The 112,941-nt window shown below is 55.8% G+C and carries 112 protein-coding genes, 3 tRNA genes, 2 pseudogenes and 1 other annotated feature (2 of these 118 running past the window's edge); of the genes and pseudogenes, 61 read left to right on the top strand and 56 right to left on the bottom strand.

What is annotated here, in order from left to right; translation table 11 throughout:
- Nucleotides 1–1,476, top strand: partial view of a trifunctional serine/threonine-protein kinase/ATP-binding protein/sensor histidine kinase gene (locus O1722_RS20315; RefSeq protein ID WP_058686537.1) — the end only. Its footprint begins 4,110 nt before the window's first position; the window shows 1,476 of its 5,586 coding nt (coding positions 4,111–5,586); its start codon lies off the left edge, out of view; the stop codon is at nt 1,474–1,476.
- 3 nt (nt 1,477–1,479) lie between these two features.
- Here O1722_RS20315 and O1722_RS20310 read toward each other — a convergent pair whose 3' ends face one another.
- Nucleotides 1,480–2,097 (bottom strand): response regulator transcription factor, encoded by a 618-nt coding sequence (locus O1722_RS20310; RefSeq protein WP_047735131.1) that lies wholly within the window; start codon nt 2,095–2,097, stop codon nt 1,480–1,482.
- A gap of 179 nt (nt 2,098–2,276) precedes the next feature.
- On the bottom strand, nt 2,277–2,663 hold the full coding sequence (locus O1722_RS20305) for a VOC family protein (protein ID WP_058686538.1): 387 nt from the start codon (nt 2,661–2,663) through the stop codon (nt 2,277–2,279).
- Nucleotides 2,664–2,748: 85 nt separating this feature from the next.
- Between O1722_RS20305 and O1722_RS20300 the strand changes: the two are divergent.
- Nucleotides 2,749–3,354, top strand: a pseudogene (locus tag O1722_RS20300) (ATP-dependent Clp protease proteolytic subunit); the annotation flags it as partial.
- Nucleotides 3,355–3,432: 78 nt separating this feature from the next.
- Here O1722_RS20300 and O1722_RS20295 read toward each other — a convergent pair.
- The 4 genes from O1722_RS20295 to O1722_RS20280 are packed head-to-tail and all read right to left on the bottom strand — an operon-like array spanning nt 3,433 to nt 8,179.
- A complete protein-coding gene (locus tag O1722_RS20295; protein ID WP_058686539.1) occupies nt 3,433–4,146 on the bottom strand; it encodes an HAD family hydrolase in 714 nt (237 codons plus the stop codon).
- Nucleotides 4,139–6,517: a carbamoyltransferase HypF gene (gene hypF, locus O1722_RS20290; protein WP_058686540.1), complete on the bottom strand. Its 2,379-nt coding sequence runs from the start codon at nt 6,515–6,517 to the stop codon at nt 4,139–4,141. Before hypF ends, O1722_RS20295 begins: the two co-directional genes overlap by 8 nt.
- Nucleotides 6,489–7,526 (bottom strand): hydrogenase expression/formation protein HypE, encoded by a 1,038-nt coding sequence (gene hypE, locus O1722_RS20285; RefSeq protein ID WP_050515872.1) that lies wholly within the window; start codon nt 7,524–7,526, stop codon nt 6,489–6,491. The genes hypF and hypE overlap by 29 nt, the downstream gene beginning before the upstream one ends.
- Nucleotides 7,523–8,179: a cysteine hydrolase family protein gene (locus tag O1722_RS20280; RefSeq protein ID WP_223230152.1), complete on the bottom strand. Its 657-nt coding sequence runs from the start codon at nt 8,177–8,179 to the stop codon at nt 7,523–7,525. Before O1722_RS20280 ends, hypE begins: the two co-directional genes overlap by 4 nt.
- 80 nt (nt 8,180–8,259) lie before the next feature.
- Between O1722_RS20280 and O1722_RS20275 the strand changes: the two genes are divergently transcribed.
- Entirely contained in the window at nt 8,260–9,171 is a 912-nt protein-coding gene (locus tag O1722_RS20275) for a LysR family transcriptional regulator (protein WP_050515873.1), read from the top strand.
- 87 nt (nt 9,172–9,258) lie between these two features.
- Nucleotides 9,259–10,380: a ribosomal protein uL16 3-hydroxylase gene (locus tag O1722_RS20270; RefSeq protein WP_015572567.1), complete on the top strand. Its 1,122-nt coding sequence runs from the start codon at nt 9,259–9,261 to the stop codon at nt 10,378–10,380.
- A gap of 38 nt (nt 10,381–10,418) precedes the next feature.
- Here the strand turns inward: O1722_RS20270 and O1722_RS20265 are convergent, their stop codons facing one another.
- The gene (locus O1722_RS20265) at nt 10,419–10,604 is read right to left on the bottom strand and encodes a hypothetical protein (protein WP_023295865.1); all 186 of its coding nucleotides are present in this window, start codon (nt 10,602–10,604) and stop codon (nt 10,419–10,421) included.
- 219 nt (nt 10,605–10,823) lie between these two features.
- Here O1722_RS20265 and O1722_RS20260 point away from each other — a divergent pair, with 219 nt between their 5' ends.
- The 3 genes from O1722_RS20260 to foxA all read left to right on the top strand — a co-directional run bounded on the left by O1722_RS20260 (nt 10,824) and on the right by foxA (nt 14,379).
- A complete protein-coding gene (locus tag O1722_RS20260) occupies nt 10,824–11,057 on the top strand; it encodes a DUF2171 domain-containing protein (RefSeq protein ID WP_003863067.1) in 234 nt (77 codons plus the stop codon).
- Between the two features lie 135 nt (nt 11,058–11,192).
- Nucleotides 11,193–12,149, top strand: a complete 957-nt coding sequence (locus tag O1722_RS20255) for a helix-turn-helix domain-containing protein (RefSeq protein WP_033486704.1) — start codon at nt 11,193–11,195, stop codon at nt 12,147–12,149.
- Between the two features lie 121 nt (nt 12,150–12,270).
- Nucleotides 12,271–14,379, top strand: coding sequence for a ferrioxamine B receptor FoxA (gene foxA, locus O1722_RS20250; RefSeq protein ID WP_103927673.1), 2,109 nt, complete (start codon nt 12,271–12,273; stop codon nt 14,377–14,379).
- A 76-nt stretch (nt 14,380–14,455) separates the two neighbouring features.
- On the opposite strand, the gene O1722_RS20245 is transcribed toward foxA, so the two are convergent.
- Entirely contained in the window at nt 14,456–15,871 is a 1,416-nt protein-coding gene (locus O1722_RS20245; RefSeq protein WP_033486746.1) for an aminotransferase-like domain-containing protein, read from the bottom strand.
- Between the two features lie 176 nt (nt 15,872–16,047).
- Between O1722_RS20245 and O1722_RS20240 the strand changes: the two genes are divergently transcribed.
- Entirely contained in the window at nt 16,048–16,209 is a 162-nt protein-coding gene (locus O1722_RS20240) for a DUF1127 domain-containing protein (protein WP_015572572.1), read from the top strand.
- An 83-nt stretch (nt 16,210–16,292) separates the two neighbouring features.
- On the opposite strand, the gene pdxR is transcribed toward O1722_RS20240, so the two are convergent.
- Nucleotides 16,293–17,681 (bottom strand): MocR-like pyridoxine biosynthesis transcription factor PdxR, encoded by a 1,389-nt coding sequence (pdxR, locus tag O1722_RS20235; RefSeq protein WP_017694575.1) that lies wholly within the window; start codon nt 17,679–17,681, stop codon nt 16,293–16,295.
- Between the two features lie 102 nt (nt 17,682–17,783).
- Between pdxR and O1722_RS20230 the strand changes: the two genes are divergently transcribed.
- From O1722_RS20230 to O1722_RS20205, 6 genes are all read left to right on the top strand, one after another.
- Nucleotides 17,784–18,263 carry a carboxymuconolactone decarboxylase family protein gene (locus O1722_RS20230; protein ID WP_010427243.1) on the top strand — a complete coding sequence of 160 codons (480 nt, stop codon included), beginning with the start codon at nt 17,784–17,786 and terminating at the stop codon, nt 18,261–18,263.
- Nucleotides 18,264–18,522: 259 nt separating this feature from the next.
- Nucleotides 18,523–18,846 (top strand): antibiotic biosynthesis monooxygenase family protein, encoded by a 324-nt coding sequence (locus O1722_RS20225; protein WP_032652462.1) that lies wholly within the window; start codon nt 18,523–18,525, stop codon nt 18,844–18,846.
- Nucleotides 18,839–19,558: an ArsR/SmtB family transcription factor gene (locus O1722_RS20220; RefSeq protein WP_050515874.1), complete on the top strand. Its 720-nt coding sequence runs from the start codon at nt 18,839–18,841 to the stop codon at nt 19,556–19,558. The genes O1722_RS20225 and O1722_RS20220 overlap by 8 nt, the downstream gene beginning before the upstream one ends.
- 149 nt (nt 19,559–19,707) lie before the next feature.
- Nucleotides 19,708–20,178 (top strand): MarR family winged helix-turn-helix transcriptional regulator, encoded by a 471-nt coding sequence (locus O1722_RS20215; RefSeq protein ID WP_033486706.1) that lies wholly within the window; start codon nt 19,708–19,710, stop codon nt 20,176–20,178.
- Nucleotides 20,175–21,242 carry an HlyD family secretion protein gene (locus O1722_RS20210; protein WP_026080654.1) on the top strand — a complete coding sequence of 356 codons (1,068 nt, stop codon included), beginning with the start codon at nt 20,175–20,177 and terminating at the stop codon, nt 21,240–21,242. Before O1722_RS20215 ends, O1722_RS20210 begins: the two co-directional genes overlap by 4 nt.
- Nucleotides 21,232–22,308: a DUF2955 domain-containing protein gene (locus O1722_RS20205; RefSeq protein WP_015572578.1), complete on the top strand. Its 1,077-nt coding sequence runs from the start codon at nt 21,232–21,234 to the stop codon at nt 22,306–22,308. The genes O1722_RS20210 and O1722_RS20205 overlap by 11 nt, the downstream gene beginning before the upstream one ends.
- Here O1722_RS20205 and O1722_RS20200 read toward each other — a convergent pair.
- Nucleotides 22,305–23,576 (bottom strand): DUF445 domain-containing protein, encoded by a 1,272-nt coding sequence (locus tag O1722_RS20200; RefSeq protein WP_033486707.1) that lies wholly within the window; start codon nt 23,574–23,576, stop codon nt 22,305–22,307. The genes O1722_RS20205 and O1722_RS20200 overlap by 4 nt on opposite strands.
- Before the next feature lie 169 nt (nt 23,577–23,745).
- Between O1722_RS20200 and O1722_RS20195 the strand changes: the two genes are divergently transcribed.
- Together O1722_RS20195 and O1722_RS20190 are read left to right on the top strand one after the other, a co-directional pair.
- Entirely contained in the window at nt 23,746–24,033 is a 288-nt protein-coding gene (locus O1722_RS20195; protein ID WP_015572580.1) for a BrnT family toxin, read from the top strand.
- Nucleotides 24,020–24,322 carry a BrnA antitoxin family protein gene (locus O1722_RS20190; RefSeq protein ID WP_017694570.1) on the top strand — a complete coding sequence of 101 codons (303 nt, stop codon included), beginning with the start codon at nt 24,020–24,022 and terminating at the stop codon, nt 24,320–24,322. Before O1722_RS20195 ends, O1722_RS20190 begins: the two co-directional genes overlap by 14 nt.
- Before the next feature lie 28 nt (nt 24,323–24,350).
- Here the strand turns inward: O1722_RS20190 and O1722_RS20185 are convergent, their stop codons facing one another.
- Nucleotides 24,351–24,989 carry a LysE family translocator gene (locus O1722_RS20185; RefSeq protein ID WP_033486708.1) on the bottom strand — a complete coding sequence of 213 codons (639 nt, stop codon included), beginning with the start codon at nt 24,987–24,989 and terminating at the stop codon, nt 24,351–24,353.
- A gap of 38 nt (nt 24,990–25,027) precedes the next feature.
- The gene (locus O1722_RS20180; protein WP_033486709.1) at nt 25,028–25,780 is read right to left on the bottom strand and encodes a helix-turn-helix domain-containing protein; all 753 of its coding nucleotides are present in this window, start codon (nt 25,778–25,780) and stop codon (nt 25,028–25,030) included.
- A 153-nt stretch (nt 25,781–25,933) separates the two neighbouring features.
- Between O1722_RS20180 and O1722_RS20175 the strand changes: the two genes are divergently transcribed.
- Nucleotides 25,934–27,304 (top strand): NAD-dependent succinate-semialdehyde dehydrogenase, encoded by a 1,371-nt coding sequence (locus tag O1722_RS20175; RefSeq protein ID WP_033486710.1) that lies wholly within the window; start codon nt 25,934–25,936, stop codon nt 27,302–27,304.
- Nucleotides 27,305–27,479: 175 nt separating this feature from the next.
- Here O1722_RS20175 and O1722_RS20170 read toward each other — a convergent pair whose 3' ends face one another.
- Nucleotides 27,480–28,025 carry a YfaZ family outer membrane protein gene (locus tag O1722_RS20170; protein ID WP_033486712.1) on the bottom strand — a complete coding sequence of 182 codons (546 nt, stop codon included), beginning with the start codon at nt 28,023–28,025 and terminating at the stop codon, nt 27,480–27,482.
- 400 nt (nt 28,026–28,425) lie between these two features.
- On the opposite strand from O1722_RS20170, the gene O1722_RS20165 reads away from it, so the two are divergent.
- Complete coding sequence (locus tag O1722_RS20165; protein WP_033486713.1) at nt 28,426–29,784, top strand: esterase-like activity of phytase family protein; 1,359 nt, start codon at nt 28,426–28,428, stop codon at nt 29,782–29,784.
- A 55-nt stretch (nt 29,785–29,839) separates the two neighbouring features.
- On the opposite strand, the gene yjiA is transcribed toward O1722_RS20165, so the two are convergent.
- From yjiA to hpaG, 14 genes are all read right to left on the bottom strand, one after another.
- Complete coding sequence (gene yjiA, locus O1722_RS20160) at nt 29,840–30,793, bottom strand: GTPase (protein ID WP_015572586.1); 954 nt, start codon at nt 30,791–30,793, stop codon at nt 29,840–29,842.
- A 10-nt stretch (nt 30,794–30,803) separates the two neighbouring features.
- Nucleotides 30,804–31,007, bottom strand: a complete 204-nt coding sequence (locus tag O1722_RS20155) for a YbdD/YjiX family protein (protein WP_003856610.1) — start codon at nt 31,005–31,007, stop codon at nt 30,804–30,806.
- Between the two features lie 65 nt (nt 31,008–31,072).
- Nucleotides 31,073–33,226 (bottom strand): carbon starvation CstA family protein, encoded by a 2,154-nt coding sequence (locus O1722_RS20150; RefSeq protein WP_017694565.1) that lies wholly within the window; start codon nt 33,224–33,226, stop codon nt 31,073–31,075.
- Nucleotides 33,227–33,445: 219 nt separating this feature from the next.
- Nucleotides 33,446–33,703, bottom strand: coding sequence for an HTH domain-containing protein (locus O1722_RS20145; RefSeq protein ID WP_015572587.1), 258 nt, complete (start codon nt 33,701–33,703; stop codon nt 33,446–33,448).
- 120 nt (nt 33,704–33,823) lie between these two features.
- Entirely contained in the window at nt 33,824–34,333 is a 510-nt protein-coding gene (locus tag O1722_RS20140; RefSeq protein ID WP_017383854.1) for a 4-hydroxyphenylacetate 3-monooxygenase reductase subunit, read from the bottom strand.
- Nucleotides 34,334–34,350: 17 nt separating this feature from the next.
- Complete coding sequence (hpaB, locus tag O1722_RS20135) at nt 34,351–35,913, bottom strand: 4-hydroxyphenylacetate 3-monooxygenase, oxygenase component (protein ID WP_010427196.1); 1,563 nt, start codon at nt 35,911–35,913, stop codon at nt 34,351–34,353.
- Nucleotides 35,914–36,090: 177 nt separating this feature from the next.
- Nucleotides 36,091–37,023 (bottom strand): 4-hydroxyphenylacetate catabolism regulatory protein HpaA, encoded by a 933-nt coding sequence (gene hpaA / locus O1722_RS20130; RefSeq protein ID WP_015572590.1) that lies wholly within the window; start codon nt 37,021–37,023, stop codon nt 36,091–36,093.
- Nucleotides 36,995–38,338, bottom strand: coding sequence for a 4-hydroxyphenylacetate permease (hpaX, locus tag O1722_RS20125; protein WP_033486714.1), 1,344 nt, complete (start codon nt 38,336–38,338; stop codon nt 36,995–36,997). The genes hpaA and hpaX overlap by 29 nt, the downstream gene beginning before the upstream one ends.
- Before the next feature lie 21 nt (nt 38,339–38,359).
- A complete protein-coding gene (gene hpaI / locus O1722_RS20120; protein WP_032670605.1) occupies nt 38,360–39,154 on the bottom strand; it encodes a 4-hydroxy-2-oxoheptanedioate aldolase in 795 nt (264 codons plus the stop codon).
- 9 nt (nt 39,155–39,163) lie between these two features.
- On the bottom strand, nt 39,164–39,967 hold the full coding sequence (gene hpaH, locus O1722_RS20115) for a 2-oxo-hept-4-ene-1,7-dioate hydratase (protein ID WP_015572593.1): 804 nt from the start codon (nt 39,965–39,967) through the stop codon (nt 39,164–39,166).
- A 154-nt stretch (nt 39,968–40,121) separates the two neighbouring features.
- A complete protein-coding gene (locus tag O1722_RS20110; protein WP_033486715.1) occupies nt 40,122–40,502 on the bottom strand; it encodes a 5-carboxymethyl-2-hydroxymuconate Delta-isomerase in 381 nt (126 codons plus the stop codon).
- A 9-nt stretch (nt 40,503–40,511) separates the two neighbouring features.
- Nucleotides 40,512–41,363, bottom strand: coding sequence for a 3,4-dihydroxyphenylacetate 2,3-dioxygenase (gene hpaD / locus O1722_RS20105; RefSeq protein WP_033486716.1), 852 nt, complete (start codon nt 41,361–41,363; stop codon nt 40,512–40,514).
- A gap of 2 nt (nt 41,364–41,365) precedes the next feature.
- Nucleotides 41,366–42,832 carry a 5-carboxymethyl-2-hydroxymuconate semialdehyde dehydrogenase gene (gene hpaE / locus O1722_RS20100; protein ID WP_017383848.1) on the bottom strand — a complete coding sequence of 489 codons (1,467 nt, stop codon included), beginning with the start codon at nt 42,830–42,832 and terminating at the stop codon, nt 41,366–41,368.
- A complete protein-coding gene (gene hpaG, locus O1722_RS20095; protein ID WP_017694558.1) occupies nt 42,829–44,106 on the bottom strand; it encodes a 4-hydroxyphenylacetate degradation bifunctional isomerase/decarboxylase in 1,278 nt (425 codons plus the stop codon). Before hpaG ends, hpaE begins: the two co-directional genes overlap by 4 nt.
- A 268-nt stretch (nt 44,107–44,374) precedes the next feature.
- Between hpaG and hpaR the strand changes: the two genes are divergently transcribed.
- Nucleotides 44,375–44,815 carry a homoprotocatechuate degradation operon regulator HpaR gene (gene hpaR, locus O1722_RS20090; RefSeq protein WP_017383846.1) on the top strand — a complete coding sequence of 147 codons (441 nt, stop codon included), beginning with the start codon at nt 44,375–44,377 and terminating at the stop codon, nt 44,813–44,815.
- Between the two features lie 83 nt (nt 44,816–44,898).
- The gene (gene tsr, locus O1722_RS20085) at nt 44,899–46,563 is read left to right on the top strand and encodes a methyl-accepting chemotaxis protein (RefSeq protein WP_100151229.1); all 1,665 of its coding nucleotides are present in this window, start codon (nt 44,899–44,901) and stop codon (nt 46,561–46,563) included.
- A gap of 122 nt (nt 46,564–46,685) precedes the next feature.
- Here tsr and O1722_RS20080 read toward each other — a convergent pair whose 3' ends face one another.
- The 9 genes from O1722_RS20080 to O1722_RS20040 all read right to left on the bottom strand — a co-directional run bounded on the left by O1722_RS20080 (nt 46,686) and on the right by O1722_RS20040 (nt 53,981).
- Nucleotides 46,686–47,195 (bottom strand): GNAT family N-acetyltransferase, encoded by a 510-nt coding sequence (locus O1722_RS20080; RefSeq protein WP_033486717.1) that lies wholly within the window; start codon nt 47,193–47,195, stop codon nt 46,686–46,688.
- On the bottom strand, nt 47,195–49,486 hold the full coding sequence (gene opgB / locus O1722_RS20075) for a phosphatidylglycerol--membrane-oligosaccharide glycerophosphotransferase (protein WP_047726414.1): 2,292 nt from the start codon (nt 49,484–49,486) through the stop codon (nt 47,195–47,197). Before opgB ends, O1722_RS20080 begins: the two co-directional genes overlap by 1 nt.
- A 271-nt stretch (nt 49,487–49,757) precedes the next feature.
- Complete coding sequence (locus tag O1722_RS20070) at nt 49,758–50,240, bottom strand: YjjA family protein (RefSeq protein ID WP_015572603.1); 483 nt, start codon at nt 50,238–50,240, stop codon at nt 49,758–49,760.
- Nucleotides 50,241–50,324: 84 nt separating this feature from the next.
- Nucleotides 50,325–51,062, bottom strand: coding sequence for a replicative helicase loader DnaC (dnaC, locus tag O1722_RS20065; RefSeq protein ID WP_003856580.1), 738 nt, complete (start codon nt 51,060–51,062; stop codon nt 50,325–50,327).
- The gene (dnaT, locus tag O1722_RS20060; protein ID WP_003856579.1) at nt 51,059–51,604 is read right to left on the bottom strand and encodes a primosomal protein DnaT; all 546 of its coding nucleotides are present in this window, start codon (nt 51,602–51,604) and stop codon (nt 51,059–51,061) included. Before dnaT ends, dnaC begins: the two co-directional genes overlap by 4 nt.
- Before the next feature lie 126 nt (nt 51,605–51,730).
- Nucleotides 51,731–52,159 carry an organic hydroperoxide resistance protein gene (locus tag O1722_RS20055; protein ID WP_032670599.1) on the bottom strand — a complete coding sequence of 143 codons (429 nt, stop codon included), beginning with the start codon at nt 52,157–52,159 and terminating at the stop codon, nt 51,731–51,733.
- Between the two features lie 84 nt (nt 52,160–52,243).
- A complete protein-coding gene (locus O1722_RS20050) occupies nt 52,244–52,696 on the bottom strand; it encodes a MarR family winged helix-turn-helix transcriptional regulator (protein ID WP_015572604.1) in 453 nt (150 codons plus the stop codon).
- 44 nt (nt 52,697–52,740) lie between these two features.
- Complete coding sequence (locus tag O1722_RS20045) at nt 52,741–53,214, bottom strand: threonine/serine exporter (RefSeq protein WP_015572605.1); 474 nt, start codon at nt 53,212–53,214, stop codon at nt 52,741–52,743.
- Nucleotides 53,205–53,981 (bottom strand): threonine/serine exporter family protein, encoded by a 777-nt coding sequence (locus O1722_RS20040; RefSeq protein WP_017383842.1) that lies wholly within the window; start codon nt 53,979–53,981, stop codon nt 53,205–53,207. The genes O1722_RS20045 and O1722_RS20040 overlap by 10 nt, the downstream gene beginning before the upstream one ends.
- Before the next feature lie 389 nt (nt 53,982–54,370).
- Here O1722_RS20040 and O1722_RS20035 point away from each other — a divergent pair, with 389 nt between their 5' ends.
- Nucleotides 54,371–55,108, top strand: coding sequence for a helix-turn-helix transcriptional regulator (locus tag O1722_RS20035; protein WP_017383841.1), 738 nt, complete (start codon nt 54,371–54,373; stop codon nt 55,106–55,108).
- Nucleotides 55,105–55,746 carry a DNA-binding transcriptional activator BglJ gene (gene bglJ, locus O1722_RS20030; RefSeq protein ID WP_033486720.1) on the top strand — a complete coding sequence of 214 codons (642 nt, stop codon included), beginning with the start codon at nt 55,105–55,107 and terminating at the stop codon, nt 55,744–55,746. The genes O1722_RS20035 and bglJ overlap by 4 nt, the downstream gene beginning before the upstream one ends.
- Before the next feature lie 31 nt (nt 55,747–55,777).
- Here bglJ and O1722_RS20025 read toward each other — a convergent pair whose 3' ends face one another.
- Nucleotides 55,778–56,236 carry a YbaK/EbsC family protein gene (locus O1722_RS20025; protein WP_003856572.1) on the bottom strand — a complete coding sequence of 153 codons (459 nt, stop codon included), beginning with the start codon at nt 56,234–56,236 and terminating at the stop codon, nt 55,778–55,780.
- Between the two features lie 328 nt (nt 56,237–56,564).
- Here O1722_RS20025 and O1722_RS20020 point away from each other — a divergent pair, with 328 nt between their 5' ends.
- Nucleotides 56,565–57,911: a PTS sugar transporter subunit IIC gene (locus tag O1722_RS20020; protein WP_033486721.1), complete on the top strand. Its 1,347-nt coding sequence runs from the start codon at nt 56,565–56,567 to the stop codon at nt 57,909–57,911.
- Between the two features lie 77 nt (nt 57,912–57,988).
- Here O1722_RS20020 and fhuF read toward each other — a convergent pair whose 3' ends face one another.
- A complete protein-coding gene (fhuF, locus tag O1722_RS20015; protein WP_003856570.1) occupies nt 57,989–58,777 on the bottom strand; it encodes a siderophore-iron reductase FhuF in 789 nt (262 codons plus the stop codon).
- A gap of 95 nt (nt 58,778–58,872) precedes the next feature.
- Complete coding sequence (locus O1722_RS20010) at nt 58,873–59,937, bottom strand: GGDEF domain-containing protein (protein ID WP_033486722.1); 1,065 nt, start codon at nt 59,935–59,937, stop codon at nt 58,873–58,875.
- A 216-nt stretch (nt 59,938–60,153) separates the two neighbouring features.
- Between O1722_RS20010 and O1722_RS20005 the strand changes: the two genes are divergently transcribed.
- Nucleotides 60,154–60,423 carry a DUF1435 domain-containing protein gene (locus O1722_RS20005; protein ID WP_026080652.1) on the top strand — a complete coding sequence of 90 codons (270 nt, stop codon included), beginning with the start codon at nt 60,154–60,156 and terminating at the stop codon, nt 60,421–60,423.
- Nucleotides 60,424–60,465: 42 nt separating this feature from the next.
- On the opposite strand, the gene O1722_RS20000 is transcribed toward O1722_RS20005, so the two are convergent.
- The 4 genes from O1722_RS20000 to rsmC all read right to left on the bottom strand — a co-directional run bounded on the left by O1722_RS20000 (nt 60,466) and on the right by rsmC (nt 61,958).
- Nucleotides 60,466–60,552, bottom strand: a tRNA-Leu gene (locus O1722_RS20000).
- 32 nt (nt 60,553–60,584) lie between these two features.
- Nucleotides 60,585–60,670, bottom strand: a tRNA-Leu gene (locus tag O1722_RS19995).
- A 28-nt stretch (nt 60,671–60,698) separates the two neighbouring features.
- A tRNA-Leu gene (locus O1722_RS19990) sits at nt 60,699–60,785 on the bottom strand.
- Between the two features lie 144 nt (nt 60,786–60,929).
- The gene (gene rsmC / locus O1722_RS19985; RefSeq protein ID WP_015572609.1) at nt 60,930–61,958 is read right to left on the bottom strand and encodes a 16S rRNA (guanine(1207)-N(2))-methyltransferase RsmC; all 1,029 of its coding nucleotides are present in this window, start codon (nt 61,956–61,958) and stop codon (nt 60,930–60,932) included.
- 102 nt (nt 61,959–62,060) lie between these two features.
- Here rsmC and O1722_RS19980 point away from each other — a divergent pair, with 102 nt between their 5' ends.
- The 8 genes from O1722_RS19980 (at nt 62,061) to O1722_RS19945 (ending at nt 68,426) form a co-directional block, all read left to right on the top strand.
- Complete coding sequence (locus O1722_RS19980) at nt 62,061–62,474, top strand: DNA polymerase III subunit psi (protein ID WP_023295888.1); 414 nt, start codon at nt 62,061–62,063, stop codon at nt 62,472–62,474.
- Nucleotides 62,443–62,886, top strand: a complete 444-nt coding sequence (gene rimI, locus O1722_RS19975; RefSeq protein ID WP_003856565.1) for a ribosomal protein S18-alanine N-acetyltransferase — start codon at nt 62,443–62,445, stop codon at nt 62,884–62,886. The genes O1722_RS19980 and rimI overlap by 32 nt, the downstream gene beginning before the upstream one ends.
- 19 nt (nt 62,887–62,905) lie before the next feature.
- Entirely contained in the window at nt 62,906–63,583 is a 678-nt protein-coding gene (gene yjjG, locus O1722_RS19970) for a pyrimidine 5'-nucleotidase (RefSeq protein ID WP_033486723.1), read from the top strand.
- 92 nt (nt 63,584–63,675) lie between these two features.
- The gene (gene prfC / locus O1722_RS19965) at nt 63,676–65,265 is read left to right on the top strand and encodes a peptide chain release factor 3 (protein ID WP_006810210.1); all 1,590 of its coding nucleotides are present in this window, start codon (nt 63,676–63,678) and stop codon (nt 65,263–65,265) included.
- Nucleotides 65,266–65,568: 303 nt separating this feature from the next.
- Nucleotides 65,569–66,186, top strand: coding sequence for a molecular chaperone OsmY (gene osmY, locus O1722_RS19960; RefSeq protein ID WP_015572610.1), 618 nt, complete (start codon nt 65,569–65,571; stop codon nt 66,184–66,186).
- Between the two features lie 124 nt (nt 66,187–66,310).
- A complete protein-coding gene (locus tag O1722_RS19955) occupies nt 66,311–66,472 on the top strand; it encodes a DUF1328 domain-containing protein (RefSeq protein WP_003856556.1) in 162 nt (53 codons plus the stop codon).
- A gap of 122 nt (nt 66,473–66,594) precedes the next feature.
- On the top strand, nt 66,595–67,647 hold the full coding sequence (locus tag O1722_RS19950; protein ID WP_003856550.1) for a patatin-like phospholipase family protein: 1,053 nt from the start codon (nt 66,595–66,597) through the stop codon (nt 67,645–67,647).
- A complete protein-coding gene (locus O1722_RS19945; protein WP_032652508.1) occupies nt 67,644–68,426 on the top strand; it encodes a TatD family hydrolase in 783 nt (260 codons plus the stop codon). Before O1722_RS19950 ends, O1722_RS19945 begins: the two co-directional genes overlap by 4 nt.
- Here O1722_RS19945 and O1722_RS19940 read toward each other — a convergent pair.
- Both O1722_RS19940 and O1722_RS19935 read right to left on the bottom strand, forming a co-directional pair.
- Entirely contained in the window at nt 68,421–69,281 is an 861-nt protein-coding gene (locus tag O1722_RS19940) for a YjjW family glycine radical enzyme activase (protein WP_017694551.1), read from the bottom strand. The two genes, O1722_RS19945 and O1722_RS19940, sit on opposite strands and share 6 nt — an antisense overlap.
- The gene (locus O1722_RS19935; protein WP_033486724.1) at nt 69,256–70,791 is read right to left on the bottom strand and encodes a YjjI family glycine radical enzyme; all 1,536 of its coding nucleotides are present in this window, start codon (nt 70,789–70,791) and stop codon (nt 69,256–69,258) included. Before O1722_RS19935 ends, O1722_RS19940 begins: the two co-directional genes overlap by 26 nt.
- Before the next feature lie 262 nt (nt 70,792–71,053).
- Here O1722_RS19935 and deoC point away from each other — a divergent pair, with 262 nt between their 5' ends.
- The 4 genes from deoC to deoD all read left to right on the top strand — a co-directional run bounded on the left by deoC (nt 71,054) and on the right by deoD (nt 75,378).
- A complete protein-coding gene (gene deoC, locus O1722_RS19930; RefSeq protein ID WP_003856543.1) occupies nt 71,054–71,833 on the top strand; it encodes a deoxyribose-phosphate aldolase in 780 nt (259 codons plus the stop codon).
- A 99-nt stretch (nt 71,834–71,932) separates the two neighbouring features.
- Nucleotides 71,933–73,255: a thymidine phosphorylase gene (gene deoA, locus O1722_RS19925; protein ID WP_032671454.1), complete on the top strand. Its 1,323-nt coding sequence runs from the start codon at nt 71,933–71,935 to the stop codon at nt 73,253–73,255.
- A 53-nt stretch (nt 73,256–73,308) separates the two neighbouring features.
- Nucleotides 73,309–74,532, top strand: coding sequence for a phosphopentomutase (gene deoB, locus O1722_RS19920; RefSeq protein ID WP_003856540.1), 1,224 nt, complete (start codon nt 73,309–73,311; stop codon nt 74,530–74,532).
- A gap of 126 nt (nt 74,533–74,658) precedes the next feature.
- Nucleotides 74,659–75,378 carry a purine-nucleoside phosphorylase gene (gene deoD / locus O1722_RS19915; RefSeq protein ID WP_003856538.1) on the top strand — a complete coding sequence of 240 codons (720 nt, stop codon included), beginning with the start codon at nt 74,659–74,661 and terminating at the stop codon, nt 75,376–75,378.
- A gap of 85 nt (nt 75,379–75,463) precedes the next feature.
- Here deoD and lplA read toward each other — a convergent pair whose 3' ends face one another.
- Together lplA and O1722_RS19905 are read right to left on the bottom strand one after the other, a co-directional pair.
- On the bottom strand, nt 75,464–76,480 hold the full coding sequence (lplA, locus tag O1722_RS19910; RefSeq protein ID WP_032670595.1) for a lipoate--protein ligase: 1,017 nt from the start codon (nt 76,478–76,480) through the stop codon (nt 75,464–75,466).
- 39 nt (nt 76,481–76,519) lie between these two features.
- A complete protein-coding gene (locus tag O1722_RS19905) occupies nt 76,520–77,164 on the bottom strand; it encodes a YtjB family periplasmic protein (RefSeq protein WP_015572615.1) in 645 nt (214 codons plus the stop codon).
- Nucleotides 77,165–77,281: 117 nt separating this feature from the next.
- Here O1722_RS19905 and serB point away from each other — a divergent pair, with 117 nt between their 5' ends.
- The 3 genes from serB (at nt 77,282) to nadR (ending at nt 80,979) form a co-directional block, all read left to right on the top strand.
- Nucleotides 77,282–78,250, top strand: coding sequence for a phosphoserine phosphatase (gene serB / locus O1722_RS19900; protein ID WP_003856524.1), 969 nt, complete (start codon nt 77,282–77,284; stop codon nt 78,248–78,250).
- Between the two features lie 75 nt (nt 78,251–78,325).
- Nucleotides 78,326–79,711, top strand: a complete 1,386-nt coding sequence (gene radA / locus O1722_RS19895) for a DNA repair protein RadA (protein ID WP_017383829.1) — start codon at nt 78,326–78,328, stop codon at nt 79,709–79,711.
- A gap of 35 nt (nt 79,712–79,746) precedes the next feature.
- Nucleotides 79,747–80,979, top strand: a complete 1,233-nt coding sequence (nadR, locus tag O1722_RS19890; protein ID WP_015572616.1) for a multifunctional transcriptional regulator/nicotinamide-nucleotide adenylyltransferase/ribosylnicotinamide kinase NadR — start codon at nt 79,747–79,749, stop codon at nt 80,977–80,979.
- 85 nt (nt 80,980–81,064) lie between these two features.
- Here nadR and O1722_RS19885 read toward each other — a convergent pair whose 3' ends face one another.
- Complete coding sequence (locus O1722_RS19885; RefSeq protein WP_032652513.1) at nt 81,065–82,066, bottom strand: zinc-binding alcohol dehydrogenase family protein; 1,002 nt, start codon at nt 82,064–82,066, stop codon at nt 81,065–81,067.
- A gap of 106 nt (nt 82,067–82,172) precedes the next feature.
- Between O1722_RS19885 and O1722_RS19880 the strand changes: the two genes are divergently transcribed.
- Nucleotides 82,173–83,072 (top strand): LysR family transcriptional regulator, encoded by a 900-nt coding sequence (locus tag O1722_RS19880; RefSeq protein ID WP_015572618.1) that lies wholly within the window; start codon nt 82,173–82,175, stop codon nt 83,070–83,072.
- Nucleotides 83,073–83,200: 128 nt separating this feature from the next.
- Here the strand turns inward: O1722_RS19880 and ettA are convergent, their stop codons facing one another.
- Nucleotides 83,201–84,868, bottom strand: a complete 1,668-nt coding sequence (gene ettA, locus O1722_RS19875) for an energy-dependent translational throttle protein EttA (protein ID WP_006810191.1) — start codon at nt 84,866–84,868, stop codon at nt 83,201–83,203.
- 226 nt (nt 84,869–85,094) lie between these two features.
- Here ettA and sltY point away from each other — a divergent pair, with 226 nt between their 5' ends.
- Both sltY and trpR read left to right on the top strand, forming a co-directional pair.
- Nucleotides 85,095–87,032 carry a murein transglycosylase gene (gene sltY, locus O1722_RS19870; protein WP_017694548.1) on the top strand — a complete coding sequence of 646 codons (1,938 nt, stop codon included), beginning with the start codon at nt 85,095–85,097 and terminating at the stop codon, nt 87,030–87,032.
- A 55-nt stretch (nt 87,033–87,087) separates the two neighbouring features.
- Nucleotides 87,088–87,417 (top strand): trp operon repressor, encoded by a 330-nt coding sequence (trpR, locus tag O1722_RS19865; RefSeq protein WP_003856511.1) that lies wholly within the window; start codon nt 87,088–87,090, stop codon nt 87,415–87,417.
- Between the two features lie 27 nt (nt 87,418–87,444).
- Here the strand turns inward: trpR and yjjX are convergent, their stop codons facing one another.
- The gene (gene yjjX / locus O1722_RS19860; RefSeq protein ID WP_015572619.1) at nt 87,445–87,960 is read right to left on the bottom strand and encodes an inosine/xanthosine triphosphatase; all 516 of its coding nucleotides are present in this window, start codon (nt 87,958–87,960) and stop codon (nt 87,445–87,447) included.
- Nucleotides 87,961–88,008: 48 nt separating this feature from the next.
- Here yjjX and gpmB point away from each other — a divergent pair, with 48 nt between their 5' ends.
- Nucleotides 88,009–88,656 (top strand): 2,3-diphosphoglycerate-dependent phosphoglycerate mutase GpmB, encoded by a 648-nt coding sequence (gene gpmB / locus O1722_RS19855; protein ID WP_006810187.1) that lies wholly within the window; start codon nt 88,009–88,011, stop codon nt 88,654–88,656.
- On the opposite strand, the gene robA is transcribed toward gpmB, so the two are convergent.
- Nucleotides 88,653–89,522, bottom strand: a complete 870-nt coding sequence (robA, locus tag O1722_RS19850; protein ID WP_003856504.1) for an MDR efflux pump AcrAB transcriptional activator RobA — start codon at nt 89,520–89,522, stop codon at nt 88,653–88,655. The genes gpmB and robA overlap by 4 nt on opposite strands.
- Before the next feature lie 214 nt (nt 89,523–89,736).
- Here robA and creA point away from each other — a divergent pair, with 214 nt between their 5' ends.
- The gene (gene creA / locus O1722_RS19845; protein WP_032103047.1) at nt 89,737–90,207 is read left to right on the top strand and encodes a protein CreA; all 471 of its coding nucleotides are present in this window, start codon (nt 89,737–89,739) and stop codon (nt 90,205–90,207) included.
- A gap of 48 nt (nt 90,208–90,255) precedes the next feature.
- Here the strand turns inward: creA and arcA are convergent, their stop codons facing one another.
- Entirely contained in the window at nt 90,256–90,972 is a 717-nt protein-coding gene (arcA, locus tag O1722_RS19840; RefSeq protein ID WP_003856501.1) for a two-component system response regulator ArcA, read from the bottom strand.
- Nucleotides 90,973–91,067: 95 nt separating this feature from the next.
- Between arcA and yjjY the strand changes: the two genes are divergently transcribed.
- The 7 genes from yjjY (at nt 91,068) to O1722_RS19805 (ending at nt 97,874) form a co-directional block, all read left to right on the top strand.
- Nucleotides 91,068–91,208 carry a YjjY family protein gene (gene yjjY, locus O1722_RS19835; RefSeq protein ID WP_001541509.1) on the top strand — a complete coding sequence of 47 codons (141 nt, stop codon included), beginning with the start codon at nt 91,068–91,070 and terminating at the stop codon, nt 91,206–91,208.
- 399 nt (nt 91,209–91,607) lie between these two features.
- Nucleotides 91,608–92,294, top strand: a complete 687-nt coding sequence (locus O1722_RS19830) for a tRNA/rRNA methyltransferase (protein WP_017383824.1) — start codon at nt 91,608–91,610, stop codon at nt 92,292–92,294.
- 211 nt (nt 92,295–92,505) lie between these two features.
- Nucleotides 92,506–92,574, top strand: a complete 69-nt coding sequence (thrL, locus tag O1722_RS19825) for a thr operon leader peptide (protein ID WP_015572623.1) — start codon at nt 92,506–92,508, stop codon at nt 92,572–92,574.
- Nucleotides 92,513–92,630: a sequence feature (Thr leader region), on the top strand. Its footprint overlaps the gene before it by 62 nt.
- A 24-nt stretch (nt 92,631–92,654) precedes the next feature.
- Nucleotides 92,655–95,117 (top strand): bifunctional aspartate kinase/homoserine dehydrogenase I, encoded by a 2,463-nt coding sequence (gene thrA / locus O1722_RS19820; protein ID WP_033486727.1) that lies wholly within the window; start codon nt 92,655–92,657, stop codon nt 95,115–95,117.
- A 1-nt stretch (nt 95,118) separates the two neighbouring features.
- The gene (gene thrB, locus O1722_RS19815) at nt 95,119–96,048 is read left to right on the top strand and encodes a homoserine kinase (RefSeq protein WP_022650380.1); all 930 of its coding nucleotides are present in this window, start codon (nt 95,119–95,121) and stop codon (nt 96,046–96,048) included.
- A 3-nt stretch (nt 96,049–96,051) separates the two neighbouring features.
- Nucleotides 96,052–97,338: a threonine synthase gene (gene thrC, locus O1722_RS19810; protein ID WP_033486728.1), complete on the top strand. Its 1,287-nt coding sequence runs from the start codon at nt 96,052–96,054 to the stop codon at nt 97,336–97,338.
- A gap of 248 nt (nt 97,339–97,586) precedes the next feature.
- A complete protein-coding gene (locus tag O1722_RS19805; protein WP_015572627.1) occupies nt 97,587–97,874 on the top strand; it encodes a DUF2502 domain-containing protein in 288 nt (95 codons plus the stop codon).
- A 32-nt stretch (nt 97,875–97,906) separates the two neighbouring features.
- Here O1722_RS19805 and yaaA read toward each other — a convergent pair whose 3' ends face one another.
- Nucleotides 97,907–98,680, bottom strand: a complete 774-nt coding sequence (gene yaaA / locus O1722_RS19800; protein WP_033486729.1) for a peroxide stress protein YaaA — start codon at nt 98,678–98,680, stop codon at nt 97,907–97,909.
- Between the two features lie 66 nt (nt 98,681–98,746).
- Complete coding sequence (locus tag O1722_RS19795; RefSeq protein WP_032671446.1) at nt 98,747–100,180, bottom strand: alanine/glycine:cation symporter family protein; 1,434 nt, start codon at nt 100,178–100,180, stop codon at nt 98,747–98,749.
- Between the two features lie 262 nt (nt 100,181–100,442).
- Between O1722_RS19795 and tal the strand changes: the two genes are divergently transcribed.
- From tal to O1722_RS19780, 3 genes are all read left to right on the top strand, one after another.
- Nucleotides 100,443–101,396, top strand: coding sequence for a transaldolase (gene tal, locus O1722_RS19790; RefSeq protein WP_003856481.1), 954 nt, complete (start codon nt 100,443–100,445; stop codon nt 101,394–101,396).
- Nucleotides 101,397–101,506: 110 nt separating this feature from the next.
- Nucleotides 101,507–102,094, top strand: a complete 588-nt coding sequence (gene mog / locus O1722_RS19785; RefSeq protein WP_003856479.1) for a molybdopterin adenylyltransferase — start codon at nt 101,507–101,509, stop codon at nt 102,092–102,094.
- A gap of 122 nt (nt 102,095–102,216) precedes the next feature.
- Nucleotides 102,217–103,539, top strand: coding sequence for an MFS transporter (locus O1722_RS19780; RefSeq protein WP_033486730.1), 1,323 nt, complete (start codon nt 102,217–102,219; stop codon nt 103,537–103,539).
- On the opposite strand, the gene satP is transcribed toward O1722_RS19780, so the two are convergent.
- Nucleotides 103,516–104,082 (bottom strand): acetate uptake transporter, encoded by a 567-nt coding sequence (gene satP / locus O1722_RS19775; RefSeq protein ID WP_003856474.1) that lies wholly within the window; start codon nt 104,080–104,082, stop codon nt 103,516–103,518. The two genes, O1722_RS19780 and satP, sit on opposite strands and share 24 nt — an antisense overlap.
- Before the next feature lie 296 nt (nt 104,083–104,378).
- On the opposite strand from satP, the gene dnaK reads away from it, so the two are divergent.
- The 4 genes from dnaK to nhaR all read left to right on the top strand — a co-directional run bounded on the left by dnaK (nt 104,379) and on the right by nhaR (nt 109,831).
- Entirely contained in the window at nt 104,379–106,292 is a 1,914-nt protein-coding gene (dnaK, locus tag O1722_RS19770; protein WP_006810169.1) for a molecular chaperone DnaK, read from the top strand.
- A gap of 87 nt (nt 106,293–106,379) precedes the next feature.
- Nucleotides 106,380–107,525 carry a molecular chaperone DnaJ gene (gene dnaJ / locus O1722_RS19765; protein WP_014830600.1) on the top strand — a complete coding sequence of 382 codons (1,146 nt, stop codon included), beginning with the start codon at nt 106,380–106,382 and terminating at the stop codon, nt 107,523–107,525.
- Between the two features lie 172 nt (nt 107,526–107,697).
- Nucleotides 107,698–108,873, top strand: coding sequence for a Na+/H+ antiporter NhaA (gene nhaA / locus O1722_RS19760; protein WP_033486732.1), 1,176 nt, complete (start codon nt 107,698–107,700; stop codon nt 108,871–108,873).
- 58 nt (nt 108,874–108,931) lie between these two features.
- The gene (nhaR, locus tag O1722_RS19755; protein ID WP_003856462.1) at nt 108,932–109,831 is read left to right on the top strand and encodes a transcriptional activator NhaR; all 900 of its coding nucleotides are present in this window, start codon (nt 108,932–108,934) and stop codon (nt 109,829–109,831) included.
- A 58-nt stretch (nt 109,832–109,889) separates the two neighbouring features.
- On the opposite strand, the gene rpsT is transcribed toward nhaR, so the two are convergent.
- Nucleotides 109,890–110,153, bottom strand: a complete 264-nt coding sequence (gene rpsT / locus O1722_RS19750) for a 30S ribosomal protein S20 (protein ID WP_003856458.1) — start codon at nt 110,151–110,153, stop codon at nt 109,890–109,892.
- A 115-nt stretch (nt 110,154–110,268) separates the two neighbouring features.
- Between rpsT and O1722_RS19745 the strand changes: the two are divergent.
- From O1722_RS19745 to ileS, 3 genes and pseudogenes are all read left to right on the top strand, one after another.
- A pseudogene (locus O1722_RS19745) lies at nt 110,269–110,474 on the top strand (DUF2575 domain-containing protein); the annotation flags it as partial.
- 7 nt (nt 110,475–110,481) lie between these two features.
- Nucleotides 110,482–111,408 (top strand): bifunctional riboflavin kinase/FAD synthetase, encoded by a 927-nt coding sequence (gene ribF, locus O1722_RS19740; RefSeq protein WP_003856456.1) that lies wholly within the window; start codon nt 110,482–110,484, stop codon nt 111,406–111,408.
- A 45-nt stretch (nt 111,409–111,453) separates the two neighbouring features.
- Nucleotides 111,454–112,941, top strand: partial view of an isoleucine--tRNA ligase gene (gene ileS / locus O1722_RS19735; RefSeq protein WP_033486733.1) — the 5' portion only. The gene runs 1,329 nt beyond the window's last position; only the first 1,488 of its 2,817 coding nucleotides appear in the window; its start codon is at nt 111,454–111,456; its stop codon lies beyond the right edge, outside the window.

The following is a 112,941-nucleotide window of genomic DNA, read 5'->3' as shown; positions in this document are numbered from 1 at the left end:
GGCGTGCGGGTGCGCATCCTGAAAGCGTCACCGATGGCGACGGACATGCCGCTGTCGGTGCTGGCCGCGGTGATCCGCACCGGGCAGGAGATCCGCACCGGCAAACCGGAGGAGTTCCACCCGTTCAGCCAGGATCCGTATCTGGTGACGTCCGGCGCCGCCGTGATGTGCGTGCCGATGTTCAAACAGGCGCGGCTGGTGGGGATTCTGTATCTGGAAAACCGCCTGATGCCGGAGGTGTTTACCGCCGAACATTCGCGCGTGGTCAGCCTGCTGGGTGCGCAGGCGGCGGTTTCGCTGGAGACGGCGCGGCTCTACGCCGAGCTGCTGGCGGAAAACATCCAGCGCCGACGGGTGGAGAAAGAGCTGCGCGCCAGCCAGACCTCGCTGATGCTGGGCGAGCAGATCAGCCATACCGGCAGCTGGCGCTGGGAACTGGTGCAGGATCTGATGTTTATGTCCGAAGAGTACGCCCGTATCCTTGGCCTGCCGGAACAGCAAAAGATGATCTCAATGGCGGAGTTTTTGACCTTCGTGCATGAGGATGATTATGGCCGGATCAGCACCCTCGTTAATCAGAGCGTGCGTGACGGGCTGTCGATGCGCGCGGAGTTTCGCATCATCCGCACCGACGGCTCCGTTCGTTACATCCTCGGGATTGGCGATCCGGTGGGGGTGGGCAGCGAGGTGAATGAGTATTACGGCATCATTACCGACATCACCAGCCAGCGGGCGGCGGAGGATGCGATGCGGGTGGCGCAGGCGGATCTGGCGCGGGTCTCACGAGCCACTACCGTCGGGCAACTGACCTCCTCGATCGCGCACGAGATCAACCAGCCGCTGATGTCGATTGTCTCGAACGCCGGCGCGAGCCTGCGCTGGCTCAACCGCGATCCGGCGCGGCTGGAAAAAGTGCGCGAGGGGCTGGAGGAGATCGCCGCCGAGGGCGAGCGGGCAGGGGAGATCATCCGCAGCATTCAGTCTCTGACGCGCAAACAGGACCCCACGTTTACGCGAATCGATCTGCACTTCCTGATCCACCACATCATTATGCTCTCCCGCAGCGAACTTGAGCTGCGACACATAAGCGTTGATTATCTTCTGAACGCTGACGACAGCTTTATCATCGGCGACAGCGTGCAGATCCAGCAGGTGTTGCTTAACCTGGTGATGAATGCGATGGAAGCGATGGCGGAAGTGACGGATCGCCCGTGCAGCATCACGATCGCCACCGCGAACTGCGCTGAAGGGAAGGTGATCTTTGAGATCGCCGATACCGGCAGCGGCATTGAGCCGGAGCTCACCGAGCGGATCTTTGACTCGTTCTATTCGACCAAAGCGCAGGGAATGGGCATGGGGCTGACCATCAGCGCCAGCATTATTGAACGGCACCGGGGGAAACTGAGCGCGCGCCGCAGAGAGCCGTACGGCACGGTGTTTACCTTCGCGTTGCCGCTTGCCGGACAGGAGATGTAACGGTTATTCCGCTGGCTGATGTTTGGTCAGGCGCTCGACGGCCCTGACCAGTTCAGCCACGGAGCGGACCTGCATTTTCTCCATCACCCGGCGGCGGTGCACTTTCACCGTAATCTCACTGACGCCCAGCTCGGCGGCGATCTGCTTGTTGAGCTTGCCGCTGACGGCCAGCTCAAGCACCTCATGCTCGCGCGGCGTGAGGGACAGATGGCGCTGTTTCAGGGCGTAGTGCTCTTTGACGCGGGCGGCGTTGTGCTGTGCCAGCCTGAGCGCGGATTCGATAGAGTCGATGAGCGCGCTGGATTCAACGGGCTTAGTGAGAAATTCGTAGGCCCCGCCTTTGATCGCCCGGACGGACATAGGGATGGTGCCGTGGCCGGTGAGAAAGATGATCGGTATTTCCCGCCCGCTGTCTTTCAGCGCATCTGCGACATCAAACCCGGTTATCGTGGGCATTTGCATATCGAGGATCACGCAGGAGGGCAGATCTTCAAAGGGATGGCTGAGAAAGGCTTCTGCTGAGGAAAAGCCAAGGGCATGTATATCCGCAGATTCCAGCAGCCTGACAACGGACTGCCTGACTGTGTCATCGTCATCAACCACATAAACAATGTGTTCCATTCACCGCCCCGGTGTTGATTTAAATGTCGAGGATGTAAACAGTCACTATGGCTACGTAAGAGACTGTTTATGCTGACTTTCATCTTAACACATTAAATATCATTATCATTTAGCAATATGATAACCATATGAAGTATAGCGAGCTGGAGCGGAGGCGATGAAGGAACGAAACGCTGTTTTTATGCACCGACAAGCTCAATACGGTTGCCGTCCGGGTCCGCAATCACCGCTTCATAGAAACCGTCCCCGGTCATACGCGGGGCGCTGAGCAGGGAGCCGCTTGCCTGCGCCTGCGCTGCCATACTGTCCACCTGCGCTTTGCTGCCGACGTTGATGGCGATATGCGCCCAGCCGACAAATTCCGGGTGCGAAGGTGCACTGGGCAGGCCCGGCAGCGTCATCAGCTCGATGGTCGGCCCGTCATCCAGGGTAATAAAGTGAGATTTAAACCCCGGACTATTTTTGCTGACGTAGCGGTCATTACTGCGGCCGCCAAACACCGTTTCCCAGAACTGAACCTGCGCGTCCAGGCTGCGGGTCCAGAGTGCGACATGTGCAATATTCATAAGATCCCTCGTTATTTGTCTGTGAGGACTTTCACCGGTAAAACAGGCTACACTCTGGTTTTGAGCGCGACAAGCTGAGGAAACAACAATGCACTACACACTGAAAGAAAGCGACAAGGAAAAAGCGGAAGGAACAAACGGCGCGGGCGCTCTACAGCAAAAACTGCTGGAATCCCGTTCGATTGTCATCTCCGGAGAGATTAACCAGGAGCTGGCCCAGAAGGTCATCACTCAGATGATCCTGCTGCAAAGCGTCAGCAACGATCCGATCAAGCTGTACATCAACAGTCAGGGCGGCCACGTAGAAGCGGGCGACACCATCCACGACTTCATTAAGTTTATCCGTCCGGAAGTGCATGTGATCGGCACCGGCTGGGTGGCGAGCGCCGGGATCACCATCTTCCTGGCGGCGAAAAAAGAGCACCGCTACGCTCTGCCGAATACCCGCTTTATGATCCACCAGCCGCTGGGCGGCGTGCGCGGTCAGGCAACGGATATCGAAATCGAAGCGCGCGAGATCATCCGCATGCTGGAGCGCGTGAACAAGCTGATTGCTGACGCCACCGGCCAGCCGCTGGAGAAAGTGAAGAAAGACACCGACCGTAACTTCTGGATGTCACCGGCGGAAGCGCTGGACTACGGCATCGTGGGTAAACTGATTACCCATTATGACGAGCTGAACCTGGATTAAGTTTTTTATCCATCTATAAGCCTGAAAGTTCTTGCTCCCTGTTAAGGGGAGCAAGAACAATCCAAAGAAAGCATGTAGCTACTCGTCAGACTCAATAAATCTTTCTGCAACTAATACGTGCCCTGGGTATAATGAAATTGCGACGTTGCTATCCAGACGAGTTAATACCTCGACTTCTGTGAAATCAGGGATAACGCACCTGGCTCCATTAGCAATCAGTTCAATCCCACCTATTCCAACGCAACAGGTGCCAGCGCTCACTGCAGAAGTCACTCCACTCCTTGAATCTTCAAAAACAATGATTTTCTCGGGTGGCGTTGAGAGTCGTTCTGCTGCAAGTAGATAGGGTTCTGGAAAGGGTTTACCTTTTTTGACATCATCACGCTCAACGATAACCGAAATACAGTGTTGCACTCCTAGCATGGCCGTTACACGATCAATTTTCTCTCTCCATCCGCTAGTCACTATGCCAACGCGGATTCCTACTGAATCAAGGGAAGTAATTAGCGCAGCAACGCCCGGTATAGGATCATATTCGGCTGTATTCTCAACATAAATAATGTGTGCCTGAATTTTTCTCTGCGCTTCAACAGGCAGGTCACTAAAAAGTGCCTGGATAGTATGAGGTCCCGGCTGTCCGTGTATGTGCTTGATAATGTCGTCTTGCGAAATTGTCTTGCCAAATGTTTCCGCAGCTTCTCGCCAGCCTCTTTCAATGACTGAGTTGGAGTCAATAAGCACGCCATCCATGTCAAATAATACGGCTGAAAAATGATTTACGTATTCACGCATGCTCGATCTCCCTGACATCAATATGTTTTGCCTGTAATTGCCCCCTCGCTACAACAATTTGTCCTAGTGATATACCGCCATCGTTGGTGGGGACACTATGGTGGAAATAAGGCTTCAGGCCAGCGGCATGTAAACCTTCCACAGTATTAAGCAGGATAAATTCATTCAAAAATACACCACCGCTTAATACGACCTGTCTTGTTGCGCATACTTTTGATAAACGTATACATACTGAGATGATCATATCCACAATTGTTGAATGAAAACGCCTGCTCAATAGGGGGAGATTAGGCGCCGTCGTAGTAAGCTCAGACACTAATTCCCTTATCATTGGACGATAATCCACTTCCAGGTGACCATTTTTTTCCTGGACACAATATGAAAAAGGTTGTGACATGTAGAGATCGCGATTCAGTAAGGCTTCAAGCTCAATAGCCGCTTGTGCTTCATATTCGACATACGAGCAAATACCTATTAACGCTGATATGCCGTCAAATAACCTGCCCATACTACTGGTTTTGGGGGAGTTGAAATGCCTTGCAGCCATTTTAGCGTACACGCTAAGCTGCTGAGCCGGCAGCACATCAAGCGCAGGAAGATTAACGCCCTCTAAATGTTCTCCGTATAGTGCTGTTAGCAACGATATAGCAACCCTGACAGGCTCTTTAACAGCCTTGTCTCCGCCCGGAAGAGAGAAGGCACGAAGGTGTGCAGCCCTTTCAAAGCTTTTTTCATCACCGGTAAGAAATTCTCCACCCCATATGGTGCCGTCTGTTCCATACCCCGTACCATCGAAAATAACGCCGATAGTTTTACCAGAAAGCCCATTTTCTGCCATGCATGACACCATGTGTGCGTGGTGATGCTGTACCTGAACAACGTGTAGCTTTGATTGTTTTAGTGCATTACGTGTAGAGCGAAAAGAAGGATGCAGATCGCAGGCTATTGCATCAGCGCTTGCGCCAAGCAATGTTTGCAGATGGTTTACACATTCGATATGGGAATTGAACGTTTGGTCATTTTTTAAGTCGCCAATGTGTTGACTGATAAAAACCTCTTTACCCTTAGCGATACTCACGGTGGTCTTTAGTTCAGCACCTAGCGCAATAGCCTTACCTGCATCAAACGGCAGATGAACAGGATAAGGAGCATACCCGCGCGAGCGTCGAATGAAAGAAAGGTGACTATGTCTTCCCTCTGGTAGCGACATAACACGAACGACAGAGTCATCAACGCGCGTATGTATGTCACGATTGTTGAGAATAAAATAATCAGCAATGTCACCTAATTGTTCAATTGCGCTAACATTATCACAAACAATAGGGTAGCCAGAGCGATTCCCGCTCGTCATCACCAGCGCTGGCATTTTCGGATCGCTCAGTAATAGATATTGAAGGGGAGTTGAGGGCAGCATTACTCCAATACTGGGATTATGTGGTGCAACAGAGTTTGCGAGCATATTGTGTCGCTTTCGTAGCAATACGATTGGTCGCTGTGAACTTTCAAGAACTTCTTGCTCCTGCACATTTACATAAGCAATACGTGATGCACTATCACTGTTTAAGAGCATCACCGCGAAAGGTTTTGAGTCTCTGCGTTTACGTTTTCTTAATTCCTGAACAGCCTTATCGTTACTTGCATCGGTGACGAGATGAAACCCACCTAAGCTTTTCACGGCAACAATGGCTCCTTCCTGTAACCGTGCGAGGGCGAAATCTATAATATCATCGGTAACGATTGTTGTGCCGTCGCGTTGGGTTAATTGCAATTGTGGACCACATTCGGGACAGGCATTTGGTTGGGCATGATAGCGACGATCTTCAATATCATCATATTCATGCTGACATGCGCTACACATCGAAAAGGCACGCATTGTGGTCTTTTCTCGATCATAAGGCATCCCTTTAATGATGCTATATCGTGGTCCACAGTTCGTACAATTTATAAAGGCGTATTTATAGCGCCTATTATCTGGTGTGTTCATTTCTTCCAGACAGTCACTACAAACATTCGAATCTGGAGGAATAATAGTATTCATACTGCTAAGAAGATGACTTTCTCGAATAGTGAACTTGTTATACAGCAGATCGCTTTTTTCTCTTTGCACTTCCTGCACACTGATAATTTTGGCCATAGGAGGAGGGCTTAATATCAGTTCGTCAAGGAAACGGGTAATATTGTCTTGTGTTGCTTGTATTTCAATTAATACGCCTTCTGAATCATTAAGAACCCAGCCTGTAGCATCAAATAACTGTGCCAGGCGATGCACAAAGGGCCTGAATCCGACCCCCTGGACGATGCCACATACGCGATAACGCCGTATTAAAATGTCATCGAATTGATTAACAGAGTCGTGGGAGTTCAGCACCATAAAGTTCCTCAATTGTTGACAGTGTTCCATCTGGCTCAAGCATGGTAACTTTTGGCTCAATGGTTGGAAGAACTTCGCCGACAATAGCCGCATTTTGGCCGAGCGGATGGGTCTTTAAAAGGGCAAGCGCCTCATCTGCGCTATCTGGCTCAACGAACAGGCAAAGACAACCTTCGTTAGCAAGGTTTATTACATCCACTCCTAACATATTGGCAGCCATTGCTGCTTCAGGCTGTATCGGCAAGGATTGCTTCTCGCAACGAATCTCATTTCCGGAAGCTCGGGCATGCTCGTGGAGAACGGCAGATAAGCCGCCACGCGTAACGTCCCTCATGGACGCTATTTTCCCAGCAGGAAGATTATTGAGCAGGGATCGAATCATATGGTTGAGAGGTGCGCAATCGCTCAGAATATTTCTTTCAAATCCCAGACCTTCTCTGATAGATAAAAGGTGAATAGAGTGGTTTCCAATGTACCCGCTGAGAATGATTTTTTGTCCTGGACGTACATTTTTGATTGAAACCGACGGATTTTCGAAGACACCAATGCCTGCGGTATTAATAAACAACTGATCGGCTTCACCTTTATCTACAACTTTTGTATCCCCTGCTACAATTTTAATATCGGCCGCTTTCGCTGTTTCACGCACTGATTCAATAATCTTGATCAGGTCTGACATTAACATCCCAGCTTCAATGATCAGACTGAGCGTCAGATAAAGCGGTTTTGCTCCGCTCACAGCGAGATCGTTGACGGTACCACATACCGCAATTTTTCCTATGTCGCCATTGCCGTAGATGATCGGTGTTACGACAAATGAGTCCGTAGTAAATGCGAGCTTTCGGGAAGGAAGTTCCAGCAGTGCGCTGTCTTCCATTGTTCCAAGGTAGGTATCTCCCAGAATATGCGCGATCAACTCAACCAATTCACGACTTAAGCGAGCGCCAGTACCATGATCCAGCACGACGGTCTCTGTTGTTTTACCTTGAATTTCTAATACGTTGCTCATGATCCTCTCCTTTCACTACGTTCCGGAAGATCGCCATGTTTTTCTAATAAAGAAAGAATCTCAATGGAGGACGCTACGGTAGCGCAATAACTTGAAAGCCATTCCAGAGCACGGGCTGTATCTTCTGAAGAAGGGGCAAATACACAGTCTTCCGGGACCCAAACGTTGTATCCGCGAAAAAATGCATCTGCAGCCGTTGTCTGTACGCAAACATGGGTTTGCAAACCCGTAACGATGACCGTTTTGATTCCGAGTTCCTGTAGCGTCTCATCAAGGTTATTGTTGAAGAAACCACTATCTCGACCTTTTACAACGATAAGATCTGATGAATGGCATATACTACTGATAATTTGATTTTCAGGTCTTCCGGCTAGAGCGGGAATGCCCGCAGCGCGATTTTTATAGCGCCGTTGAACAGCGGGATCGCTGGGGTCATTTATGAGTTGCAGATGAATGACCGTTTGATTTTTTTTTCTCACACCATCTAAAAAGGCATTGAAAGCTGTCAACTTTTGCGCGAGTTCTGCTTCAGAATGCGTAATTTTATAAGTGAACTCATACTGCAGATCGTTAGTCAGTACAGCAACATTTGGCATTTTTATATATTCCTTTATATTCATATAGTGAATTACATAAATCTTACTGCCAGACACGGTTTCTTCTTTGGCTGGTATTTTCTATAATGTGTTTATGACGTGTTCTTGTAAAATTCCATTTTTTCAGGGTTTGATAAATGAAAGGAATCGATACCAAGTTGTTACGGGCGTTTGTAACACTTGCAGAGCAGGGGAGTTATCATCGCGCTTCGCGGCTGTTGTTTTTGACGCAACCCGCGTTATCAAAGCAGATAAAAATGTTAGAGACGCTTATTGGCGGTCCTCTTTTCACTCGCGGTCGATATGGCGCAATATTAACTGAGCACGGCTGCCAGCTTTTTTTGAAGGCAAATGAGTTACTGAAGATTCATGCTGATTTTTTGAATTATGCCGAAAAAATATTTAAAGATAGCCATGAAAAACTTATGCTTGGTTTTGGGATTTCAACTTTTCATACAGTACCTTTATGGATAAATACCTTCCGGAATAAATTTTCGGCGTGTGAGGTAAATATAAGCAATCTCCCCTCAGGAGTGCAGCGTAAAATGCTACTTGAAGGAACACTTGATATCGGATTCTTCCGGATGCCGGCTGGCAATGAGTTAACCTCTAGGGTGCTGTACAAAGAAAAGTTGATACTGGCTATACCATCAACTCATAAAAACGATATTACACATATCCGTGATGTGCTATCTCAGTATCCTTTATTACAATTAACTCCTGCTGTTGGTCCATGTCTTGCAGAACAAACTAATCAGTTTCTCCTTACCAACCAATTACATGCTGACCCTGTCTCGGTGACAGATGATATGCCAACTCTGATGGCATTGATCGCGGGAGGAAATGGAGTCGCTTTTTTGCCTGAAAGCGTAAGGCATTTTTCACCAGAAGGAGTAAGGCTTATTGCACCTGACCTGGAATCACTGTACTGGGAAATTTGTGTGGCGTGGGATCCTAAAATAATACGTCCATATCGGGATGAATTTTTACGTATTGTTGAAGCGCATACGGGAAAAGATTTGATGCGATCTCATCATTCCGTCCGCTGAAGAGTCTTCGACATTGACCCATGACAATGCAGTTTGATGCGCTCTCTTCCATAATCGCGCCTGTCTCCCCTCTCACTGGTGCTATCCATGGCGTATCAACTGAACCTGAACTGGCCGGAATTTCTTGAAAAATACTGGCAAAAACAACCCGTTGTGCTGAAAAATGCCTTCCCGAATTTTGTCGACCCCATTACCCCTGATGAACTGGCGGGTCTGGCGATGGAGCCGGAAGTTGATAGCCGCCTGGTAAGCCATGCTAACGGCAAGTGGCAGGCGAGCAATGGCCCGTTTGAGCATTTCGATAACCTCGGTGAAACCGGCTGGTCCCTGCTGGCGCAGGCGGTGAACCACTGGCATATGCCCGCAGCAGAGCTGGTGCGTCCGTTCCGCGTCCTGCCGGACTGGCGTCTTGATGACCTGATGATCTCCTTCTCCGTCCCGGGTGGCGGCGTTGGGCCGCATATCGATCAGTACGATGTGTTTATTATCCAGGGGATGGGCAGCCGCCGCTGGCGCGTGGGGGACAAGCTGCCGATGCGTCAGTTCTGTCCGCATCCGGCCCTGCTGCATGTCGATCCGTTTGAGCCGATCATCGACGAAGATCTGGCCCCGGGCGATATCCTTTACATTCCGCCTGGATTCCCGCATGACGGCTTCACCCATGAAACCGCGCTCAACTACTCTGTCGGTTTCCGCGGGCCGAACGGTCGCGATCTGATCAGCAGCTTTGCCGACTACGCGCTGGAGAACGATCTGGGCGGCGAACATTACAGCGATCCGGATCTGACCTGCCGCGAACACCCTGGCCGCGTGGAGCAGTACGAGCTCGATCGCATTCGCCAGATGATGATCGACATGATTAGCAAGCCAGATGATTTTACGAAATGGTTTGGCAGCTTCGTCTCCACGCCGCGTCACGAGCTGGATATTGCCGCCGCCGAGCCGCCGTATTCCGCAGAAGAGGTGCTCGACGCGCTGCAAGGGGGCGAAACGCTCTCCCGCCTGAGCGGGCTGCGCGTGCTGAACATCAACGGCAGCGTATTTATCAACAGCGAACAGCTGGAAACGGCGGATGTGAACGGTGCGGATGCGCTGTGCCGCTTCACCGAGCTCGGCCAGGCTGAGCTGGGCGATGCGCTGAATAATCCGGCGTTTGTGGAAGAGCTGACCGGTTTGATTAACCAGGGCTACTGGTTCTTCGACGAGTAACAGCAGGCGGCGTTTAGTCAGGCTAAACGCCGCCAGGTTCAGACCAGCATATTACAGGCCTTCCAGTAGTTAAGAAGCCGCTCATCGTCGCGCTCTTTCTCCGCTTTGATTTTCATCGCCTGGGCGAGATTTTCTCGCGATACTTCATGGCCTTTTTGCACGATGTCTAAAACCGCTTCACCAAGAGCCAGTGAAATTTCTGCCCGATTATTGCGAATCGTCATAAATACCTCCTCGTTGGTTGCGATAATCTAATTATGAACGGGAAATAATCAGTCGGTAATAATTCATCTCATTCTTATTTTTCCATTTCGGCATTAAGTAGACTTAATATTCAGTTCTGTCAATGATGTTTCAAAATGCTAACAGGACGTTTAAGCCTGAATTTATGCGCTACAGTTAATTTCGTGCAACAGGCAAATAACCGAAACAGGAGAATAATTATGGTAGATAAAAGCGCAATTAAGGATCACACTCAGGTTGTCGCCAGCTGCGGAACGCACGTCGGGGTTGTGGACCATCTTGATGGTGAGCGTATCAAGCTTGCGAAGAGCGATCCGGAATCGGGCGGCAAACACCACTTTATTCCTCTCGGCTGGGTTGATAAGGTCGAAGATAATAAAGTTGTCCTGACCAAAAACCATAAAGAGGTTTTTGCTGAGTGGCAGGAAGCATAAATATATTTCTCGCAAGGAAATATATGCCTTCGCTCCGGCTTCGTCCGGAGCGTAATAGTGTCTGCGCCCGGTGATTGCTGCCATTACAAATGGATGATACTGTTTTGCCTGTCCTTTCCCCGATGCAGGCCCCGAATGATGCTCCAGAGTGAAAATAGATCAGCGAAACGCATATTTTTTGTTGAAGATTTTCAGGTATTCGGCGAGCGCTACGGCATCGACTACCGTTTCCCCCAGTTAAAAGAGGCGCAGGTCAGCGGTAGCCCCGTGTTGCAGGGGAATGTTGAAGAGATGATGCTCTCGTCCGGCATTTCGCTGACCCACTCCGACGTACGTGTATTACAGCCCTATGAAACCACCTCTCGCCACAGCAGCCCGCTCTATATGCTGGTGGTGCTGGAAGGGTGCGTGACGCTCACACTCAATGGTATCAATTATCCCGTCCGCCCGGGCATGGCGTTCAGCTCACGTCTGAGTGAAGATCAGGTGATGAGCGCGCGTCACGATGCCGATAGCACGCTGAAAACGCTCTCGTTTGGCGTCTACCCGCACGATGCCGGACGTGAAGCCCTGCTTGAGTCATTGCTTCTGGAATGGCAAAGCCTGAATGCACCCGCGTTTGTCTGGCAGGTTCCCGAGTTTGTGATGTCAGGTATTCTGCATGCGCAGCGGCAGGGGGGAAGCGTGCTCTCACGCAAGCTGTTGCTGGAGGGGCTGATGTATCAGCTGCTCGGCCATGGCCTCAACCAGCGCCAGCAGCCTTGCCCGCGGCGGCCTGAGCATGCGCGTCTTGAACGCGTGCGGAGCCTGCTGGAACAGTCTCCTGAACGGGATCATACTCTCGCGCAGCTGGCAGCCCTTGCCGCAATGAGCCCAAGCAGCCTGCGCAGCAAGTTCTGTCAGCGCTACGGCTGCACGCTTTTCGATTACCTTCGCGACTGTCGCCTTGCGCTGGCGCGCCGCTATCTGCTGGAAGGCCACAGCGTGCAGCAGGCGGCTTGGATGTGCGGGTATCAGCATGCCACCAACTTTGCCACCGCGTTTCGTCGTCATTACGGGATTTCACCGGGGGACGTGCGCAAACTCCGCTAACGTAATTTCTCCTGTCGCGCGAATGCATTTCGTGTGGTTTAGCATCGCGCATACGTAACCTGGCGGCACGCATAGCCGTTTGCACTCTCAAAAAGGTAATAATTCTTATTAACAATAAGAAATATCTCTGGAGAGGGTTATGTTTGCTAAATCGCGTCTGGCACTGCTGGTGGGATGGGTTACCGGTAGCGTTGCTTTTCCTTTACTGGCGCAGGATGCCCAAAAAACTGACACCGTGGTGGTGACCTCGCAGATGCAGTCTGCGGCCACCAAGCTTGAAACACCGGATATTGAAACCCCGCAGTCGGTCTCTATCGTCACTCGCGAGCAGTTCGAAGAGCAGGGCGCAACCAGCGTGCGTCAGGCCGTGAGCTACACGCCGGGTGTCTACAGCAACCAGATCGGGGCGTCAAACCGCTTTGACTACATGGTGCTGCGCGGCTTCTCGGACGGCAGCCTGGACAACGTCTACCTCGACGGCCTGAAGATGATGGGCGACACCAACTCCCACAGCTCGCTGGTGGTTGACCCGTGGTTCCTGGACAGTATCGAAGTCGTGCGCGGTCCGGCCTCCGTGCTCTATGGCCGCTCATCGCCGGGCGGGATTGTGGCGCTCACCTCCCGTAAGCCATCGTTCGATCCTGGCGGGGAGATCAAGCTCTTCGCCGGTAACAATAACCAGCGTGGGGCGATGTTCGACGTCACTGGCCCGGTTGATGATAACGACCGCGTGGCGGTGCGCCTCAGCGGGATGACCCGCTATGCCGATTCCCAGTTCGATCCGCTGAAGGAAGAGCGTTACGCCCTGATGCCGAGCCTGACCTGGCGTATCACCGACAACACCCGTCTGGATCTAATGGCCTACCTGCACCGCGATCCGGAAGGCGGCAGCCACTCCGGCCTGCCATATGAGGGCACCGTTGTACCGCACAGCGGTAAGAAAATCTCCAACACCTTCTTCGAGGGCGAGGACGATTACGACAAGTACGATCGTCGGGAAAACATGGTCGGCTATAACATTGAGCACCTGTTTGACAGCGGCTGGTCCGTGCGCCAGAAGCTGCGCTACCTGCACACCAAAGTCGAGCTGAACCAGGTGTATGCCGCAGGCTGGCTGAATGACACCGAGCTGAACCGCGGCTATTCCGGCTCCGACGAGAAGATGAACGCCATCACCCTGGATAACCAGGTCGACGGCAGCTTCGATACCGGGGCGGTAAACCACCGCGTGCTGATCGGCATGGACTACCAGGACCGCACCAACAACGTCACTGGCTACTACGGCGGCTTCCCGCCGATTGACGCTTTCCATCCTGTTTACGGCGCGAAGCCGGACTACATCACCCAGTACAGCAGGGAAAAACACAAGCTGCGCCAGACCGGCTACTACCTACAGGATCAGATGTCCATTGACCGCTGGCGCCTCACGCTGGGCGGGCGTTACGACCAGGTGAGCGTGTCGAACGTCGACAACTTCAACCACACCCGCAGCGATCTGGATAAAAATAACTTCAGCAGCCGCGCGGCGCTGCTGTATCTGTTTGATAACGGCGTCGCGCCGTACGTCAGCTACTCTACCGCCTTTACGCCGACCAGCTTTGCCGACGAGCAGGGCAACATTTTGGATCCGATGAAGGGCAAGCAGTGGGAGGCGGGTGTGAAGTATGAGCCGGAGGGGATGAACAGCCAGTTCAGCGCCTCGGTGTTCCGCATTAACCAGAAGAACATTGCCACTAAAGAGGAGCCGACCGATCCGTACCGTTCCATCGGTGAAATCGAATCCGAAGGCGTTGAACTGGAGGCGATTGGTCAGCTGACCGACAGCCTGCGTATGCAGGCCGCGTACACCTACACGGATATTCGCTACAAGAAGAGCAGCCCGGAAGAGGAGGGCAAGCGCGCCGTTTATGCCCCGCGTAACATGGCCAGCGCCTGGCTGAGTTACGACGTCAAAACCGGCCCTCTGGACGGCCTGACCGTCGGCTCCGGCGTGCGCTATGTCAACGGGATCGCCAGCGATCGCCAGAACACCCATACGCTTCCGTCGTACACGCTGGTGGATATGACCGTGGGGTATGACCTGTCGAAAGTGGGGCTCACGGGCGTGAGCGCGCAGTTGAACGTCAATAACCTGACGGACAAAAGCTACGTCGCGGCGTGTAACTCGCTCTCTTACTGCTACTTCGGTGCAGAACGCAGCATTGTTGGCAGCGTTTCGTGGAAGTTCTGAGTCGTTGACCATTGCCCGGTGGCGGTTTCCACCCTCTCCCTTTGGGAGAGGGTTGGGGTGAGGGCAACCGGCCGCACTACTCCTCCATCGCAATCACAATTGCCTCGCCCATCTTCCTCAGCGCTTCGCGGTTCTTCTCCGTCGGCGGCAACGCCACGTTGATCCGCAGGCAGTTGCGGTACTTCCCGGAGGCAGAAAACAGCGACCCGGCCGCAGCCTGGATCTTCAGACGGCACAGCTGCTTGCTGACGCACACCATATCGACCGTCTCCGGCAGCTCAACCCACAGCAGGAAGCTTCCTTGCGGGCGGGTGACGCATATCTCTGCCGGAAAATACTGCCGCACCCAGCAGGTATAGGTTTCCATATTCTGCTGATAAATCTGACGCATACGGCGCACGTGGCGATGGTAATGGCCGTCGCGAATAAACGCCGCCACCGCCATCTGCGTGCCCGGCACGTTAAACCCGCCCGCGGCGTACTTCATGTGCATCACCCGGTCGTAATAGCGCCCCGGCACGATCCAGCCGACGCGCAGGCCCGGCGCCACGGTTTTGGTAAACGAGCTGCATAAGAGCACGCGGCCATCTATGTCCATAGAATGAATGGTGCGCGGACGCGGGTACTCCGCCGCCAGCTCGCCGTAAATGTCATCCTCAACAATCACGATATCGTGCCGCTGTGCCAGGGCTAAGACCTGCTTCTTGCGAGACTCCGGCATGATAAACCCGAGCGGGTTATTGCAGTTCGGCACCAGGATCACCGCCTTGATCGGCCATTGCTCCAGCGTCAGCTCTAACGCCTCGATGCTGATCCCGGTCTCGGGATCGGTGGGAATTTCAATGGCCTTGATGTCAAAGCCGCGCAGCATCTGCATGGTGCCGTGAAACGATGGTGACTCGACCGCCACGATGTCACCCGGCTTGCACACCGAGAGCAGAGCGATCGACAGCGCGCCGTGGCAGCCGTTGGTGATGACAATCTCGTTTGCCGCCACGGTGGAGCCGCCATCCAGCATCAGACGGGCGATTTGCTCGCGTAGCTCCAGTCGCCCGTCGAGCACGTCATAGCTCAGCATTTCGCCCGGATTATGCTGCGCAATGCGGCTCATCTCACGCCACAGCGGCTTCAGGCTCGGTTGGTTAATGTCCGGTGAGCCGCCGCCAAAGGAGATCATCTCTTTGTCGGCGCGGGCGTCCAGCAGCATCATCACTTCGTCCCACTGGGTGACGTCCACGGGGCGCTGCACCGGGCGCGTCATCGCCGGGACGGGCGGCTGGGCTTTGCGTTTCGAGACAAAATAGCCGGAGCGCGGCTGAGGCGTAATCAGCTGGCGGTTTTCGAGGATCTGGTAGGCCTGCTGTATGGTGCTGATGCTCACGCCGTGCTCCTGGCTCAGCGTGCGTACCGACGGCAGACGTTCACCGCTGCGATACAGCCCTTGTTCGATACGTTCCGCCAGGAGGTTGGCCAGATGTTGATAGCGCGTCATGCTGTATCCTTTTTTTTCACCATACAGAGCATTAAACCAGTACAGATTGATGGGTAAACCACCATGCAGATACCGTTTTAGCGGATCTGTATGGTAAACAAAAGCAGTTTTTGAATCTGTATTGTACTGGCCGTTTTCCATGATGATAACTCCACTGGCACAGCGAGGAGAGCATCATGGAATTCTACGAGAATCGTTCAAAACGTCCGTTTATCGCGTTTGTCTGGATAGCGAAAACGCTGCGTAACTGGTATCGCATCAACCGTACCCGCCGTATTCTGAGCCAGATGAGCGACGAGCAGCTCAAGGACGTCGGGTTATCGCGATATGATGTGTAAGCCACGTCGCCGGGTGGCGGCTACGCCTTACCCGGCCTACTCGAGCCCGTAGGCCCGGTAAGCGTAGCGCCACCGGGCGATTTTCAGCTCAACAGCGCAAGCGTCTGCCGTTTCGGCCTTTCCAGCAGCTCAACCGCCTCCTGATATGACCGCACGTTGTTATAGCCCATCACCAGCCCGTAGCGTTTGCCCGACCCGCGATACCACGCCGAAAGCGCATTGACCTGCAATTGCTGTTCCTGCCAGCAGCGGGCGATCTCCCGGTCAGCGCTTCCCTTTGCGAGGAACGCGACAATATGCATTCCACCGTCGTTTTGCTCGGTGAAGAACAGATCACCATAGACCTCACGCAGGGCGGCAATCATCCAGTCGCGGCGGGTTTGATAGAGCGCGCGCATCTTTTTCAGATGACGGAAAAAATGCCCCTCGTTGAGAAAGGCTGTGAGGATCTTTTGCGTCAGGACCGGCTGGCCGCTGGTGAGGATGTCCGCGCTGTCGGTAAACGCGCCGACGGTGCTGGCGGGCATCACCACGTAGCCCATGCGCAGTGAAGGCATGATGGTTTTGCTGAAGGTGCCCATAAAGATCACCCTGTCATGCTGGTCGAGGCTTTTCAACGACGGCAGCACTTTGCGGGTGTAGTGAAATTCGCCGTCATAGTCATCTTCGATAATCCACGCCTCGTTTTGTGACGCCCAGTCGAGCAGCTGCTGCTTGCGCGGCAGGGAGAGCGTCACCGCCAGCGGGCTCTGGTGCGACGGGGTAACGATGGCGAAGCGGGCATCGTGGTGATTACGCAGCAGGTAGTCCGTATCCATCCCTGCGCGATCGACCGGCACGGTGTGCAGGCGGGGCACAATGCGCTTGAGCAACTGCTGGCCCATAAAGTAGCCCGGATCCTCAAATACCACCTTATCGCTGCGGCTGGCGAGCGTGTCGAGGATCAGGCGCAGGCTGCCGCTGTAGCCGCTGGTGATCAGCACCTGTTCTGCGGTGCAGGACAACCCGCGCGAGATATTGAGATAGCGGGCAATTGCCTCGCGCAGCGGATACCAGCCCAGCACCGGCGGGTTGAGCATTTCATCCTGACGCATGGCGCGCGTCGCCTGGCCTGCCAGCAGCAGCCATTTTTTATAGGGGAAGCTGTCGAGCGCGGGAATGCCGGGGCGCAGAAAACCGGCCCGTTCGCGCTGGCTAATCAACGACGCCGGCAGCGTGCCGGTCGCTTGTTCTGCCGGAGCGTTTTGCGCGGGCAGCAGAAGATCCGGATTCACCCGCGTCCCGCGCGCGCCCTGGCTTACCAGATATCCTTCCCCCGTCAGAATGGCATAGGCTGTTTCAACGGTTTTTCGCGCCACCTTCAGCTCTTCAGCCAGCACGCGGATGGCAGGCACTTTGTCGCCGGGCTTCAGTACGCCGCGCGTGATGTTATCGCGATAGCGGGTATAAATGTCGTGATAGCCCGGCTTCATGTCCTACCTCATTTCAGGTTTTTTGTGTCTTTTTACTATGTCATTAACGGCGTAGATTTGCCTTATCGCATGATAAAAACCGCACAAAAAAGAGGAAAGACAATGAGCACCCGCGTAAACCACCACAAAGCCACACCTGCACTCGCCAACGCGCTTTCCGCCCTGAGCATGGAAGTGGCGAAAACCTCCATTGATCCGGCGCTGAAGCACCTGATCGACATTCGCGTCTCGCAGCTGAACGGCTGTACCTTCTGCCTGGATATGCATTCGAAAGAGGCCAAAATTGCCGGCGAGCGCGAGCTGCGCCTGTACCATCTGGCGGCATGGCGGGAGTCGCCGCTGTTCAGCGCCCGCGAGAAAGCCGCGCTGGCCTTCACCGAAGCGCTGACCCAGATTGGCGTTCACGGCGTGAGCGACGCGCTGTACCGCAGCGTGGCGGAGCATTTCTCGGACGTGGAAATTTCAGAGCTGAACTTCGCCATCGTAGCGATCAACGCCTGGAACCGCCTGGGCATTACCTCCCGCATGGAGCCGGGCTCGCTGGATGCGGCATATGGGCTGAACAAGGCTAACCTGGAGTAATCCCGCGCTCGCGGATTATCGCCACCAGCACCCGTAAGCCTGGCGGGACGTGACGATGGCGAGTGGGGGATTCGGGCGTTTATGGAGCCGAGGTCGATTGTGGGTTAAACCCTGCCCGGTGGCGCTACGCTTACCGGGCCTACAAAACACCGTAGGCCGGATAAGCGCAGCGCCATCCGGCAAACACTTCGCTCCATACCGAAGCATCCACACCATCAGTCCCGCATTCTCTCCATATCATCACAACGGAGAGACCTTCATGATCGCAGTCCTTTTCGAAGCTAAAGCTGCACCGGCGCATCAGGCGCGCTATCTTCAACTTGCCGCAGAGCTTAAGCCTTTGCTGGCCGATATCGACGGCTTTATTGATATCGAACGGTTCCAGAGCCTGACGACCGACGGCAAAATCCTGTCCCTTTCCTGGTGGCGGGATGAAGAGGCCGTCCGCCGCTGGAAGCAGAATGTCTTCCATCAGGCCGCGCAGGCCGAAGGCCGGGCGTCGATTTTTTCTTTCTACCGTATTCGCGTGGCGCAGCTGATGCGGGAGTACAGCTCCGAAACGGGAGGGCACGCGGATGTATGACATTCATGTGATTTTCGACAACAGGCCCGGCGAGCAGGGTGAAATTGCGGCGGCGCTGGAACAGGCCATTGCCGCTGTAGCGGCTACAATGGCCGATCCGTCGCGCGTGAAGATGCTCTGTGCTCTGATGGACGGGCGGGCGTGGACGGCTACAGAGCTGAGCGTGGCGGCAGACGTTGCGCCGTCGACCGCCAGTGGGCATCTGGCGCGGCTGGTGGAGGGAAAGTTGATTACCTGCCTGTCTCAGGGGCGGCATCGCTACTATCGCCTGGCGGGACACGACGTGGCGGCGCTTGTCGAGCAGATGATGGGGCTCTCCTGGAGCCGCATCACGCCGCCGGAAACCTCCGCGCCAAAAGCCCTGCGCGAAGCACGAACCTGCTACGACCATTTTGCCGGAACGGTGGCGGTGCATATCTATGAATTCATGCAGGCGGAAGGCTGGCTTGAGGCAGACGGTTCAGCGCTCACGCTACATGGCCGCGAGCAGTTTCTGAAGCTTGGTATTCCGTTAAATCCCAATACGCGTCGCAAGGCGTGCTGCGCCTGCCTGGACTGGAGCGAGCGGCGGTTTCATCTGGGGGGAGAGGCCGGCGCGGCGCTGCTCATCCACATGGAAAGCAAAGGCTGGATCCAGCGGGTGGCGGGGTACAGGGAGGTGGTGGTGACGGCTTCGGGGAAAAGTGCCGTCAGGAAGCATTTTAGCCGCTAAACGCCGTTGCGGGCTGATGCCCTCACCCCGACCCTCTCCCACAGGGAGAGGGAGAACATCGTTTCGCAATTCCTGCTCTTTCACCTCGCGTTTCTTGATACTTACCCTGATAACTATTATCGTAATGGCGTACTACGAGAGGATTCCCCATGAGTGAAGAAGATCTGTTTAACCGCAGGCCGATGGGCATGCGGATGGCGATGATCGTGCGTCAGTGGCGCGCAGTCATCGACGACGCCATTCTCGACACCGGGTTAACCCAGTCGAGCTGGACGGTGATGATGCAGCTTCATCAACTCGGGGATAACGTCTCGGTCAGCGAGCTGGCGGAAGTGCAGGGGATTGAACTGCCTCCGCTAATGCGTACGCTGACACAGCTGGAAAAGCAGGGCTACCTGCTGCGCACCGTCTCGCCGTATGACAAGCGTATCCGGCTGCTGACGCTGACGCCTGAGGGAAAAGCCATTCTTGAAAGGCTCTCTCAGGTGATTGAGACGTATCAGGCGCGCGTATCGCAAAACATCGCGCCGGAACATATCGATATTTTCAGCGCCACACTCAATCAAATCGCCTGCAATTTGCGGACAATCCGCGAAGAAGATAATAAGACCGAAAAATAATGACTCCTGAACAAAAGTTTGCCCGCTGGGTAAGGGTGAGTATTGCCTCTTTCCTGCTGATGTTTGTCTACTTTATCGTCGCGGATATCTGGATCCCGCTGACGCCGGACTCCACCGTGATGCGCGTGGTGACCCCGGTGTCTGCCCGCGTCTCCGGGTATGTGGCGGCGGTACATGTCCACAACAATAGCCAGGTTAAGAGAGGCGATCTGCTGTTTGAGCTCGACGCCACGCCGTTTCGCAATAAGGTCGAAGCGGCGCAGATTGCGCTGGAACAGGCGCGTCTGTCTAACGATCAGCTGGACGCGCAGATTGCCGCGGCGCAGGCCAGCCTGAAAACCGCGGTGCTGACGGCGCGTAATGACAAAGTTACCTTCGACCGCTACCAGAAACTGAGTACCTTGCAGAGCGTGTCGCAGGCGGATCTGGATAAGGTCCGTACCACCTGGCAGAGCAGCGAGCAGTCCGTCAGCTCGATTCAGGCGAATATTCATAACCTGCGCATTCAGCGCGGCGAGCGGGATGAGCACCGCAACGTGACGCTGCAAAAATACCGTAACGCGCTGGATGAAGCGGAGCTGAATCTTGGCTGGACGAAGGTCTACGCCGAGGCGGACGGCACGGTCAGTAACCTGCAATTAAGCCCCGGTTTTTACGCCTCGTCCGGTTCGGCTGCGCTGGCGCTGGTGAACACCCGGATCGATATCGTGGCGGATTTCCGCGAGAAGAGCCTGCGGCATACCCACCAGGGGACCGACGCCGCCGTGGTGTTTGACGCCTTCCCGGGGCAAGTTTTCCGTGCCCACGTCACCAGCAGCGACGCGGGGATCCTCGCCGGACAGGAGGCCGTAAACGGTCAACTTTCTGAACCGGAAACCTCCAACCGCTGGGTGCGTGATGCCCAGCGTATGCGCATTCACGTGGCGCTGGACGAAGCCTTACCGAAGTCGCTGCCGACCGGCGCGCGCGCCACCGTGCAGCTCTACAATAGCGAAGGGCCGTTTGCGCGATTCTTCTCCGGGATGCAAATCCATCTGGTGAGCCTGCTTCACTATGTCTATTAGCACCCTGGCGCGGGTATTTACCCCGCACGGCAACATCGTCTATACGGCAAACGACTTTCGCCAGACCCTGCGTATCGTCTTTGCCGGGATGATTGCGCTCAGTATTTCGAGTTTCTACAACACCAGCTACGGCGTGTTTTTTGTGGTCTATCCGATCATGCTGCTCTCGCTGGTGCCGGTGTTTAACCGCCACGTGGCGAAGCAGTTTATCTTTAGCGCCTCGCTGAACTGCATCGAAATGGTGTTTATCATCGGCTATCTGTCCCAGTGGCCGGTCATTATGACGCTGGTGGTGTTTGCCCTGTACGTGATGCGTTTTCGCTTTATGAGTAAGGGGCCGCTGTTCCTGTTCGGCTCGATGGGCGTGGTTTGCCAGAGCGTGATGCTCAACTTTATGAGCTACCCCACCACCAACTGGCACACGCTTTTATTCTCTAACATCGAAGCGAGCGTAATGGCGGTGTGCCTGAGCGCGCTGATGAACTACCTGCTGCCGGACGTGGAGCCGCGTAAGCCGCCGCCGCTGATCGAGAAAGATGACGCCCGCGTGCGCCACGAGTCTCTGCTCTCGGGCACCGTGGCGACGCTGATTTTCGTGGTGTTCCAGATGAGCGACTTAAGCGATTCGCTTTCGGCGCTGATGGCGGGCATTCTAATCCTGTTCCCGATGCACTATCGCGGCTCGGTTATCAGCTCCATCTGGCGCGTAGTCGGCGTGGTGCTGGGGTGTCTCTATATCCTTGTCGTCCAGCTTATCCTCTACGATCACAGCAGCCATATGCTGCTGATGATGCCGCTGATTGGCCTTGGACTGGCGTTTGGCGCGCGTCTGCACGTAATGGAGAAGGTCGGCGCCGGGGTAGGCTTCGCCAGTATCACCACCATCGGCATTATGTTCGGGCAGAACATGCACCCGGACAGCGACCTGGTGTTCAGCGATCTGTACCGCATCACCTCCGTCACCTTCGCGCTGGTGGTCACGCTGACGATGGTCTTTCTGGTGCACCTGATCCTGAACCGCTTCGAGGCGACGCGCTACGTTATCGCGCCGCCAAAAGCAGATTAATGCCCCAGCACGGCGGGCAACTGCGAGAGCAGAAACAGGATCAGGCCAATTGTTCCGCCCACCAGGGTACCGTTAACGCGAATGAACTGAAGATCTTTACCGATATTGAGTTCTATCTGGCGTGACATGTCTTTGGCATCCCAGCTTTTCACCGTGTCGCTGATATGGCGCGTCAGGAACGCGGCGAAATCCGGCGCCACGCGGTGCGCGGCTTGCTCCAGATGCTCATTCAGCGACGCCCGCAGGCTGGCGTCGTTGGTCAGCGTTTCGCCAAACCACAGCCCGGCGTTGGCGATACGCTGCTTCACGCGGGAATCATCGCTCTGCATGTCATTTTTCAGCCACTGGCGCAGGTCAGCCCACATTTCCCCCAGATAGCGGTTAAAGGCCTCGTCATTCTTCAGGTAGTGTTTGATATTCTCGGCTTTCGCCGTCATCTCCGGATCGTTTTTCAGATTGTCGATGAACTTGATCGTGGCGCGGTCAAACGCCTGACGGATCTGGTGCGTGCGGTCGTGGCTGATATCGTCCAGCAGCGTGTTCACCGCGTTCGACACCATCTCCGCGCTTTGATCGCCCAGCCACTCGGTGGGCAGCACCATCGCCTTGCGCGGATGCTCGGTCTTAAGCCAGTGGACGATCTGGTCGGCAATAAATTCCCGCGTGCTTTCCCGCTGAATCAGGGTAATCAGGCGGTTGATGATGGCGTCCAGCAGCACCTGGTGACGGTTGTTTTTGGTCATGCTTTCCAGCATGACGGCGCTGGTCTCGGTTAGATCGACTTTGTCGATAGCCTTGTGGACGGCGCGTTTGAGCAGGCGCTGAATGCGTCCATCGTCGGTAAGTTCCAGAAAACCGCTCATCACCTGCACCAGATGCTGCCCCACGCGCCGGGCGTTATCGGGCTGGCTGAACCAGATCCCAATCATCTGTGCGGGCTCGTAGCGACGGATAAGATCGACAAGGGATTGCGTATCGAGAAACTTTTCCTGCACGAACTGGCCGAGATTGTCGCCGATGCGGTCTTTATTGCGCGGGATAATCGCCGTATGGCGCGAGATAAAGGGAATTGGCACCCGGCGGAACAGCGCGACAACGGCAAACCAGTCCGCCAGCGCGCCGACCATCGCCGCTTCGGCAATGGCCTTTACGCCGCGCACCCAGAAGGTTTGCGGCAGGAACAGAGTGGTGATAAACGCTGCGACGGCAATCAGCAGCAGCGACAGCGCGAGAAGCTTGGCGCGTTTGAGTTCGGTATGTTTTTCCATGGGTTAAGGATAGAGGGATACGGGGGAAAAGTGCAAAGCTGCACGAGGCCAGTCATCTCACTTTCTGGAATGCTCCTTCAGAAATCAAATCAAAACATTGTCTTTTTCGTTCAAATACTGCTCTGTTTGTATATGCTTTTTTGTATATACAATCAGGGAAGGGTACACTATGCCTATAGAGTATGAGTGGGATAGCAATAAGGCGAAAAGCAATCTGCAAAAACACGCCATTCGTTTTGAAGATGCAGTTCTGGTTTTTGACGATCCCTGCCATTTGTCTGTTCAGGATCGTTATGAAAACGGGGAGTTTCGCTGGCAAACCATTGGTCTTGTACAGGGCGTTATTGTCATTCTGGTCGCGCACACGGTACGTTTTGAAAGCGGGGATGAAATCATACGTATCATCAGTGCGCGTAAAGCGGATCGTAAAGAGAGGAGGCGTTATGAGCATCGTTAAACATAAACGCGGTAGTGCACCGGAAGTGAGCGCCCGCCGGGAGGCTGAACTCAAAGCGCTGGCGGATAAACCCGACAGGGAAATTGATTACAGCGATATACCGGCCACGGAGGATGATCGCTGGGCCGGTGCCGTGCGGGGAAAATTCTATCGACCGCTCAAAACTCAGGCATCAGTACGCATTGACGCCGACGTGATGGAGTGGCTTAAACGGCCAGGGAAAGGTTACCAGACGCGGCTTAATGCCATTTTGCGCGAGGCGATGCTGCGCGATCAGAACAAAAAATAACACAGGCAGCGTCAGGCTGCCTTTTCTCTCAGAGGATATTTGCCACTACCCGCCACAGCACCCACCCACCAAACCCCATCAATACCACCCCCGCCGTTCGCTCTATCAGCCAGAGCGAACGGCTGAGCTTTCGCTGAACCGCCGGTAACCCCATCAGCGATATCAGCGCCAGCTCCCATACCAGCACCACCATCACCATCCAGACGCCGCAGGTCGCCTGCTGAAGCAGTGTGACGTCCGGCCCGAGTAACGCTGTCATTAGCGCCAGGTAGAACAACGCGTTTTTGGGATTTAACAGCGCCGAACCCAGCCCCAGCAGGATTTGCTTACGCAGAGAAGGGCAGCGCTGGCGGGGTTCTTCCAGCGCCAGCGGCTGCGGGCGGCTGCGCACAAGATGCGAGCCAATCCACAGCAGGTACAGCGCGCCGGACAGTTCGATAAGCGTAAACAGCCACCCAAACTGGCGCAGCGCGCTCCAGCCGATAATCACCAGTAAGATATACAACCCGTTACCTGCTGCGATGCCGAGACACAATCCGGCGCTGCCGCGCAGCCGGTAGCGGGCGGCGTAGCCTACCAGCAGGAAGAAATCCGGGCCCGGGCTTAACAGGGCAACAAAATGCGCCAGCGCCAGGGCAAGAAAGGCGGAGGGAAATAACAGTTCCATAGCGACCTCAGTGACAAATCTGAGGTCACCTTACGACGTTACGTATCCTGATTATTGTCTGATATTGATCGGCCCGTGGCGTACTGGCGCGGCGTGGCAGCGGTATAATTCACGAAGGTCTTATGAAAATGACTCTGGTCGGCAAACCCGCTCTGGTAGCCCACGTCGGCGATATTATCCCCCGCGCGCAGCCGCGCTTTGGCGTACTCCACGCGCGAAATGTTGAGGAAACTGCCCGGCGTCAGGCCGGTATCCTGCCTGAAAGTGCGGATCAGCGTCTCCTTGCGCAGTGAGAATCGTTGGGCGAGTTCGTCAAGGGAAGGCGGTGCGGCAAGGTCGGAGAGTAACGCCTGCTGAACCTGCTGACTGGTTGAGCGAGGTGCATTCATCTCACCCGCGCAACGGGGAAGGGCAGAAAGCAGGGTCTCCACGGATGCGGAGGACATCGTCCCGACAACGGCAAGAAAGTGCTTAAAGAGCGTGGGATCGCGAATAACCTGTAGCGCCAGGGGAAGATCGGTGTCGATATAGAGCATATGGTAACTGCGCGGCTTCCCGACAACGGGGTTGCAGCTGTGCGGGGCATAAGCCGGGATCACGATAAGATCACCGGGATCAAGAACGTACGCATTGCCATGACTTACGCAGCAGGTCTGGCCTTCCACAATCGCGCCGATGGAGAGCTGTGGATGGCAATGACGTTTATATGCCCGGGTGCTTTGCCACGTACTGCGCAGCTCAAGGCCTGCTGCGCGGTTAAAGGTCTGGCGGATGTGGCGGGTATCGGTCATAGGAACTCCATTGATGAGCATTTTTTATACCATGTCTGCGCATCGCCTGGCAGCGTCTTGTTAAGAACCCTCCGTATATACCCAACTTTACCTTCAAAGCCAGTCAGATTGACTACCCTTAATACCCTAAGCGGTAAAACAAGGAGATTCGATATGGCTTACCAGACAGTAAATCCTGCCACGAACCAGCTCATCAAAGAATATCCCTCTCACACTGACGCAGACGTTGAAGCGGCGCTGAAGGCAGCCGATGCGCTCTATCACTCCGACTGGGCGAAAGGCGACATAAGCCAGCGCCTGCCGGTGCTGCATAAGCTGGCGGACCTGATCGACGAACGCGTGGAGGATCTGGCGAAAATCGCCAGTCAGGAGATGGGTAAGCTCATCGAACAAAGCCGCGGCGAAGTGAAGCTGTGCGCGCAAATCGCCCGCTACTATGCGGACAACGCGAAGCAGTTCCTGGCCCCGGTGAAGTATGACTCTGAACTCGGGGAAGCATGGGTTGAACATCACCCCATCGGCGTGCTGATGGCCGTCGAGCCATGGAACTTCCCGTACTATCAGCTGATGCGCGTTCTGGCGCCAAACCTGGCAGCGGGCAACCCGGTGATCGCCAAGCACGCCAGCATCGTGCCGCACTGTGCAGAGACCTTTGCACAGCTGGTACGTGAAGCGGGCGCGCCGGAAGGGGCGTGGACCAACCTGTTTATCTCGTCCGAACAGGTGGCGAACATTATCGCCGACGATCGCGTACAGGGGGCGGCGCTGACCGGTTCAGAAAAAGCGGGTAGCGTGGTTGCGGCACAGGCTGCGAAGCACCTCAAAAAATCGACCCTGGAACTGGGCGGGAACGACGTGTTCGTGGTGCTGGACGATGCCGACCTGGATAAAGCCGTGAAGATCGGCGTTAACGCGCGGCTGAACAATGCCGGGCAGGTCTGTACCGCGGCGAAGCGCTTTATCCTGCATGAAAAGATTGCAGACGCCTTCCTGAGCAAATTCACCGAGGCGTTTAAGCAGGTGAAAATTGGCGATCCGCTGGACGAAAGCACCACGCTGGGGCCTTTGTCATCCAAAGACGCGCTGGAGACGCTAACTAAACAGGTTAACGAGGCGGTGAAAAATGGCGCGAAGCTGCACCATGGCGGCAAGCCGGTTCAGCGTGACGGAAGCTTCTTTGAGCCGACCATCTTGACGCATATCTCGCGTGATAACCCGGCGTACTTCGAGGAGTTCTTTGGCCCGGTAGCGCAGATTTATGTGGTGAAAAACGACGACGAGGCGGTTGCCCTGGCGAACGACTCCCACTACGGACTGGGCGGAGCGGTGTTCAGCCAGAACATCGAGCGCGCGAAGAAAATGGCGTCGCGCATTGAGACCGGGATGGTGTACATCAACTGGCTCACCGACACTGCGGCAGAGCTACCGTTCGGAGGCGTAAAACGTTCGGGTTACGGACGCGAGCTGTCGGACCTGGGGATCAAAGAGTTTGTGAACCAGAAGCTGGTGGTCGTTCGCAAGTAACGCGGTAATAAAAAACCTGCCATCCGGCAGGTTTGCCATTAACCGTTGCACCGCTTTTCTTGCCGGGTGGCGCTGTGCTTAACCGGCCTACAAAGTGCAATAATTTTAATACATTGCACCCTACATTGTAGGCCCGTGCAAGCGTAGCGCCGCCGGGCGAAACGCGCAAACAGGCTTAGAAGGACACTCCACCGCCTACATATGCGCCGTCGATCAGCGTGTGGTTTGGACGACCGTCTTTACCGTCTACGCTCACGTGGCGATAGCCCACTTTCAGCGTGACAGGTTTGACTGGCGTCCAGCTTACGCCGCCGTTAGCTTCCACATAGTTCTTCACGCTGTTGTTCAGGCCGTCTGGCGCCACATAACCTTCACCAAACACGTGAATGCTGTCCGTCAGCGCAACGTTAACACCGCCGCCAATCGGGAACGCCACACCGTTATCGCCTTTTTTCGGGCCAATATAGATGGCTTTCGCGCCAGCGTTCAGCATCACCGGACCCACTTCCAGGTTGTAGCCTGCCCCAACGCCGCCGGTCTGGGTGCCGTCATCGGTGTTTTTCAGCCAGTTGCTCTCCGCATACAGGCCAGATGAGGATTTCCCCATTTCCAGATTGAGGTTAGTAAAGTTTTTACCCTGCTCAATGCTGCCACCCATGGCCAGTGCGGAGCCCGATACGGCGGTCAGAGCAGAAAGGATCAGGACGTTAAGTTTTTTCATGAGTGTTTCCTCGTCATTAAATTAATCTGAGGGCACCTTAACAAGCGATGTTTATGACTGCAAATGTGATATGTCTCGCATTTTTATGCTGTTTATGTTGGGTTTTTGAATGGTAAATGTTGGTGAATTGTTTATATGGCAAATCGTCAATGCCCAATACATTCGCGTTTAGGGACAGTTTACATTCCTGGCTAAACGTAAAATGAACGAGGCGCAAATAGTCCTTCGCCATGAATTAATTGGGTTTCTAATAATTTCCAAAAGTATTTCAGCTGACACAGATAAAGACAGAGGTTTACATTTCTGGTGATTGATATACGTCCCTCAGGGTCTTTACATGTCATTTTTCTGACACGTTTCTTCATTACGTTGTTGGCTTCACTTACTGGATGCTAACAATATGAAAAGAAAAATTATTCCTGTGCTAGTCGGTTGTGCGCTCTCTTTCTCTGGCCTGGCGGCACAGCCAACCGCGGAGCGCTACGTCGTCAGCTTTCCCGAAGGCGCGCATGTCAAATACAGCGGTGCGTTTGCCAGCGCATTCCCGAACGGGCTCCCGGTGGGGATTGGTTCGGGTTTGTTATTCACGGGCAAGCAGGGCGATGCGCTGACGTTTGCGACCGTGACCGATCGCGGTCCTAACGCGGATTCGCCAAAAATGGGGAAAAACGATGCCAAAATCTTTGTTACCCCGGATTTCGCCCCGCTGCTGATGACGATCCGTGTGCTAAACGGCAAAGCGGAGGCCGTGGACGCGCGACCGCTGCATGATGATAAAGGCGAGATCAACGGCCTGCCGCTGCAAAGCGGCGTGATTGGATCTACCAATGAAGTCGCGCTAAGCGACACCTTAAAAGTGCTGAAAGGCGATAACCGCGGGCTGGATACGGAAGGCATCACGCCGGACGGGAAGGGCGGTTACTGGCTGTGCGATGAGTATGGCCCGTTCCTGATTAACGTCGACAGTAAAGGTAAAATCCTCGCGATCCACGGTCCGCAGGCGACGGAAGGGGAGAAATCCATCGCGGGCGGTCTGCCAAACGTTATCAAATGGCGTCAGGCAAACCGGGGCTTTGAAGGGCTGACCCGCATGCCGGACGGACGCATTATCGCCGCCGTGCAAAGCACGCTGGATATCGACGGGAAGAGCAAAAAACAGGCGCTGTTTACGCGTCTGGTGAGCTTCGATCCGGCGACCGGGAAAACCGCGATGTATGGCTACCCTGTCGACAGCGCGGCCTACAGCAAAAACAGCGACGCCAAAATCGGCGACATAGTGGCGCTGGATAACCACACCATCCTGCTGATTGAACAGGGCGAGGATAAAAATGACGCAATGCGTAACCTCATCTACAGGGTTGATCTGAGCAAGGCGAGCGATCTGGCGGCCTTCGACAAGCCGGGCGAATACCCGGAGTTTGATGATGAGAAAACGCTGGCGCAGCGCGGCATCACGCTTGCGGAAAAAACGCAGGTGGTCGATCTGCGTGCGCTGGGCTGGCAGCAGGAAAAGGCCGAAGGGCTGGCGCTGATTGACAGCAAAACGCTGGCAGTGGCGAACGATAATGACTTTGGCGTGAAGGTGGCGATGCAGAAGCCAGTCGAAGGCAAGAAGCTCAAGGATTATCGGGTGAACGCGCAGGGGGCGCTGACGCTGGATGACAAACCGGTTGAAACCACCCTCAGCGTGAAGCCGTTGAAGAAACCGGAGTCCGACAGCGAGCTGTGGATTGTGACGCTGACGGAGGCGTTGAAATAAGTTTCCCCCTCACCCTAACCCCCTCCCCGCGAGGGGGAGGGGATGATCGGTGAGGTTATTTCTTCAGCCCCGCAAACGCTGCCCGAATTTCTTCTTCCGGCAGCTGTATTCCAATAAACACCATCACGCTGTGCGGCGCTTCATCGTCCCACGGGCGATCCCAGTCGGCGCTGTACAGGCGCTGCACGCCCTGGAACAGCAGGCGGTTCGGCTCGCCGTCGATCCACAGCATCCCTTTATAGCGCAGCAGCTTGTCGGCAAATGACAGCAGCAGGTTCTCCATCACGCGGGAGACCTCGCTGATGTCCACCGGGTAGTCCAGCTCCACCACAATCGACGTCACGTCGTTTTGCTTGTCGGACATAAAGTGGAAGCGCGGTTTCGCGGTGACGTTCTCTTCCAGCATAAAGCCGTTGGTGTTGAACAGCTGAGCGAGATCGATATCGCCATGCGTCACCGTGTAAATGGGCGCACGCGAGTTGATGCGCGTCAGGCGCTCGCGCAGTTTTTTGCTTTCACCCGCCACGTCGGTTTTGGTCAGCAGGATGCGGTCGGCGTAGCCAACCTGGGACTGGGCGATGGTGAACTGGTTCATCTGCTCGTCGGCATGGACCGCATCCACCAGAGCGATGACGCCGTCCAGCAGATAGCGCTGGCAAATGATCTCATGAGAGAAAAAAGTCTGAATAATCGGGCCGGGGTCGGCCATGCCGGTGCACTCGATCACCAGTCGGTCGAAGTCGATGTCACCGCGATCGCGGCTGTCGAGCAGGTCCAGCAGGGCGTCTTCTAATTCGTTAGAGCGGGTGCAGCAGATGCAGCCGTTGGTCAGGGTTTTGATCTGGGTGGCGCGGTCGCCAATCAGCTGATCGTCAACGGAGACTTCGCCAAATTCGTTTTCGATGACGGCGATTTTGAAGCCGTGCTGCTCGTTCAGAATGTGGCGCAGCAGGGTGGTTTTACCGGCGCCGAGGAAACCGGTCAGCAGGGTAACGGCAATCGGGGTCATGGTTTCTCCTTTAGCAGCAGCGGACGCCGCCTTCTCCACTTCCGCCGTAGCGCGCTTCCTGACGCTCGCGGAAGAATTCAGTGTAGGTCATGTACGGCTTATCCGGATGGTTGGTCTTCATATGCTCAACGTAGTTGTCATAGTCCGGAATGCCAATCAGCATTTTCGCCGCCTGACCGAGGTATTTTTTTGCTTCGCCTAAGTTACCAAACATTGAGGGTTCCAGATAGAAGAAGCCCGGTGACGCTACGCTTACCGGGCCTACAGTAACATGCTTAATTAATGGTGTGAGGAGGTCTTCACGCCGCCTTCCGGCACCGGTACGTACGGGGTCTCTTTGTCCGTACGGCCCTCAACGTTACGCACTTTCATCCAGGTTTTGATGCCGTAGAAGATAATGCTGTACACCACCACCAGGAACAGAATGCTCAGACCCGCGTTGGTGTAGTTGTTCACCACGATATGGTTCATGTTGGCAATCTGCTGCGCGGTCAGATCCGCGCCGCCTGCGGCAATCTTCTCTTTGTACTGGTTAGCCATGAAGAAGAAGCCTTCCAGCTGCGGGTTGGTGCTGAACAGTTTCAGACCCAGCGCCCAGGTAGTGCAGAGCAGCAGCCACAGCGCAGGCACCACGGTGACCCAGATGTATTTGGTGCGTTTCATCTTCACGAGGACAACGGTACCCAGCACCAGGGCCACAGCCGCCAGCATCTGGTTAGAGATACCGAACAGCGGCCACAGGCTCTTCACGCCGCCCAGCGGGTCAACAACGCCCTGATACAGCAGATAACCCCACAGGCCTACGCAGCCCGCAGTGCCCAGAACGCCGGCCACCAGAGAGTCGGTTTTCTTCAGGAATGGCACGAAGTTACCCAGCAGATCCTGCAACATGAAGCGGCCTGCACGCGTACCGGCATCCAGCGCGGTGAGGATGAACAGCGCTTCAAACAGAATGCCGAAGTGGTACCAGAAGCCCATGTCCGCCCACGGCAGCACTTTGTGGAACACGTGTGCGATACCCACCGCCAGCGTTGGCGCGCCACCTGCGCGGTTCAGCACGGACGGTTCGCCGATGTCTTTCGCTGTCTGCATGATCTGCTCGGGCGAAATCACGAAGCCCCAGGAGCTGACGGTCGCCGCCGCGTGCGCGCTGGCGTCTTTCAGCTGTGCCAGGATCAGCGCGGTATTTTCGCCGCCCATCTCATGCAGGTTTGGCATGGTAATGCCGAGACCCGCCGGCGGGGTGTTCATCGCAAAGTACAGGCCAGGCTCGATAATCGACGCCGCAACCAGCGCCATGATCGCCACGAAGGATTCCATCAGCATCGCGCCGTAACCGATGAAGCGCGCGTCGGTTTCGTTGGCCATCAGCTTCGGCGTGGTGCCGGAGGCGATCAGCGCGTGGAAGCCAGACACGGCACCGCAGGCAATGGTGATAAACAGGAACGGGAACAGGGCGCCTTTCCACAGCGGACCGGTACCGTCAATGTACTGCGTCACCGCCGGCATTTTCAGCTCCGGGTTGATGATCACAATACCAATGGCCAGCCCGACGATAACGCCGATTTTCAGGAAGGTTGCCAGGTAGTCACGCGGAGCCAGAATCAGCCACACCGGCAGCAGCGCTGAGATGAATGCGTAGCCGATCAGCGCGAAGGTGATGGTGGTGTCTTTAAAGGTCAGCGCCGGACCCCAGTACGGGTCGTGCGCAATCACGCCGCCGAAGTAGATGGAGGCGACCAGCAGCACGATACCGATGATCGACACCTCGCCAACGCGGCCAGGGCGCAGGAAGCGCATGTAGATGCCCATGAACAGCGCAATCGGTACGGTAGAGCAGACGGTGAAGACGCCCCACGGACTTTCGGCCAGCGCTTTCACCACGATCAGGGCCAGCACCGCCAGGATGATGATCATGATCAGGAAGCAGCCGAACAGAGCGATCGTGCCTGGCACGCGGCCCATCTCCTCTTTGATCATCTCGCCTAGCGACGAACCGTTACGGCGCGAGGAGATAAACAGCACCATAAAGTCCTGCACCGCTCCCGCCAGCACCACGCCCGCCAGCAGCCAGAGCGTACCCGGCAGGTAGCCCATCTGCGCAGCCAGCACCGGACCGACCAGCGGACCCGCGCCTGCAATGGCGGCGAAGTGGTGACCAAACAGCACGTAACGGTTGGTTGGCACGTAGTTCAGGCCGTCGTTGTTAATAACCGCCGGGGTGGCGCGCGTCGGGTCGAGCTTCATAACCTTCTGCGCGATGTACAAGCTGTAGTAGCGATAAGCCACAAGGTAGACGGAAACCGACGCGACCACGATCCACAGGGCGCTGACGTGCTCGCCCCGGCGTAATGCGACAACCGCCAGACAGAAAGCACCGATGATCCCGAGGATGGCCCAGGGCACGTGCTTAAGTAGTTTTTTAGTATCCATAATAAGACCTGGTTTTTTATGTAAAGAAAAAAGGGTCAGGGTTCGTTGTGAGGAGGTATTGATTAATGCTGGAGCGATCGTGCCAGATCCTCGCGCGTGTAAAGCACGGTAAATGGGTGAGTGGTTGAAAGCGATGCGTGAGCGGTCAAAAGCGAGGGTGAGTGGTTAAGGCTCACCCCCGGTGGGAGAAAATATGTGATTGAGATCACTGAGAATAATCTAGCCCTGTGGACTTTTGTCGTTCGCTTCAGGGTAGTGTACGCAGCGGCAGGGCTGATACGCGGGCAGCAGCTGATAGCGCCCTTTGCCGTCGTGTTCAATAATCGGGGAAAGCGCCTGTAAATCGCGGTACACCGTGCGTTCGGTAATGCCAAATTTTTGCATCAGATCGCGGCGATTAACGCTTCCGTTGCGATGCAGGGCAATAATGATTTCAACCAGACGTTCAGCCGAGCGGCTTCGGGGTGAAGGGGCCATAAGACTTTCCAGCGTTAAGGGGGCGGCTGACGACGTTGCCAGCCGCCCCGGAAAATTTATCTTATGGATAGTTAACGGCGCACCTTTGCGGAAACCTTAGCGTTTTTTTGTGCAACGGGATCAAATCGCGGCTTCCATCTCCATCATCACCGGGTGGAAACGGCGTTTGAAGTAGATCAGGCCGTGCCCCTCGCTGCTGAGGATGATGTTCTTAATCTCTACAAGGTAGACCAGATGGGTGCCGATGGTTTGCACCTGGGTTATCTCACCTTCCAGGCTTGCCAGAGCGCCTTTCAGCACCGGCTGCGCCAGCGGTCCTTTCTGCCAGCAGGAGAGAGCAAAGCGCTCCTCCATTGCCATGCCGGTCATCCCGGCAAAGTGGCGGGCCATGATCTCCTGCTCGTGGTTCAGCACGTTGACGCACAGTTTGCCGTTGCCCTGGAAGACCGGGTTCATGGCGCTGTTGGCGTTGATGCAGACCATGACCGAGGGCGGGGTGTCCGTGACCGAACAGACGGCGGTGGCGGTAATGCCGCAGCGACCCGCATCGCCCTCGGTGGTGACCACATTCACCGCCGCCGACAGGCTGGCCATCGCGTCGCGAAAACGCAGGCGTTCTTCAGATTGCATTGAAACCTCCCGCTGCGTTATTTCAGCAGCTTATCCAGCATATTGATATCAGTGTTGTTGTGCAGGTGCGGTACGGTCCAGCCGTGCTGGTCGTACTCGGACATGCAGCGGTCAACCATCGCCATCATCTTGTCCATGTTGCCGGAGCTTTGCGCCTGACGCAGGCATTGCAGGCGGATCTCATCCTGGCTACCGGAGTAGTTGATTTCGTACAGCTCGTGACGTCCGCCAAACTCGCTGCCGATGGCATCCCACATCAGTTTCAGAATCTTGATGCGTTCGACATGATCCATCCCGTTGGAGCCGCGCACGTACTTCGCCAGGTACTGGTCGATCTGCGGGTTGTTCAGGTCCCGCGCGCTGGACGGCAGGTAGATCAGCCCGGAGGTCACGTTACGTTCGATGATGTTCTTGATCTTCGCATAGGCCATTGGCGCCATCACGCGGTAGGTCTGTAACGCCGCGTGGTCAGGCAGATACGCGCCGTTTACCCACGGAGTGGCTTCGGAGCACATGGAGTCGCTCAGCGCCCAGAACATGTTGCGCCACGCCACCACTTCGCCGAGATCCGCCTGCACGCCGCGGAACTCGAGGGTGCCGGTACACTCCAGCGACTTCTTCAGCAGAGCGGTGATGAAGTCGAGCTTCACTGCCAGACGCACGCAGGCCTGAAGCGGGTACATGCGGGCGAAGCCACCTTCCATCGTCCAGCGACGGCAGCGGTCGAAATCGCGGTAGATCAGCACGTTTTCCCACGGGATCAGCACATGATCCATTACCAGAATGGCGTCGTTCTCGTCAAAGCGGCTGGAGAGCGGGTAGTCGTACGGAGAGCCTGTCGCCCCTGCCACCATCTCGTATGAGGCGCGGGAGATCAGCTTCACCCCTTCGGCATCCATCGGCGCGACGAACATCAGCGCGAAGTCCGGATTTTCCCCCATCACCTGCGCGGAGCCGAAGCCGATCATGTTGTAGTGGGTCAATGCCGAGTTGGTGGCCACCACTTTCGCGCCGCTGACGATGATCCCGGCGTCGGTCTCTTTCTCCAGCTTGATGTAAACGTCTTTCACCTCGTCCGCCGGTTTATGGCGATCGATCGGCGGGTTGACGATGGCGTGGTTAAAGTACAGGCCGGTTTCCTGAATACGGGTGTACCAGTTGCGGGCGTTCTGCTCGAACTGACCGTAGAAGGCAGGGTTAGCGCCGAGCGCGCAGCCGAACGCGGCTTTGTAGTCCGGCGTACGCCCCATCCAGCCGTAGCTCAGGCGCGACCACTCGGCGATGGCGTCACGCTGCTGGCGAAGATCGTCGGCACTTTTCGCCACGCGGAAGAATTTATGGGTGTAGCCGCCGCTGCCGGTATCGGTACCCCAGCAGAGGGTATCCTGCATGTCTGGCTTGTGCAGGGCATCGTACATCTGGGCGATGGACGCCGCCGCATTGCGAAATGCCGGGTGGGTAGTGACGTCCTTAACGCGCTCGCCGTAGATATAAATCTCACGGCCATCTTGCAGGCTTTTTAAATACTCTTCACCGGTTAACGGACGTTTGGCATCAGCGCGGAAATCTTCAGGCTTCATAGGGACCTCGTATCGGAAGATGGTTGTTAAATTTATGTTTTGTTTTTGTTGTTTAATTGAAGCGTGAGAGGGGCGGAACGTGAAGGGACGATTGGGACAACGGCAGGTACTTTTCGCGAGAGATCGCAGAGTGTGATTTCCCTCACCCTAACCCTCTCCCAAAGGGAGAGGGGACGGTTACTCCCTCTCCCTTTGGGAGAGGGCAGGGGTGAGGGGAACAGGCGATACCGGTACTTTCTGCGCCCGGTATGCGCTGGGTGAGCACCCCGTCAGTCGGTTAAAAAAACGGGCGAAATAGGCCGGATCTTTAAACCCCAGCTGCCAGGCAATTTCGCTCACTGTGCTGTCGGAAAACAGCAGCAAACGCCTGGCTTCCCGCAGCTGGCGGTCGAAGATCAGCCGTTTCGGCGAGCGGTTGGCGAAGCGGCGACAGATATCGGTCAGGCGAGATTCGGTGAGATGCAATTCGCTGGCATACTCCGGCACCGTCCAGTGCTCGTGGTAATGAGCATCTGTCAGCTGGTTAAAGCGCTGAAAAAGCTTCAGCTCACCGCGCATGCCGCCTGACGCGTGGTCGTCGAGCTTCGCGTTGCGCAGCAGCAGGGTAAAAACGGCCTGGGCCAGCAGGACCAGCGTATGCTCGCGACCGGGCAGTTGTTCCGTGGATTCCCGGGCAATCAGCTGCCAGTAGTGCTTCAGCGCCGCCAGCTCGTCAGGCCTGTCGGCAAGCGACAGGCAGATCCCCGGCAGGCCGAACGCTTCCCGCGTACCGGGGTAGAGCACTTCTAACAGCGGCCAGATGAGATCCTCGCGCACCGTCAGCACGTGGCCGTCGCTGTCGGATTCGGTAATAAACGCGTGCGGCACCGACGGTGGCGTTAGCACGAACAGCGGCGCCTGCACCGAGTAACGGTGGTCGTCGAGCTGGAGCTCAATCTGCCCGGTGTCGAGAAAATGCATCTGAAAATACTGGTCGTGGCGGTGCGCCTGCATGTCGCGGCCAAAAAAGGCCGCCATGCGGGCAAACGACTGGTAGTGCACATCGTCGGTGCCCAGACTTTCGTCGTAATCCTTGCTGATATCAATGTTGGCGATGGGGCTCTGGCACATGATCGTTCCTCTGTTGATCCCGCTGCGTCATCGGAATGCGCGTCAGCACCAGCGCGCCCACCACCAGCAGACCCGCCACGAACCACAGTCCCGAGCTGAAGCTGCCGGTCGCGTCGCGCAGAATACCTATCAGCAATGGGCTGACGGCAGACCCGACGTTGCCGATGGCGTTGATCACCGCCAGCGCCACCGCGCGGGATTGCAGGCTAATAACCTGATCCGGCGTGGTCCAGAATATCGCCATGGCGGTAAACGATCCGGTTGAGGCCATGATGATGCCAAGCAGCTGGATCAGGCTGTGATCGGTCGCCGAGGCCAGCATCCATCCCGCCGCTGCAAACAGATACGGCAGGATGGTGTGCTTTTTTCGCTCTTTCAGCCTGTCGGAGCGGCGGCTCCACCAGATCATCCCGAGGATGGTGCAAAACTGCGGGATCGCCGCCAGCAGGCCAATCACGATATTGCTGCTGCCGGTGTTGAAGCTTTGCAGGATCTGCGGCGTCCAGATGTTGATCGCGCTCAGCGTATTCGTCAGGCAGAAGTAGGCCAGCGTGTAGAGCAGCACGGCGGGCGTCAGCACCTCGCGCAGCGTCGATCGCGGCGTGGCGGCGTGCGCAATGGCCAGCTCCTGCTCGCGGGCGATCATCGTTTCGAGTGCCTGCTTTTCGTCATCATCCAGCCAGGTGGCCTGATCCGGGGTGTCGTTAAGGTAGAACCAGGTTACCACGCCGAGCACCACCGACGGCAGCCCCTCCAGCAGGAACAGCCACTGCCAGCCCTTCAGGTTCCACAGCCCGTCCATCGCCAGAATGTACCCGGAGAGGATCGAGCCGAGCATCATGGTCACCGGCATGGCGATCATAAACAGCGCGTTGGCGCGGGCGCGGTGATACGCCGGGAACCACCAGGTGAGATAGACCAGAATGCCCGGCAGGAAACCGGCTTCGGCAATGCCCACCAGCATGCGCAGGACGTAGAGCGTTTCGGGGCTGGTGGCGAACATGGTGCAGGTAGAGGCGATGCCCCACACCACCATGATCCCGGCGATCCAGCGGCGGGCGCCGACCTTCGCCAGCATGATGTTGCTGGGGATACCGCACAGCACGTAGGTCACGTAAAACAGCGTCGCGGCCAGGCCAAACATGGTTGACGTGAGGCCCAGATCTTTGCCCATCGTCAGCCCGGCAAAGCCGATGTTGATGCGATCGAGAAACGAGAAAACAAACAGGATAAAAAGAAACACGATCAAACGACGGAACAGCTTATTAATAACGCGATGTTCAACAGCTTTATTATGCAGGGTTGAGGTCGTCATGTTGCGCTCCACATCGTACGTTTAGTAGACGGATTTATTGTTATCAACTGCTGTGGTGACGTCGGTAAAGCGGGCCGCCAGCGCTTCGGCGCTGCGGGCGAGCAGGGTGGTATCCACGCCGACCGCGACAAACAACGCGCCGAGGCTGAGATAGCGTTTTGCCAGCTGTTCATTCGCCATCAGGATGCCGGGCGCTTTGCCCGCGCTGAGGATCTGCGCGATCGCCTGTTCAATGGCGGCCTGCACCTCCGGGTGCTGCGGATTACCGGCGAAGCCCATGTCGGCGCTCAGATCCGCCGGGCCGATAAACACGCCGTCCACCCCTTTCACGTCCAGGATCTGCGGCAGGTTTTTCAGCGCCTCGCGAGTTTCGATTTGCACCAGCACGCACATGGCGTCGTTAGCCTGATGCAGATACTCCGGGATGCGGTTCCAGCGCGACGCCCGCGCCAGCGCGCTGCCGACGCCGCGAATGCCGGCAGGCGGATAGCGGGTGGCGCTGACCGCCAGACGGGCTTCGTCGGCGTTTTGCACCATCGGCACCAGCAGGGTTTGCGCCCCCACGTCCAGCAACTGCTTGATCTGCACCGGATCGTTCCACGACGGGCGCACCACCGGCTGGCTGGGATAAGGGGCGATGGCCTGTAGCTGAGTCAGGATGGTTTGCACGCTGTTCGGCGCGTGCTCTCCGTCGATCAGCAACCAGTCAAAACCGGCCCCGGCCAGTAGCTCAGCGCTGTAGCTGCTGGTCAGCCCCAGCCACAGGCCGATTTGCGGCTTTCCGGCTTTCAGCGCGGTCTTAAATGCGTTTTCCATGGTGCACTCCTACACAAAGCGGCAACTGATGGAGCCCATGTTGCCGTAGTCGACGTGGAAGGTGTCGCCTCTGCTGGCGGCAACCGGGCGGGTAAACGAGCCGCCGAGGATGATCTGGCCTGGCTCAAGCTGCACGTCGTATGGCGCGAGTTTGTTCGCCAGCCACGCCACGCCGTTTGCCGGGTGGTTAAGCACGCCTGCGGCGACCCCGGTCTCTTCGATCACACCGTTGCGGTAGAGCAGGGCGGAGATCCAGCGCAGATCCAGCTCGTCGGGTTTAATCGGGCGGCCGCCGAGGATCACGCCCGCGTTGGCGGCGTTATCGGAGATGGTGTCGAACACCTTGCGCGGGCGCTGGGTTTCCGGGTCAACGTTATGGCAGCGGGCGTCGATCAGCTCCAGGGCGGGGATGACGTAATCCGTGGCGTTGTAGACGTCGAAGATCGTGCAGTTCGGGCCGCGCAGCGGTTTTGCCAGCACGAAGGCCAGCTCCACTTCAATGCGCGGGACGATAAAGCGATCCACGGGGATGTCGCTGCCGTCGTGGAAGAACATATCGTCCAGCAGCGCGCCGTAGTCCGGCTCGCTGATCTGCGAGCTGGCCTGCATCGCTTTGGAGGTGAGGCCGATCTTGTGGCCTTTCAGCACGCGGCCTTCAGCGATTTTCAGGCTCACCCATTCGCGCTGGACGGCGTAGGCGTCTTCAATGGTGATCTCCGGGTACTCCAGCGAGATCGCGCGGATCTGCTCCCGGGATTGTTCCGCCTGATGCAGGCGGTGGGCGATCAGGGTATGGGTGTGTTTGTCGAGCATGGCGTATCCTTTGTGCGGCTGTTGCCGGGTGGCGCTTCGCTTACCCGGCCTACGGTTCGGTGCTGCTGTTGCCGGGTGGCGCTGCGCTTACCCGGCCTACGGTTTGGGGCCGTTGTAGGCCCGGTAAGCGCAGCGCCACCGGGCGAGCAAACGGCTACTTAAACAACGCGTGCACGTTGTTCTGCTTGTAATTAAGCGTCGGGTGCAGCTCGTCGAGCTCGAACGACAGCGCCAGATACCGGCTGTTCATCAGCGCTGCGAAATGATCTTTAATCAGCGCAAACAGCATTTCACCGACCTCTTCCCGGCTTTCCAGGCTGCGCCCCGCGCCAATCTTCAGCGTCATATGCACAAAGGCGTAATCGTGCTTACCGTCTGCCATCTGCCAGGTGTCCAGCCAGTGGGCGCGGCTGCGGATACCGCCGATGGGGAAGATGCCCGTGGCGGCGAGCGCCTCGTTCACTTTGGCGAACAGCCCCGGAAGGTCGGCCTCTTCGCGGATGTTGTCGGTACATTCAGCAATAAAGTGCGGCATGGTGGCTCCTTACGCGGGCAGCGGGAAAACGGCGTTGACCTGGCCGGTGCCGGAGCTGGCGAACAGCTCGGTGAGAAACTCCACCTTACCGTCGTATTTGTCCCAGCCGAGCATCCCCAGCAGCATCACCGTGTCGTGCATATTGCCCTCGCCGTAGCAGTAGTCGGCGTACTCCGGCAGCATGCTGCAAAACTCCTTGAACTGCCCCTCGCGCCACAGCTTCACCACGCGCTCGTCCATCTGGCGGTCAAACTCGCGGGTGTAGCTGTTCATCCCTTCCTCCGCGCGCTGGTCGTCGATAAAGCGGTGCGAGAGCGAGCCGCTGGCAAGCACCGCCACGGTGCCGTCGTATTTTTCGATGGCACTGATGATGGCCTCGCCAAGCCTGCGGCTGTCGGCGAAGTCGTGAACCGTGCAGAACGCCGAGATGGAGATCACTTTGAAGTGCTTATCCGCGTTCATGTAGCGCATCGGCACCAGCGTGCCGTACTCCAGCTTCAGGCTCGGGATGTTGTGCGCCTTGGCGCGAACGCCAAGCTTCACCGCTTCGTCGGCAATCAGCTGGCCGAGTTCCGGGTTGCCGTCGTAGTCGTAGGTCATGTCGCGAATAAAATGCGGCAGCTCGTTGCTGGTGTAGACGCCCGAAAAATGGTCCGCGCAGTTGATGTGATACGCGCTGTTCACCAGCCAGTGGGTGTCGAAGACGATAATGGTGTCCACGCCCAGCTCGCGGCAGCGCTTGCTGATCTCTTTATGCCCGTCGATGGCCGACTGGCGGCAGCCGTGGTTTTTGCCCGGCAGTTCAGAGAGATACATTGACGGAACGTGTGTGATTTTTGCCGCTAACGCTAATTTACCCATGGTCAGATCCCCCACTTTGGAATCGGATGGTCACCCATGGAGATACAGACGTTCTTCATCTCCGCGAAGACCTCGAAGCTGTACTCGCCGCCCTCACGCCCGGTGCCGGAGGCCTTCACGCCGCCAAACGGCTGGCGCAGGTCGCGCACGTTCTGGGTGTTGACGAACACCATGCCCGCTTCGATGCTGCGCGCCAGACGCAGCACTTTGCTGACGTCCTGGGTCCAGATGTAAGATGCCAGGCCGTACTCCACGTCGTTCGCCAGGCGCAGGCCTTCCGCTTCATCCTTAAACGGCAGCAGGCAGGCCACTGGCCCGAAGATCTCCTCCTGCGCCACGCGCATGCGGTTATCGACATCCGCCAGCACGGTCGGGCGCAGGAAGTTGCCGCCTTTCAGGTGCGCAGGCAGATCGGTCGGTTTGTCCGGGCCGCCCGCCAGCAGGGTTGCCCCCTCTTCAATGCCGAGGCGGATGTAGCCGGAGACTTTTTCCCAGTGCTGCTGGCTGATGAGCGCGCCAATCTGGGTGTTCGGATCGGTCGGGTCGCCCACGCGCAGGCGGTTGGCGCGCTCGGCAAAGCGTTTGACGAACTCCGGGTAGATGCTCTGCTGGATGAAGATGCGCGAGCCGGCGGTGCAGCGTTCGCCGTTGATGGAGAAGATGGTAAACAGGGCGGCGTCCAGCGCGCGCTCGATGTCTGCGTCTTCGAAAATCAGCACCGGCGATTTGCCGCCCAGCTCCATGGAATACTTCTTCAGCCCGGCGTTTTTCATGATGTTGCGCCCGGTGGCGGTACCGCCGGTGAAGGAGACGGCGCGCACGTCATGATGACGCACCAGCGCGTCGCCCGCCGTGGCGCCATAGCCCTGCACCACGTTGAGCACGCCCGCCGGAATGCCCGCTTCGAGGGCCAGCTCGCCCAGACGGTCAGCGGTCAGCGGGGAGAGTTCAGACATCTTCAGCACCGCGGTATTCCCTAAGGCCAGGCACGGCGCGACCTTCCAGGTGGCGGTCATAAACGGCACGTTCCACGGCGACACCAGCGCGCAGACACCCACCGGCTGCACCAGGGTGTAGTTGAGCATCTTGTCGTCGACCGGGTAGGTTTTGCCGTTCATCTGCTGGCACACCTCGGCGAAGAACTCGAAGTTGTGCGAGGCGCGCGGAATGAGCACGTTTTTGGTCTGGTGGATCGGCAGGCCGGTGTCGGCGGTTTCCATCGCGGCAATGTCCGGTACGTTCTGGTCAATCAGATCCCCCAGGCGACGCATCAGGCGCGCGCGCTCCTTCATCGGCAGGTTGGCCCATTTCGGAAACGCCTCTTTGGCGGCGGCAACGGCCTGATGGATTTCGGCTTCGCCGCCTGAGGCCACTTCTGCCAGCACCTCGCCGGAGGCCGGGTTAGTGGTTTGAAAGTACTCACTTCCGGCGACGTTTTTACCGTTGATCCAGTGGTTAATCTTTTTCATTTTGCAGTCTCCTCACTGACAATTCGGTTTACCAGACGGCCTACGCCTTCCACTTCCACCACTACCTCATCGCCCGGCACCACGTCGGACAGCCCCTTCGGCGTGCCGGTGGCAATCATGTCGCCCGGTTGCAGGGTCATGAAATCACTCAGATACGCAATCAAGTAGGGGATGCTGAAGATCAGGTCTGCCGTGGTGCCTTCCTGACGCAGTTCACCGTTGACGTAGGTGCGAAGACGAAGGTTGTGCGGGTCAGGAATGGCTTCTTTTGGCACTACGTTCGGGCTGATGGGGGTCAGCCCGTCGCGGCTTTTCACCCGCAGGTTCGGGCGATAGTAGTTTTCGAGATAATCGCGGATGGCGTAGTCGTTGCACACCGTGTAGCCCGCAACATACTCCATCGCCTCGGCTTCGCTGACCTTGCGCGCGGTTTTGCCGATGACCACCACCAGCTCGGCTTCGTAATGCATGTATTCAATGTTGTTTGGGCGCACCGAGGTCTGGTTGTCGCCGTTAAAGGTGTTTGGCGCTTTGATAAACACCAGCGGCTCGGTGGGCGGTTTGAAGTCCAGCTCGCTGGCGTGATCGGCGTAGTTCAGGCCGAGGGCGAACAGCGTGGCGTGCGGCGGCGTGCGCGAAGCGATGGCAACGTCGCGTTCCTCCACCACCGGGTTTTCCAGCGGCGGAAATCCTTCTGCCAGAATACGTACCCGATCGCCCGGGCGAACTTCGACGCGGCTTTGCGGAGTGCCGAGCAATATCGCATCGCCGGGGTTCAGGGTGGCAAATTCGCTCAGGGCGCTCAGCAGTTCGGCGGCGTTGCGGTGCAGATCGGCCGTGTTCCAGTGGTCCGCTTCGCGGCCGTTGATCTCGGTGATGATGGTCAGATTATCCACGTTATCAACGGCGACAGGTTCGCCGAGCGGGCAAAATCCATCCCGGCATTTGGCCTTGATCGCCGGACGGTAGAAGCTCTCTTCCGGCAGGCTGATTTCGTTAGCCAGCGCGTAGCCGGCGATGTACGCCGCTGCCTCTTCAACGCGTACTTTGCTGGCGGTTTTGCCCACCACCAGCGCCACCGTCGCGCCGCTTAACACGGTTTCTCCCTGCGGGAAGGGAATCGGTTCGCCTGCGCGGATAACAGCGTTATGTGGCTTGATAAACCACACCGCCGTTTTTGGCGGCGCGTTATAGGGGGCTTTTTCAAACGCCTCAGCCCAGGCCACACGCTGGCTTTGGTGGTTTAGCGCTACGGCAAAAACAGTACCTTTCATTCCCATACTCCTCAAACCGGCTGTCCGGTTTTGATTTCATTAATATGTTAATGATCTGGTTTTATGCTTTTGCTGTTCGTTTCGCAATCAGAAGTGAATAATTTGTGATGCAAATAACAATAAATTTACATAAAAGGGTTAATATATATTTAAATCAATAAGTTAAAAAAATAGCTTTGTTTCTGTTAGACTTTTTGGGTTAAAACGTGTTGTCTATAAAAGCATCTGTTTTTAATTGTTTATTTGTTAATGATGTAAGGGGTAGATGATGCATGACTCATTAACCATCGCGCTGTTGCAGGCGCGTGAAGCGGCGATGGGCTACTTCCGCCCGATAGTGAAGCGGCATAATCTGACTGAGCAGCAGTGGCGTATCGTCCGCGTGCTGGCCGAGCATCCCTCCATGGATTTTCACGATCTGGCGTTCCGCACCTGTATTTTGCGCCCAAGCCTGACCGGCATTCTGACGCGGATGGAGCGCGACGGTCTGGTGCTGCGCTTAAAACCGGTGACTGACCAGCGCAAGCTGTACGTGTCGCTGACGAAAGAAGGCAATGCGCTGTACCAGCGTGCTCAGGCTCAGGTGGAAGAGGCGTACCAGCAGATAGAGGCGGAATATACGCCTGAGAAGATGAAGCAGCTCACGGCGCTGCTGGAAGAGTTTATTGAACTTGGAAACCGACATATCGCCGCGAGGGACGAAGCGTAAAAACCCTAAATTCCAGGATGATTTTCGTAAAGTTTTCTCATGCCAGGCCGAATATTCTGTATCTGCCTGAGGAAAGAGAAAACATGTTAAACCGAATCAAGATTGTCACCAGCTTACTGCTGGTTTTAGGGATATTTGGCCTTTTACAACTCACGTCTGGTGGTCTTTTCTTCAATGCCCTGAAGCATGACAAAGAGAATTTCACCATCCTGCAAACCATTCGCCAGCAACAATCCACCCTGAACGGTAGCTGGGTGGCGCTGCTGCAAACCCGTAACACCCTGAACCGCGCGGGTATCCGCTATATGATGGATCAGAACAATATCGGCAGCGGCTCAACCGTCGCCGAGCTGATGCAGATTGCCTCTGCGTCTCTGAAACAGGCGGAAAAAAACTGGGCGGATTACGAAGCGCTGCCGCGCGACCCGCGTCAGAGCGACGCTGCGGCACTGGAAATCAAACGTAATTACGATATTTACCATGGCGCGCTGGCTGAGCTGATCCAGCTGCTGGGGGCGGGCAAAATCAATGAGTTCTTCGACCAGCCGACCCAGAGCTATCAGGATGGCTTTGAGAAGCAGTACGTCAACTATCTGCAACAGAACGACGCGCTGTATCAGACCGCGGTTGAAGACAGCAACAGCTCTTACCGCCAGGCTATCTGGGTGCTGATTAGCGTGCTGGCTGCGGTGCTGGTGGTGATTGTTGCCGTCTGGCTGGGTATTCGTCAGGCGCTGATTTCGCCGCTGAACCGTCTGATTGACAGCATTCGTCATATCGCCAGCGGCGACCTGGTGAAGCGCATCGACGTGGAAGGCTCCAACGAGATGGGGGTACTGGCTGACTCCCTGCGCCATATGCAGGGCGAGCTGGTGCGTACCGTGGGTGACGTGCGTAACGGCGCCAACGCTATTTACAGCGGTGCGAGCGAAATCTCGATGGGCAATAACGATCTCTCATCCCGTACCGAACAGCAGGCTGCCTCTCTGGAAGAGACCGCCGCCAGCATGGAACAGCTGACTGCCACCGTGAAGCAGAACGCCGAGAACGCCCGTCAGGCGAGCAACCTGGCGCTGAGCGCGTCTGAAACCGCGCAGAAAGGCGGCAAGGTGGTGGATAACGTGGTGCAGACCATGCGTGACATCGCCGGCAGTTCGCAGAAAATCGCCGATATCATCAGCGTGATCGACGGGATTGCCTTCCAGACCAATATTCTGGCGCTGAACGCGGCGGTAGAAGCGGCGCGTGCGGGCGAGCAGGGGCGTGGTTTTGCGGTGGTTGCAGGTGAAGTCCGAAACCTGGCGCAGCGCAGCGCCCAGGCGGCTCGCGAGATCAAGAGCCTGATTGAAGACTCCGTGGGGCGCGTGGAAATTGGTTCAACGCTTGTTGAAAGCGCGGGTGAAACCATGGGTGAGATCGTGAATGCGGTAACGCGCGTGACGGATATCATGGGCGAAATCGCGTCTGCGTCTGACGAGCAGAGCCGCGGTATTGACCAGGTTGGGCTGGCGGTGGCTGAGATGGATCGCGTGACGCAGCAGAACGCCTCGCTGGTGGAAGAGTCTGCGGCGGCGGCCGCGGCACTGGAAGAGCAGGCGAGCCGTCTGACGCAGGCCGTTGCGGTGTTCCGTATTCAGCAGGAACAGATGAAGGCGCGCGAGTTCGCCTCGGCGAAAAGCGTTGCCGCACCGGTAGTAGCGCGTAAACCGGCTACCGCAGATGCGGGCGATAACTGGGAAACGTTCTGACGCTGTGCGTTTTGCCGGGTGGCGGCTGCGCCTGACCCGGCCTACGGATTGTGCGTTTCGCCGGGTGGCGGCTGCGGAATTGGGTTTTGTAGGCCCGGTAAGCGCAGCGCCACCGGGCGATCTTACAGAGGCAGGCGCATGGCGCAGCGGGAACCATACGCTAAACCGTGCGCCGTCTCTTCCTCGCGTTTCTGGCGCAGTTCCGGCGTCAGCGTCGTCATCATTTCAAACCCTAATCGCCTGTAGAAGGGCGCATTCCACGGGACATCACGAAACGTCGTTAACGTCAGCGAGTTCAGCCCCAGACTGCGGGCATGCGCGGCGGCACGGGCGATTAACTGGCGTCCAAGACCTCGTCCCTGACAGTCCAGGTGAACCGACAGTTCCACAATAAACAGCGACGATGGATGAGCTTCGGCGAGAATAAAACCCACGGGCCTGTCGTCAGCCAGCGCCAGCCAGCTTAATCCGCGTCCGGCGTAACCGAGGTGATCTTCAACAGAAATAACCTCATTGTCTGCCAGCCAGGCCAGCTCAGGAACGTCGCGAAACCGCTGCCCCGCCGCGCGTTCAATGGCGGGCAGGGCAGCGACGTCGTCGATGCGCGTCGGGCGAAGAGTTAACGCCGTCATCAGCCAGCGCTGCTCACAATTTTAATCTCCACCATGCCGATCCCCAGCTTGCGCGGAGCGTGACCGAGAATATTCCCTTCGTTAGTGGACTGCGGATCGGGTGGCACAATGACCAGCGTATTGCTGCGCGTTGGGTTATCGAAGTGCAGCGTGCTGGTGGTGACGTCATTGCTCAGCGTCAGCGTCTGTTCTTTATCACCGACGCGCACCGGTATAGGACGGTTTGCGTTGGGACCAAATGCCCTGGCGGTGATCACCAGATCGAATTTCTCCGGCAGCGGATGGGTATACTCAATTTTCACCTCATCGCCCAACTGCGCGTTAGACCAGCGCCCCCAGGATTCCGGCCGTGAAATACCGCTGAACTGCTTCACCTCTTCCGGTGCGCCGGCAACATTAAAGATGAAGCTGTCTGCTTTATAACGAATGTCGTTGTCGACGATTTTCAGCAGGTCTACGTTGCGCTGATAGCGTGCGGTATCAATAACCGTATCTTTAAACGCGGTTTTTCCCTGCCACTGCGGTTTGTCAACGTGTTGCACGGTCTGCTCGCCGCCGAGTTGCCCCTGAGAAACGCACCAGTCGGTGGACAGCGACAGCTGTTGCGACCAGAGCTGGCCCATTTTGTAGCATTTGTCGACCCAGACGAAATTATCGCGCGGGGCAAATTCCGCCAGCTGGAAGCGCAGTGGCGCGGAGTATTCGCTTTCCGGCAGCGGCTCGACGCGGTTATCCGACACGCGCAGCAGCAGCGGCAGGCGGAAATGGCTGCCGGAGAACGCGATCATTTTTTTATCCTGATCGATGGTGAAGTCTTTTATCTCTTTCGGGAAGTTCCACAGACGAATGATATCCGGCTTCCAGGCGAGGATTTTTTCCTTCATGTTGAGGAAGATTTCCGACAGGGACTGGCCCGACAGCGTACTGCGGCCCAGGCCAATGAAGTTATCGCCACCCAGAATATCCAGCACGGTAGCGCCGTTATCCATCGAGTTACGTTTAGCGGCAATGATCTCCTGCTGCGGTTTATCGCCGCGCAGCACAAAGAACAGGTTGCTGCGATCCAGCTTATTCAGCTCATCCCAGGCGCTGTTTTTCATCGCCAGATGGTCAGATGAGACGACGATGACCGTATTTTTGAAATACGGCGACGCTTTGATTTTCTCGATTAACGCCGCGATATGCTCCTGGCTACAGGTCACGGCGCTGAACGACTTGTTGTTTTTACCGTCAATATCATAGCCCTGACGTTTACAGGTGCGTGAGACGAAACCATCCGGATGATGCGTGTCAACGGTCAACGCAAACAGCGAGAAGCGTTTACCGGCGCGGGAAAGCTCCTCGAATTTCTTCCAGGTTTCATCCAGAACGGTATCGTCGTAAAAGCCCCAGTCGTTGCGGTAGGCCGGATCGGCCACCGTGGTTTTCAGCTCTTCGGAACCATACAAGTGATCGAAACCGTGAGATTTCAGGAACACATCTTTCCCGGCAAAGCGCAGGTTAGCGCCCTGCATAAAGTAGTTTTCATAGCCCGAGTTTTTCAGGATATCGCCGAGGCAAATGTTCTGCGGGAAGAAGCTCGACATTGAGGCGGAGGCGTTGCCTTCAAACGGGGCGAACAGCGGAATGCCGCACTGAGAGGCCACCATCCCGGCGATGGTGTAATCCGTACCGGGCAGCTGCATGGTGTGGCTGAAGTCGAGGCCCTGGTCTTTCAGCGCGCCAAGCTCTGGCGTCAGGTTCGGGAAAGCATCGTTATCAAAATAGGTGCGTTCCAGACTTTCGCCGTAGATATAGACCAGGTTGAGTCTGGGATTGTCGATCTTCTTCGAGGGTTCTTTGTAATAGGCCGCAAAGTCCGGATCGCCATCGCGCGACTGGGATTTTACCAGCTCGGTAATTTGATGGAATGCCGGGCTGGCATCCACGGAGGCCAGCGCCAGGCACAGCGCCAGCAGGCTGTAGCCATGATGATGCGGACGGTGACGGCGACGGCGCAGAACCCAGGCCAGCGCGGCGAAGATGCCCACCAGGGCGACCACCAGCCCCAGACCCGGAAGGATGTACTTACCCACACCAGCGCCGGTGAGGCTGTTGGTCAACGTGTAGAGCACCGCGTCGTTAATACCGTCGCCGGTAAAGTAATCGCTGGCATATAACGTAATGTTTAAAACAATAAAAATGCCGAGCACCACCAGGGTGGCCACAAACCACCAGGTGTGACGACCGGCTTTCCAGGCATAAACGCCGATGGAAGCCAGGAAAAGGACAAGGGACATTAACTCTGACAACAGCAGATCCTCATCATGCCGGACGCTTAGCCGGCTAATTGCTTATTTTTTGGGTAATACAATGTAATTGCGATGTCGCTTAGCTGCAATTTTAGTGTCACGAAAGTGTGCTGTTGTTAGGATTTGGTTTATAAAATCGGATTTTTGAATACAGTCGCATCGTGGCACACGGAGGCTGAGGTGGTGGCAGGGGGTAAAAAAACGCACTTCACGCCGCGGTGTAAGACTAACGTAATAAACCGGGCGTGTTGTGGCAGAAAATGGGAGGCGATCAGGACAGGAAATTAACGCCTTGTTTCAGCACCAGATCGCAGGCTTTCGTTTTCACCTGTTTCGCCAGAGATGAATTTCCAAGGGTGCTGAGGTTCAGCTGCTGGCCATTTTGCGCGTTCAGCAGACCCTGAATACCGTCCATATAGTTGGTGTCCGCTTTCTGCTCCTGGGTGTCCAGACCCAGTTTACCCAGCACCTGGTTTTTGATGTTTTCGGTATCGGTAACGGAAGCCAGTTTCTGCTTCGCGCAGTATTCCAGAATGCCCGCCGCGTTGTTCATCGTTCCGGCGCTCAGGCTTTGGGAGCTGTTACTCAGCAGGCCGGTGAGGGACGAGGCTGACAGCCCGCCCTGGGAAGTGCCGCTCTCTTTGGTTAACTCACTTGCTGCGCTGGAGAGCGACTCCTGCCATGATGCGGCCTGCGCTGCGCCAGTCACCAGCAGGGCGCCAGTAAGGATGCTGATAAGGAACTGTTTTTTCATAATGATTTACTCAACAAGGTCCGTTTTGGGCCAAAAGTGGGTTCAGTATATACCTCTGCTCTTCCGGTGCTCCCTGGAAATATCTTAATACTCTTTGCCGGTGACGCGGCTGCGATAGCTGTCCCAGTCGAAGATGACGTACAGGCTGTTACCCAGCTTCATGCGATCCATCACCCGCTCGCCAAGAAGTCGGGTCATCTCGTCGATATTGTGGTTCGTCAGCATACCGGTTGGGCGTTTTGACGACGAACGGCGATCGACAATCTGATTGATGATCACTTTTTCGTAGCGGGACTCCGTCTGGACGCCGATCTCGTCGATGACCAGCAAATCCACGTTACTCAAATCATTCAGCAGCTGTTCTTCGCTGGTTTCGCGGTTACTGAAGGTGTCCTTCATGGCGGACATAATATCGGCCACGGTGATAATCAGCACTGACTTCCCGCGCAGCAGCAGCTCGTTGCAGATTGCGGCCGCAAGGTGATTTTTCCCCGTGCCGGGTTTTCCGCTAAAGATGAAGCTGGCAATGTTGCCGTCAAATTCATCCACGTACTGGCGCGCCTGGTTGAGGGCGTTCATCTGCCCCTGTGACTCGACCTTATAATTCTCGAAGGAGCAGTTCTGGTGCAGAGGGCGAATGCCCGAGCGGTTAAAGGTGCGCTGCATTTTCATCGCGCGGTTTTCGCGGGCGAGGGCAGCCGCGCGAATTTTACCCTGCTCTTTTTGCCATGCCAGCAGCTCTTCACCGGTGGTGAATGCGGGCTTCACGTTGGCGGGCATCATCTTCTGCAAACGTTTCATCAGGTCGCCGACGTTTTTCATTTCGCACCTCGGAATCCATCAGGGATTTTTTTGTCCGGTTCTGAAAAGGCATTGATATCACGTTTTGGCTGGCCATTGTTGCTGGCGCGGTTGATTTGCAGACTGCGCGCGAACTTTTGCTGCCACTGAACATGGTGGAAGACTTTTCCTTCAGCCTGCCAGTAAGCGGTAAAGGCCGCCAGCTCTTCTGGCGTCGCGGGCTGCGCGAGGGCTATTCCCCATAAGGCCGCCTGCCGCTGAAAATCGGCGTCCGGCTGCCAACCGGCGTACATGGGAAATTTCCCCATTGGAACGGCCACCGGGGCGCTGGCGGGTTCGTCAAAAAACTGATTATCCAGCATGACATCGCTCGCCGGACGCGACAGCTTCGCTTCAATTTCCAGAAGCTGCGCCAGACGTTCCGGCGTGACCGCATAAAACGCCGGGGCGTTGTCGGCAAATACCGCGAGCGTGCCGCCTTCGGCGTGCGTCAACACACCGCGAGGATCGCGCATAAAGGCATCAATGCCAGCAATGCTGGTGGTCAGGATTCTGGAGGACATAACACTTTCTCAACTGATTACTACGGACGTGATTGAGGGTTATGGTAGCACAGAGAGAGGGGGAGGAAAGGAGAGGATTTCCCCGGCGGCGTTACGCTTACCGGGGCTAAAATCACAGGCGGCAGTTTACGCGATGATGTTCAGCGTCACGTCGATATTGCCGCGCGTCGCGTTAGAGTACGGACAGACGATATGCGCTGCCTCCACCAGTTTTTTGGCTTCCGCTGCGTCCATCCCTTCAACGTGGATGTTCAGCTTCGCTTCGATACCAAAACCGGTTGGCAGCGGGCCAATCCCCACTTCGCCTTCAATAAAGGCGTCTTTTGGCAGAGCGAATTTGTCGCGTGCCGCAACGAACTTCATTGCGCCCAGGAAGCAGGCGGAGTAGCCCGCAGCGAACAGCTGTTCAGGGTTGGTTACTTCACCCCCCATGCCGCCCATCTCTTTTGGCACACCCAGTTTGACATCCAGAACGCCATCGGAAGACGTTGCGCGGCCATCACGGCCTCCGGTTGCTTTGGCTTTGGCAGTGTAGACAACTTTTTCTAAAGACATGGCAGGTTCCTCATCTTACGTTTATATGCACTATTAAATAGCGCGCGATGTATTAGGTTAGAATCAGACGCGTAAAGTATAGCCTTACGCGCGATGAAGCTGTTGGCGCAAAAGTTCGAGCTGTTGCTTGAGCGCCAGCATGGTGTCGGTATCACACTGCGCTGCACAGCCCACGGCGTGGGGTATCGTCACGGCCTGCTGTTGCAGCGCCCGACCCGCGTCGCTCAGGGTGACGGCGACCTGACGCTCATCCTGACGGGAACGCTGGCGGAAGATTAATCCTGCGCTTTCCAGGCGTTTCAGCAGGGGAGTCAGCGTGGCGGAATCCAGGAACAGCCGCTCGCCAATGTCTGACACCGTGATATCATCCTGCTCCCACAGCACCAGCATCACAAGGTATTGCGGGTAGGTCAGGTTAAGCGGCGCCAGCAGTTGCCGGTACAGCTTGTTAAGCGCCAGATTTGCCGAATAGAGGGCAAAACAGAGCTGGTTATCCAGCAGAAGCGCGTTGGTAGTGTCGTTCGTTTTTGCGTCCATGAAATGAATATAGATAGCGCACGATACAATTGCAAGCGATTTTATTATACGCGTGGACGTTTGCGGTAAAGCCATAATCCGGGGATCGACAGGCCGATGGAGAGCGCGCCCACAATCGACGAGGCTTTAAGGAAATTGCTCAGAAGCAGGATCATCTGCGGTTCGCTGTAGCCAAAGTGGCTGATTTTGACGGCGGAGATCATCGCCGTATAGGCTGAAATGCCCGGGAACATAGGAATGACTGCCGCCACGGTGAACACTTTCGGGTGCGCCAGATACCAGCGGGACCACTGAATACCGATGCTGCCGACCAGCATGGAGGCGATAAACGTCGACCATTCGATATTAAAGCCCGAGGTCATCATGATCATACGTGAGCCGTGGCCAATGGCACCCAGCAGCGCACACCAGGGTAATGCACGCTGTGGTACGTTAAACACCATCGCAAAGCCAACGGCGGGAAGGGCTGCCAGGAGCATGTCCTGCGCCAGTGCGAGCAGAAAATCCATCACGCCCATCCGCGTAACCCCCAGAGTGTCATGGCCATTACCACCCCGATACAGGTCGCCAGCGTCAGCAGGCTGGCTATCGCCCAGCGCGCCAGACCGGTGTTGATGTGGCCTTTGAACATATCAGCGACGGCGTTGATTAAGGGAAAACCCGGCACCAGCAGCAATACGCTGGCGGCCATCGCAACAGTAGGCGTGCTGGCGAAGTAAGGCTGGCGCAAAAGCAGGCCGGATACGGTTGTCGCCACGAACGCCGTGATGCAGAAGTTAATTTGCGGATGCAGTTGCCTGTGCGTCAACAACTGGCGGACATACATTGCGATGCTGCTGGCAAAGAAGGTCACGACAGCGCCGTCCCAGCCGCCCGCGTTGAGCTTGCAGAAGCAGGCGCAGGAGAGTCCCACCATCAGCACAACCAGCCAGCGTGGATACCGGAGAGGTTTGATCTGGTTGAAGCGTTTCTCTATCTCCCTCAGATCGAGCAGCTTGTGTTCAGCAAGGATCACGATGTGCTGCACTTCCGTCACGACGTGCATGTTAATGCCGCGGTCATGATTTTTACGGGTGGAGGTCAGGCACTGTCCGTCTTTAATGGTGGTCAGCACAATGGCATTTGACGAGATGGAGCTCTCAACGCTGTCCATCCCCAGCGCCAGCCCAAGGCGTGTGGAAAGTTCTTCCACGAGGGCGCTTTCTGCCCCGTGTTGTAAGAGAAAAAGCCCGCACTGAATACATAGCCGCGTGGTAGCACGTTGCGTAGACCGATCTGCCTGCATGAAACGCCCTGAAGAGAAGAGAGATTGCTTACTTTTAACACAAAGGGCAGGGCCCTTTGCGCTGGGCCAGATCAACATTTGTGCAATCAGTCGCGTGAGCAGGGGGAGAAAACCGCACTTTCTATTTATTTAATGAATATAAAAATAGAGATTTATAAAGACAATATATTAAGTATTTCTAATTTCATATTTTCAATCTTTTCACGCAATCTTAATTAAAGTTTTGTGGTCTTTATGCGATATTAAGCCAGTATTGGGCGTTTCTTAACCCATATGACATTTCTTCTGATTTGCGAGTATTAAGCCGTTTTGTACTGAGGGATGCAAGCGTGTTTAAACTCGTAGGGTTAGTTCGTTCTTAAATAATGAATTTATGACAGGGAGGGTCTATGTTGCCATTGAATGGTAAACACGGAGTGGTGATTAGTAGAGTGCCGGTTATGCAAAATGGGCTAGGTGGCGTCATGACGCGTCATTTTCCTGATTTTGAAATAACGTACTGCCGTTCGATGCAGGAGTTGACGCTACTACAATTGCGTCGCGCTGGGGTCGTTATTGCCGATATTTCAGGTGAGTATCGTAATCCTCGCGGCACGCTTGAGCAGTATTATGGATTAATGAATCAGTATCGGGACATTCACTGGATATTCCTTGTCTCGCGTCCCCTTTATCCACTTGCAGTAGAGCTTCTTATGCGTCCGGAAAGCACGCTGCTTTCGGATATGGAACCGATCGAAGGCGTTATTAACGCTATTCGCGCGGGCAGTGAACGTGCCGAGCGAATAAGCCAGACGTTATTAATACCGGAAACGTCCGATATTGAAGAAGAGAGTGAGCAAATGATTGCGCTCACCCACTCTGAACGCAAGGTGTTGCGTTTATTAGGTAAAGGTTGGGGAATCAACCAAATAGCCACGCTGCTGAATAAAAGTAATAAAACGATCAGTGCACAGAAAAACAGTGCAATGCGCCGCTTATCACTTCGCAGTAATGCCGATATGTACGCGTGGATAAGCAGTACCCAGGGAATGCGAGAACTCAGTTTAATGTCGGCTTATGGAGAGTTTGAGGAATGGAAAAGACCACTGCAACAAGACATATCGCCGTCATCGAAAGCTGCTCAATGAGCGCTGTAGGGCTGAAGCATCTCTTTGCGATGCCCGCCCTGAGCCATTACCATGTGCACCTGTTTAGCAGATTCGCCAGCTTTAAAGCGGCGCTCTCGGATATCTCATTCTATGCGGTTATCTATTCACTGTCTGATGAGCGTGAAGAGCGGAGAAACTGTCTGGCCTGTTTACGGGATCTCACCTTCACCCACAGCGACGTCCAGCGTATCGTGCTGGCCTCTGACGAAATGGAGGCGAGGCTGGTCAGCCATCTTTCGCCTTCTCGCCTGCATGGGATAATCAGTAAATCGGTTCCGCTAAAGCAGTTAATGGAGGGGCTGGAGACATTACTCAGCGAAACGCATCAGGTGAATGACAACATGTACAATCACTGGTGTGTTAGCCAGAATCGTATGTTAAGCCCAACCGAAAGGGCAATACTGCGTTATATGTCATCGGGATTTTCAATCCCTGAAATTGCGGCGCAGCTTGAACGCAATATTAAAACCATCCGGGCGCATAAGTTTAACGCAATGGTAAAGCTGGGCGTCAATTCTGACGTGGGATTACTGGATGCGGCGGATATCCTGGCGCATCTCCCTGCCCGGGAAGTGCGTCGTTCAGCTCTCACCGTTCCTTCATTCTCTCAGCGTTAAGTGGTGCGCCAGAGTTCTTCTGGCGCAACGTTTAAATGCAGACATCGACCCATTTTGCTGCGGTCAGCTCCGCCATTCTGTCGGGCGATATACGCACCGCACTGTGGATGGCACCCGCTGCGGGTAACACTTCCGCGTACTGTTTTAATGTGATGTCACAGTAAACAGAGAGCGGATTTTCCAGTCCGAAAGGGCAGACGCCGCCAACAGGATGACCCGTCAGGGTGACTACCTCATCGCTGCTGAGCATGCGGGCTTTTGCGCCGAATGTCTCTTTAAGCTTTTTGTTATCCAGACGCGCATCGCCTTTTGCAACCACCAGAATCACGTCATTTTTAATTTTCAGTGACAGCGTTTTGGCAATTTGGCCGGGTTCAACGTTGTGCGCGGCAGCAGCAAGGGCAACAGTCGCTGTGCTTTGGTTAAGCTCAATGATCTCTATATCCGGAGCGTGTTCGGCAAAAAACTGTTGTACAGACTGCAAACTCATTGATTCCTCCTGACAAATATCCTGCGTAATCTGTCATAAGAATTTAGTAGCTGTAAATATCCCTTAAGTAACAAATATCCGTCAGGGGCGATTTCTGGATCGCCTTCACATTCACAGAAACCGGTTACAGTAACCGGTTGCAGAGCGTGATGCAGAGATTAATACTAAGTGTGTAACTTCCCCTGTATCTAATAATAAGAGCTAATTATGAAACCATTCCGTTTGAGCAGTACCGCAGGTACACGATCCGGCAAGGTTGTGACGCTGATGTATGGAACAACGTGTGACGTGAGAGCGTCCAAAACGAACGTCTGACAGGAGATCTGCTATGTCTGCCAACCACGCTGCATTTAATCTGATTTTCCGCTTCGTTGAAAATTATGTCAGCCCTATTGCCGGGCGCATCTCTTCCCAGCGTCACGTTATGGCTATTCGTGACGGGTTTATCTCAGCGATGCCGTTTATGATTGTAGGCTCGTTTTTATTAGTGTTCGCTTACCCGCCTTTTTCGCCTGATACCACCTGGGGTTTTGCTCGCGCCTGGCTGGATATGGCGAAGCAGTTTGAAGGTCAAATTCTGACGCCGTTTGATATGACAATGGGGGTGATGTCCCTTTATATCTGTGCGGCTATTGCCTACAACCTGGGCAAACATTACGTTAAAACGCATCAGCTGGATCCGTTCATGTGCGCGATGCTGTCGCTGATGGCGTTCCTGCTGGTCGCCGCCCCTAAAACCAAAGGCGCTTTACCGGTGGATAGCCTGGGAGGGACCGGTATTTTCACCGCGATTCTGGTGGCGATCTATTGCGTTGAGATGATGCGTTTCCTGAAAGCACACAATATCGGGATCCGCCTGCCAGACCAGGTTCCACCGATGATCAAAAACTCGTTTGACTTGCTGATCCCGGTGCTGGTGGTGGTGCTCACGCTATACCCGCTGAGCCTGCTGATCCAGTCGCAGTTCGGTATGCTGATCCCACAGGCCATCATGTCGATATTCAAACCGCTGGTCTCTGCGGCTGACTCGCTCCCTGCGATCCTGCTGGCGGTGCTGATTGGCCACCTGCTGTGGTTTGCCGGGATCCACGGCGCGGCGATTGTCTCCGGGATGCTGCAAATGTTCTGGCTGACAAACCTGGGGGCGAACCAGACCGCGCTGGCGGCGAGCCAGCCTTTGCCACACATCTTTATGGAAGCCTTCTGGACGTTCTTTATCGTTATCGGCGGATCGGGGGCGACGATGGGGCTGGTGTTCTGCTATCTGCGTAGCCGCTCCGCGCACCTGCGCTCCATTGGACGTCTGAGCGTGGTACCAAGCATTTTCAATATCAATGAACCGGTGATTTTCGGTACGCCGATTGTGATGAACCCGGTGTTCTTTATTCCTTTCCTGCTGGCGCCGATGGTTAATGCCGTGCTGGCATGGGCAGCGATGAAGTTTGATCTGATTGGCCGCGTGATTTCCGTTGTGCCGTGGACGGCACCGGCTCCGGTTGGTGCCGCCTGGGCGCTGGGCTGGGATTTCCGTGCAGCCATTCTGGTGCTGGTTTTGGCCTGCGTTTCCGCCATTATCTATTTCCCGTTCTTCAAGGTGTACGAGAAACAGTTGCTTCAGCAGGAAGCGGAAGAAGCACGGCGTAATGGAGAAGAGGAAAATCAGCAGGTCGCTTAGGTAAAAGCAAAACGGCAACGCAGGTTGCCGTTTTTAATGTTTGTTCCCTCTCTCTGCGGGTTTCAGGCCGGGCCAGACTACTTAAGCGTGCAATCGCCACACTGCTGCACGTCCGGCAGACGGTAGCGCTGACAGCAGGTACGACGTACCAGAAGTCCCTCACGCGGAACCACGGTGCGGTAAAGAGGGTTGTCCCGTCCATCCGACAGCTGTCTGGCAAAGAAACAGCTCTGACGCAGTGCATCCACTTTCTCGTCGCCGAGCAGCGGCTTCATCTCCGTTAAATACCAGTGGATAAGATACCCGGTATTACTCCAGATCAGTTTGCCGTTAATCTCTCCCGTCGCTTCCAGCGCATCAATGACCGGAACCAGCGCTCTTGTAATCAGCCGTTCCATACGCGCCTGCGCTGACAGGTGTCTCGCGCTCGGATCTTCGTGTACATCAATCCAGAAACAGGCAGCACGCCCGGTTTCATGAAACTCAACATGGAAATGTTCCGACGAGAGATCGAGCATCGTTTCCTGGGTCAACAGGGCCAGCATGACAGGCGGCACCATCAGCCCGATATACCACTGTGCCCAGAGGGATAACAGCGGTTTGTTTTCCCGCGTCAGGGTAGGTTGGTTACGATAAATATGGTCGGAATAGGTTGCCAGCAGTGACCGCAGCTCCGCAGGGCGTTGCCACTCAGTCAGCGTCAGAGCATGATGCGGCGGTGCTTCATCCAGTTTGATGAAATCCAGCAGATGGGCGCGCGTTACGGCAATTTTTTCCCGAATGGCATCCGCAAGCGTCGTTTCCCCGGCGGAGAGTGGAGCTCGCCAGAGCAGGGGCTCAACGATGTGTGCGGTACGAGTCGCCATAGTGTGGATTACAAATCTAAATGATAATGATTGCCAATCCTAACTATAGATAAAACCGAGCGCAAGCGTTTTATCCTGGCGCTGTGAAGGCGGTTTCAGGCGGTATGAAGCTCGTCGCTCAGCAGAATGCTGTTGCGTCCCATATGCTTGGCTTCATAGAGGGCTTTATCGGCTTTCGCCAGCGCGCCTTCAACGTCTTCACCCTCGAACATGGCGATGCCGATGCTGATGGTCACGTTAGTGGCGACGCTTTCGTTAAACATATGGGGGATTTTAAGATCGTAAACCTTCTGACGTATGCGTTCAGCCGTCTGTCGCGCTTGCTCCAGCGGGATGTTACTCAACAGCACCATAAATTCTTCCCCGCCAAACCGGGCGACAACATCGCGTGAGCGCACGGCGTCGCGTATCGCAGCCGAGACCCTGATCAAGGCCTGATCGCCCATCATATGGCCATAATGGTCGTTGTAGGCTTTGAAGTGGTCGATATCCATCAGCAGCACGAAGTGCTCGCCAGCGTCAGGCCTGGGAAGATTCTCCAGCCGGCTTTGCAGCCCGCGACGGTTATATAGGCCGGTGAGCGGGTCCATCATGCTGAGATCGGTCAGGGTTTCGCGCTCCTCCAGCAGTTCGGAAAGCAGCTCCTGGGCGAAACGGTCATTGCGCCGCTGAAGAACATGATGGATACCAATGGCGACCACCGGCAGCGCGAAAAAATAGGCCATTCTCAGCCAGTTTTCGGACGGACTAAGCCACAGGCAGGATATAAAAGCGGGAAATGAATGTAACGTAAAGGCTTTAATATTACTTGCGAACGCCAGAGACCCTATAAAAAGCACTGTTAATAGCGCCATCATTAAATAGGTCGCGTGATCGTGCGTGATTAACAGAAATTTAGAGACGATCTGCCAGGCCCATAAAAGACCAAAAATAGCTGAAACAACAGGGATATTTATTTTTCGCGTGCTGTTTTTCCAGTGCCAGATAAGTAAGCCTGTGCTGATAGTCAGTACGGCAAAGAGCGGGACTGATAACACACGCACGGAATAGAGAGGGTTTGTTACCGAGAACAATGCTGATGCAGCGTTCAGAAATAAAAACAAACGTAAAGATAGCTGATATTTCTTGTTGACTAAAGACAGCCAGGATTGTGATGTCATATGCGTGCGTTTTTATTAAAACTCAATTAAAACAATGAGCAAGGTGTTGTTGTGTAATATTGGGCGCTACAAAATTGAATTTTTATTATCAGAATAACTTTATCGGAAGTTAACAGGTGGGCAATTTATCACCTTACACATTCTCTGTCATTATGGGAAAGCAATTGCTGGCGCAATTTCTTACGTCGCATGCTGACAAGTGATAATTACTATCATATGATACTGGTTATCATTATCAGTGCGAGAGGTGAAACCATGTTGAGCAAAGCGCTGGGAAGTGGGTGGGGAATATTACTGCCTGGTTCCATTATCGGTGGGCTAATGTTTGCCGATCTCCCCATTGATGTCTGGAAAGCAATGATTGTTTCAGGCTTGCTGGTGACATCCGCAATGATCTGGCACAAACAGTTACGGCATTACGTGCTGCTGCCATCATGCGTTGCGCTAATCAGTGGACTGCTGGTGATTCTGATGAGTTTGAAATAAAAGGGAAAAACAGGAGGCACTGCTGAGGGGATGTAAGATAATTGGTGCGAGGGGGGGGACTTGAACCCCCACGTCCGTAAGGACACTAACACCTGAAGCTAGCGCGTCTACCAATTCCGCCACCTTCGCACAGTCATCTTACTGGTTTGATATCGCCTCGTTGGTGCGAGGGGGGGGACTCGAACCCCCACATCCTAAGGACACTAACACCTGAAGCTAGCGCGTCTACCAATTCCGCCACCTTCGCCCAGTGCGAGCAATATCAACGTGATTTATGGTGCGAGGGGGGGGACTTGAACCCCCACGTCCGTAAGGACACTAACACCTGAAGCTAGCGCGTCTACCAATTCCGCCACCTTCGCATACCATCGACACTGTAAAAGTATCGTAACCACGGAGGCGCATTCTAGATGTTTTCAGCTTTACGTCAACAGAAAATTGCGCACGTTGTTTTGATTGCTGCAAAAATGGGCGATGGCAGCGTCAGCCATCGCCGGACCGGGGGTTTACTTTTTCGCCTGGCGCGTCATCACGGTGCGATAGACCTTAAAGCGGCCCGTCTGGGCGATCACTTCGTGGAAGCCAAAGGTTTCATCCAGCACTTTCGGGTACGCGAGGAAGGCGTTCGCTACGATACGCAGCTCACCGCCGCTGTTGAGGTGACGGGTTGCGCCACGGATCAGCGTTTGCGCCGCTTCAAGGCTGGTCTCCATTCCGTCGTGGAACGGCGGGTTAGAGATGATCATGTCAAAGCGACCGGTCACGTCGGAGAAGACGTTGCTGGCAAACACGTCGCCTTCAATGCCATTCGCAGCAAGCGTGGCGCGGCTGGCTTCTACCGCCGGCGCGCTGACGTCACACAGGGTTAAACGCACTTTTGGTGAGTGGCTGGCGAGAACCGTGGACAGCACGCCCGCGCCACAGCCGACGTCCAGCACCTTGCCCTTGGTATGAGGCGTCAGGGTGGACAGCAGCAGCTTACTGCCCGTATCGAGCGCGTCACGGCTGAACACACCCGGCAGGGTTTTAATGGTCAGGCCGTCAAGCTGGTACTCATCCCAGAAGGCGTCGGCATCGAAGGTGGTCTGTTTTTCCAGACGACCATGGTACAGGCCGCAGCGACGGGCGCTGTCGATTTTCGTCAGCGGCGCCCAGGCTTCGAGCATCTGCTCTGCGCTACGCACCCCGCTGCGGTTCTCACCGACAACAAAAATATCGCAGCCGACCGGCAGCAGAGAAAGCAGGTTCATCAGCTGGAACTGGGCTTCCGGCTTGTTTTTCGGCCAGTAGTAAATGAGCGTATCGCAGTCAGCAATATCGCTCTGCTCCGCCGCCAGGCTAAAGCGCGCGCGCTCGCCCATCTGGCGGCTCAGCACCTGCCAGTGGTGATAGTACTGGGTGTGGGCACGGCTTTCAGCACAGTCGAAACGCGCGGGCAGGTCATCCTGCATATCTCCGGCAAACAGAATACGGCTTTCTTCGAAATCATCACTGTGACGCAGCAAGACTTCACTTGCCGGGGTAAATGCAGACATGAATTGTTCCTCAATAAACTCAGGCGGGGATTATAGTAGGTAGATGGCGCAGTTTCGACACATTTGCTATATTTGCGCGCCTGAGAGACAGGAGTTTTCGCTATGACATCCCGACGAGACTGGCAGTTGCAGCAGCTGGGCATTACCCAGTGGGCTTTGCGTCGCCCGACGGCGTTGCGGGGCGAAATAGCCATCTCCATACCTGCGCATGTCCGCCTGGTGATGGTGGCAGAAGCGCCGCCTGCCCTGAACGAGCCCCTGATTGAGGATGTCCTTCGCACCCTGAAGGTGACCCGCGATCAGGTATTACAGCTGGCGCCCGAAAGCGTCGCGATGCTTCCCCCTGACAGCCGCTGTAACAGCTGGCGAATCGGGGCGGTGGACGAGCTACCTCTTGAAGGAAGCCAGATCAGTTCGCCAGCGCTGGACGAACTGAAAGCCAACCCAAAAGCGCGTAGCGCGCTATGGCAACAAATTTGCGAATATGAACACGATTTCTTCCCTCACGACGGCTGACCTGACCACCGCGTTCGCGATTGAAACCCGCGCCCATGCCTTTCCGTGGAGCGAAAAGACGTTTGCCAGCAATCAGGGCGAACGCTATTTAAATCTCCGCCTGGACGTTGACGGTGCGATGGCTGCGTTCGCCATCACGCAGGTCGTTCTGGACGAGGCGACGCTGTTTAATATTGCGGTCGATCCCGCTTACCAGCGCCGCGGGCTGGGCAGGGAACTGCTTGAGCACCTCATTCGTGAGCTGGAAACCCGTGACGTTTTCACCCTGTGGCTGGAGGTGCGCGCGTCCAATGTCGCCGCCATCGCGCTCTATGAAAGCTTAGGCTTCAACGAGGCGACTATCCGCCGTAACTACTACCCCACCGCAGAGGGACGTGAAGACGCCATTATCATGGCTCTGCCGATTGGATAACGAAAATAAGGTTGTAACGATGAAATGGGACTGGATTTTCTTTGATGCCGACGAAACGCTGTTTACGTTTGACTCGTTCGGCGGCCTACAGCGGATGTTTCTCGACTATAGCGTGACGTTCACCGCGGAAGATTTTCAGGACTATCAGGCGGTGAACAAACCGCTGTGGGTGGATTACCAGAACGGAGCCATCACCGCGTTACAGCTTCAGCATCAGCGTTTTGACGTGTGGGCTGAACGGTTAAACGTCAGTCCTGGGGCGCTGAACGAGGCCTTCCTGAATGCGATGGCGGATATCTGCGCGCCGCTGCCCGGCGTCGTTTCTCTGCTGGATTCGCTGAAAGGGAAGGTGAAGCTTGGGATCATTACCAACGGCTTTACCGCGCTTCAGCAGATCCGCCTTGAACGCACCGGCCTGCGCGATCATTTCGACGCGCTGGTGATCTCCGAAGAGGTGGGCGTACCGAAGCCGGATCCGCGTATTTTCGATTATGCGCTGGCGCAAGCGGGCAATCCTGACCGCGATCGCGTGCTGATGGTGGGGGATACGGCAGAATCTGATATTCTGGGAGGTATGAGATCGGGCCTGTCGACCGTCTGGCTGAATGCGCATGGTCGCACGCTGCCGGAAGGCATCGAGCCGACCTGGACCGTTACGTCATTGAACGAACTGGAGCAGCTCCTGTGTAAACAATGATTGCCTGCCCCCTGTTGATGGGTAAAATAGCCGCATTTTTCGTATTCCATGATGCGCGGCCTGCTGCCGCGCTTACCTAAGAAGAATTGATTATGACGTTGTCTCCTTATCTGCAAGAGGTGGCCAAACGCCGCACTTTTGCCATTATCTCGCACCCGGATGCCGGTAAAACGACCATCACCGAGAAGGTGTTGCTGTTCGGACAGGCGATCCAGACCGCGGGTACCGTTAAAGGCCGTGGCTCCAGCCAGCATGCTAAATCCGACTGGATGGAGATGGAAAAGCAGCGTGGTATTTCGATTACCACCTCCGTGATGCAGTTCCCGTATCACGACTGCCTGGTGAACCTGCTGGACACCCCGGGGCACGAAGACTTCTCCGAAGATACCTACCGTACGCTGACGGCGGTGGACTGCTGCCTGATGGTGATCGACGCCGCGAAAGGTGTTGAAGATCGTACCCGCAAGCTGATGGAAGTCACCCGTCTGCGCGATACGCCGATCCTCACCTTTATGAACAAACTCGACCGTGACATCCGTGATCCGATGGAACTGATGGATGAAGTGGAAAACGAGCTGAAGATTGCCTGCGCGCCAATCACCTGGCCGATTGGCTGCGGCAAGCTGTTCAAAGGGGTTTACCACCTCTATAAAGACGAAACCTACCTGTACCAGACCGGTAAGGGCCACACCATTCAGGAAGTCCGCATTGTGAAAGGTCTGGACAACCCGGAGCTGGACGCCGCTGTCGGTGAAGAGCTGGCCGCCCAGCTGCGCGATGAGCTGGAGCTGGTTAAAGGCGCGTCCCACGAGTTCGACAGAGAGCTGTTCCTGAGCGGTGAAATTACCCCGGTCTTCTTCGGTACCGCACTCGGCAACTTCGGCGTTGACCATATGCTCGACGGTCTGGTTGAGTGGGCCCCGCAGCCGATGCCGCGTAAAACCGACACCCGCGAAGTAGAAGCGAAGGAAGAGAAGTTCTCCGGCTTCGTCTTTAAAATTCAGGCCAACATGGACCCGAAACACCGCGACCGCGTCGCCTTTATGCGCGTGGTTTCCGGTAAGTACGAAAAGGGCATGAAGCTGCGTCAGGTCCGTATCGGTAAAGACGTAGTGATATCCGACGCGCTGACCTTCATGGCGGGTGACCGTTCGCATGTAGAAGAAGCCTATCCGGGTGACATCATTGGTTTACACAACCACGGTACCATTCAGATTGGCGATACCTTCACGCAAGGCGAAATGATGAAGTTCACCGGTATCCCTAACTTCGCGCCAGAACTGTTCCGCCGCATTCGCCTGCGCGATCCGCTGAAGCAGAAGCAGCTGCTGAAAGGCCTGGTCCAGCTTTCCGAAGAGGGCGCGGTACAGGTGTTCCGCCCAATCGCCAACAACGATCTGATCGTGGGCGCGGTGGGTGTGCTCCAGTTCGACGTGGTGGTTGCCCGTCTTAAGAGCGAGTACAACGTGGAAGCGATTTACGAATCGGTGAACGTGGCGACGGCGCGCTGGGTTGAGTGTTCTGACGTGAAGAAATTCGAAGAATTTAAACGTAAGAACGAAGTTCAGCTGGCGCTGGACGGTGGCGATAACCTGACCTATATCGCCCCAACCATGGTAAACCTGAACCTGACGCAGGAACGTTATCCTGATGTTCAGTTCCGCAAAACGCGCGAGCATTAATTTCCTTTCAGAGCACGGCAGCCGCCGTGCTCTTCTTTTATTCCTGTGTTATTAAACCCTTGCGGAATGTTCTTAATTCACCGCAATTTTTCGCTATTCGTTCGTTTTTTCCCCAATTCTGAATGCACCCCTCTGATTGTGATCTATATTTAACTCAGTGTTTAGCACCGGGCGTGGATGAATTAACTGTTCAATGCATGTCCATTGGTTCTCCATTTTGCCCAGGTGTTAATTCGCAATATATAAAACCAAGATTAGGGAAGTATGTCGCCCAAATAATGGGCAAAACACAGGAATAAATCGATGAATATGACAAGACTGAAGATTTCTAAAACTCTGCTGGCTGTAACATTGGGTAGTGTCCTTGTAAGCGGTTCTGCTCTGGCGGAAACCAGCACCATGGATAAAGCGCAAAATTCCGCCAATACCGCAGGGGAAAAAATCGATAGCTCTATGAATAAAGTCGGTAATTTCATGGATGACAGCTCAATCACAGCAAAAGTGAAAGCCGCACTGGTGGATCACGAATCCATCAAGAGCACCGATATTTCTGTTAAAACCGACAACAAGGTTGTCACCCTGAGCGGTTTCGTTGAAAGCCAGACCCAGGCTGAAGAAGCCGTTAAAGTGGCAAAAGGCGTTGAGGGCGTAAGCTCCGTCAGCGACAAATTGCACGTACGTGACAGCAAAGAATCGTCGGTGAAGGGCTATGCCGGAGATGCAGCAACTACCAGCGAAATCAAAGCTAAACTGTTAGCTGACGACATCGTGCCATCCCGTATGGTGAAAGTTGAAACCACCGATGGTGTGGTCCAGCTGTCCGGTACGGTAGAGAATCAGGCACAAAGCGATCGTGCCGAGTCAATTGCGAAAGCTATTGATGGTGTGAAAAGCGTCAAAAACGATCTGAAAACGAAGTAAAGCAGTACCATTCGCCCGCAGGCTGAAAACCGCGGGCGAAATAAAAACGATTCTGGAAAAGCCGGTGAGTGACCTGAGCGCTCACGTTTAGCGGCCGACATTAACTATGGTAAAGGAGAGGCTTATGTTTCGTTGGGGCATTATATTTCTGGTTATCGCGTTAATTGCCGCCGCATTGGGCTTTGGTGGACTGGCGGGTACCGCGGCATGGGCAGCGAAAATTGTCTTCGTCGTCGGTATTATTCTGTTCCTGGTCAGCCTGTTTACGGGTCGACGTCGCCCGTAGCAAACGCAATATTTATTAAACAAACTCAAGCCAGTCCTCGTGACTGGCTTTTTCTCGTTTGAGAACCACCGGGGAAGTGCGTTACTGTGTCTCATCAAAATAATGAAAACAGGAAGGCAGAGGTGGGGCAACGAATTCCCGTTACGCTCGGCAATATTGCGCCGCTGACGTTAAAACCGTTTCATGCAGGCCAGCTTGCGCTGGTCTGTGAAGGGGGAGGGCAGCGCGGTATTTTCACTGCTGGCGTGCTTGACGAATTTATGCGCGCACAATTCAACCCGTTCGATCTCTATTTCGGTACCTCTGCCGGGGCGCAGAACCTCTCCGCCTATGTCTGCAACCAGCCCGGCTATGCGCGCAAAGTGATTATGCGCTACACCACCTCCAAAGAATTCTTCAATCCGGTACGCTTCGTACGCGGCGGGAACCTGATCGATCTCGACTGGTTACTGGATGCCACCTCCAGCCAGATGCCGCTGGCCATGGATACCGCGTCACGTCTGTTCGATACCGGCAAAGAGTTCTGGATGTGCGCCAGCCGTGGCGATGACTATTCGCCGGGTTACTTTTCGCCGCAGAAAGAGAACTGGCTGGATATCATCCGCGCGTCCAGCGCGATCCCGGGATTCTACCGCACCGGCGCCCTGCTGGAGGGGATAAGCTATCTTGACGGCGGTATCAGCGACGCGGTGCCGGTACAGGAGGCGGCGCGGCGCGGGGCAAAAACCATTGTGGTGATCCGCACGGTGCCTTCGCAGATGTATTACACCCCACAGTGGTTTAAGCGGATGGAACGCTGGCTGGGCGACAGCAGCCTGCAACCGCTGGTGAATATCGCGAAGCAGCATGAAACCACCTACGGCGCGATGCAGCGTTTTATTGAAAAACCACCGGGCAAGCTGCGCATCTTTGAAATTTATCCGCCTAAACCGCTGTTGAGCATGGCGCTGGGCAGTCGGCTGCCTGCGTTGCGTATGGATTACAAAACGGGGCGGCTGTGCGGGCGTTACTTCCTGGCGACCGTCGGGAAAATGCTGGCGGAGCAACCGCCTCTTCATCGGCATAAAAGCATCATTTTGCCGCCTGCCGTTGTGGCCAATGACGCGGTGGCGATGCCGCTGGTGGACGCGCCGCAGGCCAACGATGGCTTACTCGATAACGAGGATCTGGCGTGACGCACTGCTTTATCGATACCCATTGCCACTTTGATTTCCCGCCGTTTAGCGGGGAGGAAACATCAAGTATTGCGCGCGCGGCTGAGGCCGGTGTGAGAGCCATTATTGTGCCCGCTATTGAAGCGGCGAGATTCGACAAAGTTCTGGCGCTTGCCCGGGAGCACGATGCGCTGTATGCCGCGCTGGGTCTGCATCCGATCGTTATTGAGCACCATCTTGATGACCATCTCGACAGGCTGGATGCCACGCTGCAAAATGCGGATACGAAGCTGGTTGCCATCGGTGAGATCGGCCTCGATCTCTATCGTGAAGATCCGCAGTTTGAGCGCCAGCAGACGATCCTGGATGCGCAGCTCCGGCTGGCAAAGCGCCACGATCTGCCGGTGATCCTCCACTCCAGACGTACCCATGACAAACTGGCGATGCACCTGAAGCGTATCGACGTGCCGCGCAGGGGCGTGGTCCATGGTTTCGCTGGAAGCCTTCAGCAGGCGCAGCGTTTTATTGAGCTGGGCTATAAGATTGGCGTCGGTGGCACCATTACCTATCCGCGTGCCAGCAAAACCCGTGATGTGATGGCGCAGCTCCCGCTGACCTCGCTCCTGCTGGAAACGGATGCGCCTGACATGCCGCTGAATGGTTTTCAGGGCCAGCCCAACCGCCCGGAGCAGGCGGCGCGCGTTTTTGATGTGCTGTGTGAGCTGCGTCAGGAGCCTGAAGATGTGATTGCCAGCGCGCTGCTGGAAAACACCCGCGCGGTCTTCGGCATCACGCTATAGATAAAGAGCCGGGCGGATCACCGTGATTTGCTGCCGTTCCAGGGCCTGCGCCAGCGGCTCGATGTCCTCCGGCGTGGCGCTCCGCCATCGCGCCGCCTCCCCGTAAACCCCATGAGCATGAAACGCGTTGATCCGCACAGGAACGTTCCCCAACGCGTGGATAAAAGCGGTCAGCGATGGCAGATGGTGCAGATAATCACACCGAGCGGGGATCACCAGCAGGCGCAGCTCCGTCAGGCGATGACGATCGGCCAGCCAGCGGATGCTCTGCTTGATCTGCGTGTTTTCGCGCCCGGTCAGAAAACGGTGATGTTCATTGCCCCAGGCTTTCAGATCCACCATCGCGCCGTCAAACACCGGTAACAGCTTTTGCCAGCCGGTTTCGCTTAACAGGCCGTTGCTGTCCACCAGGCACGTCAGATGGCGCAGGGACGGATCGGCTTTGATCGCGGTGAACAGCGCAACCAAAAACGGCAGCTGCGTGGTGGCCTCACCCCCGCTGACGGTCACGCCCTCAATAAACGGCGCGGACGTGCGAACCCGGGAGAGGATCTCCTCGACGCTATAGCGCTGCGCCATCGGCGTCGCCTGCTGCTGACACAGGTGCAGACAGGTGTCGCACTGCTGACAGTGACTCTCCTGCCACCAGACGCGCCCGGCCTGAATTGCCAGCGCATCATGAGGACAGTGGGGAACACAGTCGCCGCAGTCGTTGCAGCGCCCTATCGTCCACGGGTTGTGGCAGGTTTTGCAGCGCAGGTTACAGCCCTGGAGGAACAACGCCAGGCGGCTGCCCGGCCCGTCCACGCAGGAGAAGGGTATGACCTGACTAACTAAAGCGCATCTGCTGTTCATGGCTTATCACGCGCGGCTGACGTTCCAGAATACGGGTATTGCGCGCGGCCTCCTCGCCGAGCCAGGTGGTGTTGGTGCGCGAGCCGGCCTCCCGGTATTTCTCCAGATCGGAGAGCCGCACCATATACCCGGTGACGCGCACCAGGTCGTTTCCGGCTACATTCGCGGTGAACTCACGCATACCGGCGTTGAACGCCCCCAGGCACAGCTGCACCACAGCCTGAGGATTGCGTTTAACCGTTTCCTCCAGGGTGAGAATATCGCTGATCCCCGAATGATAGTGTTTATGATGCGGCGCCACGGCCAGCAGGTGGCTGACTGGGTCCGGTTCGTCGCCGTACGGCAGACGCGCGCCCGGCGTGGTGCCAGAATCGGAACTGATCCCAGACTGGGCATGCAGCATCGCGCGGTGCTGCCAGCCGTGTTTCACCGGCGTGTTTTCAACAAACGCCGCAAGCTGTTCACTGATGCGGTAGCCCAGCGCATTGGCCTGTTCGTTCTTACCGTAACGTCCCGTAATGCCTGCTTTCTCGCACAGCACATTCACCGCTTCGGCCAGACCGTACATGCCAAACATCGGCACAAAGCGATCGGCATCAATCAGCCCCTCTTTCACCAGGAAGCTATTCTCAAAGAAGCCGGATTGTTCATATAGAAAATCGCAGCGCGCATTGATGATCGCGATTTGTTGTTGGCAGTAGTGGGGAAGGGTACGGGTGAAAAAGTCTTCCGGTGAGCGGCTGTGTTCCGCGATCGCTTTCAGGTTAAGGCGCACCAGCGTGCTGCCGCCGCCCGCCAGCGGCAGGGAGTTGTAACAGCTCACCACGCCATAGCGACCTTTTGTGAAAATTTTATCATTCACCGGGCCATTAGAAATATGCGGTTTACTACATTCACAAATGTTTTCCGCCACGCTCAGCAGCAGATCGCTGGGGGTTACATCCGGGTCGTAGATAAAGGTCAGGTTCGGCGCAACCTGCTTCAGTTCGGCATCCGCGCGAAGGATGGCTCGGGTGACAGGCGTATCCGCCGGGCCGATATTGGCATGCATAAACGCATCGGGCAGGGTTCTGTCCAGGTAACGCCAGAAACGTTTTATTCGGCTATCGATTTCATCCTGTGTTAGAATTTTAACATAGGGGCTGAGTATCTCATCGAGCTGGCCCAGATAGACCGGCATCGATGTGACGGACGGAACATGGTGATAAAGGATAGTGAGCAGCGAGAGGGCATCATCCAGATCTTTCGCCCCTTCCAGCTCCAGCCATTCTGAGCCGTTAGCCAGAAATTTAGCGTAGTCCGGCAGCACGTAGCGCGGTTTGTAAGGCGCATGGCCTTCGAACATGTCGCAGATGAATCCCTCGTCCAGCGCGGCGCGGGCCGCCTCTGGCAGAGCGGGATAGGGCTGATTGTTCTCCGCTTCCAGCGCCAGAAAATGACGTTTTTGTTCCGGGGTTAACACCGGGCTGGTCACAATGTGCTGGCAACGTTGTTGCAGGGCGTCGGGCATGTTCACTTCCTTGGTTGTTCTGCGGATGGTGAACGAATTGTAGGAAGCCAGCCTGGTGGCGCTTTTGATCAGACAGGGGATATCGCCGATTTAGTCAGCAATTAACGCACTAAAATTTGAAGAAGATCTCATTACAGTAATGCAAATTTGCACACAGTTTTCATTAACTGTGATGAATGTCGAAGTGTGGATGCGGGTGAATGTTAGAATACTCACAGACCCGCAAGGTAAAATTTATACGGCACTGCCGTTGGAGAATGTTATGACCGATTTAACTGCAAGCAGCCTGCGCGCGTTGAAACTGATGGACCTGACCACCCTGAACGATGACGACACCAATGAAAAAGTCATCGCCCTGTGCCATCAGGCGAAAACGCCAGTGGGTAACACCGCCGCCGTCTGTATCTACCCGCGCTTTATCCCGATTGCCCGCAAAACGCTGAAAGAGCAGGGCACGCCGGACGTGCGCATTGCCACCGTAACTAACTTCCCGCACGGCAATGACGATATCGAGATCGCGCTGGCAGAAACCCGCGCGGCGATTGCGTACGGCGCGGACGAAGTTGACGTGGTATTCCCGTACCGCGCGCTGATCGCCGGCAACGAGCAGGTCGGTTTTGACCTGGTGAAAGCCTGTAAAGACGCGTGTGCGGCGGCAAACGTGCTGCTTAAAGTGATCATCGAAACCGGCGAGCTGAAAGAAGAGGCGTTGATTCGTAAGGCGTCTGAAATCTCCATCAAAGCGGGCGCGGATTTCATTAAAACCTCTACCGGTAAAGTGCCGGTCAACGCTACTCCGGAAAGCGCACGCATCATGATGGAAGTCATCCGTGATATGGGCGTGTCCAAAACCGTTGGCTTCAAACCGGCGGGCGGCGTGCGTACCGCGGAAGACGCGCAGCAGTTCCTGGCGATTGCCGACGAGCTGTTCGGCGCCGACTGGGCTGATTCCCGCCACTACCGCTTCGGCGCGTCCAGCCTGCTGGCCAGCTTGCTGAAAGCGCTGGGTCACGGTGACGGTAAGAGCGCAAGCAGCTACTAAGTTGAATTGCCGGGTGGCGCTACGCTAACCCGGCCTACAGGATCGTAGGGCGGGTCAACATATCCGCCGCCATTCACCCGATTCCGCATGGAGGTTACCGTGTTTCTCGCACAAGAAATTATTCGTAAAAAACGTGATGGTCATGCATTAAGCGACGAAGAAATCCGCTTTTTTATCAATGGCATTCGTGATAACACCATCTCTGAAGGGCAGATTGCGGCTCTGGCGATGACCATTTTCTTCCACGATATGTCGATGCCTGAGCGCGTGTCGCTGACCATGGCGATGCGAGATTCAGGAACCGTTCTGGACTGGAAAAGCCTCAACCTTAACGGCCCAATTGTGGACAAACACTCCACCGGCGGCGTGGGCGACGTGACTTCCCTGATGCTTGGCCCGATGGTGGCAGCCTGTGGCGGTTACATCCCGATGATTTCCGGGCGCGGCCTGGGTCATACCGGCGGTACGCTCGACAAACTGGAAGCCATTCCGGGCTTCGATATCTTCCCGGATGACAACCGCTTCCGCGACATTATTAAAGACGTTGGCGTGGCGATTATCGGCCAGACCAGCTCTCTTGCTCCGGCTGACAAGCGTTTCTACGCGACGCGTGACATTACCGCGACCGTAGACTCCATCCCGCTGATCACCGCCTCTATCCTTGCCAAAAAACTGGCGGAAGGTCTGGATGCGCTGGTGATGGATGTGAAAGTGGGCAGCGGCGCGTTTATGCCAACCTATGAACTCTCTGAGGCGCTGGCCGAAGCGATCGTTGGCGTCTCCAACGGCGCGGGCGTGCGCACCACTGCACTGCTGACGGACATGAACCAGGTGCTGGCCTCCAGCGCCGGTAACGCGGTTGAAGTCCGTGAGGCCGTGCAGTTCCTCACAGGCGAATACCGTAACCCGCGCCTGTTCGATGTCACCATGGCGCTGTGCGTTGAGATGTTAATCTCCGGCAAGTTGGCCAAAGACGACGCGGAAGCCCGCGCGAAGCTTCAGGCGGTGCTGGACAACGGCAAAGCGGCGGAGATCTTTGGTCGGATGGTGGCGGCGCAGAAAGGCCCGACCGACTTCGTGGAAAACTACGCGAAATACCTGCCCACCGCGATGCTCAGCAAAGCGGTCTATGCGGACAGCGAAGGCTTTGTCTCGGCTATGGATACCCGCGCGCTCGGCATGGCTGTTGTGTCTATGGGCGGCGGTCGTCGTCAGGCATCGGACACCATTGATTACAGCGTCGGCTTTACCGATATGGCCTGTCTGGGCGACAGCGTTGACGGCCAACGTCCGCTGGCGGTGATCCACGCGAAAGATGAAGCCAGCTGGCAGGACGCGGCGAAAGCGGTGAAGGCGGCAATATCTCTTGACGATAAAGCACCGGAAACCACACCGACGGTCTATCGTCGTATCACTGAATAGCGGTATACTGATCTGATCGCATTTTTATGAAGCACTAAGTACGGAGAACAATTATGAAACGTGCATTTATTATGGTGCTGGACTCATTCGGCATCGGCGCAACCGAAGATGCAGAACGATTTGGTGACGTGGGTTCCGATACCCTGGGTCACATCGCGGAAGCCTGTGCAAAAGGCGAAGCGGACAACGGTCGTAAAGGCCCTCTGAACCTGCCAAACCTGACCCGTCTGGGGCTGGTAAAAGCGCATGAAGGCTCTACCGGTAAGATCGCAGCCGGTATGGACGGTAACGCGGAAGTGGTGGGCGCCTACGCGTGGGCGCACGAGCTCTCTTCCGGGAAAGATACTCCGTCCGGCCACTGGGAAATCGCCGGCGTGCCGGTGCTGTTTGACTGGGGCTACTTCTCCGATCACGAGAACAGCTTCCCGCAGGAGCTGCTCGATAAGCTGGTGAAGCGCGCCAACCTGCCGGGCTACCTCGGCAACTGCCACTCTTCCGGTACCGTGATTCTGGATCAGCTCGGCGAAGAGCATATGAAAACCGGCAAGCCGATTTTCTATACCTCTGCTGACTCCGTGTTCCAGATCGCCTGCCATGAAGAGACGTTTGGCCTGGATAAACTGTACGAGCTGTGCGAGATCGCCCGTGAAGAGCTGACCGAAGGCGGCTACAACATTGGCCGCGTTATCGCGCGTCCGTTTATCGGCGACAAAGCGGGTAACTTCCAGCGTACCGGCAACCGTCACGATCTGGCCGTGGAGCCACCGGCGCCGACCGTGCTGCAAAAACTCGTCGACGAGAAAGACGGCCACGTGGTTTCCGTGGGTAAAATCGCGGACATTTACGCCAACTGCGGCATTACCAAAAAGGTCAAAGCGACCGGTCTGGATGCGCTGTTCGACGCCACCATCAAAGAGATGAAAGAAGCGGGCGATAAGACCATTGTCTTCACCAACTTCGTGGACTTCGACTCCTCCTGGGGCCACCGTCGCGATGTCGCCGGGTATGCTGCGGGTCTGGAGCTGTTTGACCGCCGTCTGCCAGAGCTGATGGAGCTGGTGGGGGAAGATGACATTCTGATCCTGACCGCTGACCATGGCTGTGACCCGACCTGGACCGGTACCGACCACACCCGTGAGCACATTCCGGTGCTGGTGTACGGCCCGAAAGTCAAACCGGGCTCGCTGGGGCACCGTGAGACCTTCGCGGACATCGGCCAGACGATTGCGAAATACTTTGGTACGTCTGACATGGAATATGGCAAGGCTATGTTCTAAACGGATTGGGTGCGGCCTGATGCCCTCACCCCGGCCCTCTCCCACCGGGAGAGGGAGAAACAGAATGTAGGCCGGGTAAGGCGTAGCCGCCACCCGGCAAAAACAACAATGTAAAAGGAACTGAAGATGGCAACTCCTCACATTAATGCAGAAATGGGTGATTTCGCTGACGTCGTATTGATGCCGGGCGACCCGCTGCGCGCGAAGCACATTGCAGAAACCTTCCTCGAAGACGTGCGTGAAGTGAACAACGTGCGCGGCATGCTGGGCTTCACCGGCACCTATAAAGGCCGCAAAATCTCCGTGATGGGTCACGGCATGGGTATCCCATCCTGCTCCATCTACACCAAAGAGCTGATCACCGATTTCGGCGTGAAGAAAATCATCCGTGTCGGCTCCTGCGGCGCAGTGCGCATGGACGTTAAGCTGCGTGACGTGGTGATCGGCATGGGCGCGTGCACCGACTCTAAAGTCAACCGCATTCGCTTTAAAGATCATGATTTTGCAGCCATCGCTGACTTTGACATGGTGCGTAACGCGGTTGACGCGGCAAAAGCGCTGGGCGTTGACGCGCGCGTGGGCAACCTGTTCTCTGCCGATCTGTTCTACTCACCAGAAGGTGACATGTTCGACGTGATGGAAAAATACGGCATTCTGGGCGTGGAAATGGAAGCGGCCGGTATCTACGGCGTGGCGGCTGAATTCGGTGCGAAAGCGCTGACCATCTGCACCGTGTCTGACCACATCCGTACCCACGAGCAGACTACCGCTGCCGAGCGTCAGACCACCTTCAACGACATGATCAAAATCGCGCTGGAATCCGTTCTGCTGGGCGATAAAGAGTAATACCTGTTGTGCCGGGTGGCGGCTTCGCTCGACCCGGCCTGCGGTTTTCCAGGCCCGCTAAGCAGAGCGCCAGCGGGCTTTTTTATTAGCGTACTGCCTGCGCAATCCACGCCGATAACTCCCGCAACTCTTGTTCCTGTTCCGGAAAATCAACACGTAACGCGTCACATTCCTGTTGCAGCATATCTGCCCGATAGAGACAGCCCTGCAAACGTGCAGCCAGCGCTTCTAACGGTGCCGGATTAAGACTATCCGTAAATACCTGGGTACGAGAGATATGGCCTTTCTCGACGTCAAAGTGCAGCTCAACGCCGCCCCAGGAAAATCGCTCATCCAGCAGGTGTGAAAACGCCGGTGCCTGACCGAAATTCCACTCCCAGCTGCTCTGGCGGGCGAAGGTTTCCGCGAAGTTTGGCAGATCCGGGGTTTTATCCGGAGAAATCACCTCGGCTTCTACGCGTTCACCGTAATGCCTGAAAAAGGCCTCGCGGATCGCATCGCAAATGCGTTCATGGGTAATCCCCGGCAGGAGCTCCACCAGATTCGCCACGCGACCGCGCACGGAGGTAATGCCTTTGGCCTGGAGCTTTTTCTTGTCCGGGTTCAGATAGTTTGCCAGACGGCTCAGATCGGCATTCAGCAATAATGTGCCGTGGTGGAATCCGCGATCCATCGTTTCGCGGTAGGCTGAGCCTGACACTTTCCGGTCGCCTTCAGGCGTTTTCACGACCAGATCGTTACGTCCCGAGGCTTCAGCCGTCACGCCGAGTGAATTGAGCGCGTTAAGCACAATGGAGGTCGAGATGGTTTTGTCGTATTCCGGCTTGCCCGCCATAAAGGTAAAGCAGGTGTTGCCCAGATCGTGAAACACCGCACCGCCGCCGCTGCTGCGGCGCGCCAGGCGGACGTTGTCCTCTTCCATACGGCGGGTGTTACACTCTTTCCACGGATTTTGCGCGCGACCAATAACGACCGTATCGGCGTTGCGCCAGAGAAACAGGACGCGCTGGGTGGCAGGCATCTGGCGGAAGATGCACTCTTCCACCGCCAGGTTAAACCAGGGATCGTAAGAGTCAGAGATTAGCAGGCGTAACGTCGACATGGCAGAGTTCCTTTTCCGAATCATCCGCCTACTTTATCACTATTCTTTCTTCTCGCTCTCTTCCTCTTCGGGAACCGACTTGCTGGCGGTTAACAGGAACGGCGACTGCTGCCAGCGGGTGCGTTTGCCCTGGAGCAGCGTGCGCGCCAGTACCACGCCAATCGCCAGCGAGAGCAGCAGCATCAGGCGCAAAATATTGGTGGTGTTATCCACCTGTTTGGCTTCGGTTGGCAGGGTGTGGGTGTCGAGTGTCAGACGTAAATAGCCGAGCGGACCATTCTTGCCCTGAATGGGTTCGACGATTTGTTGGTTGAAATAACCACCGGCTTTTTTGCCATCCAGCGCCAGCCTGTCGCGCACGTCGACATGCTCACCCGCGCGGGCAATCAGGTCGCCCTGTTCATCGTACACGCCTGCATCCAGAATGCGGCTGTTTTCCGTAAGCTGGCGCAATACCTGGGCTATTCGCTTATCATCCGGCGTTTCGGTGCGCATAGACGGCGCAACGTTGAGCGTCACCTGGCGCGCCAGCGTCCGGGCCAGTTCCTCAAACTGCGGGTTACGCTGTCGTTGGTGATTCTGGCTAAACCAGGATGCCCCCTGCATCAGCGCCACTAATAGTGCGAGACAGATCAGGACAATCACGGCGCGATGAAGCCGGAATTTCAGTTTTGCGCGAGCCATATTCCACCTGCTTAAAATTTACGGCTTAATGTTGCCAGAAGTGATGGTTACAGGGTAGCCTCATGCGTTATTTTCCCTCTGGAACCTTCCGGCGCGAACGAAATTACAGGAGCTTCAATGCCGAACATTACCTGGTGCGACCTGCCAACGGATGTCTCTTTATGGCCAGGATTGCCGCTCTCTTTAAGTGGCGATGAGGTGATGCCTCTCGATTACCACGCTGGCCGTAGCGGCTGGCTGCTGTACGGACGCGGCCTGGATAAGCAACGCCTCACCCAGTATCAAACCAAACTGGGCGCAGCGATGGTCATCGTTGCGGCCTGGTGCGTGGAAGATTATCAGGTTATTCGCCTGGCGGGTTCCCTGACGCAGCGCGCCACGCGTCTGGCGCACGACGCCGGGCTGGACGTTGCCCCCCTCGGCAAAATTCCGCACCTGAAAACGCCCGGCCTGCTGGTAATGGACATGGACTCCACCGCCATTCAGATCGAATGTATTGACGAGATTGCTAAACTGGCGGGCAGCGGCGAGCTGGTGGCGGAAGTCACCGAGCGCGCGATGCGCGGCGAGCTGGATTTCACCGCCAGCCTGAGACAGCGCGTGGCGACCCTGAAGGGGGCCGATGCTAACATTTTGCGTCAGGTGCGCGATGAACTGCCCCTGATGCCTGGGCTGACGCAGCTGGTGCTCAAGCTGGAGACGCTCGGCTGGAAAGTGGCGATTGCCTCCGGCGGGTTCACCTTCTTTGCCGACTACCTGCGTGACAAGCTGCGTCTGACCACCGTGGTGGCAAACGAGCTGGAGATCATGGACGGCAAACTCACCGGACAGGTCATCGGCGACATCGTGGATGCGCAGTACAAAGCCAATACGCTGACGCGTCTGGCGGAGAAATATGCCATTCCGGTCGAGCAGACCGTCGCCATCGGCGATGGCGCGAACGATCTGCCGATGATCAAAGTTGCCGGGCTGGGTATTGCCTACCATGCCAAGCCGAAAGTGAATGAAAAGACGGAAGTCACTATCCGTCATGCTGATCTGATGGGGGTGTTCTGCATTCTCTCCGGCAGCATTAATCAAAAATAGCGGCCTGCTTTTGTAGGCCGGGTAAGCGTCAGCGCCACCCGGCGCGCAGACCGCACAGAAATAACGAGGTAAACCGTGGCGAAAGCTCCAAAACGCGCATTTGTCTGTAATGAATGTGGTGCGGATTATCCGCGCTGGCAGGGGCAATGCAGCGCCTGTCATGCCTGGAACACCATCACCGAAGTGCGTGGTGTGGCGGCTTCGCCGAGCGTGGCCCGCAATGAACGGCTGAGCGGCTATGCGGGCAATGCAGGCGTGTCGAAGGTACAAAAACTTTCGGATATCAGCCTGGAAGCACTGCCGCGCTTTTCCACCGGATTCAAAGAATTTGACCGCGTGCTCGGCGGTGGCGTAGTGCCGGGCAGCGCCATTCTGATCGGCGGTAACCCGGGCGCGGGTAAATCGACCCTGCTGCTGCAAACGCTCTGCAAGCTAGCCGAACAGATGAAAACCCTGTACGTCACGGGGGAAGAATCACTCCAGCAGGTGGCGATGCGCGCGCACCGCCTCGGCCTGCCGACCGGCAATCTGAATATGCTTTCGGAAACCAGCATCGAGCAGATCTGCATGATCGCCGAAGAAGAGCAGCCGAAGCTGATGGTGATTGACTCCATTCAGGTGATGCATATGGCTGACATTCAGTCGTCACCGGGAAGCGTGGCGCAGGTGCGTGAAACCGCGGCCTACCTGACGCGCTTTGCCAAAACGCGCGGCGTGGCGATTGTGATGGTTGGTCATGTGACCAAAGACGGCTCGCTGGCGGGACCGAAAGTGCTTGAACACTGTATCGACTGCTCGGTGATGCTCGATGGCGATGCGGATTCCCGTTTTCGTACCCTGCGCAGCCATAAAAACCGCTTTGGCGCGGTGAATGAGCTGGGCGTGTTTGCCATGACCGAGCAGGGGCTTCGCGAAGTCAGCAACCCGTCGGCCATCTTCCTGAGCCGTGGCGACGAGATCACGTCCGGTAGTTCGGTGATGGTGCTGTGGGAGGGGACGCGTCCGCTGCTGGTTGAAATTCAGGCGCTGGTGGATCAATCGATGATGGGCAACCCGCGGCGCGTGGCGGTCGGTCTGGAACAGAACCGCCTGGCGATCCTGCTGGCGGTGCTGCACCGTCACGGCGGTCTGCAAATGGCGGATCAGGATGTGTTCGTCAACGTGGTTGGTGGGGTGAAGGTTACGGAAACCAGCGCGGACCTGGCGCTGCTGCTGGCAATGGTCTCCAGCCTGCGCGACAGACCGTTGCCGCAGGATCTGGTGGTATTTGGTGAGGTAGGGTTGGCCGGCGAGATCCGCCCGGTGCCGAGCGGTCAGGAGCGTATCTCCGAAGCGGCAAAACATGGCTTCCGCCGCGCGATTGTTCCGGCCGCCAACGTGCCGAAAAAAATTCCGGAAGGGATGCAGGTTTTTGGCGTTAAAAAACTTGCAGATGCGTTAAATGTCTTTGACGACTTATAATTACGTATTCGATTTTGCAGGAGGCACCGTAATTTATGTCATCATTTGACTACATCAAGACCGCTATCCGCCAGAAGGGCTGCACGTTGCAGCAGGTGGCGGACGCCAGCGGCATGACCAAGGGCTACCTGAGCCAACTGCTGAACGCCAAAATCAAAAGCCCCAGCGCGCAGAAGCTGGAAGCGCTGCACCGTTTTCTGGGGCTTGAATTTCCGCGGATGCAAAAGAACATTGGCGTGGTGTTCGGTAAGTTCTACCCGCTGCATACCGGGCATATCTATCTGATCCAGCGCGCCTGTAGCCAGGTCGACGAACTGCATATCATCATGGGTTATGATGAAACCCGCGATCGCCAGCTGTTTGAAGACAGCGCCATGTCGCAGCAGCCCACCGTGCCGGACCGCCTGCGCTGGCTGCTTCAGACCTTTAAATATCAGAAAAATATTCGTATTCATGCCTTTAACGAAGAGGGCATGGAGCCGTATCCGCACGGCTGGGACGTGTGGAGCAACGGCATCAAAGCGTTTATGGAAGAGAAGGGCATTGCGCCTAACTGGATCTATACCTCTGAAGAGTCCGACGCGCCGCAGTTCCGCGAGCATCTGGGCATCGAGACGGTGCTGATCGATCCTAAACGCACCTTCATGAACATCAGCGGGGCGCAGATCCGCGAGAACCCGTTCCGTTACTGGGACTACATCCCGACCGAGGTGAAGCCGTTCTTCGTGCGTACGGTGGCGATCCTCGGCGGCGAGTCGAGCGGGAAATCGACGCTGGTAAATAAGCTGGCTAACATCTTCAATACCACCAGTGCGTGGGAGTATGGCCGCGATTACGTCTTCTCACACCTTGGCGGCGACGAGATGGCGTTGCAGTATTCCGACTACGATAAAATCGCGCTCGGTCATGCCCAGTACATTGATTTTGCGGTGAAATACGCCAATAAAGTCGCCTTTATTGATACCGATTTCGTCACCACGCAGGCGTTCTGCAAAAAGTACGAAGGGCGCGAGCACCCGTTTGTGCAGGCGCTGATTGACGAATACCGCTTTGATCTGGTGATCCTGCTGGAAAACAACACCCCATGGGTTGCCGACGGCATGCGCAGCCTGGGCAGCTCGGTGGACAGGCGGGAGTTCCAGACCATGCTGGTGGAGATGCTTAACGAGAACAACGTTGAGTTTGTACATGTGGAAGAGTCGGACTACGACTCCCGCTTCCTGCGCTGCGTCGAGCTGGTGAAGGAGATGATGGGGGAGCAGGGTTAATAACTTCCCCTCTCCCACCAGGAGAGGGGGCTTTAATCGCCCTCTCCCTTTGGGAGAGGGCCGGGGTGAGGGAATCAGTCCACACTCAATACTCAACCACCACCTTCCCACGCATATGCCCCTCCAGCACCCTGCGGTGCGCTTCGGTAATGCTTTCCACGCTTAGCCCGTGCAGCGTTTCGCTGAGCGAGCTTTCCACCACGCCGTTATCCACCAGCTTCGCCACCTCATCTAAAATCTCACCCTGACGCGCCATATCCGTGGTCTGGTACATGCTACGGGTGTACATAAATTCCCAGTGCAGGGCGGCAGATTTGGACTTCAGCTTGTCCTGGTTCAGCGGATGCGCGTTTTCAACGATGGAACAAATGTCTCCCTGAGGGGCAATCAGATCGCTGACCGCATCCCAGTGCCCGTCGGTATCGTTGAGGATAAAAATGTAATCCACAAAGGTGAGCCCCTGTTTCGCCAGTTCTCCCTTCAGGTCGTGGTAATTTACAACAATGTCAGCCCCGCGATCGCGACACCACCGGGCGGAATCTTCTCGTGAAGCGGTTGCGACGATCTTCACCTTGCTGTTGTGTTTCGCAAACGGGATCGCCAGCGATCCGACTCCACCCGCGCCGCCAATTATCAGCAGCGTTTTATCTGCGTCGGCATCCTGAATCTTCAGCCGTTCAAACAGGCCTTCCCACGCGGTGAGCGCCGTCAGCGGCAATGCAGCCGCGGCGGCCCAGTCAAGGCTTGCAGGCTTGTGCCCGACAATGCGCGCATCGATCAGCTGGTGCGTGGTATTACTGCCCGGACGGGTGATATCCCCCGCGTACCACACTTCGTCACCCGGTTTGAATCCGGTGACGCCAGCCCCAACGGCTTGTACGATACCGCTGGCATCCCACCCGAGAATGCGCGGCTCCTTCAGTCCGCTTTTGGCAATGCCTGCATGTACCTTGGTGTCCACCGGGTTTACGGAGACGGCTTTTACCTCCACCAGCAGATCGTGTTCACCGGGCTGCGGCATCGGCGGAGTGATTTCAACGAAGGTGGAGGGATTTTCCGGGTTAACGGCAATGGCTTTCACTGACATGGTGTGCTCCTCAATGGCATGCGTTTTGTTGAGGCTAGTCTATTAAGTGGTCAGCTGCATGATAAGATGGACAATCCAGAACTCAGCGTTCGTACAGGGTGAACAAATGTTTAAACAGCTTCAGGATATGGCGCTGTTTGCGCTGGTGGCCGAGATGGGCAGCTTTACCGCGGCGGCGCAGAAGGCGGAACTGCCGAAATCCAGCGTCAGCCAGCGGATTAGCCAGCTGGAGCAGCAGGTGGGGATCCGTCTGTTGAATCGCACCACGCGCAGGATCAGCCTGACGTTTGCAGGCGAGCACTATCTGGTGCACTGTCGCGAGATGCTGGCGGCCAGCGAGCGCGCGGAGTATGCCATTCAGCGGCTGCGCGAAAACCCCAGCGGGCGGCTGCGGATCACCTGTCCGGCGGGAATTGGCGCGACGCTGCTGGCGCATATGAATGCCGAGTTCCAGCTTCGCTATCCGGACGTGTCGCTGGATGTGTCGATCTCAGACGACGTGGTGGATCTGGTCGAGTCTGGCTTTGACGTGGCGCTGCGCACCGGCAAACCGCAGGATTCTTCCCTGATTGGCCGCATGATTGGGCACTGTCCGCGCTACATGCTGGCCTCGCCCCACTACCTGGCGCGTCGGGCGCCGTTAATCCATCCCCGACAGCTGGTGGAGCACCGCTGCATTACGCACCGGGCATGGTCGGAGTGGCTTCTGCGAAGCGAGAGTGAGGATTATCGGTATCTGCCGGATAACGCCCATATGACCGATAACCTGGTGTACGCCCGGGAATGCGCCATTGCCGGGGCGGGGATCACGCTGTTACCCGCATTCCTGCTGGAAGATAAGATCGAAAAGGGCGCGCTGGTGAAGGTGCTGCCGGCGTGGAGCGTTGAGGGAAACGATCTCTGGCTGGCCTACCCGAGCCGTAAGCTCAATTCGCCTGCGCTGATGAGCTATATCGACTTTGCGATGCAGTTTGATGAGGTGAAGCGGTATTACGTGGGCAAATAAAAAAGCCGGGTGGCGGCTTCGCCTTACCCGGCCTACACACTGTGCGGCCTGATGCCCTCACCCTGGCCCTCTCCCACGGGGAGAGGGTACAAACATAAAAAACGGCAACCGAAGTTGCCGTTTTGCTTTTATTTCGCAATACGCTTGTACTTAATACGCTTCGGCTCCAGCGCGTCTGCGCCCAGCGTGCGTTTCTTGTACTCTTCGTATTCGGTGAAGTTACCTTCGAAGAACTCCACTTTACCTTCGTCCTGGTAGTCCAGGATGTGGGTTGCGATGCGGTCCAGGAACCAGCGGTCGTGCGAGATAACCATCGCGCAGCCCGGGAACTCCAGCAGGGCGTTTTCCAGCGCGCGCAGGGTTTCGATGTCCAGGTCGTTGGTAGGTTCATCAAGCAGCAGAACGTTGCCGCCAACCTGGAGCAGCTTCGCCAGGTGCAGACGACCGCGCTCACCGCCGGACAGCTCGCCCACGCGTTTGCCCTGGTCAGTGCCCTTAAAGTTAAAGCGGCCAACGTAAGCGCGGCTTGGCATCTCGGTGTTGCCGATACGCATGATATCCAGACCGCCGGAAACCTCTTCCCACACGGTTTTGCTGTTATCCATTGCGTCGCGGAACTGGTCCACGGAAGCCAGCTTCACGGTTTCACCCAGGGTGATAGAGCCGCTGTCAGGCTGTTCCTGACCGGACATCATGCGGAACAGGGTCGATTTACCTGCGCCGTTCGGACCGATGATGCCAACGATAGCGCCTTTCGGCACGGAGAAGGTCAGGTCGTCGATCAGCAGACGGTCGCCGTAGGACTTACGCAGGTTGGTCACTTCAACCACTTTATCCCCCAGACGTGCGCCAGGTGGAATAAACAGTTCGTTGGTTTCGTTACGTTTCTGGTATTCAGTGTTGTTCAGCTCTTCGAAGCGTGCCAGACGGGCTTTGCCCTTAGACTGACGGCCTTTCGCGCCCTGACGCACCCACTCCAGCTCTTTCTCAATAGACTTGCGGCGGGCCGCTTCCTGAGAGGCTTCCTGCGCCAGGCGCTGATCTTTCTGCTCCAGCCAGGAGGAGTAGTTGCCTTCCCACGGAATACCTTCGCCGCGGTCCAGCTCCAGGATCCAGCCTGCGACGTTGTCGAGGAAGTAACGGTCGTGGGTAATCGCCACAACGGTGCCTTCGAAGTCGTGCAGGAAGCGCTCCAGCCACGCCACGGATTCCGCATCCAGGTGGTTAGTCGGTTCGTCGAGCAGCAGCATGTCTGGTTTTTCCAGCAGCAGGCGGCACAGCGCCACGCGGCGGCGTTCACCACCGGACAGGTTAGCGATTTTCGCATCCCAGTCCGGCAGACGCAGGGCATCGGCCGCGCGCTCCAGCTGCACGTTCAGGTTGTGACCGTCGTGCGCCTGGATAATCTCTTCATACTTGCCCTGTTGTGCAGCAAGTTTGTCGAAGTCCGCATCCGGTTCGGCGTATTTGGCATACACTTCATCCAGACCTTTCAGCGCGTTAACCACTTCGGACACCGCTTCTTCAACGGATTCGCGAACGGTGTGTTCCGGGTTCAGCTGAGGTTCCTGCGGCAGGTAGCCGATCTTAATGCCTGGCTGCGGACGGGCTTCACCTTCGATGTCTGTATCGATGCCGGCCATGATGCGCAGCAGGGTGGACTTACCGGCACCGTTGAGACCCAGAACACCGATTTTTGCGCCCGGGAAGAAGCTCAGCGAGATATTTTTAAGAATATGACGTTTCGGCGGGACAACTTTGCCGACACGATGCATGGTATAAACGAATTGAGCCACGTTGGACTTCGCCTCTTTTATCGTGATGAGAATGAATTTCAGCCTCGAAGTGTAGCCTTTTTCACGCCCTAATCCCAGCCAGGAACGTCGGGAGTGTTAAAACGCGCAAGAAAGGTAAAAAAGTGTCCATGACGTGGCGCGTTGTGGGATGCCTGGTTAGCATAAGTTGATGTAACTTTGACGTGGCAAGACGCTGCAACTGACGAAAAACAATGAGGAAGAGCTTGTGGAAAAAGCCAAACGGGTGGTCTGGCGTCTGCTGGCTGCCAGCGTATGCGTAATGGCGGTAAGCCAGGCGGTGCATGCCGATTCACTGGATGAACAACGTAACCGCTATGCCCAGATTAAACAGGCATGGGACAACAAGCAGATGGATACCGTGCAGGCGCTGATGCCGACGCTGAAGGATTATCCGCTGTATCCGTATCTTGAGTATCGTCAGATCACGGACGATCTCATGAATCAACCGACCGTCACCGTGAATAACTTCATTCAGGCGAACCCGACCCTGCCGCCTGCGCGCACCCTGAAGTCCCGGTTTGTGAACGAGCTGGCCCGTCGCGAAGACTGGCGCGGCCTGCTGGCTTTCAGCCCGGATAAACCGGGCGCGACGGAAGCGCAGTGTAATTACTATTATGCGAAATGGGCGACCGGTCAGCAGGAGGAAGCCTGGACCGGCGCGAAAGAGCTGTGGCTGACGGGCAAAAGCCAGCCAAACGCCTGTGACCCGCTGTTCAGCGCCTGGCGCGCCTCGGGCAAGCAGGATCCGCTCTCTTACCTGGAACGTATTCGCCTGGCGATGAAGGCCGGAAACACCCGGCTGGTCACCGTGCTGGCGGGCCAGATGCCCGCAGATTATCAGACCATTGCGTCTGCCGTTATCAGTCTTGCAAACGATCCCAATACCGTGCTGACGTTTGCGCGTACTACCGGCGCGACCGATTTTACCCGCCAGATGGCGGCGGTGGCCTTTGCCAGCGTGGCGCGTGATGATGTGGAAAACGCCCGGCTGATGATCCCGCAGCTGGTGCAGGCCCAGCAGCTTAATGACGATCAAACTCAGGAGCTGCGCGATATCGTGGCATGGCGACTGATGGGGACAGATGTCACCGACGAACAGGCGCGCTGGCGTGATGATGCGGTGATGCGTTCAAACTCTGTCTCGCTGGTGGAGCGTCGCGTGCGCATGGCGCTGGGAACGGGCGATCGTCGTGGCCTCAATACCTGGCTGGCGCGTCTGCCGATGGATGCCAAAGAGAAAGATGAATGGCGTTACTGGCAGGCGGACATGCTGCTGGAACGTGGTCGTGAAGATGAAGCCAAAGAGATCCTCCACTCCCTGATGCAGCAGCGCGGATTCTACCCGATGGCGGCGGCGCAGCGTCTGGGCGAGGAGTACACCCTGAAGATCGACAAAGCGCCAGCCAACGCGAACCCGGCGCTGACGCAGGGGCCGGAGATGGCGCGCGTGCGCGAGCTGATGTACTGGAATCTGGATAATACCGCGCGCAGCGAATGGGCGAATCTGGTCACCAGCCGTACCACCGATGAGAAAGCGCAGCTTGCCCGCTATGCATTTGATAATCGCTGGTGGGATCTGAGCGTGCAGGCGACGATCGCCGGCAAACTGTGGGATCATCTCGAAGAGCGTTTCCCGCTGGCTTATAAGGATCTGTTCGATCGCTACACCAGCGGCAAAGATATTCCGCAAAGCTATGCGATGGCCATTGCCCGTCAGGAGAGCGCCTGGAACCCGAAAGTGCGTTCTCCGGTGGGTGCCAGCGGCCTGATGCAGATTATGCCGGGTACCGCGACGCACACGGTGAAGATGTTTAATATTCCAGGCTACAGCAGCCCGTCCCAGCTGCTGGATCCGGAGACTAACATCAACATCGGTACCAGCTACTTGCAGTACGTCTATCAGCAGTTCGGTAATAACCGTATTTTCGCGTCAGCGGCGTACAACGCCGGACCTGGCCGCGTGCGGACATGGCTTGGCAACAGCGCAGGGCGCATCGACGCCGTGGCGTTTGTCGAGAGCATTCCGTTCTCGGAAACGCGCGGCTATGTGAAGAATGTGCTGGCTTATGACGCCTACTATCGCTACTTCATGGGGCAGAAAGATACCCTGATGAGCGATGCCGAGTGGCAGAGACGTTACTGATCGGCGCGGGTTGTGTTATGCTGTACTCGCTAATGAGTACAAGAGGCAGCATAACATGACCCAGCATTCCCCGTATTCCTCGGCCATGGCCGAACAGCGTCATCAGGAGTGGCTTCGTTTTGTGGAGTTGCTCCGCCAGTCTTACGACAAAGATCTGCATTTACCGTTGCTACAGCTGATGCTGACGCCCGATGAACGCGAAGCGCTGGGCACGCGGGTACGCATTATTGAGGAACTGCTGCGCGGCGAAATGAGCCAGCGCGAGCTGAAAAACGAGCTGGGCGCGGGCATCGCGACCATCACCCGTGGTTCAAACAGCCTGAAGTCGGCGCCGGTTGAACTGCGTCAGTGGCTGGAAGCGGTATTGCTGAAAAACGCCGGATGACGGCTTCGCCTTATCCGGCCTGCAAACTTAACGATAAATCGCGTTATGGAACGGACTTAACGCCAGAATAACGGCCTGGTGGTAAACGCCTGAACGCGTAAGCTTGCCACCCGTAAAGACGCCAATCGCCCCCTCTTTACGACCAATTTCATCAATGCCGGTGTAGTGCGACATTACCGGCCCCAGCGCCTCACCCGCGCGGACTTTCTCCAGTATGACTTCCGGCAGCGGCAGCGTGGCAGAACGCGCTTCGCCGCGCTGCTCACGGCTTTCGATGACAACCCAGCTGAAGGTCGCCCCTTCGTCGATGCCTGCTTCAATCGCGACCCAGAAGTCAGCGTCTGGCGCGGCGGCTTTTGCATTCGCCACGCGATTTCGTGCGCCAGCGCGTGTTTCCTCGCTGCCAAACGGCTGTTCCGGCACACCGCTCTCGACGCCGACGGCGTCAATATGGCAGGATCCTTCGCCGAAGATCTCTTCAAATGCCCTTAGAATTGCCTGAATTTTGGCAGGATTGGTGGTAGCAGAGACAACATGGTGCATAATTAAGCTCGATTTAAAAAATTCATCGCAGTATAACGGAAAAAAAGCATGTTACAGGTATACCTTGTTCGCCACGGTGAAACGCAGTGGAACGCCGAGCGACGTATTCAAGGCCAGTCAGACAGTCCTCTCACCGACAAAGGTGTGCAGCAAGCGTGGCAGGTGGCGGAGCGCGCCAGAACGCTGGGTATCACTCACGTCATCTCCAGTGATTTAGGCCGCACGCAGCAGACGGCACGCATCATCGCCGATGCCTGTGGCTGCGACGTGACCCTCGAACCGCGTCTGCGCGAGCTGGATATGGGCGTGCTGGAAAAACGTCCTATCGATACGCTGACGGAAACCGAAGAAGGCTGGCGCCGCACGCTGGTGAACGGCACTGAAGATGGTCGCATCCCTGAAGGGGAATCCATGCAGGAGCTGAGCGTGCGCATGCATGCCGCGCTGGCCGAGTGCCTGAAACTCCCGGCAGGTAGCCGACCGCTGCTGGTAAGCCACGGTATCGCGCTGGGTTGCCTGGTGAGCACCATTCTGGGACTGCCGGCTTACGCCGAACGCCGTTTGCGTCTGCGCAACTGTTCCATTTCCCGTATCGACTATCAGGAAAGTGCCTGGCTGGCATCGGGGTGGGTAGTTGAGATGGCAGGGGACATTTCGCATCTTGATGCCCCTGCACTGGATGAGTTGCAGCGTTAACGACGTACCGGAATCAGGAATTCCATACGCAGATTGATAGGGCCTTCTTCCGGTTTAGCATCTTGCGCCGGATAGTAGCGCTCAATGTCCTGACCTTTACGGCGATTCAGATTCAGCATCGGCATGCAGGTCCCGTAAACGGTCAGGATGAACTCCTGAACGCCCGTTCCTAAACCTTCGTATGAGAACATCACATACTCGCCGCCTTCCAGCACGACAGGCTTCGAGCCATGAATGTAACCGTTCGCCATGTCAGGCGTCAGCGCCGTGGTATAGAACACCTCCTGCTCGTCGTCTTTTTCCTGGCTGGGATGCGTTTCGTTCAGGCCATACAGAATCGGCGGGATCGCCGGAGCATGGCTTAAAAATTCGCGCCAGAACTGAACGCGCATCTGATGGCGGAACTCGGAGATCTGCTCCAGGGAACAGGAGTAGCTCTGCGTGGTGCCGACCAGGTGCGTTTCCGGCAGGGTGATGATTTCATATTTTGGCATCGCAAACTCGCCCAGACGCAGCGGCGGACGCATACCAAAGGAGCTCCAGTCCGGCGAGCGGCGATAAAGCGCTGGCGTTAACGAGAACTGTTTTTTAAAGGCGCGGGTGAAGGTTTGCTGTGAATCGAAGCGATATTGCAGGGCAATATCCAGGATTGGTCGCGCGGTCAGGCGCAACGCGACAGCAGACTTTGATAAACGACGTGCGCGAATATAGGCACCGATAGCATGACCGGTGACATCCTTGAACATCCTTTGCAGATGCCACTTGGAATAGCCTGCTTTTGCCGCCACATTATCCAGTGACAAAGGCTGGTCGAGATGACCTTCCAGCCAGGTGAGCAGGTCGCGAATAATTCCAGCCTGATCCATATACTATCCTCATCCTTAAAACTGCCGCAGGTGCCTGTTTACAGGTTAGCGGATAATAGCATTTTTTGACGTTTTAGCATTCAGTGTTTTTTTTGCGCATAAATGCTTTTTGTAGTGATTTATGTGCGGATATATTCTAATCCTGTGATCTTGCTACATTTTTATCTAACCTGTTGAATAATCGCTCAGCGTAATTTTTATGAATGGTAACAATATGAAATACAAGGTTTTAGTCTTTACAGCACTGGCGCTGATGGCAGGGCGCGTGGCACAGGCGGAGCAAATTGGCTCCGTGGATACTGTGTTTAAAATGTTTGGGCCGGACCACAAAATTGTGGTGGAAGCCTTTGACGATCCGGACGTTAAAAACGTCACCTGCTATGTCAGCCGGGCAAAGACCGGCGGGATTAAAGGCGGCCTGGGGCTGGCTGAAGACACGTCTGACGCGGCCATCTCCTGCCAGCAGGTTGGCCCGGTGGAATTGAGTGATAAAATCAAAAACGGCAAAGCGCAGGGCGACGTCGTATTCCAGAAACGGACCTCGCTGGTGTTCAAAAAGCTACAGGTAGTCCGTTTTTATGACGCGAAGCGTAACACCCTGGCTTATCTGGCTTATTCCGACAAAGTCGTGGACGGCTCACCGAAAAACGCAATAAGCGCGGTACCGATTATGCCGTGGCATTGATAAAAAAAACGGCGCAAATGCGCCGTTTTTTACTGCGTGACGGGAGAATTACTCCTGGAGGTCACCGCAGAAACGATAGCCTTCACCATGGATCGTGGCGATGATTTCCGGCGTATCCGGCGTAGATTCGAAGTGCTTACGAATACGGCGGATGGTTACGTCAACGGTACGATCGTGTGGCTTCAACTCACGACCGGTCATTTTCTTCAGCAGTTCTGCACGGGACTGAATCTTGCCCGGGTTCTCGCAGAAGTGCAGCATCGCGCGGAATTCACTGCGCGGCAGTTTGTACTGCTCACCGTTCGGGCTAATCAGCGAACGGCTATTGATATCAAGTTCCCAGCCGTTGAATTTGTAGCTGTCGACGCTACGACGCTCTTCACTTACCGTACCCAGATTCATGGTGCGGGACAGCAGGTTGCGTGCACGAATGGTTAACTCGCGAGGGTTGAACGGCTTGGTGATGTAGTCATCCGCGCCGATTTCCAGACCAAGAATTTTATCAACCTCGTTGTCACGGCCCGTCAGGAACATCAACGCGACGTTCGCCTGTTCACGCAGTTCGCGCGCCAGAAGAAGCCCGTTTTTGCCCGGCAGGTTGATATCCATAATCACCAGGTTGATATCATTTTCAGAAAGGATCTGATGCATCTCTGCGCCATCGGTCGCTTCAAAGACATCGTAGCCTTCTGCTTCGAAAATGCTCTTTAACGTGTTGCGTGTTACCAACTCGTCTTCAACGATAAGAATGTGCGGGGTCTGCATGTTTGCTACCTAAATTGCCAACTAAATCGAAACAGGAAGTACAAAAGTCCCTGACCTGCCTGATGCATGTCGCAAATTAACATGATCGGCTTAACGTGACTAAAGTACGTAATTGCGTTCTTGATGCACTTTCCATCAACGTCAACAACATCATTAGCTTGGTCGTGGGTACTTTCCCTTTGGACCCGACAGTGTCAAAAACGGCTGTCATCCTAACCATTTTAACAGCAACATAACAGGCTAAGTGACACCGGACACCCAATAAAACTACGCTTCGTTGACATATATCAAGTTCAATTGTAGCACGTTAACAGTTTGATGAAATCATCGTAGCTGAATGCTAGCCTTTGTCACAATTTTTCAATAAACCAACTAGTTGCGGACATTGATTGATAAACGGTACGAATCCAATCAGAAAAGAGTATTCATATGGTCATTATCATTACAAAACATAAGGATAATGGACTTCTGTTAACATTCTAACTGATTGTTCAGCCACAAAATAGTTTAGCTTTTTTTAATTGTTATGAAACGCTATTTCGGTGATTTGTGTTGCAAAATTGTAAATTCGTGCTGCGTAATATGTTGAACTGAATCACATTTTTACCTGCTAACTGATTAAAAAGAGAGCGTAAATGCATCTGTCGATTGTGCTGGTGGCACCAGCAAGAGCTGAAAATATTGGCGCTGCGGCGCGTGCCATGAAGACTATGGGGTTTACCGATTTGCGTATTGTGGACAGCACGGCGCATCTGGAGCCTGCTGCGCGCTGGGTGGCGCACGGTTCGGGTGATATTCTCGATAATATAACCACTTACGCTACGCTCGCCGACGCACTCCACGATATTTCGTTTACCGTCGCGACGACCGCGCGCAGCCGGGCTAAGTTTCACTATTACGCCACGCCTGCTGAACTGGTGCCGATGCTGGAAGAGAAAAGCCAGTGGCTGGAGAAAGCCGCGCTGGTGTTTGGGCGAGAAGATTCCGGGCTGACTAACGAAGAGCTGGAGCTGGCTGACGTGCTGACGGGCGCGCCGATGGTGGCGGATTATCCGTCACTCAATCTGGGGCAGGCGGTGATGGTCTATTGCTATCAATTAGCATCCTTAATACAAATTTCTCAGCCACCGGTGACAGTTTCGGATGAAAACCAGCTGGCGGCACTGCGTGTTCGTGCAGATAACCTTCTTGAGCAGTTGGGCGTCGCTGACGATCAAAAAATGGTGGACTGGTTACAGCAGCGCCTGGGGCGTCTTGAGCAGCGCGACACGGCAATGCTGCACCGATTGCTTCATGATATTGAAAAAAAATTAGCCGAGTAAAATAGTGTCATAGGTTTTTATTATGGCCGATCCTGCTGATGTCTGGGGTTGCATCTGGGTTATTCCGATGAAAATAAATCTGCCCGCAGTGGGACGTGAGAATGTCCCGAATTGTGATCGAATTAAAAATTCATTGACTTAAGGGGCTCGATCCTTTAACCCTAAAAGAATAGAGCACAGACAGATAATAATGACAGAGTACACAACATCCATGAAACGCATCAGCATCACCACCATTACTACAACCATCATCATTACCACAGGTAACGATGCGGGCTGACGCGTACAGGAAAAACAGAAAAAAGCCCGCACCTGAACAGTGCGGGCTTTTTTTTCGGCTAAAGGAAATGAGGTAGAACCATGCGAGTGTTGAAGTTCGGCGGTACGTCAGTGGCAAATGCAGAACGTTTTCTGCGTGTTGCCGATATCCTGGAAAGCAACGCCAGGCAGGGGCAGGTTGCCACCGTGCTCTCTGCCCCGGCCAAAATCACGAACCAACTGGTGGCGATGATTGAAAAAACCATCGGTGGTCAGGATGCACTACCGAACATCAGCGACGCCGAGCGTATCTTTGCCGATCTGCTTCAGGGGCTGGCCGACGCCCAGCCTGGTTTCCCGCTGGCGCAGCTGAAAAGCACCGTTGAACTTGAATTTGCCCAGATTAAACACGTTCTTCACGGTATCAGCCTGCTTGGTCAGTGCCCGGACAGCATCAACGCGGCGCTGATTTGCCGGGGTGAAAAACTCTCTATCGCCATCATGGCAGGCGTGCTGGAAGCGCGCGGTCACCACGTGACGGTCATCGATCCGGTTGAAAAACTGCTGGCTGTGGGCCACTACCTTGAATCCACCGTCGACATTGCCGAGTCGACACGCCGTATTGCGGCGAGCAAAATCCCGTCTGACCATATGATCCTGATGGCAGGCTTTACCGCCGGTAACGAGAAGGGCGAACTGGTGGTGCTGGGGCGTAACGGCTCTGACTACTCCGCCGCCGTGCTGGCGGCCTGCTTACGCGCGGACTGCTGTGAGATCTGGACTGACGTCGACGGCGTTTATACCTGCGATCCGCGCCAGGTACCGGACGCCAGGCTGCTGAAGTCGATGTCGTACCAGGAAGCGATGGAGCTTTCCTACTTCGGCGCTAAAGTTCTTCACCCGCGTACCATCTCCCCGATTGCCCAGTTCCAAATCCCTTGCCTGATTAAGAATACCGGTAACCCTCAGGCGCCGGGCACGCTGATTGGCGCCAGCGCGGATGAAGATGAACTGCCGGTGAAAGGCATTTCTAACCTCAATAACATGGCGATGTTCAGCGTCTCCGGCCCGGGGATGAAGGGCATGGTCGGCATGGCGGCACGCGTATTTGCCGCTATGTCCCGCAACGGGATCTCCGTGGTGCTGATCACGCAGTCTTCTTCCGAATACAGCATCAGCTTCTGCGTTCCGCAGGGTGATTGCCTGCGTGCCCGTCGCGCGCTGGAAGAAGAGTTCTATCTGGAGCTGAAAGAAGAGCTGCTGGAGCCGCTCTCGATTCAGGAGCGTCTGGCGATTATCTCGGTGGTCGGCGACGGCATGCGCACCCTGCGCGGTATCTCCGCCAAATTCTTTGCCGCGCTGGCGCGGGCTAATATCAATATCGTGGCGATTGCCCAGGGCTCATCAGAGCGTTCCATTTCCGTTGTCGTGGATAACGATGACGCCACTACCGGCGTGCGCGTGGTGCATCAGATGCTGTTCAACACCGACCAGGTGATTGAGCTGTTCCTGGTGGGCGTCGGTGGTGTCGGTGGCGCGCTGCTGGAGCAGGTGAAGCGCCAGCAGGAGTGGCTTAAGAAGAAACATATCGATTTGCGCGTTTGCGGCATTGCGAACTCGAAAGCGTTGCTGACTAACGTCCACGGTCTGAATCTGGAAAACTGGCAGGCGGAGCTGGAAGAGGCGAAAGAGCCATTTAACCTGGGCCGCCTGATCCGCCTGGTGAAAGAATATCACCTGCTTAACCCGGTGATTGTTGACTGTACCTCCAGCCAGGCGGTGGCCGATCAGTACGCCGACTTCCTGCGCGAAGGGTTCCACGTGGTGACGCCAAACAAAAAGGCCAACACCTCGTCGATGGATTACTATCATCAGCTGCGGCTGGCGGCGAGTAAGTCGCGCCGTAAGTTTCTGTATGACACCAACGTGGGCGCGGGCCTGCCGGTCATCGAGAACCTGCAAAACCTGCTGAACGCGGGCGACGAACTACAGCGTTTCTCCGGCATCCTCTCCGGCTCCCTGTCGTTTATCTTCGGCAAGCTGGACGAAGGGATGAGCTTGTCGGAAGCCACCCGCGCCGCGCGCGAGCTGGGCTACACCGAGCCGGATCCGCGCGACGACCTCTCCGGCATGGACGTGGCGCGTAAGCTGCTGATCCTGGCGCGCGAAACTGGCCGCGAGCTGGAGCTTTCGGATATCGTGATTGAGCCGGTGCTGCCAGCAGAATTTGATGACAGCGGTGACGTCAGCGCCTTTATGGCCAGGTTGCCGCAGCTTGACGACGCCTTTGCCGCACGCGTTGCGAAAGCCCGTGATGAAGGTAAGGTATTGCGCTATGTTGGCAACATTGAAGAAGACGGCGTCTGCCGGGTGAAGATTGCCGAAGTGGATGGCAACGATCCGCTGTACAAGGTGAAAAACGGCGAGAACGCCCTGGCGTTCTACAGCCATTATTATCAGCCACTGCCGCTGGTGCTTCGCGGCTATGGCGCAGGGAATGATGTGACGGCGGCAGGCGTGTTTGCCGATCTGCTGCGTACCCTGTCATGGAAGTTAGGAGTTTAAGATGGTTAAAGTATATGCCCCGGCTTCCAGCGCCAATATGAGCGTCGGATTTGACGTGCTGGGCGCGGCGGTCACGCCGGTGGACGGTTCGCTGCTGGGCGATACGGTTACGGTTGAGGCGGCAGAGCGCTTCAGTCTGAATAACATCGGCCGCTTCGCCAGTAAGCTGCCGTCTGAACCGCGCGAGAATATCGTTTATCAGTGCTGGGAACGCTTCTGTCAGGAGATCGGCAAAAACGTGCCGGTCGCCATGACGCTGGAAAAGAGCATGCCGATTGGTTCGGGGCTGGGCTCGAGCGCCTGCTCGGTGGTCGCCGCGCTGGTGGCGATGAATGAGCATTGCGGCAAGCCGCTGAACAACAGCCGTCTGCTGGCGCTGATGGGCGAGCTGGAAGGGCGCATCTCCGGCAGCATTCATTATGATAACGTGGCGCCGTGCTTCCTTGGCGGCATGCAGCTGATGATTGAAGAAAATGGCATCATCAGCCAGCAGGTGCCAGGGTTTGATGAGTGGCTGTGGGTGCTGGCCTATCCGGGCATTAAAGTGTCTACCGCCGAAGCGCGTGCGATCCTGCCGGCGCAGTATCGTCGTCAGGACTGTATCGCCCACGGGCGTCATCTGGCGGGCTTTATTCACGCCTGCTACACCCGTCAGCCGCAGCTGGCGGCGAAACTGATGAAAGACGTCATTGCCGAGCCGTATCGCACGAAGCTGCTGCCGGGCTTTAACGAAGCGCGACAGGCATCCATGGATATCGGCGCACAGGCGTGCGGCATCTCCGGCTCCGGCCCGACGCTGTTCGCCTTATGCGACAAGCCAGACACCGCGCAGCGCGTGGCGGACTGGCTCTCTAAACACTACCTGCAAAATCAGGAAGGCTTTGTTCATATTTGCCGTCTGGACACGGCTGGCGCACGAGTACTGGGATAACGAATGAAACTCTACAACCTTAAAGATCATAACGAGCAGGTCAGCTTCGCGCAGGCGGTAACGCAGGGGCTTGGCAAAAATCAGGGGCTGTTCTTCCCCCACGACCTGCCGGAATTTCAGCTGACCGAAATCGATGAGCTGCTGAAGCAGGACTTTGTCACCCGCAGCACCAAAATTCTGTCTGCCTTTATCGGCGACGAAATCCCGCAGGAGCTGCTCGAAGAACGCGTGCGTGCGGCGTTTGCTTTCCCGGCGCCGGTGAAGCAGGTGGAGCCTGACGTTGGTTGTCTGGAGCTGTTCCACGGCCCGACGCTGGCGTTCAAAGATTTCGGCGGTCGCTTTATGGCGCAGATGCTGACCCACATCAGCGGCGACAAACCGGTGTCCATTCTTACCGCGACTTCAGGCGATACCGGAGCGGCGGTGGCCCATGCGTTCTACGGCCTGAAAAACGTCCGCGTGGTGATCCTTTATCCGAAAGGCAAAATCAGCCCGCTTCAGGAAAAACTGTTCTGCACCCTTGGGGGCAACATTGAAACCGTGGCGATCGACGGCGATTTCGATGCCTGTCAGGCGCTAGTGAAGCAGGCCTTCGATGACGAAGAGCTGAAGGCGGCGCTGGGGCTGAACTCTGCCAACTCCATCAACATCAGCCGTCTGCTGGCGCAGATCTGCTACTACTTCGAAGCGGTGGCGCAGCTGCCGCAGGACGCGCGCAATCAGCTGGTGGTTTCCGTGCCAAGTGGGAACTTCGGCGACCTGACGGCAGGCCTGCTGGCGAAATCACTCGGCCTGCCGGTAAAGCGCTTTATCGCCGCCACCAACGCCAACGACACCGTGCCGCGTTTCCTGAAGGACGGAAAATGGGCACCGAACGCGACTCAGGCCACGCTCTCCAATGCGATGGATGTGTCACAGCCTAACAACTGGCCGCGTGTGGAAGAGCTGTTCCGCCGTAAGGTCTGGCGTCTGGGCGATCTGGGTTACGCAGCGGTGACGGACGAAACCACGAAAGCCACCATGCGCGAGCTGAAAGCGGTGGGCTATACCTCTGAGCCGCACGCGGCGATTGCCTATCGTGCCCTGCGCGATCAGCTTCAACCGGGTGAGTATGGCCTGTTCCTCGGCACCGCCCATCCGGCCAAGTTCAAAGAGAGTGTGGAAGCGATCCTGGGGGAAACGCTGCCGCTGCCAAAAGAGCTGGCCGATCGCGCCGACCTGCCGCTGCTGTCTCATGAGCTGCCCGCAGACTTTGCCGCGCTGCGTAAGCTGATGATGGCCCGAGCGTGATTGTGCTGCCCGGTGGCGGCTTCGCCTTACCGGGCCTACAACGGCGAACTCATCGTAGGCCGGGTAAGCGCAGCGCCACCCGGCTTTTTTGTGAAGAAATTAAGGAGAAAAACAGCAGGAAAAAAGCAGAAATTCCCAATAAATGCGGTCACTTAGCGTTTAGGATTGCAGAGAATAACATCCCCCGTCCCCATCACGTACTCTCCTTATATCGGCCCACGTTGGGCAAGAAGAATAAGGAGTCACCTATGTCTACACTGAAACCTGCACTTATCGCGCTTTCACTGATGCTGGTCGCTCCCATGGCGGTGCAGGCAGCTGAGATCACCCTCGTGCCAGCGGTAAAACTGCAAATTGGCGATCGGGATAATAACGGGCACTACTGGGATGGCGGCCGCTGGCGCGACCATGACTGGTGGAAAGCGCACTATGACTGGCGCGATAACCACTGGCGTCCGCACGATGAACATCGCGATCGTGACGATCACCACCGTCATGACGATCGTCGCCCGGGCCCGGACCGGAAGCACCATTAACACAAACCCCGCCAGCTGGCGGGGTTGTCTTTTTATTGCTCGTGACGCTTAAACACCAGCTCGTTTTTTCCTGACGATGCCTCGTCGAAAAAATACCCTTCACTGTTAAAGCCAGTGAGCTGCCCTGGCTTCGTCAGACGGTTTTGAATGATGAAGCGGCTCATCAGACCGCGCGCTTTTTTGGCGTAGAAGCTGATCACTTTAAATTTGCCGTTTTTCTCGTCGAGGAATACCGGCTTGATAATGTCCGCATCCAGCTTCTTCGGCTTCACCGATTTGAAGTACTCATCGGAGGCCAGGTTGATCACCACGTTGTCCCCCTGGGCTTGCAGCGCCGCGTTAAGCTTGTCGGTAATGACATCGCCCCAGAACTGGTACAGATCTTTACCTTTAGCGTTTTCCAGGCGGATACCCATCTCCAGACGATACGGTTGCATCAGATCCAGCGGTCGCAGCACCCCGTACAGGCCGGATAACATGCGCAGATGCAGCTGGGCAAAATCGAAATCGGCTTCGCTAAACGTTTCTGCTTGCAGGCCAGTGTAGACGTCACCTTTGAAGGCCAACAGCGCCTGACGGGCGTTGGCGGGCGTGAAGTCAGGCTGCCACTCATGAAAACGGGTGGCATTCAGGTCGGCGAGTTTATCGCTGATGCTCATCAGCGAAGCGATTTGCGGAGCCGAAAGCTTACGCGCCTCGTGGATCAGCTGTTGTGAGTAGTCCAGCAATTCCGGCTGGGTATAACGCTCAGTGGCGAGCGGGCTCTGGTAGTCGAGCGTTTTGGCAGGTGAAATCAGAATCAGCATATCCAGTCCTTGCAGGAAATTTAGAGCGACTTTAACAAAAAATCGCCCTGAATTGATCGATAGCTGTTATTGCCGCGGCAAATCATCCCAGGTGCCAGGGGCAATTTGTGACTCGATTTCGGGATAGCGTGAGGCGTCAAAGACGGGCGGTACGCCGAGCTTGCGCTGACGCAGATAATCGCGCGCGATCAGCGCCACAACCGGTGAAAGCAGCAAAATGGCCGTCAGGTTCGTGATGGCCATCAGCGCCATAATGACGTCCGCTATTTGCCAGATCATCGGCATGCTGAGCAGGCAACCTACAAACACCATCGCCAGCACGCCCGCGCGAAGGATGTTGCGGGCCAGACGCGAGTCAACTTTCAGGAAGATAAGGTTGTTTTCGGCATAGATATAGTTCACCGCAATGGAACTAAAGGCAAAAAGTCCCACGACAAGTGCGACAAGGCCCGCGCCCCAGCTGCCGACGAGGGAGACCAGCGCCTGTTGTACCCAATGAATGCCTGCCGTACTACCGGACGGTTGTTCAGCGGCACCGGCCAGCAGCATTATCATCGCGCTGGCGGAGCAGATAACAATGGTGTCTGTGAAGACGCCAATCATCTGTACAATGCCCTGCGCGGCGGGATGTGGGGGCCAGGATGCGGCCGCTGCGGCGGCATTCGGCGTGGAGCCCATTCCCGCTTCGTTGGAGAACATACCCCGCTGAAAACCCGCAGTGAGTGCCTGGCTAAGGGTGTAACCCAGCGCGCCGGAAGCCGCTTCGCGCCAGCCGAACGCGCTTTGGAAAATGGTGACGATGACGTTCGGCACCTCGTCGATATGTATCGCGCATACCATCAGGCTGGTGGACACCCACAGCAGCGCCATCAGCGGAACCAGCCACTGCATCAGGCGGGCAACCCCTTTGAGCCCGGTCACAATGGTCAGCAGGGTGAGAAGGGCAAGCGCGCCGCCCGTCAGCCACTCCGGACAATTGAAGGCAAAGCGCAGCGCGTGGGCGACGGAATTTGCCTGAACGGTATTGAAAATAAGGCCATAGGCAATCAGCAAAAAGATCGAGAACAGAACGCCCATCCAGCGCATTCCCAGCCCGCGAGCCATATACCAGGCGGGACCGCCGCGAAACTGACCTTTGCCGTCTTTTTCTTTGTAGAGTTGCGCAAGCGAGCATTCAGCAAAGGAGGTGGCCATACCGATAATCGCCGTCACCCACATCCAGAATACCGCGCCCGGACCGCCCGCGCCGATCGCCAGCGCGACACCGGCCAGGTTACCGCTGCCGACGCGCGCGGCCAGGCTGGTACAGAGCGCCTGAAACGAGGTCAGGCCGCCCGGCTGTGGGGTGACGCTGTTTTTCAGACTTCTGCCAAATTTGCGGATATAGCGAAACTGAATCAGACCGCTGCGCCACGTAAACCAGATACCTGCTCCTGAAAGCAGGTATATCATGATCGAACCCCAGAGGACTTCGTTGATAAAGAAAAAGAAATCAGGCACTAACGTCCCTCTTGTTGATGCCAAAGTGAATATGTAAGCGCTACCACTGATTGTGCATGCTGTTACTTAGCAGCCTGTTAATATTCTGAGTTTATCATACTCTGCCTAAGCGCACTGTCTGCGGTTGCGCTGCCTCTCACTCGTGTTATCATCAGGGCAGACCGGTTACATCCCCCTAACAAGTAAACCTGTCATTTTTCCGCTGCTGGCAAGCTGTCGGTAGTGTGAATTATCCAGGGCACGTTAAAAGAGAAACACTATCATGACGGATAAATTGACCTCCCTTCGTCAGTTCACCACTGTCGTCGCTGACACCGGAGATATCGCGGCAATGAAGCTGTACCAGCCGCAGGATGCCACAACCAACCCTTCTCTGATCCTTAACGCCGCGCAGATCCCTGAGTATCGCAAACTGATCGACGAGGCGGTGACCTGGGCAAAAGCACAGAGCAATGACCGCGCGCAGCAGGTTGTGGATGCTACTGACAAACTGGCAGTGAACATCGGTCTGGAAATCCTGAAGCTCGTTCCTGGCCGTATCTCTACCGAAGTTGATGCTCGCCTGTCCTACGACACCGAAGCGTCTATCGCAAAAGCAAAACGCCTGATCAAACTGTACAACGATGCGGGCATCAGCAATGACCGTATCCTGATCAAACTGGCGTCTACCTGGCAGGGCATCCGCGCTGCTGAGCAGCTGGAAAAAGAAGGCATCAACTGTAACCTGACTCTGCTGTTCTCCTTCGCGCAGGCGCGTGCATGTGCCGAAGCTGGCGTATACCTGATTTCTCCGTTCGTGGGCCGTATTCTGGACTGGTACAAAGCCAACACCGACAAGAAAGAGTACGCGGCGTCTGAAGATCCAGGCGTGATTTCAGTGACTGAAATCTACGAATACTACAAACAGCACGGCTATGAGACCGTTGTTATGGGCGCAAGCTTCCGTAACGTCGGCGAAATCATCGAGCTGGCTGGCTGTGACCGCCTGACCATCGCTCCTGCGCTGCTGAAAGAGCTGGCAGAAAGCGAAGGTGCTATTGAGCGTAAACTGTCCTACACCGGCGAAGTGAAAGCACGCCCTGAGCGCATCACCGAGTCCGAGTTCCTGTGGCAGCACAACCAGGATCCAATGGCCGTAGATAAACTGGCGGACGGTATCCGTAAGTTTGCTATCGACCAGGAAAAACTGGAAAAAATGATCGGCGACCTGCTGTAATCATTCTGCGTGACCGGGTTCCCGGTCACGCGTCTTTCCCCCGCCTCTGTCTGAATTTTCTCTCTGCGTGTATCATTCCCTTTAATCAGTACTTTTTGAATGGAATGGATATGAATACCTTACGCATCGGCTTAGTGTCGATTTCTGACCGCGCCTCCAGCGGTGTTTATCAGGATAAAGGCATCCCTGCTCTGGAAGCGTGGCTGGGCAGCGCGCTCACTACCCCGTTTGAGATCCAGACTCGCCTGATCCCGGACGAGCAGCCGATCATCGAGCAAACCCTGTGTGAACTGGTGGATGAGATGAGCTGCCACCTGGTGCTGACGACGGGCGGAACCGGCCCCGCGCGCCGCGATGTAACGCCGGACGCGACGCTGGCTATCGCCGATCGTGAAATGCCGGGCTTCGGTGAGCAGATGCGCCAGATCAGTCTACACTTTGTCCCGACGGCCATTCTTTCCCGTCAGGTCGGGGTGATCCGCAAACAGGCGCTGATCCTGAACCTGCCGGGGCAGCCGAAGTCGATAAAAGAAACGCTGGAAGGGGTGAAAGCCGAGGACGGCAGCGTTATCGTCCACGGTATCTTTGCAAGTGTACCGTATTGTATACAACTGCTTGACGGTCCGTACGTGGAAACTGACGGCAATGTGGTAGCAGCATTTCGCCCTAAAAGCGCTCGCCGCGAAACAATCTCCTGAAATTCTTTAAAATGTGACATTAGCGCCAGCCGCTGTAGCGTGTAAATGGATTTACGATATAGTAATTTTTTCTTTACGATTACTGTAAAAAATAATCCACAACACATGCACAATGGTTCGCTATGTCACATAACACCCGACCTCTGAATCGACAGGACTACAAAACCCTCACGCTCGCTGCTCTGGGCGGCGCGCTGGAGTTTTACGACTTCATCATCTTTGTCTTCTTCGCCGCCGTTGTGGGGGCGCTGTTTTTCCCGGCGGATATTCCGGAATGGCTGCGTCAGGTACAAACCTTCGGCATTTTCGCTGCCGGCTATCTGGCGCGCCCGCTGGGCGGCATTGTCATGGCGCACTTTGGCGATCTGGTCGGGCGCAAGAAGATGTTTACCCTCAGCATCCTGCTTATGGCCGTGCCGACGCTGGCGATTGGGCTTTTGCCTACCTATGAGTCGATGGGCATTATCGCCCCGTTATTGCTGCTGCTGATGCGTATTCTCCAGGGCGCGGCCATCGGCGGGGAAGTGCCGGGCGCCTGGGTGTTTGTCGCTGAGCACGTCCCGGTGCGCCGCATCGGCATTGCGTGCGGAACGCTGACCGCAGGGCTGACGATCGGGATCCTGCTTGGCTCCGTGGTTGCAACCATCATCAATACCAGCATGACGCAACAGGCCGTTCACGACTGGGGCTGGCGTATACCGTTCCTGCTGGGCGGGGCGTTTGGGCTGGTGGCAATGTACCTGCGACGCTGGTTGCAGGAGACGCCAATATTTCTGGAAATGCAGCAGCGGAAGGCGCTGGCGCAAGAACTGCCGGTGAAAACCGTAGTAGTGCGGCATAAAAAAGCGGTAGTGGTATCGATGCTTCTGACCTGGCTGCTGTCTGCGGGGATCGTGGTGGTCATTTTGATGTCACCGGTCTGGCTGCAAAAACAGTACGGTTTTGCGCCTGCCGTGACGTTACAGGCGAACAGTATCGCGACAATTATGCTCTGCTTTGGTTGTCTGGCCGCCGGGCTGGCGGCGGATCGTTTCGGCGCAAGCGCGACCTTTATTGTCGGCAGTTTGCTTCTGGCCGCGTCGAGCTGGGCATTTTATCATCTTGCGGGCACCCATCCTGAACAGCTGTTCCTGCTATACGGTGTCGTCGGGCTGTGCGTGGGCGTCGTTGGCGCCGTACCGTACGTAATGGTCCGCGCCTTCCCGCCGGAGGTACGCTTCACTGGGATCTCTTTCTCTTATAATGTCTCGTATGCCATTTTCGGTGGGCTGACCCCGATTGTGGTGACGGTGTTGATGGGGGTGTCACCCCTTGCACCTGCGTGGTACGTGCTGGCGTTATCGCTGATGGGACTGGTTTTGGGGGGGTGGCTTCGCCAGTCAGAGGGACGTCGTGCCCGCGACGCGGGCACGACAGAGGGATCAGTGTTTTTCACCAATCGGTAGAATGGTGCGGTCGAACTGCTCGTTCAGCACTTCACCCATGGCCAGGTAGATTGCGCTTGCGCCGCAAACCAGACCTACCCAGCCGGCAACGTGAACGATGCCTTCGTTATCCGCCAGGTGACCGATGGCCAGCAGAGCGAACAGTACGGTCAGGCTCAGGAAGACGAATTGCAGTGCGCGGTTCGCCTTAAGGGTACCGAAGAACATGAACAGGGTGAACACGCCCCACAGTCCCAGGTACACGCCCAGGAAATGGGCGTTTGCCGCCTCTGCCAGGCCCATTTTAGGCATCAGCAGAATTGCGACCAGAGTCAGCCAGAAGGAACCGTAAGAGGTAAAGGCGGTTAAGCCGAAGGTGTTGCCTTTCTTATATTCCAGCAGGCCCGCAAAGATCTGTGCGATACCGCCGTAAAAAATGCCCATCGCCAGGATAATGCCGTCCATCGGGAACATCCCGATATTGTGCAGGTTCAGCAGAATGGTGGTCATGCCAAAACCCATCAGGCCCAGCGGAGCCGGATTAGCCAACTTAGTGTTGCCCATAAGTCCTCAAAAAAATCATCATTAATATGGTGAAATGGTTAAACCCGCGCCAGTTCTACCTGACGGGGCGCGGCATCATAATGGGCGGCATCGACGCCGTCTATGATCTCACCGGGGTGAAATTAAAAAATTTTTTATCGTTCCCCCTTGATGGATGCCGTTGTGACCCCATCTTGTAAGCAACCGCAGTGTGTGGACCTGAAAAAAATCAAATCTGGGCAGTTGAAAAAGCACGTTCTGCCCTTATTACAGGTACACAACCACATGTTGACTGAATTTTTAGTGGAGACGTTTAGATGGGTAAAATTATTGGTATCGACCTGGGTACTACCAACTCTTGTGTAGCGATTATGGATGGCACTACTGCACGTGTGCTGGAGAACGCCGAGGGCGATCGCACCACGCCTTCTATCATTGCTTATACCCAGGATGGTGAAACTCTGGTTGGTCAGCCGGCTAAACGTCAGGCCGTGACAAACCCGCAAAACACCCTGTTTGCGATCAAACGCCTGATTGGCCGCCGCTTCCAGGACGAAGAAGTTCAGCGTGACGTTTCCATCATGCCTTACAAAATCATCGCAGCCGATAACGGCGATGCATGGCTTGATGTGAAAGGCACCAAAACGGCACCTCCGCAGATCTCTGCTGAAGTGCTGAAGAAAATGAAGAAAACCGCGGAAGATTACCTGGGTGAACCGGTAACTGAAGCTGTTATCACCGTACCTGCTTACTTCAACGATGCTCAGCGTCAGGCAACCAAAGATGCTGGCCGTATCGCAGGTCTGGAAGTAAAACGTATCATCAACGAACCAACCGCAGCAGCACTGGCTTACGGTCTGGATAAAGAAGTTGGCAACCGTACTATCGCGGTTTACGACCTGGGTGGTGGTACCTTCGATATCTCTATTATCGAAATCGACGACGTTGACGGCGAAAAAACCTTCGAAGTTCTGGCAACCAATGGTGATACCCACCTGGGTGGTGAAGACTTCGATACCCGTCTGATCAACTACCTCGTTGACGAGTTCAAGAAAGATCAGGGCATTGACCTGCGTAACGACCCGCTGGCCATGCAGCGACTGAAAGAAGCCGCTGAGAAAGCGAAGATCGAGCTGTCTTCCGCTCAGCAGACCGACGTGAACCTGCCGTACATCACCGCAGACGCGACCGGTCCAAAACACATGAACATCAAAGTGACCCGTGCGAAACTGGAAAGCCTGGTAGAAGACCTGGTGAACCGTTCTATTGAGCCACTGAAAGTTGCATTGCAGGACGCTGGCCTGTCCGTGTCTGACATTCAGGACGTTATCCTGGTAGGTGGTCAGACTCGTATGCCAATGGTTCAGAAGAAAGTGGCTGAGTTCTTTGGTAAAGAGCCACGTAAAGACGTGAACCCGGACGAAGCGGTTGCTATCGGTGCTGCGGTTCAGGGTGGTGTTCTGACGGGTGAAGTAAAAGACGTACTGCTGCTGGACGTTACCCCGCTGTCTCTGGGTATCGAAACCATGGGTGGCGTGATGACTCCGCTCATCAACAAAAACACCACTATCCCGACGAAACACAGCCAGGTGTTCTCTACCGCTGAAGACAACCAGTCTGCGGTAACCATCCATGTGATTCAGGGTGAGCGTAAGCGCGCGGCGGATAACAAATCTCTGGGTCAGTTCAACCTGGACGGTATTAACCCGGCACCACGCGGCATGCCACAGATCGAAGTCACCTTCGACATCGATGCTGACGGTATCCTGCATGTGTCTGCGAAAGACAAAAATAGCGGTAAAGAGCAGAAGATTACCATCAAGGCATCTTCTGGCCTGAACGAAGCGGAAATCGAAAAAATGGTTCGTGATGCCGAAGCTAACGCGGAATCCGACCGTAAGTTCGAAGAGCTGGTTCAGACCCGTAACCAGGGTGACCATCTGCTGCACAGCACCCGTAAGCAGGTTGAAGAAGCGGGCGATAAACTGCCAGCGGAAGACAAAACTGCGATCGAAACTGCACTGAGCGCGCTGGAAACGTCTCTGAAAGGCGAAGACAAAGCGGACATCGAAGCGAAGATGCAGGAGCTGGCACAGGTTTCTCAGAAGCTGATGGAAATCGCTCAGCAGCAGCACGCACAGCAGCAGGCGGGCGCTGATGCTTCCCAGAACAACGCGAAAGACGACGATGTTGTCGACGCTGAGTTCGAAGAAGTGAAAGACAAAAAATAATCGCCCTGATGCAGGGTAAGTAATCGGCACGGGCGTAGGAGAATTCTCCACGCCCGTGCTCGCATGTTAAGGGGCTTAAAAAAACCAATGGCAAAGCAAGACTATTACGAGATTTTAGGCGTTCCGAAAACTGCGGAAGAGCGTGAAATCAAAAAGGCGTATAAGCGCCTGGCCATGAAATTCCACCCTGACCGTAATCAGGGTGACAAAGAGGCTGAAGCCAAATTTAAAGAGATTAAAGAAGCCTACGAAGTCCTGACCGATGCACAAAAACGTGCGGCCTATGATCAGTACGGTCACGCGGCCTTTGAACAAGGCGGCATGGGCGGCGGTGGATTTGGTGGCGGCGGCTTCGGCGGCGGCGCTGATTTCAGCGATATCTTTGGTGATGTATTTGGCGATATCTTCGGCGGCGGACGTGGTCGTCAGCGCGCGGCGCGCGGCGCAGACCTGCGCTACAACATGGAGCTGACGCTTGAAGAAGCGGTTCGCGGCGTCACCAAAGAGATCCGTATTCCGACGCTGGAAGAGTGTGACGTTTGCCACGGCAGCGGCGCGAAAGCGGGGACTCAGCCACAGACCTGCCCAACCTGTCACGGTTCCGGTCAGGTGCAGATGCGCCAGGGCTTCTTCGCGGTGCAGCAGGCCTGTCCGCACTGTCATGGTCGCGGTACGCTGATTAAAGATCCGTGCACCAAATGCCACGGTCACGGTCGCGTGGAGAAAACCAAAACGCTGTCCGTTAAGATCCCGGCAGGCGTGGATACGGGCGACCGCATCCGTCTGGCAGGTGAGGGTGAAGCCGGCGAGCACGGCGCACCGGCAGGCGATCTGTACGTTCAGGTTCAGGTGAAGCAGCACGCCATCTTCGAGCGTGAAGGTAACAACCTGTACTGTGAAGTGCCGATCAACTTTGCGATGGCGGCGCTGGGTGGCGAAATCGAAGTGCCGACGCTGGACGGTCGCGTTAACCTGAAAATCCCCGGCGAAACCCAGACCGGGAAGCTGTTCCGCATGCGCGGCAAAGGCGTTAAATCCGTTCGCGGTGGCGCGCAGGGTGACCTGTTATGCCGCGTGGTCGTGGAAACGCCGGTCGGCCTGAACGATAAGCAGAAACAGCTGCTGAAAGAGCTTCAGGAGAGTTTTGGTGGCCCGACGGGTGAGAAAAACAGTCCGCGCTCCAAAAGCTTCTTCGATGGCGTCAAAAAATTCTTCGACGATTTAACCCGCTAACCCGCTAGCTGGTTACTATCCTTTAAAGCCCGGAAGCAATTCCGGGCTTTTTGTTTATAGCGTTATTCCTCGGTTAAACTGAATATATACCCAATATTAATCTGTTTTTACCGATCTGTTTGCGCTGATATTATGGTTTTACCGAGGTATTGTTGTAAAAGAGAGTTTAAACGTGAAATTACTACACCGTTTCTTTAGCAGTGAGGCATCCGGCGGCGTCATCCTGATTATTGCTGCTGCGGCCGCTATGCTGCTCGCCAATATGGGCATGACGCGCGATCTCTATCACGCATTTCTGGAAACGCCCGTCGAGCTGAAAGTCGGGGCGCTGGAAATTAACAAGAACATGCTGCTGTGGATCAACGATGCGCTGATGGCGGTGTTCTTCCTGCTGGTGGGTCTGGAGGTTAAACGTGAGCTGGTGATCGGTTCGCTTGCCAGCCGTCAGCGCGCGGCGTTTCCGGTGATCGCGGCGATTGGCGGGATGATCGTTCCGGCGTTGCTCTTTCTCGCGTTTGCGTGGCAGGATCCGGTTGCGCGTGACGGCTGGGCGATCCCGGCTGCAACGGATATCGCGTTTGCGCTCGGGGTCTTAGCCTTGCTCGGTAGCCGCGTCCCGGTAGCACTGAAAATTTTCCTGATGGCGCTGGCGATTATCGATGATCTGGGCGCTATCGTGATTATCGCGCTGTTCTACACCAGCGATCTGTCGGTTCTGTCGCTGAGCGTGGCGGCCGTGGCTATTGTGGTGCTGGCCTTGCTGAACGTCTTCAACGTCCGACGTACGGGTATTTATATTCTGGTGGGCATGGTGCTGTGGACGGCGGTGCTGAAGTCTGGCGTGCATGCCACGCTGGCGGGCGTCATCGTTGGCTTCTTTATTCCGCTGAAGGAGCAGGACGGCAAATCGCCAGCCAGACAGCTGGAGCATGTGCTTCATCCGTGGGTGGGCTTTATGATCCTGCCGCTGTTTGCGTTTGCCAACGCGGGAGTTTCCCTGGCCGGGGTTACCATGGACGGACTCACCTCCGTGCTGCCGCTGGGTATCATCGCCGGTCTGTTTATCGGTAAGCCGCTGGGTATCAGCCTGTTCTGCTGGCTGGCGCTGAAGCTGAAGCTGGCGTCATTGCCAAACGGGACCACCTTTAGCCAGATTATGGCCGTCGGCGTGCTGTGCGGTATTGGATTCACCATGTCGATCTTTATCTCGACGCTGGCGTTTGGCGCAAACGCGCCTGAGCTTATCGTCTGGGCAAAACTCGGCATTCTCATCGGGTCATTACTGGCCGCAGTCATTGGTTATACCTTGTTGAAGGTGAAATTGTCCGGACAGGCTGTCCAGGCATAACAGGAAACCGGGAGAAGGGAAGCCTTCTCCCGATAAACTATCAGGGAGTGAAAACGTGATGTCTCATTTGAACTATAACCATCTCTATTACTTCTGGCATGTCTACAAGCAGGGCTCGGTCGTGGGTGCCGCAGAGGCGCTCTACCTGACGCCACAGACTATCACCGGGCAAATCAAAGCCCTGGAAGAGCGCTTGCAGGGAAAGCTTTTTAAGCGGAAAGGGCGTGGCATTGAGCCGAGCGAGCTGGGTGAACTGGTATTCCGCTATGCGGACAAGATGTTCACCCTGAGCCAGGAGATGCTGGATATCGTCAACTACCGCAAAGAGTCTAACCTGCTTTTTGACGTGGGGGTGGCGGATGCGCTGTCCAAACGGCTGGTGAGTGGCGTGCTGGATGCGGCGGTGGTGGAAGATGAACAGATCCATTTACGCTGCTTTGAGTCCACTCACGAGATGCTGCTGGAACAGCTGAGCCAGCATAAGCTGGATATGATTATTTCGGATTGCCCTATCGATTCCACGCAGCAGGAAGGCTTGTTCTCGGTGAAAATTGGCGAATGCGGCGTCAGTTTCTGGTGCATCAATCCGCCACCGGAAAAACCGTTTCCTGCCTGCCTGGAAGAGCGCCGCTTGCTGGTGCCGGGTCGGAGGTCCATGCTCGGACGGAAGCTGCTGAACTGGTTTAACTCGCAGGGGCTGAACGTAGAAATTCTCGGTGAGTTCGACGATGCGGCGCTGATGAAAGCCTTTGGCGAAGCGCATAACGCTATCTTCGTTGCTCCGACGCTGTACGCGCACGATCTCTATTCAGACGACAAAATAACCGAGATCGGCAGGGTGGATAACGTGATGGAAGAGTATCACGCCATATTCGCCGAAAGGATGATTCAGCACCCGGCGGTGCAGCGAATCTGCAATCGCGACTATTCGGCGCTTTTTACGCCGCCGGCAATCTGAAGACATAAAAAAACCCGCGTTAAGCGGGTTCTTTCAAACAAGCAACAACAAGTGGCGATTAAGCCAGTTTGTTGATCTGCGCGGTCAGGTTTGCTTTATGACGCGCTGCTTTGTTTTTGTGGATCAGACCTTTAGCAGCCTGACGATCCACGATTGGTTGCATTTCGTTAAATGCGTTCTGCGCTGCAGCTTTGTCGCCAGCTTCGATAGCTGCGTATACTTTCTTGATGAAAGTACGCATCATAGAGCGACGGCTTGCATTGTGCTTACGAGCCTTTTCAGACTGAACGGCACGTTTCTTAGCTGATTTGATATTAGCCAAGGTCCAACTCCCAAATATGATCTATGTGGACAATTCAAAGGCCGAGGAATATGCCCTCTATACCTTCTTTTGTCAATGGATTTGTGCAAATAAGCGCCGTTAATGTGGCGACGCTACGTTACGTAGTGATGGCGCAGGATTCTACCAGCTTGTCGTTCGTGAATACAGCTTTTCGGCGTAAAAATCGCAGTTCGCGGACAGATTTTTTTGCTGCGAAAGGTCAGCGTGATGAAATCATACGGCTTTCTGTTTAGCGTGAACAATCGCCGGTTAACCTTAACCGCTGTACAAGGTATACTTTGGCGATTTTCACTGTTTTGAGCCAGTCATGAAGCTGATACGCGGCATACATAATCTCAGTCAAGCCCCGCACGGGTGCGTGCTGACCATTGGTAATTTCGACGGCGTGCATCGTGGGCATCAGGCGCTGTTGCAGGGATTGCGTAAAGAAGGCGAGGCGCGAGGCCTGCCCGTCGTGGTGATGATTTTCGAGCCTCAGCCGCTGGAGCTGTTTGCAGGCGAGAAATCCCCCGCGCGGCTGACGCGTCTGCGCGAGAAGTTACGCTACCTGGCGGAGTCAGGGGTGGACTACGTCCTGTGCGTACGGTTCGACCGTCGTTTTGCCGCGCTGACCGCACAAAATTTTGTCAGCGACCTGTTGGTCAGGCAGCTTGGCGTGCAGTTTCTCGCCGTGGGCGATGATTTCCGCTTTGGCGCTGGTCGTCAGGGCGATTTCTTGTTATTACAGAAGGCTGGCCTGGAGTACGGGTTTGACGTCACCAGCACGATGACCTTCTGTGAGGGCGGCGTGCGCGTAAGCAGCACGGCGGTACGTCAGGCGCTGGCGAATGATGAACTGGACACGGCAGAAACGCTGCTGGGTCACCCGTTCACAATTTCAGGTCGCGTGGTCCATGGCGATGCGCTGGGCCGCACGATAGGTTTCCCGACGGCGAATATACCGCTGCGTCGTCAGGTCTCCCCGGTTAAAGGGGTCTATGCGGTGGAAGTGGCAGGACTGGGCGAGAAGCCTTTCTACGGCGTCGCCAACATTGGCACACGTCCAACGGTTGCCGGTGTGCGTCAACAGTTAGAAGTACACCTGCTGGACGTTGTAATGGACCTGTATGGTCGCCATATAGATGTGATACTGCGTAAAAAAATACGCAATGAACAGCGATTCGCTTCGCTGGATGAACTTAAGGCGCAAATCGCGCGAGATGAATTAACGGCCCGCGAGTTTTTTGGGCTTTAGAACCGGCTTAACTGCCTACGTGATAAATACGGAACCGAGAATCTGATGAGTGACTATAAATCAACCCTGAATTTGCCGGAAACAGGGTTCCCGATGCGCGGCGATCTCGCCAAGCGTGAACCGGGAATGCTGGCGCGTTGGACCGATGATGACCTGTACGGCATCATTCGTGCAGCCAAAAAAGGCAAAAAAACCTTCATTCTGCATGATGGCCCTCCATATGCGAATGGCAGCATTCATATTGGTCACTCTGTAAACAAGATTCTGAAAGACATTATCGTGAAGTCCAAAGGACTCGCGGGATATGACTCGCCTTACGTTCCGGGCTGGGACTGCCATGGTCTGCCGATCGAGCTGAAAGTTGAGCAAGAGTACGGTAAGCCGGGTGAGAAGTTCACCGCCGCAGAATTCCGCGCGAAATGCCGCGAATACGCTGCCACCCAGGTTGACGGTCAGCGCGCTGACTTCATCCGTCTGGGCGTGCTGGGTGACTGGTCGCATCCGTACCTGACCATGGACTTCAAAACCGAAGCCAACATCATCCGAGCGCTGGGTAAAATCATCGGCAACGGTCACCTGCACAAAGGCGCGAAGCCGGTGCACTGGTGCGTCGACTGCCGCTCTGCGCTGGCAGAAGCGGAAGTGGAGTATTACGACAAAACCTCGCCTTCTATCGACGTGGCCTTCGAAGCGGTCGATCAGGATGCGATCAAAGCTAAATTTGGTCTGCCTGGCGTAAGCGGCCCGATCTCTCTGGTGATCTGGACCACCACCCCGTGGACGCTGCCTGCTAACCGCGCGATCTCCCTCTCTGGCGAGTTTGAGTATGCGCTGGTGCAGATTGATGGCCGTGCGGTTATCCTGGCGAAAGACCTGGTCGAAAGCGTGCTGAAACGCGCGAACATCACCGATTACACCGTGCTGGGCACCGTAAAAGGCGACGCGCTGGAACTGATGCGCTTCAAACACCCGTTCCTGGACTTCGACGTTCCGGCGATTCTGGGCGACCACGTCACGCTGGACGCGGGTACCGGTGCGGTGCATACCGCCGGTGGCCACGGTCCTGACGACTACAACATCAGCCTGAAATATGGTCTGGAAATCGCTAACCCGGTTGGTCCGGACGGCTCTTACCTGCCAGGCACGTACCCGGCGCTGGACGGCATCAACGTCTTTAAAGCTAACGACATCATCGTTGATATGCTGCGCACCAGCGGCGCGCTGCTGCACGTTGAGAAAATGCAGCACAGCTATCCGTGCTGCTGGCGTCACAAGACCCCGATCATCTTCCGTGCAACCCCGCAGTGGTTTATCAGCATGGACCAGAAAGGCCTGCGCGCGCAGTCTCTGAAAGAGATCAAAGGCGTGCAGTGGATCCCTGACTGGGGCCAGGCGCGAATCGAATCCATGGTGGCTAACCGTCCTGACTGGTGTATCTCCCGTCAGCGCACCTGGGGCGTGCCGATGTCTCTGTTCGTACATAAAGAGACGCAGGAGCTGCACCCGAACACGCTGGAACTGATGGAAGAAGTG

This window comes from Enterobacter cloacae complex sp. HYC003_NIDB (genome assembly GCF_056673375.1).
The sequence above is the reverse complement of the archived record's forward strand: the minus strand, read 5'-3'. Positions and strand labels throughout refer to the sequence as shown.

Bases quoted from the DNA above. Each gene is read 5' to 3' on its own strand.
- O1722_RS20310 (WP_047735131.1), bottom strand. From the start codon at position 2,097: ATGGAACACATTGTTTATGTGGTTGATGACGATGACACAGTCAGGCAG.
- O1722_RS20305 (WP_058686538.1), bottom strand. From the start codon at position 2,663: ATGAATATTGCACATGTCGCACTCTGGACCCGCAGCCTGGACGCGCAG.
- O1722_RS20295 (WP_058686539.1), bottom strand. From the start codon at position 4,146: ATGCGTGAATACGTAAATCATTTTTCAGCCGTATTATTTGACATGGAT.
- hypF (WP_058686540.1), bottom strand. From the start codon at position 6,517: ATGGTGCTGAACTCCCACGACTCTGTTAATCAATTCGATGACATTTTA.
- hypE (WP_050515872.1), bottom strand. From the start codon at position 7,526: ATGAGCAACGTATTAGAAATTCAAGGTAAAACAACAGAGACCGTCGTG.
- O1722_RS20275 (WP_050515873.1), top strand. From the start codon at position 8,260: ATGAAAGGAATCGATACCAAGTTGTTACGGGCGTTTGTAACACTTGCA.
- O1722_RS20270 (WP_015572567.1), top strand. From the start codon at position 9,259: ATGGCGTATCAACTGAACCTGAACTGGCCGGAATTTCTTGAAAAATAC.
- O1722_RS20265 (WP_023295865.1), bottom strand. From the start codon at position 10,604: ATGACGATTCGCAATAATCGGGCAGAAATTTCACTGGCTCTTGGTGAA.
- O1722_RS20260 (WP_003863067.1), top strand. From the start codon at position 10,824: ATGGTAGATAAAAGCGCAATTAAGGATCACACTCAGGTTGTCGCCAGC.
- O1722_RS20255 (WP_033486704.1), top strand. From the start codon at position 11,193: ATGATGCTCCAGAGTGAAAATAGATCAGCGAAACGCATATTTTTTGTT.
- O1722_RS20245 (WP_033486746.1), bottom strand. From the start codon at position 15,871: ATGACGCGCTATCAACATCTGGCCAACCTCCTGGCGGAACGTATCGAA.
- O1722_RS20240 (WP_015572572.1), top strand. From the start codon at position 16,048: ATGGAATTCTACGAGAATCGTTCAAAACGTCCGTTTATCGCGTTTGTC.
- pdxR (WP_017694575.1), bottom strand. From the start codon at position 17,681: ATGAAGCCGGGCTATCACGACATTTATACCCGCTATCGCGATAACATC.
- O1722_RS20230 (WP_010427243.1), top strand. From the start codon at position 17,784: ATGAGCACCCGCGTAAACCACCACAAAGCCACACCTGCACTCGCCAAC.
- O1722_RS20225 (WP_032652462.1), top strand. From the start codon at position 18,523: ATGATCGCAGTCCTTTTCGAAGCTAAAGCTGCACCGGCGCATCAGGCG.
- O1722_RS20220 (WP_050515874.1), top strand. From the start codon at position 18,839: ATGTATGACATTCATGTGATTTTCGACAACAGGCCCGGCGAGCAGGGT.
- O1722_RS20215 (WP_033486706.1), top strand. From the start codon at position 19,708: ATGAGTGAAGAAGATCTGTTTAACCGCAGGCCGATGGGCATGCGGATG.
- O1722_RS20205 (WP_015572578.1), top strand. From the start codon at position 21,232: ATGTCTATTAGCACCCTGGCGCGGGTATTTACCCCGCACGGCAACATC.
- O1722_RS20200 (WP_033486707.1), bottom strand. From the start codon at position 23,576: ATGGAAAAACATACCGAACTCAAACGCGCCAAGCTTCTCGCGCTGTCG.
- O1722_RS20195 (WP_015572580.1), top strand. From the start codon at position 23,746: ATGCCTATAGAGTATGAGTGGGATAGCAATAAGGCGAAAAGCAATCTG.
- O1722_RS20190 (WP_017694570.1), top strand. From the start codon at position 24,020: ATGAGCATCGTTAAACATAAACGCGGTAGTGCACCGGAAGTGAGCGCC.
- O1722_RS20185 (WP_033486708.1), bottom strand. From the start codon at position 24,989: ATGGAACTGTTATTTCCCTCCGCCTTTCTTGCCCTGGCGCTGGCGCAT.
- O1722_RS20180 (WP_033486709.1), bottom strand. From the start codon at position 25,780: ATGACCGATACCCGCCACATCCGCCAGACCTTTAACCGCGCAGCAGGC.
- O1722_RS20175 (WP_033486710.1), top strand. From the start codon at position 25,934: ATGGCTTACCAGACAGTAAATCCTGCCACGAACCAGCTCATCAAAGAA.
- O1722_RS20170 (WP_033486712.1), bottom strand. From the start codon at position 28,025: ATGAAAAAACTTAACGTCCTGATCCTTTCTGCTCTGACCGCCGTATCG.
- O1722_RS20165 (WP_033486713.1), top strand. From the start codon at position 28,426: ATGAAAAGAAAAATTATTCCTGTGCTAGTCGGTTGTGCGCTCTCTTTC.
- yjiA (WP_015572586.1), bottom strand. From the start codon at position 30,793: ATGACCCCGATTGCCGTTACCCTGCTGACCGGTTTCCTCGGCGCCGGT.
- O1722_RS20155 (WP_003856610.1), bottom strand. From the start codon at position 31,007: ATGTTTGGTAACTTAGGCGAAGCAAAAAAATACCTCGGTCAGGCGGCG.
- O1722_RS20150 (WP_017694565.1), bottom strand. From the start codon at position 33,226: ATGGATACTAAAAAACTACTTAAGCACGTGCCCTGGGCCATCCTCGGG.
- O1722_RS20145 (WP_015572587.1), bottom strand. From the start codon at position 33,703: ATGGCCCCTTCACCCCGAAGCCGCTCGGCTGAACGTCTGGTTGAAATC.
- O1722_RS20140 (WP_017383854.1), bottom strand. From the start codon at position 34,333: ATGCAATCTGAAGAACGCCTGCGTTTTCGCGACGCGATGGCCAGCCTG.
- hpaB (WP_010427196.1), bottom strand. From the start codon at position 35,913: ATGAAGCCTGAAGATTTCCGCGCTGATGCCAAACGTCCGTTAACCGGT.
- hpaA (WP_015572590.1), bottom strand. From the start codon at position 37,023: ATGTGCCAGAGCCCCATCGCCAACATTGATATCAGCAAGGATTACGAC.
- hpaX (WP_033486714.1), bottom strand. From the start codon at position 38,338: ATGACGACCTCAACCCTGCATAATAAAGCTGTTGAACATCGCGTTATT.
- hpaI (WP_032670605.1), bottom strand. From the start codon at position 39,154: ATGGAAAACGCATTTAAGACCGCGCTGAAAGCCGGAAAGCCGCAAATC.
- hpaH (WP_015572593.1), bottom strand. From the start codon at position 39,967: ATGCTCGACAAACACACCCATACCCTGATCGCCCACCGCCTGCATCAG.
- O1722_RS20110 (WP_033486715.1), bottom strand. From the start codon at position 40,502: ATGCCGCACTTTATTGCTGAATGTACCGACAACATCCGCGAAGAGGCC.
- hpaD (WP_033486716.1), bottom strand. From the start codon at position 41,363: ATGGGTAAATTAGCGTTAGCGGCAAAAATCACACACGTTCCGTCAATG.
- hpaE (WP_017383848.1), bottom strand. From the start codon at position 42,832: ATGAAAAAGATTAACCACTGGATCAACGGTAAAAACGTCGCCGGAAGT.
- hpaG (WP_017694558.1), bottom strand. From the start codon at position 44,106: ATGAAAGGTACTGTTTTTGCCGTAGCGCTAAACCACCAAAGCCAGCGT.
- hpaR (WP_017383846.1), top strand. From the start codon at position 44,375: ATGCATGACTCATTAACCATCGCGCTGTTGCAGGCGCGTGAAGCGGCG.
- tsr (WP_100151229.1), top strand. From the start codon at position 44,899: ATGTTAAACCGAATCAAGATTGTCACCAGCTTACTGCTGGTTTTAGGG.
- O1722_RS20080 (WP_033486717.1), bottom strand. From the start codon at position 47,195: ATGACGGCGTTAACTCTTCGCCCGACGCGCATCGACGACGTCGCTGCC.
- O1722_RS20070 (WP_015572603.1), bottom strand. From the start codon at position 50,240: ATGAAAAAACAGTTCCTTATCAGCATCCTTACTGGCGCCCTGCTGGTG.
- dnaC (WP_003856580.1), bottom strand. From the start codon at position 51,062: ATGAAAAACGTCGGCGACCTGATGAAACGTTTGCAGAAGATGATGCCC.
- dnaT (WP_003856579.1), bottom strand. From the start codon at position 51,604: ATGTCCTCCAGAATCCTGACCACCAGCATTGCTGGCATTGATGCCTTT.
- O1722_RS20055 (WP_032670599.1), bottom strand. From the start codon at position 52,159: ATGTCTTTAGAAAAAGTTGTCTACACTGCCAAAGCCAAAGCAACCGGA.
- O1722_RS20050 (WP_015572604.1), bottom strand. From the start codon at position 52,696: ATGGACGCAAAAACGAACGACACTACCAACGCGCTTCTGCTGGATAAC.
- O1722_RS20045 (WP_015572605.1), bottom strand. From the start codon at position 53,214: ATGGGCGTGATGGATTTTCTGCTCGCACTGGCGCAGGACATGCTCCTG.
- O1722_RS20040 (WP_017383842.1), bottom strand. From the start codon at position 53,981: ATGCAGGCAGATCGGTCTACGCAACGTGCTACCACGCGGCTATGTATT.
- O1722_RS20035 (WP_017383841.1), top strand. From the start codon at position 54,371: ATGTTGCCATTGAATGGTAAACACGGAGTGGTGATTAGTAGAGTGCCG.
- bglJ (WP_033486720.1), top strand. From the start codon at position 55,105: ATGAGCGCTGTAGGGCTGAAGCATCTCTTTGCGATGCCCGCCCTGAGC.
- O1722_RS20025 (WP_003856572.1), bottom strand. From the start codon at position 56,236: ATGAGTTTGCAGTCTGTACAACAGTTTTTTGCCGAACACGCTCCGGAT.
- O1722_RS20020 (WP_033486721.1), top strand. From the start codon at position 56,565: ATGTCTGCCAACCACGCTGCATTTAATCTGATTTTCCGCTTCGTTGAA.
- fhuF (WP_003856570.1), bottom strand. From the start codon at position 58,777: ATGGCGACTCGTACCGCACACATCGTTGAGCCCCTGCTCTGGCGAGCT.
- O1722_RS20010 (WP_033486722.1), bottom strand. From the start codon at position 59,937: ATGACATCACAATCCTGGCTGTCTTTAGTCAACAAGAAATATCAGCTA.
- O1722_RS20005 (WP_026080652.1), top strand. From the start codon at position 60,154: ATGATACTGGTTATCATTATCAGTGCGAGAGGTGAAACCATGTTGAGC.
- rsmC (WP_015572609.1), bottom strand. From the start codon at position 61,958: ATGTCTGCATTTACCCCGGCAAGTGAAGTCTTGCTGCGTCACAGTGAT.
- O1722_RS19980 (WP_023295888.1), top strand. From the start codon at position 62,061: ATGACATCCCGACGAGACTGGCAGTTGCAGCAGCTGGGCATTACCCAG.
- rimI (WP_003856565.1), top strand. From the start codon at position 62,443: ATGAACACGATTTCTTCCCTCACGACGGCTGACCTGACCACCGCGTTC.
- yjjG (WP_033486723.1), top strand. From the start codon at position 62,906: ATGAAATGGGACTGGATTTTCTTTGATGCCGACGAAACGCTGTTTACG.
- prfC (WP_006810210.1), top strand. From the start codon at position 63,676: ATGACGTTGTCTCCTTATCTGCAAGAGGTGGCCAAACGCCGCACTTTT.
- osmY (WP_015572610.1), top strand. From the start codon at position 65,569: ATGAATATGACAAGACTGAAGATTTCTAAAACTCTGCTGGCTGTAACA.
- O1722_RS19955 (WP_003856556.1), top strand. From the start codon at position 66,311: ATGTTTCGTTGGGGCATTATATTTCTGGTTATCGCGTTAATTGCCGCC.
- O1722_RS19940 (WP_017694551.1), bottom strand. From the start codon at position 69,281: ATGAACAGCAGATGCGCTTTAGTTAGTCAGGTCATACCCTTCTCCTGC.
- O1722_RS19935 (WP_033486724.1), bottom strand. From the start codon at position 70,791: ATGCCCGACGCCCTGCAACAACGTTGCCAGCACATTGTGACCAGCCCG.
- deoC (WP_003856543.1), top strand. From the start codon at position 71,054: ATGACCGATTTAACTGCAAGCAGCCTGCGCGCGTTGAAACTGATGGAC.
- deoB (WP_003856540.1), top strand. From the start codon at position 73,309: ATGAAACGTGCATTTATTATGGTGCTGGACTCATTCGGCATCGGCGCA.
- deoD (WP_003856538.1), top strand. From the start codon at position 74,659: ATGGCAACTCCTCACATTAATGCAGAAATGGGTGATTTCGCTGACGTC.
- lplA (WP_032670595.1), bottom strand. From the start codon at position 76,480: ATGTCGACGTTACGCCTGCTAATCTCTGACTCTTACGATCCCTGGTTT.
- O1722_RS19905 (WP_015572615.1), bottom strand. From the start codon at position 77,164: ATGGCTCGCGCAAAACTGAAATTCCGGCTTCATCGCGCCGTGATTGTC.
- serB (WP_003856524.1), top strand. From the start codon at position 77,282: ATGCCGAACATTACCTGGTGCGACCTGCCAACGGATGTCTCTTTATGG.
- nadR (WP_015572616.1), top strand. From the start codon at position 79,747: ATGTCATCATTTGACTACATCAAGACCGCTATCCGCCAGAAGGGCTGC.
- O1722_RS19885 (WP_032652513.1), bottom strand. From the start codon at position 82,066: ATGTCAGTGAAAGCCATTGCCGTTAACCCGGAAAATCCCTCCACCTTC.
- O1722_RS19880 (WP_015572618.1), top strand. From the start codon at position 82,173: ATGTTTAAACAGCTTCAGGATATGGCGCTGTTTGCGCTGGTGGCCGAG.
- trpR (WP_003856511.1), top strand. From the start codon at position 87,088: ATGACCCAGCATTCCCCGTATTCCTCGGCCATGGCCGAACAGCGTCAT.
- yjjX (WP_015572619.1), bottom strand. From the start codon at position 87,960: ATGCACCATGTTGTCTCTGCTACCACCAATCCTGCCAAAATTCAGGCA.
- gpmB (WP_006810187.1), top strand. From the start codon at position 88,009: ATGTTACAGGTATACCTTGTTCGCCACGGTGAAACGCAGTGGAACGCC.
- robA (WP_003856504.1), bottom strand. From the start codon at position 89,522: ATGGATCAGGCTGGAATTATTCGCGACCTGCTCACCTGGCTGGAAGGT.
- creA (WP_032103047.1), top strand. From the start codon at position 89,737: ATGAAATACAAGGTTTTAGTCTTTACAGCACTGGCGCTGATGGCAGGG.
- arcA (WP_003856501.1), bottom strand. From the start codon at position 90,972: ATGCAGACCCCGCACATTCTTATCGTTGAAGACGAGTTGGTAACACGC.
- O1722_RS19830 (WP_017383824.1), top strand. From the start codon at position 91,608: ATGCATCTGTCGATTGTGCTGGTGGCACCAGCAAGAGCTGAAAATATT.
- thrA (WP_033486727.1), top strand. From the start codon at position 92,655: ATGCGAGTGTTGAAGTTCGGCGGTACGTCAGTGGCAAATGCAGAACGT.
- thrB (WP_022650380.1), top strand. From the start codon at position 95,119: ATGGTTAAAGTATATGCCCCGGCTTCCAGCGCCAATATGAGCGTCGGA.
- thrC (WP_033486728.1), top strand. From the start codon at position 96,052: ATGAAACTCTACAACCTTAAAGATCATAACGAGCAGGTCAGCTTCGCG.
- O1722_RS19805 (WP_015572627.1), top strand. From the start codon at position 97,587: ATGTCTACACTGAAACCTGCACTTATCGCGCTTTCACTGATGCTGGTC.
- yaaA (WP_033486729.1), bottom strand. From the start codon at position 98,680: ATGCTGATTCTGATTTCACCTGCCAAAACGCTCGACTACCAGAGCCCG.
- tal (WP_003856481.1), top strand. From the start codon at position 100,443: ATGACGGATAAATTGACCTCCCTTCGTCAGTTCACCACTGTCGTCGCT.
- mog (WP_003856479.1), top strand. From the start codon at position 101,507: ATGAATACCTTACGCATCGGCTTAGTGTCGATTTCTGACCGCGCCTCC.
- O1722_RS19780 (WP_033486730.1), top strand. From the start codon at position 102,217: ATGTCACATAACACCCGACCTCTGAATCGACAGGACTACAAAACCCTC.
- satP (WP_003856474.1), bottom strand. From the start codon at position 104,082: ATGGGCAACACTAAGTTGGCTAATCCGGCTCCGCTGGGCCTGATGGGT.
- dnaK (WP_006810169.1), top strand. From the start codon at position 104,379: ATGGGTAAAATTATTGGTATCGACCTGGGTACTACCAACTCTTGTGTA.
- dnaJ (WP_014830600.1), top strand. From the start codon at position 106,380: ATGGCAAAGCAAGACTATTACGAGATTTTAGGCGTTCCGAAAACTGCG.
- nhaR (WP_003856462.1), top strand. From the start codon at position 108,932: ATGTCTCATTTGAACTATAACCATCTCTATTACTTCTGGCATGTCTAC.
- ribF (WP_003856456.1), top strand. From the start codon at position 110,482: ATGAAGCTGATACGCGGCATACATAATCTCAGTCAAGCCCCGCACGGG.